Consider the following 114,020-nt stretch of genomic DNA (forward strand, 5'->3'; position numbering starts at 1 on the left):
GGACGAGCGACTGGACGCGTCGCGGGGACGCCGCCCGTGGCTGGCGGTCGCTCGCGAGGTGGGCGCGGCAGCTCCGGACGCGGGAGCTGTTCGGCGCACTCCATCTCGGCGCGGTGGCGGACGGGCCCCGGGCGCTCGCGGCGCGAGCGGCGCAGGCGCTCTGCGCGCACGCGCCGCTCGCGTGGCGGAGTGCGCCGCTCGAGCATCAAGCCTTCGCCGGAGCCCGCCATGTGAGCTGATGGCCATCACCGCGAAGTTGCTGGGAAATTCCCGCCCACCGCGTTGGGCACGCTCCCGGCGGCGCAAGCGGATGCGAGGGGGGAGCTTCCCGCGAGGACCGCGATGGACGCGGCAGCGGGAAGGAGACCTCGATGGACGAGCTCGTCCCGAAGGACCACGGTGAAGAGATTGCAATCTTCCGCAGCCAGGTCATCGGCCCGGTGGTTCACCGCCAGCTGACGCGCGGAGAGCTGCGCGACGCGCTGAAGGGGCTGGCGCGGCAGAAGTTCCGTCCGCCCGGAGCCGAGCGCACGCGGCACTTCAGCGTGCCGACGCTGGAGCGCTGGTACTACCGCTTCCGCAAGCACGGCCTCGCCGCGCTGCGGCCCCAGCCGCGCAAGGACGCGGGCCGCGCGAAGGCACTCGACGAGCGGGAGAAGCAGCTCGTCTGCGACGTGCGGCGCGAGCACCCGAGCGCGTCCGCGGAGCTGATTCTCGCGACGCTCGTGCGCCAGGGCCGCGTGCGCGAGGGCGCGGTGAGCGCCGCCACCGTGCGGCGGCTGCTCGCCGAGCGCGGGCTCGACCGCGTCTCGCTGCGCGGCACCCACGAGGGACTCGAGCGCCGGCGCTGGGAGGCCGCGTACCCCGGCGCGCTGTGGCACGGCGACGTCTGCCATGGCCCGGTGCTCACCGGCGGCACGAAGTGGGAGCCGCTGCGCATCCACGCACTGCTCGACGACAGGAGCCGCTACGTCGTCGCGCTCGAGGCGCGCTCCACCGAGCGCGAGGACGACATGCTCGGCCTGCTCGTGCGTGCCGTGCGCCAGCACGGCGTGCCAGAAGACACCGCTCTTCTCTCGCGCCTGCACACGCGAGTGCGCATCGCTCCAGTCTCCCTCGACGACGCCGCCGAGTACCTGCGGCACCGCCTGCGCCTGGCCGGCTGCGACCGCGAGCTGTTCCCTCGTGACGTCGTCGCGCTTCTCCACGAGGCCAGCGAGGGCGCCCATCGCGAGCTCGACCGCCTCGCCCAGCTGTGCCTGCGCGACGCCGCCTGCCTCAAGCGCAAGCTCGTCGACGGCGAGCTCGTCCGCAGCGAGCTCGAGCCTACGACATCCCCTGCAACGGAGTCGTCCCCTCGTTCAAGATGGCGAGGTAGCCGCGGTACGCGAAGACGCGGCCTCGCTTGCGTCCGGTGACCTCCTCCACGATGCCCAGACGCTCCAGGTCCGCAAGCGCCGCGTTCACCGTGGGGGCGGTCAGTCCGGTCCGAGCGACGAGCTGGTTCGACGTGAGGTACGGTTGCGCCTGCAACAGCTCGTGCACACGGAGCGATGAACCGGCGCGCTCGCTCTCGGTCGTGATGCGCTCCCGGTCGCGCTTGAAGAGCTCGACAATTCTAGTTGCCGCTTCGAACGCCTGGTTCGCTGTCTCCTCGACGCCCTCGAGGAAGAATTCGAGCCAGGCCTCCCATGCGCCCCGCTCGCGGACCTCCTGGAGCAGCCGGTAGTAATCGGCCCGGCGCGTCTTCAGAGTGGCAACTCCTTGAGCCGCTCGAGCCCGTACATCATCGCGTCGACGTAGTTGGAGACCTCACGGATGTCGTCGATGGGCTGGCCCTCCTGGGCCTCGGTCTCGAACCGGAGCAGGTCGGAGAGCGTCGACTGCGTCCCCTCAATCTGCGAGGAGAGCACCGCCTCCTTGCGCACATACATGTAAAGGAACAGCTCCTGGCGCGGCAGGAGCATCGTGATTCCATCGAGGCGGCCCAGCGCCCGCTCGGCGAGGCTGAGCCGGCCCAGCAGCCCCAGGACGTCGATGGGCGGTGCTGGCGGCAAGGGCGGTGGGACGAACGACCGCACACGCTCCCCGGCGGCGGTGGTCTCCACGAACCGGCCCATCCTCGAAGGCGCAGATGAGGTGTCAGTCATGCACCCAGCATTCGAACGAGGACTATTTAAGTCAAATGGCCCTCGATTAAATAAGGGTCCCCTTAAGGAAAGCAGCCTTTAACAGCCCCATTTCCGTAATGATTCCAACAGGTTCGGCCCTGCCCCTCACTGCTTGGAAAGGCGCTGCGCCCCATCGACAGGGGTCGGGCCCGCCTCTCCGTGAACAAGCGAGCCGCTCCACACGCGCTGCCCCCAGGGGTGAGTGGCCCAAGGAGATGTGCGGCCCACTCGAGAGAGTCTTCCTGAGCGGGCACATCGAACCGGACTTCCACGCGTGGGAGCAACTCCGGGTCCTGGGCCTCCGCATCCCGCAGGGCCAGCGGCCCCTGCACGAAGACGACGCCGACGGCGACCTCGTTGATGAGTCGTTGGTTGAAGCCGGTCATGGCGGGCTCCCTATTCGCTCTGACCGGCGGTGCCGGCGATGCTTTCGTCGATGGGCGCGCCCTCCGCGGGCGCGGTCGACAGCGGCGACATCGTCGAGCGCTGAGCGTCACGGTGCCGGGGCCCTCGTGCCGCGGCTATGCTCCGGCTCCATGGCGCACGCACCGTCATCCTCCGCCCCTGGCCGCTGGCTCCGCTGTGTCGGGCTGTGCCTGCTGGCCATCGTCTGCCTCACGGGCTTCAGCGAGGACTCCGGACCTGACGCCCCGGAGTTCGAGCAGGAGGCAGCGCGGCGTGTCCGGCGCGCCGCCAGCGCGGCCATGGAGCGGGACCTCGCCACGGCGCGCACCGAACTCGCCTTCGTGCTCGAGCGCCTACCGGAGGACCCGCGGGCCCTCTACGTCCTCGCCTGTGTCGAGCTGGAGGCGGGGCGCCACGACGAGGCCAGCCGGGCCCTCACCAGGCTGGAGCGGGCCGCGCCCGGAACGCCGGAAGTGGCCATCTTGCGCGACCTCGCCACCGCGCGCGGGCTGCACCCGGAGCTCGGCTGGCGCCAGCCCTTCCTCCAGGCGTGGCGCAGGCACGGCTCGCCCGACTTCCAGGAGGCGCACCTGCTCCCGCAGGACCTGATGGAGTGGGGCACCTTCCAGGTCGATGAGGCGCTGTGGCGCCGGGCCGCCTCCTCCGTGGAGGCGCGCCTCGTGCTGCTCCTCCTGGACCTGCCGGAGGCGGGCAGCGAGCGCTGGCGGTGGCTCGTCCAGCAACTCCCGGGACTGGAGGACCCGGCGCTGTCCGTGATGGTCATCGAGGCGCTGCGCAGCCGCACGCCGCCCGAGCCCCTGCGGACCGAGCTGGAGGAGGCCGCGCGCCAGAACCTCGCCCGCTTGGTGAAGGCGCACCCCCGGGACATGCAGCTACGGCTGCTGGCCACCCTCGGGTCCACCTCGCCCGAGACGCCCTTCACGCCGAAGGAGCTCCTGGCGCTGGAGACGGCGGCGGGCGCCCCCGACTGGCGCCAGCGCTCCTTCCAGCAGGTCTACCAGCAAGTGCGCACCCGGCTGGAGACGCTGGGGATGAAGAACCCGGGCCCGGCGGCCTTCTCGGCGGCGGTGTGGTACCTGGGTGGGGGCGGTCCGCCCCTGCTGCGGCAGCGGGCGAAGGCGAGCCGGGAGAAGCTCTCCCACGCCGAGCTCAAGCGGCTGAGTGACCTGGTGGAGCGGGTCGGGGTGTGCCTGTCCGAGCAGTCCACCCTCCTGGAGCACATGGTGGGCCTCATGTTGATGGGCTCCGCGGCGGAGTGGATGGAGGACACGTTGAAGCTCCAGCACGTGCAGGCGCAGCGGGCGGCGGCGAGGCGGCTGATGCATGGCTCGCGGCGCGTGAGCTCCGGGAGCTTTCCGCTGCGCTCGCTCATGGACGAGCTGCTGGAGACGGGCGTGCGCGACGAGCGGCTCCACCTCTCCGACTACAGCACCGAGCCCCCCGAGGACTGGAGCCCCCTGCCCTGAGCAGGGCCTCGGCGGGCGGGCGCGGCGCCGCCTTGGAGGACTACGCAGTCTCGGCCGGCAGGAACAGCTGCAGGCCTATCTGCACGAGCGTGCCGGCGTCCTGGGCGGCCTTGTCCTCGACCCTCACCTTCCACGTGCCGCTGCACTTCTTCCCGGAGTACCCGGCCAGCCCCGGGGTGTTCGACACGTCGTACAGCATCTCGAGGTTGGCCCGGCGCCCCCCGGCCCGGTTGTGGAGGACGACCTCCTTCAACCCGCTGGCCTTCGGCGGTACCACGGTGATGACCAGGTCTCCCACCCACGTGTGCTCCAGCTTGACGTACACCGCGAGCTTCTCCACGGGCGTGGCCACGGAGCACTCCACCGTCCCCTCGACGGTGCCGAGGTCCGGGATGGGCTGGTGCAGCAGGTTGTTGATGGTGACCAGGTGGCTGACCGCCCCCCGGGCCAGCTTCACCGCCGTCTCCGCGTTCAGCCGGCCGTACCCGTAGAAGTCGCTGTGGCCGTTGGCGTCATACTTCCCGCCCTGCGGGTCGATGGGGTCGCACGCCCGGCGGAGGAGGTCCTTCACCTCATTCCAGCGCAGGGCGGTGTTGGCGGACAGGAGCAGGGCCGCGACCCCGGCGGCCCCCGGGCACGCGCTCGACGTGCCCCCGAAGGAGTTGGTGAACTTCCCCGCCGGGTCTCCGAACTGGGCGCTGCCCGGGTTGTACCCGAAGTTGCCGAGCCGGTCCGTCGTCCAGATGCCGCTGGTCAGGGGCGCCGGGTGCTCGAACGGGGCGTAGGCGATGTCGTTGCTCGGGAAGCAGCACCAGACGGCCTTGCCATGGTCGCTGTACACGCTGCGCTTCGAGCGGTCATTGCACGCGGCCACGGCGGTGACCTTCTCGTAGCTCGCGTACCCGTCGTTCTCCACCGACTCGTTCCCGTTGCCCGCGGCGAACAGCACGACGCACCCCTTACCACCGCGGCCGTGGGTGACGGCGTAGTCGATGGCGTCCCGGGTGCTCGCCGGCAGGGCCACGGGCCGCGTGTGCACGGGGTCGTTCGGGTCCCACCACCTGCCGTCCGCCGGCCCCCAGCTGCACGAAATCACATCCGCCCCGTTGTCGGCCGCCCACCGGAAGGCCTGGGCCTCGCGGATGGAGCCGAGGCCGGAGGCCAGGCGAATCGGCATCAGCCTGGCCAGCGGCGCCACCCCGGACGCACCCTCGAGGCCGTTGGCGCACGCGACGCCAGCGCAGGCGGTGCCGTGGTCGTCGCTGTCCTTCGGCCTCGGGTCGTTCGTCTGCAAGGTGGCGTCCCGCGGGGCGACCATCTTCCCGGCCCCGCTCAACTCCGGGTGCTCGAGGTCCACCCCGTCGTCGATGACCGCCACCGTGACGCCCTGCCCACGGGTGATGGCGTGGGCCGCCTCGACGTTCGCATGGGCATGGAGCTCCACATTGTTCAGGATGGTGGCCTTCAGGTGCCACTGCTGCGGGAAGATGAGCTTGTGGCGCCGCTCCTGGACGAGCTCCGGGTGGCAATACACCACGTCGTCGCGGTTGAGCAGCGCGAGGGCGATGTCGAACACCTTCTGGCCCATCCCCTCGGGGGCGGCGGCCAGGAAGGCGTTGGTGGCGAAGTCGAGCTGCTCCTTGACGGTGAGCCCAGCGTCGCGGATGACCGCCTCGCAATCGTCGGGGTCCACGTCCTCACGGAAGCGGATGTAGATGTTCTCCGTGTACAGCACCGGCTCATCGGTGCCCGGGTGGACGAGCACGGAGCCGGCGAACTGCACGTCCGGCGACGCCTGCAGGGTCCGCTTCCTGTCGTCCAGGGAGCGGGCGGACACGGGCACCCGGTACACCTCGACGCCCGCTTCGGGGAAGCGAGCCACGAGGGTACCGTCCACCACCTCGGCCGCGGTCGGCAGTGGCACCGGGCCGGCCCCGCGGACCGGCAGGTGACTGCGGGTGCGAACGGCGATGAGGTCAGGGCTTTCGACCAGATCGAAGCCGGGCTCGCTCTTCGTTCCGAATTTGACTTGGGGCATCGTCTGTCTCCTGTGGCTCCCCTGGGGTTTGTGCATCCCCGGCGGAGAAGAGGAGGGCCCAGGGTGGGTGCGAGCCCGTGAGGGAGGAGGAGGCTGACGAGCCGCTGCCTGCTCCACTCGCTCGGCGCCGCTTCAGGTCCGGAGTTGAAGCCGGCCAATACCGGTGGTGCCAGCCTGTACGGCCCCTCGGCTCCAGCCCGCAACCCTCAACAGGCCCCCCATGTCTCGAGCACCTCACCTTCAACCCGTCGCGGGCCTGCGCCGCCGCATGCAGCGAAGGCCGCAGGCCCAGGGCCACCAGCGCCATCAGGTTCACCTCGGAGGAGAAGAGCAGCTCGCGGGTGTGCTGCCGCTGGCGGGGCTGCTCGAACAAGCCGTCGAGCCACTCGGGACTCAACGCCCGCTGCATGAGTTGAGGCCGGGGGCATGGCCCGGCAGTCGCTCGAGGCGGAAGTCCTCGGAATGGCATGCGCTGAGGGCGAGCGTCACCGACAGGCCTCATCGCAGTGGCCGGCGAGATTTCACCGGAGGGCTTCGGGTCACTCCCCGAGAAGATGTGGGGGCCTCGCGAGTGGAGCGAGACCGCTTGCTGCTTCGCGGCTTCACCCCAGGCAGGACTTCCGAGTTCGCCTCGAAGAACCTCCTGACAAAGGTCATCGCGTTCATCAGCGAGTCCACAGGCCCGCTCCCGAAGATAGGCTTGATGCGGGGGCGGGTGTAGCCCTCGATGAGCACGGGGCAGTACCAGATTCGCTCTTTGGGGGAGTGCACCGGTCGGCCCACCACAAGTCTCGAGATGCGCCGCTCACCCTCAGGCGTGACGTACTCCCAGTGGTCTTCGGCGATGGGGTCATCGATGCAGGCCAGCTTCGGACGCCAGTTCTTGTCATGTGGCATGGAGCGAGACCTCACGGCTCCCTGGGCGGACCGAAGTAGGCCCGACAGAACACGATGCATGCGGCCTTCCCCGCATGGCACGCACCCCAGCACGCCGCCTTGATTCGTTGTTGTCGCCTCGTCCTGTCTGGCAGCGTCCTGCAAAAGTCCTCTACCGCATCACTGCCTGCGCGACAGGCCTGGATGCACGCGTAGGACTTCCACGGATCCGCTGTCGTCTCGGACTCACCGGGCTCTGGTTCGGGTAGCGGGTCTGGACAAGCCCCGGGATTCAGCTTGCAGAAATCCGGCTCCCGTCCTTCGGTCGGAGGTGGCAGTGAAGGGCCTGGAGCCGGAGCTGACTGGTAGAGCGCGTCTCTTCGCGCGCCGGAATCGAGGGCAGAACCGGAGACTGTGGGCGGCCTCCCCGCGCACCCCATCATGGCGACCACCATGAGCAAGGATGGAGTACGAGGCGCTGGCATCTGGGGGGACAGTAGAGGCGAGTACAAAACACCGGCAATCTGCTCGCGGCAGGAGGTGTCTTGGGAGCGACACAGCTCGGCTGGCGGCGGGTCCTGTCATCGGCCACCTGGGACTGCCCACGGCAAGCGGGCGGGCCTCATGGGTTGGAACCGAGCGAGAACTCCCCGAAGACCGGGACCGCTGCTCGCGGTCCCGGCCCGACGGAATGGACCGCCGCCGTCAGTTGGCGAAGTAGGTCGTCTGGAAGATGCCCCCGCCCACGCTCTCGTGGTAGATGCTGACGCGGGTGCCCAGGGTGGCGGCCTCGGTCGCCTGCCGGAACAGCTCCAGCCGCTCGGCCTCGCTATGCTGGTAGCCCGTGTTCGAGGCGCCCGAGCCCAGGTACTGGTAGGTGCCGACGAAAGCACCGGAGCAGCCCTGCCCGGCGTACACCTGCACCTGCACGTAGCCCTGGCCATAGAAGACGTTGTTCTGCCGCGTGTACGTCGCCGAGCAGATGTAGCCATTCACCGTCGTTGGCGCGGCGTGGGCGGCGCCGGTGAAGAGCACCGACATCAGCACTGCGCAAAGGGCGGACACTCGCTTCATTTCTGCCTCCTCGGGACGTTGCCCGGATGCCGTGGGAGCTCATGCCCCTGCACGGAACAGGGAACGTACCGAGCCCTTCTGACATCCCGGGCGGAGGCAGCCGCCGAAGGCCCTCGCCTCTCTGCCACAGCCTTTGCCGCTCGCCGCGCTCCGTGTCCGGGCGCGGCGAGCCCACGGGCTCACCGGCCCGTCACGCCTGCAGCGGACGCACCAGCAGCACGGGCCGGTCCGTACGCGACAGCATGGCCTCCGCCACCGAGCCGAGCACCGCGCGCTTCAGCCCCGAGCGCCCGTGCGTGCCCATGACGATGGCGTCCACTCCGAACCGCTCGGCCGCCTGCACCAGGGACGTCACCACGTCCTTGCCAGCCCCCGGGATGACCTCCACCTTCACATTCCGCCCGGTGGCCTCCGCCTGCCGGGGCACCACCTCCAGGAGTTGCTGCCGCAGCTCCGCCTCCTTCTCCAGCGAGCGGAGCCCCTCCGCGACGTGCACGAGGTGCACCGTGCCGCCCGGGGGCACCAGCCCGCAGGCATGGGCCACCGCGCGGTTGCCCGTGTCGGAGAAGTCGGTGGCCACCAGCACCTCGCGGAACGCCGGCAGCGGCGCGTCCGCCGCCGTCACCGCCGCCTGCGACGGCACGCACGCCACGGACATGTGCGCCAGCCGCAGCGCGTGGTGCGACACGCTCCACAGCCTGCCCAGGGCGCGCCGGTGGTGCGTGCCCACCACCAGCAGGTCCGCCTTCTCCCGCGCGGCCAGGTCCACCAGGTGGTCGGCGATGCGGCCCACGCCCGGCTCCACGACGGAGCGCGGAACCTGTCCCTCGGCGGTGGCCAGCGGCGCCATCAGCGACGCCGTCTCCCTCTCCAGCGCCAGCCGCAGGTCCGGCGTCACGTCCGCGAACACCAGCGGGTGCGCCAGCCCCAGGCGCTGGTACTCCTCCTCCGGCCAGTAGATGCGCCCGCCCACCACCTCCACCGCGCCCCACTTGCGCATCGCCTTCACCCAGTCGCGCGCGGCCTCGAAGGGCAGCGAGCGGTCCACGCCCAGCATCACCCGCAGCGGCCGCTCACCCCGGGCCCAGGCCTCCAGGGGCCCCGGCTCGCGCACCACCAGCAGCGGCACGGTCAGCGACTGCGCCAACCGGTCCACCGTGCCGCCCACGCCCAGGAAGGGCGCGTCATGGCTCGGCGCGGACGTCACCACCAGCGACGCCCGCTGCTCCTCGACGAGGACCTGAATCGCCACCGCCGGCTCCCCGACGAGCAACGAGGACTGCACCTTCGCCCCCGCCTTCTCCAGGCGCTTCACCTGGTCGCCCAGGGCGGCCTCGGCGGCGTCCTTCAGCGAACGGCCGAAGGCGCGGGCGGAGTCGGGGTTCAGCACGTGCACCAGCCACAACGGCTCGCCCGTCTTGCGGGCGAGCTCCGCGGCGATGGTGGAGGCGCTCAGCGAGGCATCGGAAAAGTTCGTGGCGCAGACGATGGACATGGTCTCTCCATTATCAAAATCCAGCTCGGGCACGACGGACTTCATGCCCTCATCACTTCATGTGCCAACACTCACCGTGAGGTTGGCGGCGCGCGCATCACCTGCTCGGCGCGCACCTCGTTCACCAGGGGCTCCCCCTGCTCGAAGGCCCTCACGCTGGCCAGCGTCGTCTCGGCGATGTTGGCGAGCGCCTCGTGCGTGAGGAAGGCCTGGTGCGAGGTGACGAGGACGTTGGGGAAGGTGAGCAGCCGCGCCAGCACGTCGTCCTGGAGCACCTGCCCGGACAGGTCCTGGAAGAAAACGCCCTCCTCCTCCTCGTACACGTCCAGGCCGGCGCCGCCGATGTGGCCCGACTTCAGCGCGGCGAGCAGCGCCCGGCTGTCGATGAGCGCGCCGCGGCCGGTGTTGATGAGCACCACGCCCTTCTTCATCCGCGCCAGCGCCGCCGCGTCCACCAGGTGGTGGGTGCCGGGGGTGAGCGGCACGTGGAGGGAGATGACGTCGGAGGTGGCGAACAGCTCGTCCAGCGGGACGAAGCGCACGTTCAGCTCGCGCTCGAGCTCGGCGTCCGGCGCCACGTCGTAGCAGAGCACCTGGCAGCCGAAGCCGCGGAAGATGCGGGCGGCCACACGGCCGATGCGGCCCGTGCCCACCACGCCCACCGTCTTCCCCGCCAGGTCGAAGCCCACCAGCCCGTCCAGGGAGAAGTTCCAGTCGCGCACGCGCGCGAAGGCGCGGGTGAGGTGGCGGTTGAGGGCGAGCACCAGCGCCACCGCGTGCTCGGCCACCGCGTGCGGCGAGTACTCGGGCACGCGCGACACGCGGATGTCCAGCCGCCGCGCGGCCTCCAGGTCCACGTGGTTGTAGCCCGCCGAGCGCGCGGCCACGAGCCGCACCCCGCCCGCGCGCAGCACCTCCAGCGTGGCCGCGTCCACCCGGTCATTCACGAAGGAGCACACCGCGGGGAAGCCGTCCGCCAGCTTCGCCGTCTGGAGCGTCAGGCGCGGCTCGAAAAATGTGAGCGCGTGCCCGAAGCGCGCATTGGCCTTCTCCAGCGCGTCGCGGTCATACCGGTGGGTGTCGAATACGGCCAGCCGCATGCCTGCTCCCCTGCCCCGCGGGACTGCCTGTCCGCCGGCCATGACCGGAGCCAGTGCAATGCCCGCTCCACGCCTGTCCTACCCCGCCGGCCCTCACGGGTCGCGCAAAAACTGCACACTCCGTGAGCGGGTCGCAAAAGCTGCGAGCCGGGCGAGCGGTGGGGGGCCTGGCGGCGGGCTCGCGAGGAAGCGGCAGTGAAGCGTGCGGCGAGGGAGCGGCCTGAATATGGGTTGGGAAGAATTCCGCGTCGGGAGGTGCCCATGTTCCGCTGCAAGACGTGTGGAGCGTTCAACCGCGTGCGAGAGCCGCGTCCCCCGGGCATTCCCGAGTGCGGCCGTTGCCACGGGGCACTGGACGTGTCCGGCGCGCCACAGGAGGTGGACGGCGAGGCCCTGGACCGGGCCGTCCTCGGCTCGCCAGTGCCGGTGCTGCTGGACTTGTGGGCGCCCTGGTGCGCGCCCTGCCGCGCGGCGGCCCCCATCCTCGACGCGGTGGGCCGGGCCCAGGCCGGACGGCTGCTCGTGCTCAAGGTGAACACGGAGCAGCACCCCCAGGTGGCCAGCGCGCTGCGCGTGCAGGGCATCCCTACCTTCGTGGTGTACGCGGGTGGGCGCGAGGTGGCGCGGCGCAGCGGCGTCCTGCCACGCGCGGAGCTGGAGCGGTGGGTGATGACGGCGGTGGCGCAAGGAGGCGCGGGCGCCACCGTCTGAACCTGACGCTCCTCCCACCGCCGGGGCCCGCGCCAGGAGGCAGGCCATGGACGGCGGCACCGCGCTGCTGACGGACCTCTACCAGCTGACGATGGCGGAGGCGTACCTCGACGAGGGGATGTGGGACGAGGCGGTGTTCAGCCTCTTCGTGCGGCGGCTGCCCCCGCGGCGAAACTACCTGCTGGCGGCGGGGCTGGAGGATGCCCTCTCGCTGCTGGAGGGCCTGCGCTTCCGGGAGCGGGAGCTGGACTGGCTCGCCTCGCTGGGGCGCTTCTCGGACCGGCTGCTCGGCTGGCTGGAGCGCTTCCGCTTCAGCGGGAGCGTGGACGCGATGCCGGAGGGCACGCCCGTGTTCGGCCAGGAGCCGCTGCTGGAGGTGCGCGCGCCGATGCCGGAGGCGCAGCTCGTGGAGACGCTCCTCATCAACCAGGTGCACCTGCAGACGCTGGCGGCGTCGAAGGCGGCGCGGGTGGTGGAGGCGGCGGCGGGGCGCACGGTGATGGAGTTCGGCCTGCGGCGCATCCACGGCACGGACGCGGGGCTGAAGGTGGCGAGAGCGGCGTACATCGCGGGCGTGGACTCCACGTCCAACGTGCTCGCGGGGATGCGGTACGGAATTCCGGTGGCGGGCACCATGGCGCACAGCTACGTGCAGGCGCACGACGACGAGCTGGCGGCCTTCCGCGCCTTCACGCGCGTCTACCCGGATGCCACGCTGCTGGTGGACACCTACGACACGCTGCACGGGGTGCAGCACGTCATCCGGCTGGCGCGCGAGCTGGGCGAGGACTTCCAGGTGCGCGCGCTGCGGCTGGACTCGGGAGACCTGCTGGCGCTGTCGCGCGCGGCCAGGATGATGCTGGACGAGGCGGGGCTGCACGAGGTGCGGCTGCTCGCGAGCGGCGGGCTGGACGAGGACGAGGTGGCGAGACTGGTGGCGATGGGCGCGCCCCTCGACGGCTTCGGCGTGGGCACGGCGATGGGCGTGTCCGCGGACGCGCCCTCGCTGGACATGGCGTACAAGCTGGTGGAGTACGCGGGGCGCGAGCGCGTGAAGCTGTCCGCGGGGAAGGTGCTCCTCCCCGGCCCCAAGCAGGTGTACCGGCGGGAAGAGGACGGCGTGGCGCGCGGCGACGTGCTCACGCGCCGGGGAGACGTGGCGCCGGGCAGGCCGCTGCTCCAGCCGATGATGCGCGAGGGGAAGCGGCTGCCCGGGGCGTCCCCGCCGCTGGCGGAGGTCCGGGAGTACACTCGGCGGGAGGTGTCACGCCTCCCGCCCGAGCTCCGGGCGCTGGCGCCCGCGAAGCAGCCCTACCCGGTGACGCTGGGCACGGAGCTGGAACTGGCACGGAACCACCTGGTGGAGATGTGGGCCGCCGCTCCATGACGACGCGGCGCCTGCTACGGGTCGAGGTCCACCGTGAGCACGCGCGCGTCGTACACGCGGAGGAAGCCCTCGCCTCCTCCGTACTGCGGGCCGAAGCCGCCTCCCACCACCAGGCCTCCGGCGGAGGTCAGCGCGAGCGCGTTGACGCGGGCCCCGACGTCCGGCGGCCGGTCGATGTAGGTCACGGGCCCGAGAGCCCGGGTCTCCAGGTTCATCGCCGCGAACCAGCCCTTGTCGATGATGGGACTGGAGACCATCGCCTGGTGGCCGCCGACGAGCAGCACGCCCGAAGGCGAGAAGCCCTGCGTGTCCACCACGCCGGGCCCCTGGCTGGCGGGGGTCGTCCACTGCCGGATGCCATTGGGGCCGAGCAACGACAGCGTGAAGCCCCCCGGCTCGCTGCCTCCGATGGAATTGAAGACGCTCATCACTCCCGCGGGGCTGATGGCGAAGTCATTCCAGGACTCCTCCCGCTCCCAGAGCCGCGCGCCCTCGGGGCTGAACTTCCGGAAGTAGCGCTTCTCCAGGATGTAGCCCGTCGCCGTACCGTCGAGCCTGAACACATTGCCGGACAGATAGAGCGCGCCCTGTGCATCCCCCCCCAGGCCCGCGAGGATATTGATGGGCCCCTCATTGAAGGTGTGGCTCCAGCGCTCGGTGCCCTGTGGCGAGAGCGCGTACAGCTTGAAGTGCCGCGAGCTCTGCTGGATGTCCACCGCCACCACGAAATAGACATTCCCATCCGGAGCCACCGCGATGCGATCGCCCCACAGCCTCTCCCCCTCCGGCAGGAAGCTCCACAGCTCGCGCCCCTCCACGGAGAACCCGGTGACACGCCCGGACGAGCTCAGCACATAGGTGTTGCCCTGCCCGTCGAGCCCCATGCCCCTGGGGTTCAGGGACTGCAGCCGCCAGCGCGACTGGCCGGTGCCGCTCAGCCGCGTCACGTCGTAGACGTCCCGGATGACGAGGTCGCCGCCCGGCGCGACCGCCACCTCGCGGAGATGACTCGGCCACGGCAGTTCCCACTGGAGAGGGGAGGCGACCTCCTCCAGGGAGACGACCTTCAAGCCGTCCATCCGAAGCGTGCAGTCCCGCGTCGCCGTGGAGCAGGCGCCGCCCCACCGGGGAAAGCCCACCGGCGTCGCCCGGAGCTTCACCTCCGCCGTGCGGACCGGCACCCTGCACGGCGTGCCGCAGGACCACTCGTCCGCACCGGCCACGACGCTCGTACCGGCGGCCAGGCCGCGCACCTCCACGAAGGCAACGGCACGGCCCGTGAGCACCGCGTGGTCTCCCTCGGGCGCCCCCTCCGTCTGGAGGCGGACCGTGTGGCTGCCCGCGAGCCGGGGCGTGAACTTCACCCGGACCTGGCACTCCCTGCCCGCGTCGAGGAACCGCTCGCAGGTGCTGGCGGCGATGACGAACGCGTCATTGTCGACGGTGACGTTCACCGACTCCACGGCGACGGGCGAGGCATTGCGGATGGTGAAGAGGTGCTCGTCGGAGCTCGCACCCACCTCCACTTCGCCAAAGTCGACCGATGCCCTGTCGATGATGAGCGCCGCGGCCGGCGGGGCGGGGAGCGGCTCTTCGTCCTCGCCCGAGCACGCGAGGAAAAGGACGGACGCACTGGCGAGCAGCCAGCGGGAACGCCAAGACTTGCAAATCATGCGCGGCTTTCTATCTCAATGCTGGAAGGACAGGCGAGCTTTCGGAAAAGCCCCATCCAGGTCAGGGCCCGGCGTCGGGCGGCTCCGCCACGCATTGCCCCTGCTTGCAGCGGGACTCGAAGGAGGGAAAGCCACAACTGCCACTGCTGACGCAGATGGGAGACCCTGTGCAGTAGCGCGATAGCTCCTCGGCGGCCTTCGCCTCGAAGTCCTCGCGGGCGGTCCGGCTCACCATCGCCGGGGGGCACTGCCCATAACCCGCGCAGCGGCCGTCGACGTTGGCCGCCACGCAGTCGCTGTCCTGCTCGCAGTGGGCGCGTTCCGTCCGGAGCTTCTCCAACGCGCAGTACACCGTCAGCAGTCGCGGGCAGCCGTAGCCGTCGTTGGCGCACCCCGGGTAGGTGTACGTCTCCTGCGGGTGGCGGGGGAGGGAGCAGGCCGGCCGCTCGGGAGTGTTCGGACACTGCCGCTCGTCGGTCGAGCCCGCCGGACAGCTCCAGCTCCCGGCCGTGCACACCGGCTGAATCAGGATGTCCTCACACCCCGCACAGCAGGTGGGCTTCTCGGCCGGCGCGCACGCCGCCTCGAATCCCGGTCCGCTGCCAGGCCCCGCATCTCGTGAATCACCTTCCGAGAGGTCCGCGCGGCAGCCCAGCCACACGCACCAGAGAACCAACGCCACCAGCTTGCGCATTCGCGTCCCTACCTGGTTGTCGGCCCCGGCGAGCGCATCCTCACCGGAACACGCCATGCGTCACAAGCGAAACGGCACGTCCAGGCACTGGTGGCGGTGTGTGGTGTCCGGAGGATTGGACCACGGGTCCAGATGACGCGGCAGGAACAGCGCGCCCTACGCTTCCTCTTCATGATTGGGTGGCCAGAGCGCACCGAGCTTCAGCTCGAGCGCCTCGAACGGCGCGGCCCGGATGACGTCCACATCGCCATGGACGCCCAGCTCGACCCAGCGGCCATCCATGAGCTCGCTCACCGTGAGCGTCCGCGCATCCAGGTCGATGAACCAGAGATGGCGGATACCGATGCGTGCATAGAAGGGGCGCTTGATGCGCTGGTCATACGCGCGGGTGCTGGGAGCGAGAATCTCACAGGCCCAGTCCGGAGCGACGGTCCACCGCTTGGAGGGAAACCGGGGCACGCGCTCGCGGCGCCAGCCGGCGAGGTCCGGCACGAACTCGGGTGAGCCCTCCACCTGGACACCTGGCTCGGCTGCAATCCACCAGCCGCCCGGCCCCCCACGCCCCTGTTGGAATGGGCCGCGCAGCTCCCCCATGAGCTCGCCCTGGACCCAGTTGTGCCCGGGCATGGGACGGGCATGTGTGTAGAGCGTCCCCTCGATGATTTCCCCCACGACCCCCTCCGGAAGCGCGTCGATGTCGGCGAGGGTGGCAGGATGGTCCAGCTTTCGAGCGCCGTAGCCCATGCCGACAGTCTGGGGATAACACCCGCCCCTGACAAGCGACCCGGCGGAGCGCACCTCTCGACTGCTTCACGCGTGAACACCCGAGGAAGACTGCCACGGCGGCGCGAGGCCAATGAAGACCGGCGCTCGCGCCACCGCTTCCGCTCCGGCCTCGGGGCCCACGTCCACGCTACAGCTCCCCCGAACCTTCGCGTGACAAGAGGGTGCGGAGCCTGGTGAGGAGAATCCCTCCCCGCACGTCTGCCGTGGAACCTGATTCCGGATTGGAAAGAAAACAACCCGGGACACCCCGCCCGACACGATGCGCGTCCGCGCGTGGCGGGGAGGGGGCGTCCCGGGGCGTGCCTGTCACGCCTTGGCCTTCTCGTGAGCGTCGCGGGTGCTCTTCACGGCGATGCGACGAGGTGGGGCCTGATGGCGCTTGGGCACGCGAAGCGTAAGCATGAAGCTGCCGAGGCTGTGTTGATGGCTGTACCAGGTGTCATGCGGCTCCTGTTTCTCCGCGTCGCGTCCACCGCGCACGGTCAGACAGTTGTCCTGCAACGTCACGTCCAGCGCTGCTCACCACTGCTTCGACCGACAGGAAGGTTTGTGTTGTTCAGGCCTCCTTGAAGCCGCCTCGCTCCCTGCGAGGCACACCCCCTCCAGGAGCAAGGTCCGTACCGAGCCCTTTCCCCAGGGAGAGGCACGCCGCGCACGCAACCGCTGCGTTTTCGCGCGCTCGGAAGCGCAATCGCTGCGTGAGGGGGGCATCCCATGCAGGCAACCGTCCGCCCGCAGCGGCGCACGTGCAACGATGCTGCACCTTGGAAGCGCCACACCCACACCGTCACGCCCTGTTGGCGCGAAGGGCGCACGGTCCGTTGGCCATGGACGACTTCCGACGTGGGGGCCACCTACGCCGTGGACGTGAGCGGGTGGCGAATCCTGGCAATCCAGCGGTAGCCGCAGCCCATCTGGTCCCCCCACCCGGCCGCGTGCTCTACTCGCGCGCGTCCTACATGGAATCCTCCCAGCTCGTCGCCTCGTGGCTCCAGGGCCGTGCCACCCTCGGACCGGACCTGGAGCTCCGGCTCGCGCCCCGCACGGTGTCCGCCCTGGCCGGCAAGCTCCGCCGCGCGTACTCGTGGATTGCCACCCAGGCGCTCGTCAGCCCGTACCAGGACGTGCAGTTCGGTGACCCCGTCGTCCTGAGCGGCGCGGGCACCCGCGTGGAGCTCGGCCCGGTCGGCTTCTCCGCCTACGTGCTCCTGCCGCTGCTCAACCTCGCCACCTCGCAGCGCCTGCTCTTCATCGGCGCACCCGGGCGCGGCAAGACGACCATGGCCACGCTGCTCGCCCTCATCGCCGGTGGCGCCCCGGACGAGGTGCGCCGCTCCGTGCAGCATGGCCACCCGCAGCTCACCCTCACGGACCTGCTCGGCAGCCCGCTGCCCAGCGAGCTGATCCGCGCCGAGGACGCCAGCCACATCCGCGTCGCCTGGCGCCGCTGGCTCACCCAGCGCGTGAAAATCGTCGACGAGTACAACCGCATCCCCACCAAGACGCAGTCCGCCCTCCTCTCCCTCATGGCCGAGGGCTACGCGGAGATGTTCGAGCAGGTCGTGGAGTGCGGCCGCTCCGCCTGGTTCCTCACCGCCAACGACGACCAGGGCGGCGGCACCTTCCCCGTCATCGAGGCCCTCAAGGACCGCATCGACATCGTCGTGCGCAGCATGCCCTTCCACTCGCACCAACTGGACACGCTCGCGAAGCGCGTGGCCGAGGGCTCGGTGCCGGGCCAGTTCGTCCCCGCCGACATCGTCTTCACCTCCGAGGAGCTGGACGCGCTGGAGCAGGAGGTGCGCGCCGTGCCCATCCCCCGCGCGGTGCTGGAGCTGCTGGGCTTCTTCGCCGGGCAGCTCGAGTTCTGCCAGCGCGCGTCCGGGCAGCTCGAGTACATGGTGAAGGACACGCTGCACCTCGCCGGCCGGCGCGTGGCGCACGTATGCACGGAGGACTGCCCGCTCGACAAGAGCGTCAACCTCTGCACCCAGACGGAGAACGGCGTCTCCGCCCGCGCGTACCAGGCAGTGCTCCTCTTCGCCAAGGCGCTGGCGTACTTCCGCGGCGCGCCGGAGGTGACGGTGGAGGACCTGCGCCAGGTGCTCCCCTGGGCGCTGCACGAGAAGCTCAAGCCCAACCCGCAGAGCGCCTTCTTCCAGAAGCCCGAGCACGCGGTGTACCTGCTCGACCGGGCCGGCTGGGTGCGCCAGCTCTTCGACGCGGCGGTGGTGCAGCAGGCCTCCTACGCGAAGGTGCGCGAGCCCGTGGCGCGGCTGAAGGCCCAGGCCGACAAGGGCCCCCTCGGGCTCGACGCGGGTGAGGTCCGCCGCCGGATGAGCGACCTCCAGCAGGTGATGGAGAAGATGCTCCAGAAGCAGGAGCTCAACGGCCCGGTCCACGAGGACCTCGTGCTCCTCAAGAACCTGCACGGCCGCTACGGCGCGTGGCTGCGGAGCCTGGAGCGGCGCGGGAAGGTGGAGGGCGCATGAGCGGCACCTGGGAGGAGCAGGCCCGAGAGCTGGCCGCGCAGGGGCCTCGGAAGCATGCGGACTGGGACGCGGCGCTCTTCGAAACGCTGGTCTCCGGCCCCGCGCGGATGCTGTGGAACGCGCTGTCCGCCGAGCCGCGCCGGGACCGGGTGATGGCCGCATGGCTGAAGCTGGCCGCCGAGGCGGTGGGACTGGGCTACGTGGACCGGGCCAGCGTGCGCTTCTGCGTCACCGGCCAGGGCCCCACGCCCGAGTCGATGACGCCGCTGTGCCGCTGCCTGTTGCTGCTCGCGCCGGCGCAGCTCCCCGCGTACCCCGCGGACCGGGCGGTGGCGCTGCTCGCGCGCACGTGGAACCTGTGCGAGGGGCTGGCGGCACAGCCCCTGTGGCTCAATCGCTACGTGGACTCGGTCGCGGCGTCGGAGCCCCCGGCACTGGAGCAGTTGGAGGAGTTCCTCGCCACCACCCTGGAGCCGGCCCTCACGCCCGCGCGGGCGGCCGCCTTCTCCGGGCCCTTCACGCTGGCGATGCTGAACACGCGAGAGCTGATGGACGACTTCATCCCCGGGGACATGCACCTCGCGGCCCCCGCCGTCCTCTGCGTGCATGACCGGCGCCTCGCTCACACCCAGGTGGGCCTTCTGCTGGCACCGGAGGGCAGGTCACGCTTCCTCGGCTTCCAGCCCTGCCTGGGCCCCGGCCCGGGGGAAACGCCGCCCTCGATGGAGCCGCTGAAGAACGCGGTGCGGGTGAACGGCCAGGAGGCCGCGCTGCCGCTGCTGGGTGTGCCCCACCGGATGCTCGCCGCCCGAAGCGGGTACGTGGTGGCCAGCGCGGTGGACTCGCAGCGGCTGTGGGTGCTGGACACGCCATGAGCCAGGCCGCCCTCGAGCAGGAGCCCGTGCCCGAGACACTGGAGCCGGAGCTCCAGCGTCACGTGGAGTCCTGCTGGCAGCGGGCGCAGGCGCACTGGTCGCGCTTCCTCCTGCTCAGCGAGCCCCGCTCGGCGAAGCAGGGCTGCTCGCTGGCGCACATCAACCTCGTCAGCCGGCAGGTCTGGTTCAACGCCCGGGAGCTGAGTGAAAAGGACCTGCTGGGCAGCATGGAGGCGGTGCTCGCGCACGAGGTGGGGCACCACGTGCGCTACCCCGGCAGCCTGAGCGTCTCCGCGCGCCTGCGCATGCTGGAGAAGACGCTGCTGCCGCTCGGCGACTACTCACTCATCAACGTCTTCTGCGACCTGCTCATCAACGAGCAGCTCGGCACCGACGAGGCGCTGCGGCCGCAGCTCATCGCCATCTACCGCGCCTTCCAGGGCGAGGTGCGCTGGAAGCAGGACCCGGCCTTCCTCTTCTACCTCTCCATCTACGAGGAGCTCTGGCGGCTGGAGCCTGGGGGTCTGATGGGGCCGGGGTACAAGGCCTTCTCCAAGCACTTCCCGGACGCGCGCGCGGACGCGCAACTGGTGGCGCAGAACCTCTTCCACCTGGGCCCCAACGTCTACACGCAGTTCCTCTACTTCGTGTCCATCTGCTCGCGCTACGTGCAGCCGCTCAAGGGCGAGCTGCCGGAGAGCACGGACCCGCAGGCCTGCTGCAGGGGCGAGCCTGGCCCGGAGGACTGGGCGGAGGCGCTCACGCCGGGAGCGCGGGAGAAGGAGGCGGTGCGCCGCGCGCTGGCGGAGGGTTGGCTCGACGAGGAGAACGCGGAGCGGCTCGTGGGAGAGAAGAGCCGGGAACGGCGCATCGCCTCGCTGCCCGGGCAGGGGACGGCGAACGCGGAGGCCGTGCCCGAGGTCATGGCCGCGTACTACCGGCGGGAGGCGGAGCGCCACCTGCTGCGCCCACCGGACCGGCTGCACCTGGGCGAGGCGGTGGTGCCCACCACGCTGGAGGAGTGGGAGCTGGGAGACCCGCTGCCCTCGGTGGACTGGCTGGCCACGCTCGGCCTGCGCGGGGACAGGCTGGGCGCGGTGATGCCGCTGAAGCGCGAGCGCATCGCCGACTACGAGGGCCAGGACGTGCCGCTGTGGCAGCCGCGCGTGGAAATCTACCTGGACGTCTCCGGCTCCATGCCGGACCCGCGCACCACGCTCAACGCGATGACGCTGGCCGCGCAGATTCTCTGCGTGGGCGCCGTGCGCGCGGGCGGCTGGGTGCGGGCGCTGCTCTACTCGGGGGACACGGTGGCCTACTGGACGTGGTGCCGCTCCGAGGTGGAGATGTCTCGCTTCCTGATGCACTACATCGGCGGAGGGACGGAGTTCCCCTTCGCGAAGCTGGCGGACTCCGTGCGCGAGCAGCGGGGCCGGCAGCCCACGCGCATCGTCATCACCGACCGGGACTTCGACCACAACTACGACTCCGATGCGAGCCACGCGCGCATCTTCTCGGAGGCCACGGATGCGTCCGCGCCACTGGTGCTGCTGCTGCACCATCCCGCCCCCGAGCGGGTGGCGCACTACCGGAAGCAGGGCGCCCGCGTGGCCGAGGTGATGGAGCTGGAGGACTTTCCGAAGGTGGCGGCCGCGCTCGCGCACGCCCTCTTCCAGGAGGAGCGACATGTCGCCCTTTGAGAAGCTCTTCGGCCGCAAGGGGGGCGCGCCCTCCGCGGAACAGCCCCGGCTGCGGCTGACCGCACTCTGCGCGGCCCTGTCCCAGCGCCGCCCCGCGATGGAGAGCGCGGAGGTGGACCCCGTGCTCGTCCGCGCCTGGCTGGCGGACTTCTACCGGGACCAGGGTCTGGAGCCACTGCACCCGGACACCTTCCTCACGCTGTGCGTCGACCTGATGCCGGAGGGCTGGCGGCGGCTCGCGCTGGTGACGGACGCGCTGACGGATGGCGCGGTGGGCCCGGTGGTCGCGGCACTGGCACGGATTCAGGGGGTGGAGAAGCAGGTGCGTGCCGGCTTCGTGGACTTCGCGCGGGAGACGCATCTGCTGACGCTGGAGCTGGTGGGCCTGAGCGAATTGCGGCTGGAGGAGCTGGCACGCCGGTGGGTCCACGCGCTGGGTGCCGGCATCGAAGGCGAGTCGCCGGAGGAGAGCGCGCAGCGGCTGAAGCGGCTGGACTACACGCGCCTGCTGGAAGAAGCGGAGCGTGCGAAGCGCGGAGCGGAGTCCCGGCAGGAGAAGCTGAAGAAGCTGCGCGAGGAGCAGGACAAGCGGATGGCGCCCCGGGGGAAGTGGTAGCCATGCTCGAGACGCCCGAACGCGCCGGCACGGCGTACCCGGCTGAAGACCTGCGGCGCTACCAGTTCCACACCGGCGCGCCGCTGAGGCCCCTGAAGCCGGACGAGCCCTGCCCGGTGCTGTACCGCGACCTGGGCCCGGTGGCGCTGCGACGGTATCTCCGCGGAACGCTGCCCCGGCTGGCGGGCCCGCTCACGCCGCTGCTCTACATGCGCACGCTGAGCTTCCGCGAGCCGTACACGGATTACGAGAACACCGGCCGCCTCGTCTTCCTGAGGCCGCTGCACGTGCAGCCGTGGGACTCGGGTGTGCCCGGCGTGTACGTGGCCCGGGCCACGCGGCCGGTGGACCTGTCCACGGTGGCGTACTGCCCGGGCTCCATTCCACTGGAGTCCGTGGAGCCACTGGCGCGCGAGGTGGCGGACGCGGCCGAGCTTCGCGAGGCACTGGGCGGACGTGTCTATGACGAAGCGGTGAGTGGCGCGCTGCACGCGCTGGACGGACTGGTGGCGGAGATGGAGTCGGCGGAGACTCGCGCGGAGCCGCTGCGGCGGGCGCTCCAGTCGAACCAGCGCGACGTGCGGCTGCGGGCGCGGGATGAGCTGGCGCGACTGGGGCTGAAGGAGAACGACCTGTGCGCCGCATGGCACCACGTGCCGCGAGAGCGCCGGGCGCTGCTGATGGACGCACTGCCCCGGCTCCGCCTTCCGGGGTAGCCCCGCGGGCATTTGCGCAATCCTGGGGCCTGGGGTGTTGGTACAGGGCCGAGCACCGGAATTTCCATGCCCGAAGACCGACTTCACGCGCTGTACCGCACCTACGGGCCCGCCCTGTACGCCCGGTGCCGACAGATACTGGGCGACGACGCGGCGGCGGCCGACGCCGCGCAGGAGACCTTCCTCCGGCTTCACCGCCACCTGGACCGCGCGCCGGACGCCAGCCAGGCCCTGGCCTACATCTACCGCGTCGCCACCAACTACTGCCTCAACCAGGCGAGGGACCGCCGCCGCCGGGCGGAGCCCATGGCCGACCTGCCCGACGTCCTGGGCGCCGACGCGGAGCGGCTGCTGGAGGACCGGGACCTCGCGCGCCGCCTCATCACCACCGCGCCCCCCAAGGTGGCGGAGGTGGCCTGGCTCCACCTCGCCGACGGCATGACGCAGGACGAGGTCGCCCGGGTGCTTGGCATCTCCCGCCGCACCGTCGTCAGCCGGCTCGCCGACTTCCACCGACACGCCCGAACGCTCACCGGGAGCAGCCCCTCATGAATCCCGCCCACCTCTCCAGTCTCAAGCTCGACGCCCTCGCGCTGGACGCGCTGCCCGCCCGGGAGCGCACCGACGCGCAGGCCCACCTGGACGCCTGCGCCACCTGCCGCGCCCGCGCCGGAGAGCTGGCGGCGCTGCGGAGCCACTTCACGGTGAACGTGCTGCCCCGCACCGCGCCCGCCCTCCGGAGGCCGCCCGCGTGGGCCTCCGCCTGGCGCTGGTGGGTGCCCGCGCTGGCCACCGCCGCCGTGCTGTTGTTGATGCTGCGCCCGGTGGCCGGAGTGGAGCCCGAGTTCGGCGTGAAGGGCGGCGCGGCACTCCAGCTCTATGCCCACCGGGACGCGCGCACCTGGAAGGTGGAGGAGGGCGAGGCGCTCTCCCCGGGTGACCAGGTGCGCTTCCGGGTGGACCCGGGAGGCCTGCCCTACGCGCTGGTGGTGTCGGTGGACGGCGCCGGGCAGGTGAACACGTACCACCCCTACGGCGGCGCGCGGAGCGCCCTTCTTCCCACCCGGGGCGTGGTGGAGATTCCCGGCAGCATCGTGCTGGACGACGCGCGCGGCCCCGAGCGACTCTTCGCCCTCTTCTCCCGCGAGCCCCTGGCCTTCGACGCGGTCGCCCCCGCGCTGAAGGAGCTCGCCGCGGGTGGGGCCGACGCCATCCGGGACCGCACCCGCCTGCCCGTCCCCGCGGGGGCACAGGCCACCTTCCTCTTCGAGAAGACCTCGCCGTGACGCTCCTCGCCCGCTGCCTCGTGCTCGCCGCCGCGCTCACCGCGGCCCTGCCCGCCCAGGCCGGCACCCGCCGGCTCGCCGTCCTCGTGGGCCACAACGTCGGAAGCGGCGAGCGCCCGCCGCTGCGCTACGCGGAGGCGGACGCCGCCAAGCTCGCGAGCGTGCTCACGGAGCTGGGGGACGTGGCGCCCTCGGACCTCCTCGTGCTCCAGGGCCGGGACCTGGCCACGGTGCGTGGTGCGCTCGAGCGCGTGGCCCGCCAGGTGGCCGCCCTGCGCGCCGTGCCCGGCACGCGCGTGGTGCTGCTCTTCTACTTCTCCGGGCACTCGGACGGCGTGGCGCTGGAGCTGGGCACGGAGCGGCTGCCCTACGCGGACCTGCGACGGTGGCTGGAGGCGACGCGGGCGGACGTGCGCCTGGCCATCGTGGACAGCTGCCGCAGCGGCGCGCTCCTGCGCTTCAAGGGTGGCCGTCCCGGCCCCGGCTTCGAGCTGCGGCTGACGGACGAGCTGCACAGCACCGGCCACGCGCTGCTCACCTCCAGCGCGGAGGACGAGCTGGCGCTCGAGTCGCGCGAGGTGGGCGGCTCCCTCTTCACGCACCACCTGGTGTCCGGACTGCGCGGCGCGGCGGACAGCTCGGGAGACGGGCTGGTGACGCTCGCGGAGGCGTACCAGTACGCGTACGCCCATACCGTGTCGGCCACCGCGGACGTGCTGCTGGGCCGCCAGCACCCGGCCTATGACTACCGGCTGAGCGGCAAGGGCGAGCTGGTGCTCACCCAGCTTCCCAGCCCCGGCACGGCGCTGGAGCTGCCGTCGGACTTCGAGCGCGCGCTGCTGCTGCGTCCGGACCGGGGCCAGGTGCTGGCCGAGCTGGGCCCGGGCGCGGTGCCCCGGCTGGCGGTACCTCCCGGAGACTATGAGCTGCGCGCCTGGCGCGCCGGACGGCAGCACGGCGGCACCGTGCGCGCGGCCGCCGGCGAGGTGCGGCACGTGCGCTGGGAGGACCTCGCGCCCATGCCGTCCGCCACGCCCGTGTCCGGCGCCAAGGGCGCCGCGGTGGAGCCCGCTCCCCGTGAGCCCGTCCTGCGCCTGGGCATCGGCGCCGGCCTGCGCAAGTCCGTGGCGGAGGACATGGGGCCGCTCCAGGCGCTGCGGCTGGAGCTGAGCGGCACGGACTCGCGGGGGCTGGTGGCCTCGGTGGAGGTGGCGCGAGGAGCCCGCCCCGTGGGGCGCGAGGCCGCGGGTGTCCTGGCCCTGGGCTACCGCTGGGGCACGCGGCGGGGCGCGCTGGAGGCCGCCGTGGGTGTGGAGGCGGGCGCGCAGTTCCTCCGGCAGTCCACGGGGGCCGGCGTCGGCTGGGCCCTCGCGCCCAGCCTGGGTCCCACGGCCACGCTGTCGTGGAAGGTGGCATCCCGGCTGGCCCTCCAGCTCGGTGGCCGCGCGCCCCTCTCCATCGTCCCGCAGGACGGGGCAGGGAGGCTCCGGCTGCTGCCCGGCGCGGAGCTGGGCGCGCGGGTGGACCTCTAGCCACGGACGGGCGCGGCCCGTTGCGCAGTTTCAGGCGCCACGGGGTTCTTCCGCGTGAACGAGATGACGGAGGCGGTCGTGACGCGGAGCAGGATGGGAAGAGCGCTGTGGCTGGGTGCGCTGTGCATGCTGGTGGCCTGTGGGCCGGGCGTGAGCCGGGAGCTGGAACGGCCTCCGGAGCAGCCCCCTCCCCCGGGCGGGGAGAACCCATCGCAGCCCCCTCCCCCGGGCGAGGAGGACCCATCGCAGCCCCCCGCCCGGAATCCGGCCCCCCTGCTCTCGAGCATCGACTCGGAGTGGGTGGACGCCGAGGCGAAGCAGGTACGGCTCCGGGTCGTGGGCAGCGGCTTCCTCCGCGACAGCGTCCTGAACTTCAAGGGAGCGGAGGTCCCGTTCCAGCTCGTGAGCGACACGGAGCTGGTCGCCACCCTCTCCATGGAGGGCCTTGCCTGGAGCTCCGACGACCTGCTCCAGATCCGGAACCCGTCCCCCGGCGGCGGGGCCCACCGCCTGTTGCTGCCCTATCCCACTCCGGTGCTCCTCGGCATCAGCCCGGACTCGGCCCTCACCGAACCCGGCAGCCCTCTTCGCGTGAGGTTGACCGGCCGCAACTTCGTCACCGGCGGCGTGCTGCGCTTCCGGAGCGAGGCCTGGCCCGTGACGGTGCTGGATACCGGCACCGCCGAGGTGGAGCTCCCCACCTCGGCCCTGGCCACCGCCTCCCCGGAGGACGGCGACACCGTCGTCCTCACCGCCCCCGGGCCCCGCATGCTCACGACCGCTCCGCTCCGCCTGCGGATAAGCGACCCCGAGCCGCGAATCGAGGGCGTCTGGCCTCCCACCCTGAGCGCGACCGCCGCCCGTAACACCACCGCCGATGGCGGCGTGTCCGACTTCGGCCTGAGCATCCAGGGTCGCGACCTGCGCTCCACCACCGTGGTGACCTGGAACGGGAAGCCGGTGTCCTCGGTGTTCCTGGGCAAGGACACACGCCTGGCACTCCTGCCGCCCGAGGCGCTCGCCACCCCGGGACGGGCCTCCGTGAAGCTGGAGAGCACCCGGGGCCTCCAGTCGGCGCCCTTCCCCGTGCCGGTGATGACGGGGCCCGCGCTGCAATCGATGTCCCCCCCGTCGGCACAGGCCGGCACGAACGGCGCTGTCCTGCTAGTCGGCGGCGAGGGCTTCGGCGATGACGCGGTCATCTACTGGAATGACCGGGCGCTGGACACGCTCCCTGGCCCGCACGGCTCGGAGACCAGCCTGGTGGCCACCCTCCCCGCGGACGCGCTGAAGCTGCCGGGCACGAACTTCGTGACGGTGCGCCGGGGCACGGATGGCACCGCGTCGGCGCCGCTCGCCTTCCAGGTGGTGGCCGCGGCGCCCGCCCCCGTGACCCGTGAGCTCTGGCCGGCGGTGCTGCCGGCGGGGAGTGACCCGGTGCGCCTCTGGGTCTATGGCGGCGGCTTCACGCCACGCTCCGTCATCCGGCTGGACGGCCAGGCGCGCTACACCACGTACGACTCTGGCACGCTGTCCACGTGGCTGGACACCTCGGACCTGTCGACGTCCGGTGTGCGCACGGTGACGGTCCACACGCCCGGCCCCGGGGGTGGCACATCGCTCCCCCTGCTGCTCAAGGTGGATGCCCGCCGGCCGGTGCCCATGTTCTCGGGCCTGTCGGAGATGAGCGCCCCGGCTGGCAGCGGCGAGCTGAGCCTGGGCGTGTGGGGCGCGGGGCTCGGCCCCTACTCGGTGGTCCGCTGGAATGGAGAAGTGCTCCCCACGGGGAGCGACTGGGCGACCGGCGGGTACAGGGTGACCGTTCCCGCGCGCCTCCTCCAGGTGCCGGGAGTCGCCCGGTTGACGGTGTCCAACCCCGCTCCCGGGGGCGGCACGAGCGAGGAGCTCCGCTTCGTCATCCGCGAGCCGGGCGCCGCCGCCATCCAGCTCTCCCCGCGCGTCGTCGAGCCTCCTCGGGACGACGTGTTCCTCAGCGTGTACGGCTCCGGCTTCACCGGGGACTCGTACGTCACGGTGGATGGCCGGACCGTGACCTCGTACCTCCAGAGCTCCACATGGATGACGGCGCGCCTGACGCCGGAAGACCTGTCCACCCAGGGGCCCTTGGAGCTTCGGGCCATGACTCCCGGAGAGCCCCCCAGCGCTCCAGCCTATCTGCACGTGGTGGGACCGCGGCCTCCTCTGCTCCGGGGACTGACTCCGGGAGTGGTCTCCGTGGGTGCCTGGGCCGCGGACCAGCGGCGTCCCGTGTCCCTTCATGGCGAGGGCTTCGCCTGGTTCGACCACTACAGCCCCCTGAGCGACCACGACCTGGCCACCACCGTCGACTGGGGAGGCACGCCGCATCCCCTGCGCTACAGCGCCACGGGCGACGGCTTCCATGTCCAGCTCGGAGGCGAGGACGTGTCCCGGCCGGGGACGTTCCTCATGAGCGTGTCACGCGCCGCCGAGGGAGGTACCTCCTCGCTCCCGGCACTCCTCAACGTGGTGGCCGAGCGCCCCGTGCCCCACGTCACCGCCGTGCAGCCCGCCACCGTGAGCGCCGGGGCGCCCGCGCTGCGGCTGCGAATCTCCGGCTCGGGCTTCCACGCCACCAGCGTGGTCCACTGGAATGACCTGCCGCTGCCCACACAGGCGTGGCGAGAGCCGTATGCGGAAGGGCTGGAGGCGGTGGTCCCCGCCACCGCGCTCACCCAACCTGGCACGGCCTACGTCACGGTCGTGACACCCGAGCCCGGGGGAGGCACGTCCCTGCCACTGGCCGTGTGGGTGGAGTAGCCTCGCGGGGCTCGACTATGCTGCCGTCATCCCGATGAGCATCGTCGAGCCCCTTCCCGCCCGGGTCCCCTGGGAGGCCTGCCGAGCGCTGACGTGCAGCGTGCTGCCGGTGCGGCTGGCGTGCAACCTGCGTTGCCCGTTCTGCTTCTCGCGCTCATCCATCAGCGCGCTGAAGCACGAGACCTCGGACCTGCTGCGCCTCGATGTCGCGCGCTACTACCGTGACACGCGCGAGCGCGGGGCCACGCGCCTGGTCATCACCGGTGGCGGCGAGCCGCTGCTGCGCCCGGAGACGGTGGTGCACCTCGTCCGCGAGGGCCGCCGCTTCTTCGACGAGGTGGCCCTCTTCACCAACGGCACGTTCCTCACCCGCGCGCTGGCGGAGGAACTCGCGGAAGCGGGCCTCTCCTACGTCTGCTGGTCCCGGCACGCGGTGGACGACACGGACAACCGTGCGCTGATGGGCAGGCAGGCGCCGCTGCGCGACGACTTCCTGGAGGCCGCGAGGCCGCTCAAGGTGCGCGCCACCTGCGTCATGGCACGCGGGCACGTGGACAGCCGTGAGGACGCCTGGCGCTACATCCGCGCGCTGGCGCCGCTCGGGGTGCGCGAGTTCACCTTCAAGCACACGTACGTGGCCTATGCGCAGTCGGTGTTCCGCGAGTCCCCCGCGGACCGGTGGGCGCGAGCGCACCAGGTGGAAGAGGACGTCTTCGAGGGCCAGGGGCGCATCGTGAGCCGCCTGCCCTGGGGCCCCGTCATTCGCAGCATCGAGGAGGTGCGGGTTTGTTACTACCGGGAGCCGACGCCGCAGTGGGAGCAGGAGAACGGGTTATGCCGCTCGCTGAATCTGTTGTCGGACGGGAGCGTGTACGCGTCACTGGAGGACTCGCGGAGCCTGTTGTACCGGCTAGAGTCCTAGCGAAGGCCCTGTCCCCAGAGACGGTGGAGACGTTCCGCCCGCTGCTCCCGGTGGGGTACGCGGCGGGAGCGGAGGCGTACCGGCGCGCGGCCGAGGGGCTGACGGCGGACGAACTGACGCAGCACTACACGCGGGGCCTGCGCTTCTTCCACGAGGAGCTGGTGCCCAGGGTGAAGGCGCGGCTGAGTGCGCTGAGCGGCGGCGTGTGGCGCTTCGACGACTACGTGGCCTTCGCGGCGGGCAGCGACTGCGACTTCATGAGCCACCTGGTGGAGGCGGTGGCGGCGAGGGAGCCGGTGCGCCTGTACCCCGGGGACTGGCACGGCTTCGCCGTGGGCTGCACGCAGCAGGAGCGCATCACCTGGGACGCGGAGTCACCGGGTGAGCTCGCGTGCCTGTGCATTCCCTCGGTGCGCAATGGCCACGTCACGGAGGAGATGCTGGCCTTCCTGGGCGCGTCGACGCACGCCCTGCTGAACCTGAACCTCTACCCGACGCTGGCCGCGCCGGAGCGGACGGAGGTGGCGCGCCAGCTCCTGCCGCTGCTGCAGAGGTCGGTGCTGTCCATCAGCTTCAGCCGGGGCTTCGGGCTGACGGCGTCACAGCTCGGCGTGGCGCTGGTGCACAAGGACCACCCGTACCGGAAGCGCTTCGAGACGCAGTGGAACTGGCACACGTACTTCTACAACGCGCTGGCCGCGCGGGCCTTCATGGCGGTGGACCTGGAGCGGATGCAGGCGGTGGACGCCCAGCGCCGCGCCTGGGTGGGCGCATGGCTGGCCGAGCACGGGCTGCCAGCGGTGGAGAGCGGCAGCTACTACGTGAAGTCCTTCCGCGTGCGGGGCGAGCTGCCGGAGCACCTCGCGCCCCTGCGGCGTGGAGACGTGGTGCGGCTGTGCTTCAAGCCACCGCAGGTGGGGTGAGGGCTTATTCGGTCTTGTGGCCGTGATGGGCTGGCTCGCGCGGCCCGTCTCCGCGCGTCCGCTTCACGGGCAGCCTCCAGCCGAAGCGCAGCGACACGAGCCGCAGCGTCGTGGCCACCAGCATCCCCACGACCAGCGCCATCCGGGGGTGCCCCGCCTGTGAGAGCGCGAGACACACCGCGCTCGCCGCCAGCGCCGCCGTGGCGTAGTAGCCGGGCACGGCTCGCATCAGCGCCGGCGTCTGGCGGCTGAGCACATCGCGCACCACCCCGCCTCCGGCGGCGGTGATGACGCCCATCAGCAGCGCGGTGCCGGGGTGCAGCCCCACCTCCAGCGTCCGCTGCGTCCCCGCCACCGCGAACGAGCCGAGCGTCAGCGCATCCAGCGTCGCCAGGACGCGCACACCCGGCCCCTTGCGAAGGTCCAGGAGGAACGCGACGAACGCCCCCACCAGCGCCGCGACGAGGTACGACGGCCGCACCAGCGCCAGCGGGGGCCCGGCCTGCAAGAGCGTGTCGCGGATGATGCCACCGCCAACCCCGGAGACGAGCCCCAGCACCAGGAAGCCCATCAGGTCCATCTTCCGGCGCTCGGCCTCGAGCGCGCCCAGCACCGCGCCCGCGAAGACGCCCACCAGGTCCACGATGAGCGTGCCCAGGGAGATGACCTGCTCCTGGACCTCGGGAGCTGTCAGGTCGAACGAAGCCATGGCTCGCGAGGCTGCTACTTCACCCCCGCCGCGTCCACCCGCGTCGCGCCAGGCAGGCAAGCGCCAAGGGCCCCGCGCGGAGAAACTTTGTGTACCACCGGCTATGCCGCGAGTGACTTCCGCCCACTCCCTGCGTTCTGCCATGGTGGAGGCGTTCCTCCCCCCGGAGAGCCTCATGGACCGCCGTCTCGGCCCCGCGTTCTTCCTCGGTTCCGTGCTGTTGCTCGGTGCTTGCAAGAAGTCCCAGGACTCCGCCCCCGTGGCGCCCTCCCCCGCCCCCTCCCCGGCGGAGGCGAAGGCCGCGCCCGTGCCGGCGTTCACCCTCTCCTACCTCCAGGACGCACAGCCCTCGGGCTGCACGTGGACGCGCCACGACACGGCCGGCGCGCGCAAGGCGCTCTTCACCGTGGACGCCGCGTGCGACCGGCTCCGCCTCGCGTGGAGCCCGGACGGCCGGCAGGGCGTCGTCGTTGATCGCGGCGGCGGCGCCGTGAAGCCGCGCGCCTGGCGGGTGGACCTCCAGGCGGGCCAGGGCACCCCGCTCCCGCTCCCGGAGGTGGGGCACACGGACACACTCGGCTTCGACGCGGCGGGCCACCCCGTCGCGCTGGTGTCCCAGGTGGAAGACCTGGTGCGCAAGAAGGAGGGCGGCGCGGAGTCCTTCGTCTTCGAGGGTCAGCGCATCCCCATCACCGAACCGGAAGGCGGCCCCGGACTGGCGCATGCCTTCCGCCGCGAGGGCGACGCGTGGAAGCGCGTGGAGACGGTGGCCACCGTCTATGAGTCGGACGCGGCGGCCGGCACGGGCGCGCTGGCCACGGCGGGCACGCTGGTCTCTTCCACGTCCGGGGTGGACCCCGACGCTCCCGCGGCGACCGAGCTGCCGGAAGGCAGCGAGGAGGCGGCCCGGCTCGACGCCGTGGTGACGGACAAGGGCCACTCGAGGTTCGGCGTGTGGGTCTCCATGGAGACGCACGGAGGCCCCCTCTATGCGTGGCAGGCCGCGGGCGAGCTGCCCGTGCTCATGCCGCCGCTGCGCTGGGAGGACCAGGACCGGCTGGTGGAGCCGGAGGCGCTGGACCTCCCGCCCACGACGGAGGTGGTGGTACGGACGCGCGGGCCCCTGCTGCTCGTCGCCTCCAACACGTCCGCGCGCGTCTACGACGCCAAGGCGAGGAAGCGCGTCTTCACGCTGGACGGCGTGTACGACGCGCGCTTCTGGCCGAAGTCACGCATCGTCACCGCCGCCGTCCCGTCGTCCGACGCGTCCACCGCGCAGTAGCCGTCACCGCCGGAGCGCCCGGAGCCCTCCAGGCGCCCGGCCGCTACCGCCATCATCCCCCCGTCTCCGAAGCTGTCCACCCTGCTCAGCTTCCGGCGCCCGGCGCGACCGACGCCGCCATCAGGATGAGCGCGAGGTAGCCGCCACCACACACGAGGCAGGAGAGCAACGGCGCCGCGAGCGCCCCCAGCGCCGCCTTGCCCCAGCTCGTACCGTGCAGGCTCCGGTAGGCGACGACGCGCAGGCCGATGGACCAGAAGGGCGCCACGTAGAGGCTGCAGAAGGGAATCAGCCCCAGCAGGAAGGGCGCCTGGGAGAAGGCATTGCCCCGCAGCGTCACCGCGTAGGGCTGCGCCGTGCCCACCATCCGGAGCAGGAGGTGGTCCAGCGCCGAGGTGAAGAGCGTGGTGAGCAGCCCCATGACGGGCGCCAGGACCATCCAGACGGCGAAGATGCCCACCATCATGCCCCGGAACGCCACCGGGCTGATGTTGTCGCTCTTCATGCTCTCGTCAGGCATGGGGAAGACGGCCATGAACGCCATGTAGACGAGCATCGTGGTGAAGATGCCCACGAAGCTGCACAGCGCCGCGAAGCCGAGCGAGCTGCCCACCGAGCCCATCGGCTGCATGCGCTCGAAGGTGGGAGTCGGACGGAACATGACGTCCAGGCACGTGTTCCAGAACGCCTTGAGCGTCCCCAGCTCCGCGCGCTGGTCCCACGCCACCTGTCCCGACGGTGTGCGCTCATGGCACGACGCGCAGAGCGCCTCGCCCCGGTCGCTCTGACGCAGGCACTGCGGGCACGCGAAGCTGCCGCAGCGCTCACACGCGCGGAGGCTCAGCAGGTGGGGATGGACGGCGCACACGGGCTCCGAGGAACCAGGGACCGCCTCACGCAGCAGCGACGTGCCGCACACACCGCAGAACTGCGCACCCGGGACGACGAAGGCCCTACAGTGGGGACAGGGAATGTTCATGAGCGTGCACATCCTCGCACGGAGAAGGCCTGTCCACAGCGCCCGCGGCGCGGCTCAGCGCGGGCGCACCAGCCCGTGGTCATCCGGCACGGGCCCCGGGGCCCCCCTCTCGCCCGTGGGGCGGCTCGCTGAAGACGTGGGCGGGGGAGTGGACTCACGCGCCCGCCGCGCCTGGCGGAGCGCGGCCCGGGCCTGGGTCCTGTTCCCCTGGGCGCCCTCGCGCTTCGCCAGCGCCTCCCACAGCTCGGGAGACTCCGGGTGCAGCACGGCTCCCGCGCGCAGCAGGCCCAGGCCCACGCGCGGGGACTCCGCCTCGTTCGCGCGCTTCATCAGCCCCGCGGGCGTCAACGCCAGGGCCCCCTGGGGCGTGGCCAGCGCCTCGCGCAGGTGCGGCAGCACCTCGCCGTCCCGCTTCGCCGCCAGCAGCCCCTGGGCCAGCGCCACCCGGGCATCCACGCTCCGCGGCTGCAGCTCCACCGCGCGCTCCAGCCAGCGCAGCCGCGCCGCCGTCTGCTTCTTCAGGGCATGTCCCTCGGCGATGCGCAGCAGCTCGTCCGAGTAGTCCGGGCGCAGCTCCGGGGCCGCGGCCGCCGCCTCGCGCAGGGCGGGCCAGTGCTTCTCCGGGCTCCTGATTTCGTCCAGCCGGATGCGGCGCAGCGCCGGCACCTCCGCGCGCTTCCAGCTCGACACGAAGCGCAGCAGGTCCCCGCGCAGCGGCTCGCCGAAGCGCTCCGTGTCGGGAAGCCCGCGCGCGTCGCAGGCGGCCAGGTAGTCCGCGAAGAAGGACAGCGCTCCCTCGGTGGGGTACGTGCGCAGCCGCTCGGCGCCGTGGGTCTGCTCCAGCATGCGGGCCATGTGCGCGCCCACGCGGATGAAGACGGAGCCCATGCGCGGGTCATGCGCGCCGCGGATGCGCTCCAGCGCCGCGCGCGAGTCCTTCGCGATGAGCCGCCGGTCGAGCAACTCCGAGACTCGCGCGAAGGCGCCCGGCAAATCCTCGTCCGGAGGCAGCGTGCCCGGCCCGCGCGTGGCCCACTGGTGGTACGCCAGCCCGTAGCTGGCGATGCGGCCCAGTCCCTCGTACACCACCGAGTCCACCGGGTCCGTCAGGTGCGCGTCGCGGCGGGTGACGCCTTCCTCCAGCACCTGCTCCATCACCCGGATGGACAGGCGCCGCATCCGCTTCGCCTCACCCTCCACGTTGGTGGCCAGGGCAATCACCGTGTCCTCGGCGGGGAACATCACCAGCAGCGTGGTGGTCTCCGGCTGCCCGCCCGCGTGGGCCACCAGGTAGTGGCCGCGCAGCGGGTACGTCGCGAAGCCCATGCCGTAGTCGGTGAGGCGCCCGTCGCTGGTGGCCATGGACGCCTGCATGCGGCCCATCGTCTCGCGGGACACCAGCGTGTGTTGCAGCACCGCGCGTCCGAAGGCGAGCATGTCCCCCACCGTGGCGCGGGTGCCGCCGCCGCCGAAGCGGCTCGTCACGTCCAGGAAGCGCGACGGCTTCAGCGCGCCGTCCGCCACCCGGTAGCCCGCGGCCTGGTGCTCGTCACGCGTGGCGAGGATGTCCAGGTCCGCGGACTCCATGCCCGCGGGCTTGAAGACGTGCTCGCGCAGGTAGTCACGGTAGGACTGGCCCGACGCCGCCTCCACCGCGGCACCCAGCAGGTTGAAGCCCCACGTCGTGTACAGGTAGCGGGTGCGCGGCTCGAAGGCGAGCGGCTTCTCCGCGAAGACGGCGATGGCCTCCGCCGTGCTCATCGGCTTCACGTTGTGGGCGGAGGAGGGGCCGTCGTACGTGGGCACGCCGCTCAGGTGGCCCAGCAAGTCACGCACGGTGACGGGCCACTGCTTGCGCGGGTAGCCCGGCACCAGGGTGCTGATGTCCGCGTCCAGGTCCAGCTTGCCCTGCTCCGCCAGCTGGAGCACCGCCACGGCGGTGAAGGACTTGGTGATGGACGCCATGCGGTACGTGGTGCGAGGCGTCGCGGGCAGGCGGCGCGCCAGGTCCCTCTGGCCATAGGCGCACACCCAGCGCTGGTCGCCCCGCGTGACGCCCACGGACAGGGCCGCCGTGGGCCCCTGGGACATCTCCGCGCGGACGATGGCGTCCAGCGCGCGCTGCACCTCCGGAGGGAACGCGCGCGGAGCCACCCGGGCCGGGGCCTTCGCCACGGTGCCGGCCTCCGGTGCGCCCCGAACCGCCGCCACGGCGCCAGCGTCCGCCCCGGTCCGCGCCTCCGCCACGGCGCCAGCGTCCGTCCCGGTCCGCGCCTCCGCCACGGCGCCGGTCTCCGACGCGCCCCGCGCCTCCGCCTCGCCCCCGGCCTCCTCGGCACCGACGGGCTCGCACACCGGCGAGCCGCGCGGGGCCGCGAGCGACGCGGGCCCGAGCAACAGCAGGAAGGCGGCGACCAGGGACTTCCAGGATGCGGTGCTCATGGCGTGGCCTCCGCGGTGGGAACAGGCAGTGGGGCCGGAGTGCCGGTTGTCAGCGAGGCCACCCCGCCGGCCGGGGACGGCGTCTCCACCCAGGCGCGAAACAGCGCGTCCGTGACGAAATGCCCCAGCAGGTCCAGCCCCTTGCCGCGCGGGTGCACCATATCGACGTGCATGAAGCCCGCGGCGTGAAAGCGCAGCAGCGAGCCCTTGCCGCCCATGGCGGTGAAGGTATCGAAGAAGGCACAGCCCTGCGCGAGCGCCACCTCGCGCTCGGCGGCGATGACCGCCTCCAGGAACGGGCGCTGCGTCCGCGTCTTGTTCGGACCGCGCGCATCGCTCACGGCGTCCATGGGGCCCACCACCATGCAGGCACTGCCCGGCGAGGCCAGTCGCGCGCGGCCCAGCAACGTCCGCAGGTCCGAGCGCAGCTTCTCCAGGTCCATGCGCTTCCACTCGAGGCGCTTGGACTCGTTGCCACCCAGGAAGAAGAGCAGCAGCCGGGGCGCGCGCTCGGCGAGCTGCGAGCGGAGGATGGCGTCGTCCATGCGCGCGTAGAGCCCGGCGTCCGCGGACGGCACGCCCAGCATGTCCAGGACGATGCCGGGGCGCGAGTGCTGGAGCACCACGCCCTGCACCACCGCGCCCTTCCCCTCCGCCACCACGTCCACCGACTTCGCGCCCGCGGGCAGCTCGAAGTGCGTGGCGCGCGCCCTACCGTCTCCGGAGGGCTCCGTCCGCGCCAGCACCTGGCCGCCGCTGGACACGGTGAGCGCCCCGCCATGCGGCACGTCCAGCCACCACAGCGTGCCCCGCGACTCGCCCTCCAGCTTGAAACGGCCACGGGCCTTCGCGGCGGTGGCCACGTGGTACACGCCGGTGATGCCAAACGGCAGCGGCGGCGCGCGCAGCTCGCCCAGCGTGCGCGGCTGCCAGCCGGCGGCGCTGAAAGCGGTGCGGCTGCGTCCCCCGTACGGGGCCATGCGGTCCACCAGCAGCACGCCCCGGCCCGCGTCGCCGAAGGCCAGGCCCAGGTCCTCGCGGAGGACGTCCACGATGCGGTCGCCGGCGATCAACGAGTTGCCAAAGGCCTCGATGACGACGGGGCCGGACGCCGAGCCCGCGGCCAGCGCGTCCAGCGACTCGAAGAAGGGCGCCAGGGCGGTGCGCGCGCAGCCCGTCCCCCGCGAGGGCGTCACACACGGGTCATCCACCCGGGCCCCGGGCGCGCCGAGCCGCTGTGCCAGTTCCTGGAGCGCCTGGACGCGTGCCGGGCGAGCAGGCATCACTCGCGGCTCCGCTCCGATGTCGAAGGCGGCCAGCAGGCCACAGACCAGGACGGGGAGCCAGGTCCGCCGCCCGCGCCACCGGACTTCCGAATGCGTCATGCGCCGGGCAGCGTAGACGAAAGCTCCCGCCCACGCATTTTCCCGGCCGCCCGCTGCTTCCCTGCCTGGCGCCTCATGAGGTACCTCCAGCCTCGGAACCGGCGGGCACCCTCCCCCATGGGCGTAGGGCGGTCCTCCCCGGCCCTCGTGGCTGAACAGTTCCCCACCGCCGCCTCCAACCCGTGTACACCGGGGCGTGATGAACCACCCTTCCGCCCCCTCCCCACGCCGGGTGCGGCTCACCACGCTGGTGCTGGCGGTGCTCGTGCTGCTGCTGGGACTGGCCTCGCGCTCGAAGTCGGTGCCGTGGCCGCCGTTCTTCGCGGCCTACGCGGGGGACGCGCTGTGGGCGCTGCTGGTGTTCCTGCTGCTGCGCTTCGTGGCGCCCACGTGGCCCGTGCTTCATGTGGCGGGCGCGGCCCTGGCCTTCTCCTTCGCCGTGGAGGTGAGCCAGCTCTACCAGGCGCCCTGGCTGAACGCGGTGCGCAGGACGCTGCCGGGCCGGCTGGTGCTGGGCGCGGGGTTCCTGTGGAGCGACCTCGTCTGCTACACGGCCGGCGTGCTCGCGGGGCTGGGCCTGGACTCCGCGCTGCGCCTGAGGGCGGCTACACCTGCGTCTTGACGACGTCCTTCAGGCCGGTGGTCGCCTTCTCCACCACGCGACTCACCAGGTCCAGCTCCTGCGTGTACCGGTACATGGAGGCCTGCAAGGACAGCAGCTCCGCGTTGGAGAACGGCTTGCCGGAGCTGGCCTCCTGGATGATGCGGTCCAGGTCACGCTGCCCCTGCTCCAGCGCGCGCACGACATGGGACACCGCGTGGAGCGCGGGCTTCTCCGTCGGGGCGATGCCCTCCACCGCGTGCGCCGGCTGAACGGCGGGCGTGCTCCCCACCTCGCCGGTGGCGCGGGCCTTGTCCGCGAGGACGCCGTCGAACCTCGACTCGCCCTGCTTCTCCACAGGTGCCGCGCCCTGCTGCTGAGGGGACACGGGCTGTGCGGGGGAAATACCGGTCATCGGGCTCGTCATGGGTGCCTCCTCCGGAATGCGCTGGAGGAGAAGTATCCCCGCCGAGCCTGACACCCGGGCTCATCCAGGACGCGGATGAGTCCTGCCATGGAGCCGCCTCGGCCACGCGGTAGCCGCAACGGTACTCGGACATTTTCGGAGTGCCGGGAGACCGAGGCCCCGCGAAGCCCCAGGCCCTGTCTCCCATGCCACGACTTCTCGCCATGTCAGCCCCCCGAGCCGCCATGCGCGGAATGGAGCGTCCGTTCCGCATGGCCTGTCAGGCGCTCACCACTCATGGGCCCCGCCTCACCACCCGGCACGTCAGCCCCGAGCCGCCCAGGTCCCGAATGGAACTTCCATTCCACGTGGCCCGCCACGCGCTCACCACGTATGGGCCCCGCCTCTCCACCTTGTCAGCCTCCCGCCCGGGCCGCCATGCGCGGAATGGAGCGTCCGTTCCGCGCGGCCCGCGCAGCCCTCACCGCCCCTCGCCCCGAACCTCTTCGCCATGTCGGCTCCCCCGGGCCGCCACGCGCGGAATGGAGCGTCCATTCCACGTGACCCGCCGAGTCCTCGCCGGTGGCGGCGGGCCCCAACCCACCTGGCATGTCAGCCCCCTGAGGTAGACACCATGCCGCGGAAGGAGCGCTCCTTTCAGCGGAGCATCGCCACGCCGCGCCCTCATGCGCATCTCGACAGCGCGAGCGCCTGGCCGCGTCACCTGGCCGTCGCGCCGCCTGGCCTTCGATGGATAGATGCCAGGGGTCTCGATGGAGGGATGCGCGGGTCGAGTGCCTTGGCTCCCGGGCGGCCGGGAACGCGGCGGGACGTCCATCCCGGTCCGTGCAACGCGAGGGCCTTCATCGAGGGCCGCCCCGTTCGCGCCTTCTCCGATGCACCGCCATGGCCCAGGCACCGCCAGGCGGCTCCCTGCCTTGTGCGAAGCCCTACCGCGCCACGAATCAGTCCGTCAGCAGCACAGTCAACACCTCGGCCAGCCCCTTGGCCTCGGCGTGACTCGGGTCGAGCTCCAGCGCCTCGTCGACGACGATGCGGGCCTCCTCCAGCCGGCCCTGCTCCTTGAGAGCCAGTCCATAGGCGACGTACGCATCCGCGGACTTCGGCTCCTGCGCGATGCGGTCCAGGTGCTTCTTCTCCTCGGCATCCGGCGGGGTGAACGCGCCAATGGGCGGGCACGGGTCGCCATACTGGCCCTTGATGCTCTTGGAGTACGTCCCCGGCGCCAGGACCTTCACCGCCTTGACGAGCGCCTTCGCGTTCGTGCCGTTCCCCTTGGCACACAGCCCGAGCACGGCGATGTGCAGCCCCTTGTTGAGGCCGGGGTAGTCATCGGACTTCTTCACTCCGGGATAGTTCCAGCGCCCCGCCGTCAGACGCACCCAGAGCACCCTCTCCTTCAGGCGGTCCAGCGCAGCCTGGGCCTCGGTCTCCGTCTTCCCACCGCCGACGATGATGATGTCGTACGTGCGGGGCCTCGGCTCCTTCGCGGAGGCAAGGACGGGCGCCAGCGAGACGAGGAGCAGGAGGAGACGAGCAGTCATTCCGTCACTCTACCTCGCGGGCAACCTGCCGCGCGGACGTCCCGGATTGCGTGGCGTCATGGGTTGCCGTGAGCGAAGCCCGTGCAAGGGGAAGCGTACCAGGGCGCGTGGGTTGGCGTGCTCCGGCGGGGGAGACAGGCCTGTCGGCAAGCCGCGGAAGCCGTATGAGACCCTCCTCGCGCACAGGTCATCCTCGCGTCCTCGCTGGCGGCCGGACTGGAGATTTCGCGCGCCGCCTTCCAATGGCCAGGGCCTGTCCGCGCTGGACGACCTGGCGGTGGTGGCCTGGGGGCGTGACAGCGAGGGTGGAACCAACCCTCCACCCCAGGGCGGCTACACGCTGCGCGTCACCGTCCGGGAGCACCGCGTGCTCTGAAACACTCTCCTGTATTCCCCCTTCCCATTCCCGCCGTTCCCACGAGAATGGCGGCGTGAGCCCCGCATCAGCCCCCGTCCTGGTGGTGGACGACGACCCCGACATCCGCGAGGCCGTCCAGGACATCCTCTCGTTCGAGGGCTACACGGTGGTCCAGGCCGACAACGGCAAGGAGGCGCTGGAGCTGCTCAACCGCCAGCCGCGGCTGCGCCCGTGCATCATCCTGCTGGATTTGATGATGCCCGTCATGGACGGGGAGGAGTTCGTCGGGCACCTGCGGAAGGACCCGGAGCTGGCCGCGCTGCCGGTCATCCTCGTCACCGCCAGCGGGCGGGTCACGTTCCCCGGCATCCAGGCCATCATCAAGAAGCCCTTCGAGATGGACGAGCTGCTGGCGGCCGTCTCGGCACACTGCCATCCCTGAGCGCGTCGATGACGAGCTCCCGGAAGAAGCGGGAGCCCGGGTCCGCGTGGGTGCGGGAGTGCCAGATGAGCGCCATCACCATCGAGCCGGGACTCGGGGTCAGCTCCAGCCGCTTCAGCGGCAGCATGGCGCACAGGACCTCCGCCGTCCGGGCGGGCATCCCGGCCACGTAGTCCGTCCGGCTGACGGCCATGCCCGCGGCGATGAAGTGGGACACCGTGAGCGCGATGTCCCGGGTGAGGCCGTGGTCCTTCATGAACTGGTCGAAGAGCCGGTGGCCGACGCCCGGGCGCCCCTGCGAGATGTGCAGGTCCACGTGCTGGGCCGAGTTGAAGGCCTCCTTCGTCAGCGTCGTCCCGCGCAGGCGCGGGTGGTCCTTCCGGACGATGAACGCCACGTCCTCCAGGTAGAGGGGCTCCGCGAAGAAGCCCTCGCGTGAGGCCACCTGCACGGGGCCCAGGGCGGCGTCCACGTCACCGCTCGCCATCCCGTCATTCGCGATGACGTAGTCCACGCTCACCACGCGCAGCTTTGCCCGCGGCATCCGCCGGGTGAACGCCTCGACGATGAGCGGCAAATCACAGAGGACCTGGTTGTCTCCGCAGGAAATCGTGAACTCGCGCGTGCTCGCCGCCGGGTCGAAGTGCTGGCCGTCCACCGCCGCCTGGAGCTGCGCCACCGCGGAGGCGATGAGCGGCCTGAGCGCCTCGCACCGGGGCGTGGGGACCAGCCCCCGCCCGCTGCGCACCAGGAGCGGGTCTCCCAGCACGTCCCTCAGCCGGGCCAGCGCGTTGCTCACCGCGGACTGCGTGACGTGGAGCTGCCGGGCCGCCCCCGTGGCGCTGCCCGTCTCGAGCACCGCGTGGAGGACGAGGAAGAGGTTGAGGTCCACCGCCGAGAGATTCATGGCGGTGATTCCATACCTCATGAGCCATCAACACGCGCAACCAGCCCACCGAGGGCTTCGGGCTCCATGGAATCCCGCGGATGCTGGGGCGGAAGTAGCGAGCGAGCGGGCGTCGCGCCGCGTCAGCGCGTCCCGGGCGCGACTGCCATCTGGCACACGCCCGCGATGTCCTGCGCTGAACGTCCGGGCCCGCTTGCAAGCGACGGACTTGCGGCCGTGCTACGGCCGGTATGTGTTGCGTCCCCCCTTCCTCCCACCGCCCGCCGAGGACCTGGAGACCTACGCGCAGCGGCTGCGCGTGGTGGCGGACGCCGCGCCGGTGATGCTGGCGTACGTGGACGCGACGGAGCGCTACCGCTTCGCCAACACGGCCTACGCCGCGTGGTTCAACCTGCCCCGCGAGGCGATGCTCGGCCGCACCGTGCGCGAGGTCGTCGGAGACGCCGCCTACGAATTGCTGCGCCCCGCCGTGCACGTGGCGCTGGCGGGCCAGCGCGTCCACTTCGAGCGGCCCGTGCCCTACAGCGGCGGCACCCGCAGCATCAACGCCACCTACGTGCCGCACGTCCTGCCGGACGGCACCGTGGCGGGCTACGTCAGCACCGTGCTCGACGTCACCGAGCGCCTCCACGCCGAGGCGGAGCGCGAGCGCACCTCCCGCTTCCGGGAGCACTTCCTCGGCATCGTGAGCCATGACCTGCGCAACCCGCTGAGCGCCATCCTCGCCGGCGCCAACGCGCTCCTGCACGCGGCCACGCTGGACGAGCGGCAGGGCCGCGCGGTGGCCCGCATCGCCCGCAGCGCCGCCGGCATGGAGCGCATGATTGGGGACCTGCTGGACTTCACCCGCGCGCGGCTGGGAGACGGCTTCCCCCTGCAGCCCGGCCCCACGCACCTGGACGCGCTCTGCCAGGAGGTGATGGAGGAGCTGGAGGTGGCCTGGCCCACGCGAGAGCTGCGCGGCGTCCTGGCGCCGCTACCGCCGGGCCGCTGGGACCGCAACCGGCTCGTGCAGGTGGTGTCCAACCTGGTGGGCAACGCGCTCCAGCACAGCCCGGAGGGCACTCCGGTGACGGTGGTGACGCGCGCCGAGGGCCCGCTCGCCGTGCTGGAGGTCCACAACCACGGAGACCCCATTCCGCCCGAGCTGCAGCCACACCTCTTCGAGCCCTTCCGCCGCGGCCCACACACACCGGGACGGCGGGGGCTGGGCCTGGGGCTCTACATCGCGCACGAAATCGTCCGCGCGCACGGCGGCACCCTCACGGTGCGCTCCTCCCAGGAGGAGGGAACGACCTTCACCGTGAGCCTGCCGCCGCGGCCGCCCTCGCGGTAGCGCCGCGCACACGCGCCTCACGAGCGGCGCGCACCCGTGAGCATCGCCGTCACCTGAGGGTCCAGCTTGAACGACTCGAAGAAGGCTTCCGCGTCCTGGGGCGGCTTGCCCTCCGGGTGCAGCAGGAGCTGCTGGTAGAGGCGCGGGCCCACCAGGAAGAAGCGGCCGCGCAGGTGGCGCGGGCCGGACACGCCCTCCACCTCCCAGCCAGGGAAGCCGTCCAGCATCAGCGGGCGCGAGGACAGGCCGGTGGCGCCCAGGGCCTCCAGGGCCCCGTGGCTGGCGCGGGCCACCACGTCGCGCGGGTCCGCCCTGGACACCGCGGCGGGAGGAAAGTCCGTATAGGAGACGTAGTAGGCGGTGTCCGCTTCCGGGCGTACGGCGATGAAGGTGTGGAGTGTCACCTCGCCGACCTCGGTGGCCTGCGAGCGGTGCTCCTCGCTCACCGGGGTGGGAATCGCGACGGAGAAGCCCCCCTCCGCGGACTGCATGACGGGGGCCGCCGCCTGGGCGGACGTGGCGGCGGTGGCGGCCGGCGCCTGCTGACGGGATGCACAGGCTCCCAGGGCCAACAGGGCCGCGAGCGGCGCGACTCGGCGCGAAATCTTCATATTCCAGGAAACTCCCTTGGTGTGGTCCGGAAGGTACGTCCGGGGCCCGTAGTGCGCATCCTGCCTCCATGGGCCGACGCGTGGCAGGAAACGCTTCGGCGGACTGCGCCCGCAAGCCCCCCCGTCAGTGCAGGGTCCCCGACGGAGGCACTGGACTGGACGGCCCCGGCGCCTCCCCGGGGGGCCGGACCTCCACGGAGGCGAGCGGCAGGCGCACGCGGAAGACGGAGCCGACGCCGGGCTTGCTGTCCACCTCGATGCGGCCCCCGTGGGCCTCGACGATGCGGCGGGCCACGGACAGCCCCAGGCCCACGCCCGGGGCGCGCTGGCGGGCGTTGCCGGCGCGCTGGAAGGGGGCGAAGAGCAGGCGCTTCTCCTCCTCGGAGATGCCGATGCCCTGGTCCGTCACGCACAGCAGCACCTCGCCGTCCTCACGGCGCACGGCCACGTCCACGCGGCTGCCGGCGGGCGAGTACTTCAGCGCGTTGCTGACCAGGTTGTGCAGCACCTGCTCCAGCCGGGCCGCGTCCGCGCGCACCAGCACGGGCGTGTCCGGCAGGGAGAGCTGGAGGACGTGGCCGCTGTCTCCGGAGCGGTAGAGCTCCACCACCTCGCCCGCCAGCTCGCGCGCGTCGCGCACCTCGGGCCGCAGCTCCAGCTTGCCGGCCTCGATGCGGGTGGAGTCGAGCAAGTCGCCCACCATCCTGTCCAGCCGCTCCACCTGCCGGCCCACCAGCGCCAGGGTGCGCTCCATGCGCTCCGGGGTGAGCGGCGCGCGGCCCCGGCCCGTCAGGGCGGTGGACAGCTTGAGGGCGGACAGCGGGTTGCGCAGCTCGTGGGCCACGCCGGCCAGGAAGGCGAGCTGCTGGTCCTGCTGGTGGGCCAGGCTGTTGGCCATCTCGTTGAAGGTGCGCGCCATGTCGCGCAGCTCGGTGGGCCCCGCCACGGGCGCGCGGGTGCGCTTGCGCCCGGAGCCGAAGCGGCGCATGGCCTCGCTGATGTCACGCAGCGGCTGGAGGGCGATGCGCCGCAGCAGCACGGAGACGACCACCGCCCCCAGCAGCAGCAGCGCGCCGAGCGCGAACCCCACGATGTCGGCCAGGCGGTTCGTCCGCACCGCCTGGTCGCGCGCGTCCCGGGCCTCGGCCACGTTGATTTCGATGACCTGCTCCAGCCCGTTCAGCGCGGCGTCGAGCGACGGCGTCTGCCTCGCGCCCCGGGCCCCCTGCCGCGCGAGGTAGACGTCGATGTCCCGGGCGACCTGCTCCAGCAGCGCGCGCTCGGTGTCGGTCGCGGCGATGCTCCTCAGCTCGTCGAGCTGGGGGCGCAGGGAGGCCTCCAGTTCCTGGCGCGTGGCGCGCCCCGTGCCCATGGGCACCGTGGTGAGCCCCTCCCGGACGAGCCGCACGTGGGAGAGCAGGCCGACCTCCACCTCCTCGGCGAGCCGGACGCCCTCGACGGAGTCGCGCAGGGTCTTGGTGGACCGGTCCAGCACGCTCGTCAGCACGACGAGCGAGATGGCGGCCGCCAGCGTGAGGAAGGCCAGCAGGCCGATGGCGGCGGCGAGCCAGGCACGCAGGCTCATACGGCCTCCCGAAGAAGCACGCGGGTGCCGCTCGGCACCGGGCCAACAGCGGGGAATCTCACGCGGGGCCTCCCGGAAACCGGGGGCGTGGGTGGACAGCGCCCCCTTCCTGACTGGAGGAACAAGCACGCCGCGAGGGGGATTCGCGGACTGGACAGCAGGCGGGCACGGGGAGAGTCTCCCTGCACGGCGCCAGCGCCGGCCGGCTCCGTCCGTGCTAGGAGGAGGGCCGTGGCAGGCAAGCGTCCCAGGCCACGTGCGAGGTCTCCATGGACATACTCTCCCAGCCGGTACGCACCCTGAAATTCGATGGCTTCTGGCGCTGGCTCCAGGAACACACGCACTGCATCCTGCGCTGTGGCTCCGTGGACGCGATGCTCTACGACCACGACGACTTCCACTGGGCCCTCCTGGAGGAGGAGCGCCAGTTCATCGTGCAGGTGCTCAAGGGCAAGGTGCTCGTGGGCGAGCTGGTGCTGGCGGGCCGTGAGGTGGCGGAGGTCAACGTCGCTCCGGACCCGGACACCGGCGCCCAGGGCCACGTCCTGGTGGAGTTGATGGGCGGCCCGAAGGAGGACCGGCAGGTCCTCTACCACTTCGTCATGGCCCACGGCATCGACCCGGCCCCGGGCCACAAGGACCTCAAGCACTGAGCAGCACGCGCTCGAGGTGCGCCACGGCGTCCCGGGTGCCGCTGACGTACGGCCCGGGCCTCCGGGCCGGGCGCGAGCGGGCGAGCAGGACGGCGCGTTCCACCAGTTCGTCCATGGAGCCGGCCCGCTCGTCGTGACGCAGCCGGAGCGCCTGCCGGTCATAGAGCCGGGGACGCGCCAGGGCCACGAACGGAGTGCCCGTCACGCGCGCCTCGTGCACGGTGTTGTAGCCCCCCGCTCCCACCAGCACATCCACGCCGGGAAGCACGGCCAGCGCGGGCCACACGGACACGCGGAGTGGGTGGGGCCGGAGCGACGCCGGCACCGGAGGCACCAGCCACCTCACGAGCGCCGTGTCCCCCAGCCGCGTCTGGAGCCGCGAGGCGATGGCGCCCGCCTCCGCCACCTCCGCCGGGGTGCCGCACCCCATCACCGCGACCAGCGGCCGTTCATCCTCCACCGGGACACCCAGCCGCGCGCGGGCCTCGGCGCGAGGCTTCAGCTCCCCCTCCTCCAGCAGCAACCATGGCGCGGTCCGCACGGCGCGGGGATGCCCGGCGAAGGGCGCGTCCTCGCCCGGAACGAGCAGCAAATCGAAGGCGTCCACCGCGCGCGCGACGTCGAATCGCTCCACATAGGCGGGGTTGAGGTCGCGGTGGATGAGCACCTTCCGCGCGCGAAGGCCCGGCAGCAGCGGCGCCAACTCGCCGCCCAGGCCCCGAGGAAAGGCGTCCACGACGAAGACGTCCGGGCGCTCGGCATCGAGCCACCGCGCCACGGCCCCGCGCACGGCCTGCTTGTCCAGCGCCGCGCCCGGGCGCCACACCGTGACACCGGGCCCCAGCACCTCCTCCAGCGGCAGGCCCGAGGCGAACGGGCTGTTCGTGAGCAGCGTGACGGCGTGCCCCCGGCGCGCGGCCATGCGGGCGAGCGCGCCGGCGCGGGTGAGGTGCCCCATCCCACCGCCGAGCGCGTAGACGAGCCAGCGAAGGGCGGCCATCAGCTCCCGCCCAGGTCCTCCTCGAAGGAGGCGTCGTCCTCGTTGCGGAGGCTCTCGCCGTCCGCCTCGGTGAAGTCGTTCGGGTCCCTGGACGAGCCGCGCCCCCACACGGAGCCGGGGCCGTAGTAGCCGTAGTCCTTGTAGTAGTAGCTCGGGTCGTCCTCATCCAGGCTCGAGTCCGTGTCGCCGTCCGCCTCGCCGCCGTCGTCCTCGTCGTCCGCCTCGGTGCACGAGAGGCAGAGCGTCTCCGCCTCCGCGAAGGTGACGTGGTCCTTGCACAGAATCTTCCCGCAGCGGCCGCACGCCGCCGCCATGGGCTGGCCGCACTCGTGCGAGAAGAGGAAGCCGGTGCTCTCCTGGCACGGGGCCTCGGAAGGAGGGCTCATGGCTGCCGGGCCTCCGACTGGAGGAAGAAGAGCAGCGCCACGCGCAGCGGCAGGTCCAGCCGCTCGAAGGCGAGGCACGCGGCGGCGTCGGCGCGCACCAGCGACTTCGTGGCCAGCAGCGTGCGCCCGCTCGCGTCACGCAGGGACACCTTGCCCTCGCGAAGCTTCACCCGGGCCACCTCGCTCCCGGCGGCGTCCTGGATGTCGGCCCCGTCGTCACTCGGGGATACGGAGTAGAGGAGCGCGCCCTTCGCGTCGTTGAGCCGCCAGCCGGGGCCCTGGCGCGCGAGGGTGAAGAGAATCTGCCGCTGCTCGGCGTCACGCACGGTGAGCGCGCCGCCCGCGGAGCCGACGACGTAGCCGAGCACGGCATCGTCCGGGCCCGAGATTTTGAGCGCGGTGCCCTTCCACTTGTAGCGCGCCAGCTCCTTGTCCTCGCCGTCCACCAGCTTGGCGCCGTCCTCCTTCGGCTTGAGGGAGAAGCGCTCGCGGTCGTCCGCGTCCTTGAACTTGAGCTTGCCGGAGGCGCTGGCCTCGTCGCTGGCGGCGGCACTCTGCTGGGAGCGGGGCGCCTGGGCCTCGGAGCCACCGGGCTTGGAGCAGCCGGCCGCGCTCGTGAGCACCACCAGGGAGAGGAAGAGGAAACGGGACATCATGAGGAGGCCCTCGCCGGCTCCCGCTTGCGCAGGGCCGTGGAGTAGTTGAGCACCTGGTAGAGGCTCAGCAGCGACATCAGCGCGGCGCGGGGAGCGTCACAGAATGGGGGCTTCACGCCCTCCTGTGCCGCCCAGTCGCGAGCCATCCCGACACGCAGGGCGAGCCGGTCTTCCGCCACGTCCAGCCGCGAGAGCGACGCGCCCTGGGGCAGCCGCACCGCCTGCCGCGCCTGAGCGCCGAGCCGGGCGAGCTGGGGGTGGCGCTCCGGCTTCACGCGGAGGTGGACATGGAGGAACGACACGCCCTTCTGCTTGCGCTTCGTCTTGTACTTGCCCCGGGGATTGCGCCGCGTGCGGCTCCGGGCCTGGAGCCGCTCCTCCATGCCGAGCCGCAGGTGCGTGCCGTCCCGCAACCGCACCTGGAAGGAGAGCCACCGCTGGGCGAAGGACTCGGCGTTCCAGTCCTTCACCTTGCCCCGCTTCGTGAGGTACCGCGCATCCTGGGTGGGACGGAAGTCCAGCTCCACCGCCACGGGCTCGTCCGGAGCGATGTCCTTGCGCAGCCGCTGGAGGATGCGGGCCACCAGCTCGTAGCGCCGGTTCTCCAGGTCCAGCCCGCTGTAGCGCGCGGCCACGATGAAGCAGACGACCATGGCCACGAACGACACCGCGGACATGCCGGCGCCCACGGGCCCTACGGGCGTGATGAGCGCCCCGACGAAGAACAGGGCCGCCAGGGCAGCGAAGGCACGGCCTCGGCCGTTCCACGACTTCTTCTTCTCCTCCATCTCCGCGTCGATGGCGCGAAGCCTGCCGAGGTCCGCCATCACCACGCTGACGGGAGCGCTGTTGCGGTAGAGCCGTTCGGAGCGGAGCAGGTTGAGGTCGAAGGCCACGGCGGGAAGCTCCCCCTCGGAGCAACGGAAGACGAAGGAGCGTACGGGCGCCCCGCCGCGAGGGTCAAACGCTCCGGTTTGCCGGCCATGGGCGGGGCGCGGTACCAACATGGGCGTGTCCCCGCCCTCCCCGTCCGGCACCGGCATCATCTACGCGTCGTTCGACCGCTTCCCCGCGCCCAAGGGGGCGGCGGTGCACATCCGGGCCTTCGTGGAGGCGCTGGGCGAGGCCTTCGGCGGCGTGGACCTGCTGGCCCTGCGGGACGCCAGCACCGTGGGCACGGGTCCGCTCCCACTCGCGGAAGGGGTGACGTATCACCCGCTGGAGGCGCGGGGGCGGGACCTGGTGGCGCAGGCGCTGTCGTTCCGCGCGCACCTGGCGGCGTGGTGGCGGGACAGGCCGAGGGCGGCGGTGGTGCACGTGCGCTCCATCTTCGAGGGCTACCCGGTAGCCCGGCGGAAGGAGGCGCTGACGGACGCGCTGGTGTTCGAGGTGAACGGGCTGCCGTCCATCGAGCTGAAGTACCACCACCCCGACGTGGCGGAGGACGCGGAGCTGCTACGCAAGCTGGTGGCGCAGGAGGACCTGTGCCTCTCGCGCGCGGACCTGCTGGTGACGCCGAGCGAGGTGACGGCGGAGTACCTGGTGAAGCGCGGCGCGGAGCCGGGCCGCGTGCGGGTGATTCCAAACGGGGTGGACCTGGAGGTGTTCCGGTACGCGCCACCGCGCCCGCCCGAGGCGGGGCGTCCGGTGCGGCTGCTGTACAGCGGGACGATGACGTCGTGGCAGGGCGTGCACCACGCCATCGAGGCGTGCCGGCTGCTGCGGCGGGAGCTGCCGGCGGTGCTGACGCTGGTGGGTCCGCTGCGGAAGAACGGGCGGCGGGCGCTGATGGACCGGTGCGGGGACCTGCTGCTGGAGGGCGCGGTGGAGTTGCTGGAGCCGCTTCCGCAGGAGGAGCTGGCGAGGCTGCATCACCAATCTGACGTGGTGCTGGTGCCGCTGCCGGTGAATGACCGCAACTGCGTGCAGGGCTGCTGCCCGCTGAAGCTGCTGGAGGCCATGGCCACGGGCACGCCGGTGGTGGCGAGCAACCTCCCCGTGGTGCGCACCCTGGCCGGACCGGACGAGGTGATGCTGATACGGCCGGGCTCGGCGAAGGCGATTGTGGAGGCGGTGAAGGCGCTGCGAGCGGACGAGGCCCTCGGGCCGGCGCTGAGCGCGAAGGCCCGGGCGCGGGTGGAGCGGGACTTCCCGTGGGGCCGTGCACAGGCCGCGCTGGTGCGAGCCTATGAAGAGACCTTCGGGATGGCGCGGGCCAGCACGCGCCGGAGCACGTCCGCCTCGTTGTTGGCCTGAAAGCGCTCCTCGATGCGCTGCCGCGACTCAGCGCGTAGCCAGCTCGCCAAATGGCCGCGTAAGGCGTGGCATGCTCGCCGGTGGCAGGCTTCCGAGCTGCTCCCATTGCCGGTGGGCGAAGCCTCTCGTGTCCACCCTCCACTTCCCTCCGCTCCTGATGGCGAGCTCCAATGCCAGGTCACGCCTGCGCTGCATCGGCGCCCCCCTGAGCGTGATCAAGAAATGCTCAGCGCCCAGCGGCTGCCCCTGCAGGTAGCGCGTCCCCGCGACGAGCCGCTTCCGCTCTTCCGTCCACGCAGCCTCCACCGCACCGGGCTCGGGTAGCGGCAGCTCCAGTTCCGCGCCCAGGGCCAGCGCCTCCTCCGAGACCTCTACGCAGACAGGCGCTTCTTCGTCCTCGTCCTCCTCGGGTGGAACACGCACGAGCGGGCCCGCCAACGCCACGCCGGTGGTGGCGGAGAAGACCTCACCCGCCAGGCGGGCCACCTTCTTCTCACGCAACAGCGGAAGACACGCCTCCACGGCCTCTGGCCGTCCACTGGCCCTTAGCGCGCGGAGAGCGTCCTCGCGGAGCTCCGGGAGTCCGAGAAGCGGAACCAGCCACTGCATGTCCTGAGGCGCCCCGCCCATGGCCAGCAGGCGCATGGCGAGCCCGCATCCCGGAAGCCGCGACGAGACAACATGTCGGCACACATCCCATGCGGCCCGCTCGCCCAGCAGCAGGCCCGCCTCGAGCGCCGCATCCCTCACGGCGGCAGAAGACGCATCCAGGGCGCTCCGCAGCTCCGCCGGCGGGAGAGGTCGATTCCAGCACCCGGCGGCACGCAGGGCACTGGCACGAAGCAACGGCTCCGCGCTGAACAGGAAGGGCTTGAGCTCGAGGTCCGGAATGTCCCGTGCACGGAGACTCAGCGCTCCGAGCGCGTGCGCGAGAATGAGCGCGGAGGCCCTGCCCTCCCGCAGCAGCGCACACAGGCAGGATGTGAGTGCCTCCCCGCCCGCCAGTGTCAGCACCCGCTGGATGCAGTCTTGATACCCCTTGCCGCCAGACTCCAGCCGCCACAGGAGCCCATCCACCTGCTCGCGAGCTCCATCCGCCAGGAGCGCCAGCGCGGCGGAGCAGATCCGCCCTGGCTCCTCCTCCAGCGCGGGTATCAGCAGACGCTCCACCGCGGGCGCCCCACACTCGACCAACCCCTGCACATGCGCAAGCAGCCGTTCCTCCGGACCGCTCATCACCTCCTGGAGCACATACCGCGGCGAAACGAGCGCGCGTTCCCACTGGAGCCAGAGGAAGGCGGCTTCGTCCAGGTGCTCTTCGATGACGTCCCAGAGAATCATGACGGACGCCCCTTCCCTAGTTGACCTTCACCGAAGCGCCCTTGATGCGGTTGGTTCCCGCGGCATGGGTCTCCACCTGCACACCGCGGATGAGGACCTTGCCATTGCGGCGCAGGGTGATGCTGGCCTCGCCGCACCTGAGCACCACCTCCTCCTTGCCCTCCAGGACCACCCTCCTGCCGTCCACCCGGGCGTCCAGGTTCGGCTCCCCGCCCCCTTCAAGGAGCGCCTCCAGCAGCGGCGAAGAGGACACCGGCTGACTCAGCCCGGCGAGCACCGGCCGCGAGAGGTCATCGTCCTCGAAGAGCAGGAAAGCGCCCCGCCGCTGCGCGACGGCCTCCTCCAGTTCCTTCGTGCCAAGCGACACCAGTGAGTGGGCGGAGAGCGGCCCCGCCGGGTTGCCTGGAAAATCCACCCACAGCCCTCCCCGCGCATCCACGCCTGAAATCCACCCGAAGCGGGGCCCACGCCGCGCGGAGTGCCGCTCCTCGGTGGACTCGTCGGGTGACACCGCGCTCCCTGGCTTGCCCAGCATATGGACTCCTCCCGCTGCTAATAGAATGCGTCCAGCCCCTCCACGGGCATCAACCGGATTCCCCGCAGCCCGGCCTTCTCGATGGCTTCCTTGACGGACTCGTCGACGATGACGATGCCTGTCTTCTCGAAAAGCCTGAACAGCTTCGCGCCCTGCACCTTGCTGTAATCGAGGTGGAGGGCCTTGAACTCGAGGACACCGTTCCTCTGGACGACGTCTGCCGGAAAGCCTGGCATCGGCGTGTAGACGGATTTCTCCCGGTCCACGCAGGTGATGAGCCCCACCACGTTGGCGGCCTGGTAGCCAGGGGTCGTCTGGCCTGACGCCTCATCGACGAGTTGCGCCGGGTAGTAGTCAACGTTGTCGACGCCCGCGGACCGCAGCGCCTCCACGAAGCGGCCGGAGACGACCATGCAGGAGGGAGACGCCCCCATGTAATCCACGAACCCTCCCCGGTCCCCCGCGCGCTTACGGAAGGTCAGCGGCGGCAGGGTTCCGAGCCGCTCACCGCGAATGAAGGACACCTTCTTTCCCGGGATGGGATCCATGTACAGGCTCGCGGCATTGTCTTCGGCGGGCCCGTAGCGGATGACGTAATACATCAAGCTTCCTCACTGAGTTTTGGATTGGGTGTTCTTGAGAATCTGCTGCCGCTGCTGTTCCATGTAGCGCTGCCGGCGTTCTTCCAGGGTGTGAACGGCATTGCGGAAGACTGTCAGTGAGTCGAGGTGCAGTCCCAGGTAATCCACTCCGCTGGCATGCTGCCGGATGCCCAGAATCTTCCCTCGGACACTGTTGGACACCACCTCGAGCGCCTGCGCCAGCGCGAGCTGGATTGCGACATCTTCCTTGCCCTGGCAGGCATCCTGGTAGGCATCCTCGATTTCGCTCAGCGCGGCCCCCACGGGTCCCGTATAGGAACCAGGGTGACTGCCGTTGTGTTGTTGCAAGAGATGGAGCGCCACATCCATCTCATCCTTCGGCATGAGCATTCCGTTGGAGATGTGGTTGATGTCCCAACCCGCGAGCACTGCGTTGTCCTTCAGCGTCGACGTGCTCTCCACGGTTTCCACCGGGAGGATGTGGTGTGCCTCGATGCGGTACGGAGAGGTCTCCCCCTTGAGGGTGATGACGCCGTCGCTGCGCTGGTCCAGGTACATCTTCCGGATGTTGGTCTCTCCGTGACCGCCCCCATTCCAGGGCTCCAGCTGCTTCGCGAGGAGGTTCTCCCTCAGCTTCTGCCCCTGGCGTGCGACATTGCCCTTGAGGTACTCCGCGTCGAGGTCCTTCTCGTGTCCCTCGCAGTTGGACCACTTGCACTTCTTCCGCTGAGCCTCATCCGCTTGCTGCACCTGGCCGCCCGCGGGCCCCGCGCCACCGTCGAACTGGTTGGGCATGGCGCGCTCCTCAACCCATGATGTTCTTCTTGTTGTGGAACAGCGGATCCCCCATGCGGCAGACGTTCTTGCCCTCGAACTTCACGTCGAACGAGTACAGCATGAACTCCGCCTCCCCCTTCGTCGAGCCACTGACGACACCTCCCGCCGAGCCCGCCTCGTCGCCCGCGGTGACGCTGTACTTCGAGCCCTTCACCATGGGCATCTTCCCTTCCACCACGACCGACTTGGGGCCCTTCGCCGTGTCGCTGGACTTGCCGATGTTGGGATAGGGAATGGGCACCGGCCCACCGGGAGACGGCGTCTTGCAGACATCGGGGAACACCATGTTCATGCCACCGCTCCCCTGATGGACCACACCCCGGAAGTTGACGAAGACCGAACTCGGCATCGAAACATCCTCCTCTAGGCAGGTTCGCTGCTCACGAGCGCGGCCGCACGCGGCGCTCCTTCTGAAGAACACCAGGCCAGGCAGGGCCCCGGCAGGTATCCCTTCCTCAGGCCCAGGGCCGCGAGTCCGACAAGCACCGGGCCACATGCGGCGCCCAGGTCTCCGAAGCAATCCGCCGGATGCTCCATGCGCGGCTCCGCGTGGAAGGCGTCTCGGTTCCGGATGAAGGCCACTCCCCACTCCTTCCCTCCGAAGCTCTCGCCATTGAAGCTCGCGAGAACCGTCCGGATGGAGAGTCCGGAAGTGCCCCCGACCGCGGCACGGATTGCGTCGGCCAGGCCATTCCCGAGGTAGGGCTCGGCGCTGTAGCGGTGGCCCTGCTCCGCGCCGGTTCCGGGGACGGACACGAACGCCAGCGCCGTGGAAGTCGGGAGGACCCTTCGCGAGGACAGCAGCAGGAATCCGGCGCCCTCGCCTGGCACGAACCCGTCCAGCACCTCATCCGCGTGAACCCGGCCCTCTTCATCCAGCACGCCCAGAAGGCCGGTGTCCAGATGGCTGTCCACGCCTCCCACCAGAACGGAAGTGGCCCTCCGGGAGCGCACCAGTTCCATGGCACGTCCCAGCAGTTCCAGCCCGCCGGCCCTGCCCCGGGACGTTGCCTCGCTCCGACCCTGGTCCAGGAAGACTCCCGCCTGCGGCGCCAGCAGCTCCAGGAGGCCCTCTCCGAGCGGAGACGCCGGCTTCTTCGGGTGGGGCTCCGGTCCGGCGAGCAACAGGGGCGGACGCTCGCCCGGCGCCAGCACCGAGGCCGCCTCCTGGAGCGCATGCGTGGCGAGCCGTAGCATCCGGAGCTGTCGCGACGTCAGGTCATGCCGGCCCACGAGCTCCGGCGCCAGCGGGGGCAGGTCCGCGTCCGCCAGGGTGGCGAGAATCATCGGCGCCCCCTTGCGGTTGATGATGGAGCTCTCCCGGAGCCGGCTGATGCCCGCGCGAACAGCGGCGGCGGTCGCGGCGGCACGAAGCCCGAGCGGCGTCGTCATGCCGACAGCGTGAATCCATGCGCCGCGCCCCTCCATGTCCGCCTCTCTTTCCTAGGACTTCAACTGGAGCGTCTCCAGACTGACGGCGACATGTCGGACCCGCAGGACCTGCTTGTCACATGGCGCGGCAGCGCGCCAAAGCATGCAGACGCGGCGCTCCTCCGGCTCGATGAGCACGGTCTCCAGGTTGGCGCGTGGCGTCTCCACCGAGTCCGCGATGTGGGCCTGAATGGCAGGCACACAGAGGGGAAGCTGGAACCGGCACTCTCCTTCTGGCAGGAGGTTGACGAGCCTCACGGGCTCACCTCCCTTCAAATAAGAGGGAGCGATGAGGTCGGCCGGAGCCACATGGAAGAAGCGGGCGTCGAAGTCCTCGGGCAGGGACGGCGCGCGGTGCTTGCGCCATCCCTGGTCATAGGTACCCGCGTAGCGCTTGCGAGGAACCCAGGAAGGTGCAACGGGGCCAAAGCAGGCGGGAACGGCGCGGTCTCCAGCCTTCGCGACCGGGTGGCGCGGGTCTTCCAGGTTCGGAAGGGGCAACCCGCTCAGTTCCTGCGCGCCGCGACGGCCCCGGAACCCGCGACCGACCGGGTTGCGGGGTTCGAAGGACGTCTCCCCTCGCTCCGGGACATGCGTGCCTCCAAAGGACCGCTCGTAGGTCAACGGCATGGACAGGAAGGGCTCGGGAGCGGAAATCCCTGGAGACAGGATGCCTGAACGCCACACCCGGTCTCCCGTGACATGAATACTCTTGGAGAGGTTCGCGACGGAGAGCTGGACGCCCAACTCCGTCACGGGCTTGCCACGAGGCGCATGGGCCTGACCAACGAGCACGACATCCGTGGAGGGCTTGCACAGGTGGCGCTCCCCTGCATACCGGACGCTCGATGCGCCCGGCTTCCCCCAGTGAACGTCGGCGGTCAGAATGGGTACCTGCTTCTCGGCCACGCGGAGCCCTTGCCCGGAAGGGGCGATCTCGAAGGTGGCCTTCAACATCACATACAGCGTGTCGACTCCCCGCGCATCCGGGAACAAGTCAATACCCGCCTCAAATGGCGTGGTGTTGGTCACCTGCAGCATGAAGCCCCCCGGCGTCCTACTGCAACACGCGCCTGAACGAGAAGACCCTACCATGAAATGGATTTGTCAGGCATCCGCTCCGCGCTGGCGAGCCCACACATGCGCCGCCAGTCGGCTACACCGCCAGCCAGTTGAACCGGCGCCTATGAAGAGACCTTCGGGATGGCACGGGCCAGCACGCGCCGGAGCACGTCCGCCTCGTTGTTGGCCTGAAAGCGCTCCTCGATGCGCTGCCGAGCGGCGGTGCCGAGCGCTGCGCGGTGCTCGGGAGGGAGCGAGAGCACGTCGAGGCACGCCTGCCCGAGGTGGTTGAGCAGCGCCTTGGGGACGATGAAGCCATTGCGCCCGTGTTCCACGGCCTCGGGGATGCCTCCCGCGTCACTGGCGATGACGGGACGCGCGCAGGCCATGGCCTCCAGCAAGGCATTGGGCATTCCCTCCCACAGCGAGGGCTGGAGATAGATATCGCAGACACGCAGGTGCGCGGCGATGGCCTCGGGCGTGTCCAGCGGTCCGGAGATGATGATGCGGGCGCCGTCCTCGGGGTGCTCAGCGCGGAAGGCCACGAGGTGCTCGGCGTCACGCGGCCGCACCTCGCCGATGACGAGCAGGCACGCGGGACGTGAGCGGCGCACGTCCGAGAGCGCGGACAGGAGGAACGGCAGGCCCTTCTTGTGGCGCAGTTCCCCGGAGAAGCCGAGGACGACCTCATCGGGGGCGATGCCCAGCCGCGCGCGGAGCGCCGGGTCCGCGGGGCCGGGAGAGAAGACCTCCGTGTCCACGGCGTTGGGGATGACCTCCACGCCCGGCTCGCGCCCGAGCAGGAGGCTCATCTTCCGCCCGAGGTCCGCCGACGCGGCGGTGAGCACGTCCGCGCGCTGGAGCGTCCACAGCAGCCGCGCGAAGTCGCCCGGAGGGAACATGAGCTGGTCCACGTCATTGCCGCGAGCACTGACGGTGGAGGCGATGCCCGCCGACTCCGCGAAGACGACGGCGAGGAACCCGGGCGGCGACAGGTAGTGCCCCCACACCAGGTCATACCGCCGCTTCGCGTGCAGGTACCCGAGCACGTCGAGCGTGTGCTGCATGGACAGGTCCGTGCTCCCGAACAGGCCCAGGCGGTGCAACGTGACGCCCCGGGCGAAGGGCGTCACCTCGCCCGCGTCCTCCACCGTCTGCAAGGAGCCCGGAGCCGCCGTGCGGGTCCACGCGAGCACGTCCACCCGCGCGCCCAGCTTCACCAGTGAGCCAGCGGTGCGGGCCCCACTTCGGGCCAGGCCGCCAATGTCCGGTGGAAAGCGCTCTGCGAGGAGGAGGATGCGTGGGTGGGTGGCCATGAGGCCCTGAACCTACCTCCTCCCGCACATGGGCTCGCGGCCACTGTATCTACCCCACCACATTGGGTGATGACCACACTACCCGCACAGTTGTCCTGGACGCCAGTTCATGCTCTACGCCCCGGCGCGAGGCCCCTTCGAGGAAGAGGCCCGGACCCGAGGTGAGAATGGCCCCGAAGAAGAAGACCCCATCCGGTGGCGGGAATGTTCGCGCGGCGCGTACCCGTGGCGGCGCATCCAGCACCTCTCCCCTGCGCACCATGGAGCGGACGCTGGCGGACATGGCGGGAACGCTGGGCGGACGCGGCCGCGAGGCCTCCCCGGCGAGCCGGGCCCAGGAGCTCATGTACGACGCCTGGGAGGCCCCCGACGCGGCCCGCCGCCTGGCCCTGGCCCGGGAGGCGCTGGACCGGTGGCCCGACTGCGCCGACGCCTACGTCTTGCTGGCCGAGGAGGAGGACGACCCGGAGGCGAAGCGGGCCCTCTATGAGAAGGGCGTCGCCGCGGGCGAGCGCGCGCTCGGGCCGGACACGTTCAAGGAGGACGCCGGTCACTTCTGGGGCCTGCTGGAGACGCGCCCCTACATGCGCGCGCGCGAAGGACTGGCTGGGTGCCTGTGGGCGCTCGGCCGGCGCGAGGAGGCCGTGGCCCACTACCAGGAGATGCTGCGCCTCAACCCGGGAGACAACCAGGGCGTGCGCTTCGTGCTCGCCGGACATCTGGTGGAGCTCGGACAGGACGAGGCGCTCGCGAAACTGCTCCAGGCCTACGAGGACGACGCGACCGCGAACTGGGCCTACACCCGCGCGCTCCTCGCCTTCCGGCAGGGGGGCTCCAGCGCCCGGGCGCACGAGTTGCTGGAGAAAGCGCGGAAGGTGAACCCACACGTGCCTGCCTTCCTGCTCGGACGCAAGCGGATGCCACGTACCCCGCCGGCGTTCCACGGCTTCGGTGACAAGAACGAGGCCATTGTCTACGTCGTCGAGGGGCTCGCCGCCTGGGAGCGCAGTCCCGGAGCGCTGGACTGGCTCGCCACGGAGTGCGGAACGGCCCGGGGGGAGGGCTCGCGCCCCACCGTCGTCGAGGGAGTGGACGTGCGCCGCCTGCTCACCCGGGAGGGGAGGCACCTCTCCGAGAGGACGCGGAAGAGGGTCCTCCAGCTCGGAGAGGCCGCCGTGCCGGCAGTGGTGGACATCCTCGAGGACGAAGAGCTGTCGTTCGTCGACGGTCCGGGCCAGGGCTGGGCGCCCATCCACGCGGCGCGGCTGCTGTCCGAGCTGAAGGCAGAGGCGGCCATCCCCGCGATGGTGGAGGTGCTCGGCACGCTGGAGCCGGATGTCATCCTCTACGGAGAGCTCATCCACGCGCTGGCGCGAATCGGTCCCGCTGCCGCTCCCGCGGCGCTCCAGGCGCTGGAGGAGGGACGGGCGGAGGAGGAGCTGGGGCTGCTCGAAGTCCTCGCCAAATGCGGGGCGAGGAGCGAGGCCATCTTCACGAGACTGCTCGAAGAGCTGCGCGAGGACGTGGGCCTGGGCGCCGCCTTCCTCGCCGACTACGGCGACCCCCGGGCCTTGCCGCTCCTCTACGAGGCCTTCGATGCCTACGACCTGGCCACGGATGAGGCGCCATGGCCCGGTCAGGCGCTCGCCGACCTCGAGGACGCCATCGTGGAGCTCGGAGGCGAGCTGAGCGACGCGCAACGCAAGAAGTTCGACGCGGTGGTGGGCATCTACAGGGGCGCCCTCAAGGGGCTCCCCCTTCCCCCCGAGCCCGCCCGCCGCGAGCAGCGGCCCGGGCGGAACGAGCCCTGCTGGTGCGGCAGCGGACAGAAGTACAAGAAGTGCCACCTGTCGGACGACTCGGGGCGGGGCCGATGACGCGCTGGCGGTGAATAAAGCCCGCCCTGGCCCGTCCAGGTGCGCGGTGGAGCCACCGCGTCAGCACGGGCCGGACAACAATGGGGCTCCCTGGAGGCACGTCTCTCATGTACGCGCGGCGGTGGTGGGCCTTGGCGCTCGCGGGAACGCTCGTCGGCTGTGTGGTGGAGCCTCACCCGGATGATGACTGGGACACGGAACCGCCCCCCACCGCTCAGTGGCCGGACGACCCCGGCCCGGACACGGGCTCCGGTGCCCCGGACTTCCGGATGGAGTCCCTGACAGGCCCCTCGGACCTGGGGGCGGGCTCGCGGGAGATTCAGGTCCGGCTGTGCAACCTCGGCTCCGCGTCCGGGACGACGGAGGTCGCCTTCTTCCTGTCACAGGACAGGACCATCGGCTGGGACGACGTCCTGCTGGCGACCACCACACGTGTCACGCTCGCGGCGGGAGAGTGCAAGGATGGCACCACCTGGGTGACCGCTCCGGCCATGCCCGAGGGCAGCTACGTGCTGGGCGCCCGGGTGGACCCGAACGAGCGTGTCGCCGAGGTGAGCGAGAGCAACAACATCCGCACGGGCGCCTTCGTGCTGGTTGACCGTACCGGGCCCCAGACGCCGTCGCCGTCCTGGACCTCCGGGGGGACGACGCGCAGCCTCTCCATCGAGACGGAGCCCGGCGCCACGGTGCGCGTCTACAGCGGCCCGGGCTGCACCGGTCCCGAGGTGGCGAACACGGTGGTGGACTCGGGCTCGTACTGCGAGGTGCCCATCAGCGTGCCGACGAGCAGCTCGGGCGGCACGTACTCGGTGCGGGCGTATGACGCCGCCGGCAACGGCTCGGCCTGCAGCCCGACGGTGGAGTACCCGTATGGCGGCGGCACGGGTGGCACGCTCCAGGCGCCGGTGCTGCTGGCCACGCGGCCGGGCTCGCCGGGGCGCAGCCTGACGCCCATCTTCGACGGCCGCGCCACGCCGCGCGTGACGGTGGAGGTCTTCAAGCGCGCCAACTGCGAGGGCACGGCGGACGCGGTGCTGACGGCGGACTCCGTGGGCGCCTTCTCCTACCAGGCGACGGTGGCGAAGGACACGAAGCTCACGGTGTCGGCCCGCGCGAAGGGGACGGACGGCTATTACGGCCAGACGACGTCCGCCTGCTCCAACCCGCTGGAGTACCAGAACGACAGCACGCCGCCGCCTCCGCCGTCCATCATCGACGTGAAGTGGCGGTACACGAGCACGGGCCGGGAGCTCACGGTGACGGGCACGACGGAGCCGGGCGCCACGGTGGGCGTGTTCATCGACGTGGCGTGCACGGGGACTCCGGCGCGCACGGTGCAGGCGGACGCGGAGGGGCGCTTCACGGCCACCATGCCCTTCAGCGCGGGCAACAGCCACCGCGTGTTCGTCGCGGCGAGGGACGCGCTGGGCAACGAGTCCACGTGCGCCGAGGGTCCCGCGTACGAGATTCGCTGCCCCGCGGGCACGGCCGACTGTGACGGCAACTCCAGCAACGGCTGCGAGGTGGACCTCACCGCGGACGCGTCCCACTGCGGCGCCTGCGGCAACACGTGCCAGAGCGGGCCCTACGCGGAGGGCGTGTGCGTGGCGGCGACGTGCGGCAACACCTGCCAGCCGGGCTGGTACGACTGCGACGGCAACACGGCCAACGGCTGCGAGTCCATGTATGCGTGCCAGTCCACGACGTGCACCATCGACAAGCCGAGCGAGCTGATGGTGACGGCGCTGTCGGTGGTGGAGGACCCGGTGCGCACGGCGCCCGGCGGGGCCTGGCACTTCGGCACGCTGATGCGCGAGCTGGCGGGCGGGCAGGACCCGTCGCCGCTGGTGCGGGCGTGGCTGAAGACGTGGATGGAGAAGCAGGTCGTCAACGGGCTGCCGCTGCCGGCGCGCACGGCGATGCAGACGAAGGTGCTGGGGCCCTGGGAGACGCGCAGCGGCGGGGCGTCCCGGCCGCTGGACTTCAGCAAGGCGCCATTCCGGCTGCTGGCCATCGTCAACCGCATGGACCTGCGCCGGCCGGGCGCGCAGGCCGGAGAGGGCCGCTTCGTCTTCGGCGTGCTGGACGCGAACGGGGCGCCGCTCGAGTTCACCGTCATCCTGGAGTACGCGCTGCCGGGCGGCACGCAGGCGGAAATCCAGCAGTGGGCGAACGACTGGCACGCGCTGGGCACGCTGAAGGTGGGGCACCGGGACTACAACGCGAAGCTGCAGGCGCTGACGGACCGGTTCGCCCGGGCGGGAGTGATGGCGGGCCGGCACCAGGGCAGCGCGCTGAACCAGATTCGCACCAACGAAATCGCGCTCGCCGAGCCCTGGGAGATGCGCGAGTTCGTGCTCACGCCGCAGGGCCTGCAACCGGAGACGGTGAAGCTGACGCCGGCGATGCACTTCATGAACACGGAGATGCTGGGCAGCTACATCCGGGAGAACGAGGCGGACATCCTCGCGGAGCGGCACACCGTGCCCGCCAGCCGGGAAGGGATTCCGTTCCTGGGGGCGTCGTCGCTGGTGCCCCTGGACCTCTTCTGGCGCGCGCCGGGGGTGTCGGCGGAGGCGCGGCACAAGTTCTCCATGAACACGTGCAGCGGGTGCCATGCGGGTGAGACGCAAACGGAGTTCCTCCACGTGGCGCCGCGCGCGGCGGGCCGGGTGGCGGCGCTGTCGCCCTACCTGAAGGGGACGACGGTGACGGACCCGGTGACGCGGACGACGCGCGTGTTCGACGACCTGGGCCGCCGCGCCGAGGACCTGAAGGCGCTGGTCTGCCCCTCGGCCACGTCGCTCAAGTCGGGTGAACTGGCGCCGTCCAACCTGCCGCCCGCCCGCGTGCACTGAGCGGGAAGGGATGAAGTGGATGCCCGGGGAGCCATAGTGGGCTCTCCGGGCATTGATGGTGAGCACGACACGGTTCGACAAGGGAGCCCACCGCGCACATCTACCGGCCGGAGTGAGTCAGGGCGAGTCCGCCCGTGGAGCGGCTTCAGAGCGCCAGCGATCAATCAGGCGCTGGCGCTGTGCGGGCGAGATTTCCGAGCCGTAGGTCCGGTCCAGCAGCCTGAGCTTCCACTCGACAGAGCCGGGCACCAGTCCTTCTTCCCGCAGCGCCGCGGCGATGAGCGCGCGAGCGGCGGAGAACATGTCCGCGCCCATCTTGAGACGCTCCTCCCCGGATCGTCGCAGCAACAAGGTGCGAACGAGCGCCTCGGCACGTGGCAGGGTGTCGTTCATCGCTTCACCTTCTCCAGCAGAGATTCGACTCCCAACTCGCGGGCCCAATGGGACATGTACGCCCAGTCCAGGGCAGGTACCGCATCTACGATGTTGCGCACATCGCCCAATTGCAACTCGGAGAGACTGTCACGCGCCCAATAGAGCTTGGAGAGAACCAGATCTTCAGGGGACACGAGCCAGATACGCTGCCCCTGGACCTCGATGGCCCGCCTTCGCTTGAACTCCTCCTGACGGACGGTACGGGCTTCTCTTGCGAACGATGCAGTCAACCTTCACCACCGTCTCGAAGTGAATGAGGTTGAAGAGAGACTGGCGGGCAAGCGCCTCACGAATCTCCTGCTCGTCAATCGAGAAGTCCTCCTGGAAGAGGGACACCATTCTCCCCACGTCGGTGGACCCAAGCTCGACGACAAGGTCGACATCCCGAGTCATGCGTGGCCGCGCGTAGAAGTTCATCGCGGTGGAACCGCTCAGCATGTACGGGATGCCGGCCTGCTCGAGTCGGCTGCCCACCAGCAGGAGAACCTTGAGGTAGTCGTCCACGGAGACAAAATACCGCGTCCCTCCCTCGAGCGCCCCTCAACTCAGCGAGCCTGGGCGACCCACATCCAGGCGTGCCGCCCCCACGGACCTACCGCCCGAAGCCCCCCAGCGCCGTCCTGCTGAAGCTCGCCGCCCCCTGGCTCACCCGCACCGCGCTCTGGCTGAAGACCTGGAACGCGGCGCGAATCTCCTGCGCCTTCTGGCCCGGCGTCAGAATCCACTTGTCCTCGATGCCCATCTCCCGGAACACGCGGCGGAAGTCGGTGCTCCCGTCGTCGATGCCCATCGCCGCGACGATGTGGCTCTCCGCCCGCTGAAGGTCCTTCACCAGCGCCGCCACATCCCGCGCCTTCGCCTTCTGCGAGTGCATGTCCGCGCCGTCCGTAATCAGCAGCGTCACCGTCCGCACCGGCACGCCGTTGCCGCTGAACTCCTGCGACTTCGCCAGCACCGTGCCCAGCAGCACCACCGTCTGGTCGTACAACGGCGTGCCCTCGTCCGCCCGGTAGTTCCCCGAGTGCATCCGCACCACGTCCTCCAGCGGCCGGAACGGGTTCAGCACAGTCCCATTCAGGTAGCGCGTGTGGAAGAGGACGCCGTCCTTCTGCTTGCTCGCCAGCAGCGCGTCGAGCACCAGGTTGTGCCCATCACACACCGTCTTCTCGTGCCCCGCGGTCGAGATGCTCCCCGAGTCATCCGGCATCACCGTCACCAGCACCACCTCGCTGGCCTGCACGTCCTCCACGCACACGCCGAGCCCCGCCTGAATCTGCGCCCCCAGGTCCACCACCGTCAGCGCCTGCAACCCCGCCGGGCTCAGCACGCCCTCCGCGTGCGCATCCTGAAAGAGCTTCTGGACGCCACTGCCATTCCCACCGCTCGCCTTGCTGCTCATGACTCCCACTCCTTCGCCCTTCTCGAGGGCATGTCCATTTCGTTCGACTGCCTCCGGCCCCGCGGCTCAGCTCACGCGATGCGCAGGTCCGGCCAGCTCGCCAGCGGGTCCGTGGACTTCACCAGGTGCATGCCCGCGTCCGCGAAGCGCTTCAGCGCCGCCTCCGCCTGCGGCGTGAAGTCCGCCGCGAAGCCGCCCTTCCCGTCCGGCACCGTCACCGCCGACATGCAGTCCGTCAGCAGGTACACCTTGCGAGCCAGCGCCGCGTCCTGCGCGACAATCTCCCCCAGCAGGTCGTCGATGGAGCTCTTCACGCAGTGGCTCGCCGCCTGGCCGGCAATCACCACCGCGTCCGCCGTGAGCAGCGTCTTGAGGAACTGCGTGTTCCGCTGCGCCAGCGGCTGCCCGTCATGCCGGGCGAGCACCTCCGGCCGCAGCACCGAGTAGTTCTCCGTCAGCGGGTTGCCGCCCTTCACCTCCGCCCAGGACTGCATGCCACGCACGTACGAGTGGAACAGCCGCGCCTCCTGCACCACGCCCGCCAGCGCGTGCCCGTCGCTGCCCAGCAGGCAGTGCGGCGGCCACAGGTACAGCGTGTACTTCCCCGCCCGCTCCAGCTCCTCGCAGTAGTACTTCACCTGCTTCAACAGCCACGGGTAGTTGCCGCCGCACAGCCACTTCGCCACCGCGGGGTTCGGCCTCGCCTGCCCGCGCTCAATCTGCTCGCGTGTCACCTCGCGGTACGCCGTGAGCGGCTTGTCGTCCTGGTCCACCCAGAAGGACGGGAAGAAAATCTGGTACGCGAAGTGGGTGTCGAGCGTCGCCGTCACGTTCGTCAGCGCGCCGAGGTTGCGGTAGATGAACTCGGCGATGCGGCGGCTGTCGTCCACGGCCCCGCGCCCGCTGCGGCCCGCCACGTAGAGCGAGCCCTCCGGGAAGCAGAAGTCCTTCTGCACGTCGATGAGCAGCAGGTGCAGGTTGAACGTGTCCGTCGCGGCCACCGAGAGGTCGTTCGCGGCCCGCCAGGTGGCGGCGGCCTCCTGGATCTTCCCGGCGTTCGGCCCGTAGCCGAACTGCCCCGCATGGTCCGCCCGGTAGAACCCCGGCAGCGGCAACTCCTTGATTTGCGTCTTCATCGTCCTGCCCCCTCTGTGTGGCGCGAAGGCCCCGGGCCCGCGCGCGTTGAAGAAACGTTCCTTCCACTCACGTCATCCGAAGCGCGGCGATGTCCTGCCGCCCCACCACCACCAGCCCCTGCTTCGCGAGGAAGAGGTGGCTGCCCGAGTCCACGAAGGGCTCGGCATCCGGGAACTCGCGCACGGCCTCCAGCCGCCCCTGCCGCAGCTCCACCCGCGTGAGCCCCGCATCCGTGGCGACGAAGAGCGCCTCCCCCGCCGCACACCGGCCGCGCGCACCGTTGCCCAGCCACGAGCCATCCCCCGCCTCGGCCACCGCGCTCGCACGCACCGCCCCGTCCGAGCCCACCACCACGCAGTGGTGCACCGTGCGCCCGCCGGCCTCCTCCGTCAGGAAGAGCCACGCGTTCGGCCCGTCGAAGACACACTCCGCTTCCACGAGCTGTCCCGAGGGCCACGGCAGCGCCAGTCCGTCCTTCAATCCCAAGCGTCCCACGTCGAAGACGAAAGCCCCGCGCAGCCCACCCGCGCGGTGGAACCCCAGCCCGAAGCGGGGCCCCACGAAGAGCCGCGTCTGTCCTTCGAGCACGTCGCCGATGCGCTCCGGCCCGTACGCCCCATCCCGCCACAGCCCGCCGCCCACCGCCCAGTAGCGGTGCCTCGCGTTCGCGGCGAAGGCGGGACGTCCCTCGGGTGCGTCCACCCCCACGCGCTCCGCCGCGCGTCCCGGTGCCAGCACCACCAGCTCCCCGCCCCGCCCCACCAGCGTCACGTCCCCTTGCAGCGCCCAGCGCAGCGAGGGGTCCAGCGGTCCACGCAGCACCACGCTCCCGTCCTCGCGCCGGTACGCCCCGTCCGCGTGGTACAGCCAGCGCAACACGCCGTCCTCGGCACAGGCGTGCACCAGCACTCCGCGCGTGGAGAACAGGCGCGTCGCCGTCACCTGCCCGCGCGCCGAGGTGACGGGCGTGACGGACGCCGTGGCATTCGGCTGGCACGTGGGGCACACGCCACGCGCATGCTCCACTCCGCACGAGGCGCACGCGGTGAAGCGCAGTCCTTCCAGCAAGGGCAAAGGAAAGGCTCCGCGCAGGTCCTCCACGAAGACGCGGTGCAGGTGGTGCAGCACGGCGTCCGGCAGCGTGGCCAGCGGCAGCGCGGGCTTGGGGTACTGCACCTCCGGATGGAAGACGGTGATGCGCTGGAGCACGCGGCCCGCGGGCGTCGTCCTCGCCGCCGGAGTCCTCGGTTTGTGCACGCCTCCGTGCGGGCCCACGCACAGCAGGCTCTGCATCACCGACACGGTGAAGGCATACCAATCGCTCTCCACGGACGGGGGCCGCGTGGGCACCAGGCCACCGGCACCACCACCACCGCCGAGCCGCAGCGGGTCGAGGAATCGCTCGGTGAACACCTGGCAGGGGAACGCGCCGAACTGGAAGCTGTCCGCGTCGATGAGATACGCGTCCGACACGCCCGCCACCAGCACGTTGAGGTCGTTGAAGTCGCCCACCACCACGCCCGACGCATGCAGGGCCTCGAGCGTCCGGTACAGCCCGCGCAGCACCTCCACCACGCGCGCGGACGTGGCTCCCGCGCGGCGGAACGACGGCTCACCGAAGCGGCGCAGCGGCTCGACGGCGTCCAGCTTGCGCATGGCGTAGCCCAGCACCCTGCCCTGCTTCTTGTCCGTGGCGAGCGCCTCCGGCACCACCACGTGCCCGGGCAGGCCGGCGGGAAAGGCGCGCAGCTTGCGCTGGTGCTGGTCCAGGCGGGCGCGCGCGGCGGACTGCTCCGCCGGCAGCCCCGTGTAGTCCGGGTGCTCGGGCGGCTTGAACAGCTTGAGCGCGCGTCCGTCCCCCAGGTCGAACACGTCCGCCTCGCCGCCCTTGCCCAGGGCGCTCGCCGGATTCACCTTCACCCGCTTCCCTTCGAGCCAGACGTCCATGGCGTCACGCCTTCCCCATGTGGCGGCGCAGCACCACCACCGTGGTGTCGTCCGGCAGCAGTCCCGGCGTGCGCACCACGCGCCGGGCCTCGAAGTCGGCACGCACCGACTCGCGGTTGAGCAGCGCCAGGTGCCGCCGCAGCGCATCCGGGTTCGCGAAGTAGCGGTCCTCCGTCCAGAGCCGTGACAGCGGGCCCACCGGCTCGTCCTTGTCCGGGATTCGCGCCGTGGCGAGCCGCGACAGGTCCACCACTCCGTCCGTCCCGAGCAGCAACGCGTGCACGTCCTCCGTGGGCACCAGCGCCCGCGAGGCCAGCGGCACGTCATTCCCACCCATCAACGCGTAGGCGAGGTACGGCGGCGCATTCCCCGGGAAGGGCCCGAGCGGATGCACCTCGCCGTTGAGCGCCCACACTCCGTCCCCCGCGGAGAAGACGAGCGTCTTCGTGGGTGTCACCACCGCGCCCACCAGCGTGAAGAGGAAGTCGCCCAGCGCGTCGCGGCCCAGGTCGCCGCGGAGCTCGCCCAGCAGGCACAGCACGTCCTCGCGCAGGCCCGGGAGGAAGGTGGCCTCGTCCACGCGCTCGCCCTCTTCGAGCCGCAGCAGCGCCGCCCGCACCAGCCGCCGGACGCCGAGCTGCGCGCCCAGCTCGCTGCACGGCTGGCTGCCACACCCATCCGCGACGACGGCCACCAGCCCGTGCTCGCTGGCGCGCACGCACAGCGCATCCTGGTTGTTGCGCCCCGCCCGAGCGTGCTCCCGGCCCTGCACCGAGGCGGCGGCGATGTCGAAGGGCAGCGCGGACATGGCTCTCCCGTGGCCCTCTGTCGGGCACGAACGGCGGGATGACTCACAGAGGACGGCACGCCTCACCCGTGGCCTCCCCACGGGCCGCGGCCGTCTCACGCCCCTGGAGCGGGTACCGGGGCGCGCCTCTCCTCTCGTGGCGCGGGCGGTGCCTTGTTCCGGGTTCGTGTATCTACAACACCAACATAGTGTCCAAATTACACCCTGTCAAACCAATCGAGGGCGTCGGCACCGGAGGGCAGGGCCACCGTGGGCCCATGCACACTCCGGCGCGGAGGACTCGGGGCCGGTCAGAGCTCGAAGTTGAAGCCCGCCTTCTCCAGCTGCTTGTACTTCTTGTGGTCGAACCGGTAGAGGCGCGCGGCGCGGTGGGAGACGTCCTGCTCCACCTCGTCCAGCTCCTCCAGCAGGTCCATGGCCAGAATCTTCTTTCGGAAGTTCCGCTTGTCGAGCGGCCGCTCCAGGATGATTTCGTACAGCCGCTGGAGCTGGGTGAGGGTGAACTTGGGCGGCAGCAGCTCGAAGCCGATGGGCTGGTAGCGGACCTTGCCCTTGAGCCGCTGCAGCGCGGTGGCGAGGATGTCCGCGTGGTCGAACGCCAGCTTCGGCGTGTCCCAGACGGAGAACCATGCCGCCTCGCGTGCATCCGTGGCCGCGTGCAACCGGTGGTCGCTGAGCTTCACCAGCGCGAAGTACGCCACCGTGACGATGCGCCCGCGCGGGTCCCTGTCCGGCGCACCGAAGGTGTAGAGCTGCTCCATGTGCGCGGGGCGGATGCCGGCCTCTTCCTCCAGCTCGCGGCGCGCGGCGGCGTCCAGGGACTCGTCCATCCGCACGAAGCCGCCCGGCAGCGCCCAGCGCCCCGCGAAGGGCTCCACGCCGCGCTGGATGAGCAGCACCTTCAGGTCGTCTTCATCCTGGCCGAAGACGACACAGTCCACCGTCAGCGCCGGCCTTGGGTACTCGTAGGTGTGGCTCACGGCTCCATCCGTTCGCGGGCGTTGGACGCACGGCATAGTGTCCAACGCACACCCGGGTCAAGCTGGCGTGGAGCTACACCCGCACCATGCGCGAGAGCTGGCGCCAGTCGACGAGCTGGACGCTCTCCTCGGCCAGGTCGAACTCCACCGAGCGGCGCATGCCGATGACGTCGCCGCCCATCTGGAAGGGCACCTCGCGGTCGAAGTCCATGCGCAGGCGCTGGACGAACCAGTCGTGCATGTGAGGGATGGGGTGCTCGCCGCGCCACAGGCGGAACATGTTGCGCGTGGCCTCCAGCACGCTGCCGCCGTAGACGCGCACGGAGAGCCGGTGCGGCACCGCCTGGGCGAAGGGGAAGGCCTTGAAGCCGAAGCCCCACTCCGGCGTGGTGGCCGCGCCGGCCACGCCCGCGGGCCCTCGGTACAGCAGCGCGCCCTTGTCCCCGTGCGGCACCGGCTGCACCGCGCCCCGCGAGTCCACGGTGAGCGCGGTGTCTCCCAGGTTGTAGACGGACACCTGGGGGTTGCCGTCGCCGAAGACGTGGCGGGGAATCGTCCGGGTGAACATGGCGCCGAGGTAGCCGCGCAGGCCCGCCTGGGTGCCACGCAGCGGCCCGGCGACGGAGAGCTGGTTCTTGAAGTCCTGAATCATCTCCGCGTCCCAGCCGGTGCCGGCGAAGGGGGCCACCTTGCCCTCCACGCGCACCAGGGCGAAGGGGCGCAGGGGCGGCAGGCGCTCGCCCACCGCGGCGATCTGCTTCAGCGCCAGCGCGGGACGGGGCGCGCCGGTGACGCGGGCCCAGGCATTGCCGGTGCCCAGCGGCAGCACGCCGATGGCCGGCAGGGCCACGCCCGCCGTGCGCAGCTCATTGAGGAGCCCGGTAATCGTGCCGTCTCCCCCTCCGGCGAGCAGCAGGGAGGGCGGGTTGGGCCGCAGGGTGTCGGAAATCCAGGCTCGCGCCTCCTCGAGAGAGCGGGTGAGCGCCACGCGCGCCCGGGGGAGGAAGCGCTCCACGAGGCCCCCCACTCCTTCGGAGCCCCGGCGTGCACGCAGGTTGACGAGGACGGCGATGTCGGTCATGGCGGGCGGACTCTCCCGAGGCATTGTCATGGCCCGGTCACGGCGCCTCACCCTGGAGGGCGTCGTGACATGAAAATGACCCTCAGCGCGCGAGTGCGTGAGCGACACGCACTCCGAGTCTCCGTCCGGCCCCTCCCCCACGGAGGGACACGGCCGCCGCGGCCACTCCTCCCGCGAGCAGCAGCCGGCGGAGCCACTGCTTGCCGGCCGCGCGGTAGCCCCCGGAGGTACCGGTGCCCTCGGCCATGGGGCGGAAGAGGCTGCCGGAGGTGGGACTCTGACGCACCTTCTCGAAGTGCTGGGCATGGGTGACGCCGCGCATGGTGCGCTCGAAGGTGCGCGGCATCAGGCCGTGCATGGCGGCGAAGCCGCGGGCGGCGGGGCCGACGATGACCTCAGGCCTGGGCTCCCGGAGGACGCGGAGGATGGCCCGGGCGACGCGCTCCGGTGTGTAGATGGGCTCCACGGGGCGGACGCGCCAGCCGGTGTAGTTGGCGGTGTGCTGCCACAGCGGCGTGTCGATGGCGGCGGGGAGCACGGTGCACACGTCGATGCCGGTGTTGAGCAGCTCCTGGCGGACGGAGGAGGAGAAGCCGCGCACCGCGTGCTTGGAGGCGACGTAGGCGCTGACGCAGGGCGCGGCGACGGCGCCGAAGGTGGAGGAGACGTTGACGAGGGTGCCTTGGCCCTGGCGGCGGAACTGCGTCACCGCGACGCGCGTGCCGGTGACGGTGCCGAAGAAGTTGGTCTCCATGAGCTGGCGGAAGGCGTCGTCGGGCGTCTCTTCCAGGCTGCCCATGAGGTAGACGCCGGCGTTGTTGATCCACGCGTCGAAGTGGCCGAAGGCGCGGAGGGCCTCGGCGGAGAGGTGGCGCACGGCGGCGGGGTCGGAGACGTCGGTGGGGACGACGAGGGCGCGCACGCCGTGGGACTCGCACTCGCGGGCCAGGTCATCCAGCGGCTCCTCGCGGCGGGCGGCGAGCACCACGTGGGCGCCCTTCTTCGCCAGGGCGAGCGCCGTGGCGCGGCCGATGCCGCTCGACGCCCCGGTGATGACGACGACCTGGTTCTTCCATGCACGCTTCATGGGTCCCCCTGTGAGCCCAACCCCTCGCCAAGATGGGGATGGCACGCTGCGACGCACCCGGCCATCGCAAGCTCCCCGGGAGGGCAGGCGGCGGAGCGGCCCTATCAAGGATGCGGGGAGGTTCCTGAACGGGACGGGGGTCCAGGGCCTGGACGGGGATGATCCACGGCTCCGTGGGCCGGGTAACGGGAGCCCCGTGTCCGAGGGCGTCAGGTATGGGTAGGTAAGGACCTGGAAGGACTGGGGTTTTCCTGGGGAGGCGGGTGGTTTGAAGGTAGGCGGGCAGGCTTGGTATGTGCGGCCGTCTGTCGGGTGGCCGACGGAACGCCCCCTGCAACCGGCTCGGGTGAAACAGACGCTCGCCGATACCACGCCGAGGACGAACGAGATGCGAATCACACTCACGATTGCAGCGTGCCTGATTCCGGCGCTGGCATACGCGGCCCCGCGCCGCATGGTCGTGGCCAGCGGCGACTGCAAGGACGCGGAGCTGGGCAGCCAGGCCAAGGCGTTCCTGGACACCCTCGCGTCCCGCCCCGAGCAGGACACCCTGAGCGCCACCGCGTTCAGCGAGCGGCTCTTCCCGCAGTCCTCCCGGAGCTACGAGGACCTCCAGCGCCAGCTCGAGACCGCCCTGGACCACTTCTACGAGGGTCGCAACGCGAGGGCCGCCCAGGCCGCCGACGAGGCCCTCCAGCAAATCAACCGCCTCCCCGTGGGTGAAACGCGCTGGAAGCTCTACGTGGAGGCCCAGCTCCTCCACGGCCTGAACTACCGCACCATGGGCAAGCAGAAGGAGAGCGACACCGCGTTCCGCAACGTGCTGCGCCTCCAGCAGGACTACGAGCTCGACCCGGACCAGTTCGCCCCTTCCGTCCGGCAGTCCTTCGACAAGCTGCGCCGCGAGCTGGCCCGGGCGCGCAAGGTGAAGCTGTCCGTGAGGTCCACGCTGCCCTCGTCGGACGTGTACCTCGACGGGCTCAAGGTGGGGCAGACGCCACTGACGCTCGACGTGCCCGCCGGCACCTACGAGCTCACCCTCGTGAAGGGCACCACCACCAGCTTCCCGCGCCAGGTGCAGGTCCAGGGCGCTGACACACCCCTGCTCGTCGACGTGGCCTACGAGGGCTCCGTGTCCGCCAGTCCCTTCCCGTGCCTCGCGTCCGCCGACGGCAACGATGAGCGCGCGCTCAGCCATGCCGTCCGGCTGGGCGGCACGCTGGGTGTGGAGGAGGTCATCGTCGTCCGCCTGGAGCGCCCCAGCAGCGGACCGAAGTGGTTCGCCGCCACCGTACTCAACGTCGAGGGTGGGCAGAAGCTGCGCGAGGGTGGCTTCAAGACGCAGGGGCTCGACGCTCCGGCCGAGGCCCTCTCCGCCCTGGTGGACTTCGTCACCACCGGCCGCTCCCCATCCAACCTCGTGGTGATGAACGCCAATGGCAAGGCCCCCTGGGAACAGCCGAACAGCTCCCATCCGGGCGGGCTGGACGTCACCGCGCCCGACCGCCTCTCGGAGGGCGTGACGGGCTCGGTGGATTCCCGCCCCACCTCGGGTATGCGCAAGGCGTCCTACGTGGCGCTCGGAGCGGGCGTGGCCGCGCTGGGCGGCGCGGGCGTCGTGCGGATGCTGGCCCAGAAGGACCTGAACGCCCTGGAGAAGCGGCTCGAAAACGGCCGCATCCTGTCCACCGACAAGGAGGCCCTGGAAATTCGGAACTCACTGGCCCAGAAGGGCAATGTCCTCACGGGGCTGCTCGTCGGAGGAGGCGTCGCCATCACCACGGGCGCCGTGCTCTACCTGCTGTCCCCCTCCTCGGCCCCTCCGCCCCCTGTCTCGGTGGGCGTCGCGGCGGATGGAGAGGGCGCGTCCGCCACCCTGTCCGGCTCTTTCTGAGCCCCTCCCGGAGGGCACCTCATCCCGGTCCGGGCGCGTAGAGTGCGCCCATGATGCGTGCCCTTCTCCTCCTGCTGCTGGCCACGAGCGCCTCCGCCGCGGCCCCTCGCACCTTCCGCGTCGACTACTTCCATACCGGCAACGCCACGGAGGAGCGCTTCAGTCTCGACCGGGTGGTCATCGAGCCGCTCCCCTGGCCCGGCCATCCCGCGCGCGCCATCGACGAGACGAACCTCGGCAAGTACCTCTTCGAGGTGAAGGAGCGCGCCACCAACCGGCTCCTGTTCTCGCGCGGGTTCGCTTCCATCTACGGCGAGTGGGAAATCACGACCGAGGCGCGGAGCATGAACCGCACCTTCCACGAGTCGCTGCGCTTCCCCGCCCCGGAGCGGCCCGTCCAGGTGCTCCTCAAGAAGCGCGACGCGCAGAATGCCTTCCGTGAGGTGTGGTCGGTGGTGGTGGACCCGAAGGGCATGTTCGTGGACCCGTCCTCTCCCCCCGCGCCCGGCCCGCTGCTGAAGCTGCTGGAGAACGGACCGCCGGAGCAGAAGGTGGACCTGCTCATCCTCGGCGACGGCTACACCGAGGCCGAGCGCCCCGAGTTCGAGAAGGATGCCCGCCGCATGGTGGACATCCTCTTCACCTTCTCTCCCTTCAAGGAGCGCAAGGCGGACTTCAACGTGTGGGGCCTGATGCCCGCCGCCGCGCAGTCCGGCATCTCCCGGCCGTCCACCGGCCTCCACCGGCGCTCGCCCCTCGGCGCCACCTATGACGCCTTCGGCAGCGAGCGCTACATCCTCACCTTCGACAACAAGGCCTTCCGGGAGACGGCCGCCTTCGCCCCCTACGAGTTCGTGGAAATCCTGGCCAACGGCAACACCTACGGAGGGGGAGGCATCTTCGGCCTCTACGGCACGGTGGCCTCCGACAGCCTGTGGGCGCCGTACGTCTTCGTCCACGAGTTCGGCCACCACTTCGCCGGACTGGCCGACGAGTACTACACCTCCGAGTCCGTCTACGCGCCCGCCGCGGACCGGCTGGAGCCCTGGGAGAAGAACGTCACCGCGCTCCATGACTCGGAGCAGGTGAAATGGAAGCACCTGGTGTCACCGGGAACGCCCCTCCCCACGCCGTGGAACAAGGAGGGGTACGAGAACCACGCCAACGACGTGCAGAAGCGCCGGCGCCAGATTCGCGCCCAGCGCAAGCCGGAGTCGGACATGGACGCCCTCTTCGTGGCCCAGCGGGACTGGGAGGAGAAGTTCCTGTCCTCGCAGAAGTACTCGGGCCGGGTGGGCGCCTTCGAGGGGGCCATGTACGAGTCACGTGGGTACTACCGGCCCCAGCTCGACTGCGTGATGTTCACCCGGGATAGGGTGCCGTTCTGCGCGGTGTGTCAGAGCGCCATCTCGGAGGTCATCGACCTGTACGCGGGGCCGCCGGCCCGGGCCCCTCGGGCCAGCCCCTGAACACCTGCCAATTCCGGTCAGACCTGCGTGAAATGCCTGTGACCTGGAGGGCGCCCAATGGACCCTCTCCGGGTTCAGGTGTAAGGGGAGCCAGTACCTGTATCCCATGGAGGGGAACACATGCTGAGACGGAATTGGCTTCCGGCTCTCCTGACCGCCGTGCTCGTCACGGTGGGCACGGGCTGTGGCGACGAGTGCGTCGATGCGTTCGACTGTCGCAACGACAATGGTCAGCCGGACCCGGGCAAGGAGTGGACCTGCAACGACGGCACGTGCGAGCAGCGGGACATCACCCAGCCTCCGCCGCCTGACGCGGGCACGGATGCGGGCACGGATGCGGGCACCCTCTGCACCGACACCGCCGAGGGCAGCGGCCAGGACGACGGCTGCACGGCCGAGGCGCCCATCTGCAATGAGGGGACGGCTTGCGTCCAGTGCGTCACCAACGCGCACTGCTCGCTGACCCAGGTGTGCAGCGACACGAACACCTGCGTGGACTCGAGCGTCACCACGGCTCCGGCGGACACCAGCGCGCAGCTTCAGGCGGTCGTGGACGCGACCGACGGCGCGCTGGCCCCCGCGCTCTCCATCACCGGCGCGTTCGTCACCGCGCGCAAGCCCGCGGTCGAGGGCAGCAGCGAGCCGGCGGGCTTCTTCCTCCAGGCGGAGCCCAACGGGCCCGCGCTGTTCGTGTCCGACGCCACCGCCCTGGGCCAGGTGGCCGTCGGTGACCGCGTCAGCCTCTCCGTGACGGAGAAGGCGACCACCACCGGCGTGAGGATTGCCCAGAGCGTCTCGGACGTGACGGTCATCAGCCAGGGCCACCCCGTGCAGAACCTCGACACGGCGACGCCCGCGGGCCTGAAGGTCGACCGCTCCAGCGCGAGCGACCTGGAGGCGGCGGATACCTACGAGAGCGAGCTCATCATGCTCAGCGGCGCCATCGCCGGCTCGTCCTCGGGCGCGGGCACCGGGTTCCTCGGGTTCCCCATCACCACCGCCGGAGAGACCGAGGCGGTCTCGGGAATCCGGCTCCGTCTGCCGCTCGCGCTCGTGTCGGAGCTCGGGGTCGAGGACACCTGCCAGTTCACGCTGAACGCGGGCCCGGTGTGGCGCTTCAACACGACGTCCCAGCCGTCGGCCTTCGAGGCCAGCCAGCTGACCCTGAGCAACTGCCCCGCCCCCAAGCTGTCCAGCGCGACCGCCTCGAGCGCCACCCAGGTGGTGGTCGTCTTCAGCCGCCCGCTCGACGCCGGCTCGGTCCAGGCCGCCGACTTCTCCATCCCGGACCTGCAGGTGGACAGCGTGACGGTCGACGGAAACAGGGTGACCCTGACCACGGCCGCGCAGACCTCCGGACAGGCCTATGAGCTGACCGTGACGGGAGTCACGGACCGGCTGGGCAAGGACATCGACACGACGGCCAACACCGCCCAGTTCAGCGGCTTCATTCCTCCGTCGCTCATCATCAACGAGGTCGACTACGACAACCAGGGGACGGACAACGCGGAGTTCGTCGAGATCTACAACGTCGGAACCGAGGCCGTCACGCTGAGCGACGTGCGCCTGCTGTTCGTCAACGGTGCGGGCACCGCGACGTCGACCCCGTACACCACCATCGCGCTGGACTCCGTGGTGGATGCCGATGGCAATGCCGTGACCAGCCTGGCCCCGGGCGGCTACCTCGTGGTGGGCGCCACCTCCGTGCTGGGCACGCTGCCCGCGACCGCGCTGCGGCAGACCATCACCCCCGCCACCAACGCCATCCAGAACGGCCCCGACGGCATCGGCCTCCTGAACTTCACGACGGGCCGGCTGCTGGACTCCGTGTTCTACGGCACGGGTGGCAACTCGGCCTTCACCGTTCCCACGAGCGGCGGCGACGCCTCCCTGAACTTCGCCGAGGGCAACCGTGCCCCGACGGACAGCGGTGCGGCCAGCTCGTCCATCCAGCGCCTCCCGAACGGCACGGACACGAACAACAACGGCGCGGACTTCATGCTGAACGCCACCGCCACCTCGCCGGGTGCCGCGAACACCGCGCCGTAACGGACGTTCTCGACTCCCACGCGTGAAACACCTCGGGCCGCGGCTCCTCACAGGGCCGCGGCCCTTCTTCTTTCCTGAATGGGTACATCAGGACCCATGCGCCTGGCTCACAGGACGGCAATACAGTTGTGGCCCCAGTTTTCCGTTGGCCTGCACCGCCGGGCCGGAGTCTTCATGCAGCTCCCGCGCGTCCCGTCCCTGCTCCTCGCCCTCCTCCTGACCGCGTGCTCCGGTTCCGGCCCCGGCAATCCGACAGACGGTGGCTCGGGCTCCAACGACGGGGGTGGCACTTCCGTCACCCTCGCCACCGAGGAGCTCCCCGCCGCCACCGTCGCCCAGCCCTACAGCGCCACCCTCGTGGCCTCCGGTGGCTCACCCGCGTACTCCTGGCACCTCATCGAGGGCTCCCTCCCCGCGGGCCTGACGCTCTCCGCCTCGGGCGAAATCTCCGGGACTCCCTCCACCGCGGGCTCCGTCACCTTCACCCTCGAAGTCCGCGACTCGGCTGGCCACACGGCTCGCAGGGTGCTCGGCATCGAGGTCCGCGGCCCCGGCTTCGCGGTCGCCACCCCGGCGCTTCCGGATGCGTACCTCGGCAGCGACTACAGCGCCCCGCTCGCCGTCTCCGGCGGCACGGCCCCGTACACCTGGGTCCTCGCTGGCGGCGCGCTCCCCTCGGGCGTGCGGCTCGCCGTGAATGGCCGCATCTCCGGCACGCCCGTGGCCCCCGGCATCTTCTCCTTCACCCTTGGCGTCCAGGACGCTTCCGGCCTCTCCGCGCAACGCGACTTCACGCTCTCCGTCTTCGCGCCGCCCTCTCTCTCCGACACCCCGCTCGCCCTCGCCGTCGTCGGAGCGCCCTACTCGGCCTCTCTGAACGCCACCGGCGGCCGGGGCCCGCTCTCCCTCCGCGTCAGCGCGGGCTCGCTACCCGCGGGGCTCCGCCTGGAGGGCAGCTCCATCCTCGGCACCCCCACCGCCGCGGGCACCGCGTCCTTCACACTCCAGGTCCAGGACCTCAACGGCCGCTCCGCCTCCGCCTCCTTCCAGCTCACCGTCCGCAACGGCCTCACCGTCACCTCCACCACCCTGCCGGACGCGTACACCGATGCCGCCTACGGCCACGGCCTCTCCGCCGCGGGCGGGAAACCTCCGTACACGTGGGCGCTCACCGCGGGCACCCTGCCCGCCGGACTCCAGCTCCTCGACTCGGGCGCACTCGACGGCACCTCGTCCGCCCCCGGCACCTCCTCCTTCACCGTCCGCGCCACCGATGCCGAGGGCGGCACCGACACCCGCGAGGTGTCCCTCACCACGTACACACCTCCCACGCTCGCCGCCGTTGCCGCCCAGAGCGCCTACGTCAATGACAGCATCGCGCTTCCCTTCTCCGCGTCCGGTGGCAAGGCGCCCTATCTCTTCAGCACCTCGGGCGTGCTCCCACAGGGACTGACGCTCGCGGCGGAGGGACTCCTTCACGGCAGACCCGGGCAGGCAGGCACGTTCACCTTCGACGTCACCGCTCGCGACGCCAACGGCCGCGCCGCCTCGCGCTCCATCTCCTTCACCGTCCACGCGCCCCCCGCCATCACCACCACCGCGCTCCCGGATGGGGACACGGGCAAGCCCTACAGCACCCGGCTCTCCGCCTCCGGCGGCCGTGGCGCCCTCTCCTGGACCCACGTCTCCGGCTCGCTGCCTTCGGGCCTGGCGCTCGCCTCGGACGGAACGGTGAGCGGGACGCCCTCGTCCGCGGGCTCCTCCACCTTCACCGCTCGCGTCACCGATGAGGGCGGCCGCACCGACAGCCGGACGTTGTCCCTCGCCGTCTACTCGCCGCCCACCGTCACCACCGCCTCACTTTCCGACGGGTACGTCGGCGAGTCCTATACCGCCAGCCTCACCGCCACCGGCGGGCGCGTGCCGTACTCCTGGTCCATCGACTCCGGCGCCCTGCCTCAGGGCCTCTCCTTCACCGCGAGCAGCGGCACCATCTCCGGTGCACCCGGCGCCGCGGTCGCCCCCTCCGTCACCGTCCGCGTCACCGACAGCGGCGGGCGCACTTCCACGCGGACGCTCTCCCTCGCGGTGTACCGGCCGCCCTCCCTCTCGGGCCCGAGCCTCCAGCTCGACGGTTATGTCAGCGAGGCCTTCAGCGTCACGTACTCCGTCACCGACGGAAAGCCGCCGTACACCTTCTTCACGCCCGGCACCCTGCCCGCGTGGCTGAGCCTCTCCAGCAGCGGCCAGCTCTCCGGCACGCCTCCCTCCGAGGGCTCCACCTCCGGGCAGGTCATCGTCTCGGACGCCAACGGACGCACCCACTCGCGAGCCTTCGCGCTCACCGTCCGTCCGCGTCCCATCATCACCTCCCTCCAGCTTCCCGAGACCCGGCTCGGGGAGAGCTACTCCACCTCGCTGCAGTCCTCGGGCGGCAAGGCCCCCATGAGCTGGAGCCTCACCTCGGGCTCGCTTCCCCCGGGGCTCTCACTCTCCTCGTCGGGCCTCATCAGCGGCACGAGCACCGGCGGCACCCGTTCCTTCACCGCTCGTGTCACCGACATCAACGGCCGTTTCGCTGAGCGACCCCTCACCCTGCCCGTCTACATCTCGCCCCGCGTGACGACGGCCTCGCTCCCCGACGGCGTCGTGGGCCAGTCCTACAGCGCCACGCTCACCGCCTCCGACGGCCGGGCCCCGTTGATGTGGAGCCACACCGGCTCACTCCCCGCCGGGCTGGAGCTGTCCACCTCGGGCGTCCTCTCCGGCACGCCCACGGCGGCGGGCACCGCGAGCTTCACCGTCTTCGTGCAGGACGCCGAGGGCATCGAGGACTCGCGCGCGCTGTCCCTCACGGTGCGCGCCGGGGGAATCCCTCTCACCGTGGGCCACTGGAACATCGAGTGGTTCGGCGCGCCCAACCAGGGGCCTCCGAGCTCCTCCTCCGACGGCGGCACCAGCGATGACCTGCAGATTGCCCATGCCAGCAACATCCTCGGCGACGCGGGCGTCAACCTGTGGGGACTCGTGGAGATGGTGGACAGCGAGGACTTCGCCACCCTCAAGGCCCAGCTCCCCGGCTACAGCGGCTTCCTCGCCAACGACGAGTCCTTCGTCCTCGGGGGCTCATCCTGGTACAGCATCGGCGAGCAGAAGCCCGGCATCCTCTACGACAGCTCCCTCACCTTCCAGGGCGCCCAGCTCATCCTCACCTCGCAGTCCGCCGACTTCGCCGGCCGCCCGCCCCTGCGCGTGGACTTCACCATCAGCGGCCTCGACGAGCCCCTCGTCGTCATCGTCCTCCACATGAAGGCCTTCGCTGACCAGGTCTCCTACGGACAGCGGCAGCGCGCGGGCTCCGCGCTCAAGAGCTACCTCGACTCCCTGTTGCCCACCGAGCGCGTGCTCGTCATCGGCGACTGGAACGACGACGTCGACCGCTCCATCACCCGCGACGACTTCGGCGCATACCTCGCCAGCCCCTTCGAGCCCTTCGTGCTCGACACCCCGAACTACACCTTCATCACCCGGCCGCTGTCGCTCGGGGGTGAGCGCACCACCACCGGCTATCCCGACGCCATCGACCACACGCTCGCCACCAACGAGCTCGCCGTGGAATACGTGCCCGGCTCGGTCCGGGTGCTGCGTCCCGATGCCTGGATTTCCAACTACGCCAACGTCGTCAGCGACCACTACCCCGTCATCAGCCGCTATGCGCTGGGTGGTGAGCCGGGCGTGTCATCCCCCTCGCACCTCTTCATCAACGAGGTGCTCGCCAACGAGCCCTCCATGCCGGATGGTGGCGTGGACAACCACTACGAGTTCATCGAGGTGGTCAACGCCGGCACCTCCAGCGCGGACCTGTCCGGCTGGATGCTGTGGGATTCCGCCCTCCTGCGGCACGTCTTCCCCTCCGGGACGTCGCTCGCTCCGGGCAGGGCCTTCGTCGTCTACGGGGGCCCCCGGGGCTTCCCGGCGGGTACGCCCGATACCCAGGCCGCGTCCACCGGGCAGCTCGGCCTCAACAACGATGGCGACAGCCCGAGCCTCCGCGCTCCCGACGGCGGCATCGTGGACTCGCTGAGCTACACCAGCACCGTCGACAACGTGTCCATCAACCGGATGCCCGACGCGGCGCCGGATGCCGGCTTCGTCCTCCACACCACGCTCAACCCGGGACTCGGCTCCTCCGCGGGCCGGCGCGCGGACGGCGGCTCGTTCTGAAGGAGTAGCCCCGCTTCGCGCGGCGTCAGCGGGGCGGAGCCATCCGCCCCGGCGGCTCCGCGCCGTCCTCGCGGGGACGGGGATTCTGCCCGGGCGGAGGCGGTGACTCCGGCGCGGGCAGCAACTCCACCTCGCGTGCCACCCAGCCCCCCGGTCCCTCGTCGTAGCTCACGCGGACCTCGTCGCCCTCGGAGAACCTGCGCAGCGTCACGGGCGAGCCCTTCTCCTGGAGACGAGTCTCGGGTTTCACCTCGACGTCGCGCTCCACGCCTCCCGGGTCGCGGATGAGCAGCTCGTCGTCTCCGACCCACGTCACCTGGCCTTGCAGCCGCCCCGTGGGCTCGGGGCGGCCTGAGCCACCCTGTCCCAATGCGCCTGGGGTGGCCTGACCCGAAGGCCCCCTCATCGCCGCGGGGTCCGGAGTCCGCTCCTTCGAGGCCATGATGCCTCGCAGCACCTCGGAGCGCCCCTCTCTCTCGCTCGCCGAGGGCTCCTCCCTCGCCACCTCCTGCTGTCTACACCCCAGGCACAGGCCGCCCACGACGAGCCCCAGGAACGTCCACTTGCGCGTGCCGCTCATCGCCTCGTGCCCTCCCACCGGAGCAGGAAGACTGGCCCCGGCGTTCCTCCCCTTCCTCTCTCAACATGAGGACGGCCCCGGCGGCCGAGAACCCGGGGGGCTCCTCGCCTCGCGGTGCGAGGCAGGGCGGGCAGGCGACTACTTCAAGGGCTCGATGACGTAGATGAGCGTCACCTTCGCCTGCACCGTCTGCTCCTCCGGCTGGATGGGCGTCGTCGCCGAGCGGGCGTCCGCCGTCTCCGCCATGGCGACTCGCGCCGGGTACAGGCGCGGAGGCTCCGTCACCGTGCTCGCGTCCAGCACCGCGCCCAGCTTCACGTTCAGCGCCGCCGCCAGCACCTCGGCCGACTTGCGTGCGCGCGCCACCGCCTGCCGCAGCGCCTCGCCCTGCACCGCGTCCTCACGGCTGAGCCCGAAGCGCACCTGGTCCACCCGGTTCGCCCCCGCCGCGAGCGCCTGGTCCAGCAGGCTTCCCACCCTCGACAGCTCCGTCACGTGCACGCTGACCAGGTTGCTCACCCGGTAGCCCCGCAGCTTCGGCTCCTGCTCGTGGGGCGCCGGCGGCGCGTACTCCGGATACACCGCGTAGTTGCGCGTCTGGATGTCCCGCCGCGCGATGCCCGCGGACGTCAGCGCCGCGATGACCTTCTCCATCCGTTTCGCGTTCTGCTCCCCCGCCGCCTTCGCGTTCGGCGCCAGCGTCTCCACCGCGAGGTCGAGGAAGGCCTCGTCCGGCTGCGCCTTCACCTCGCCCGTGCCCTCCACGCGAATCGTCCGCACCTGCGGGTCCACCGGCGGACGCGGCGTGGACGCGGGCGTGGACTGCGCGCCGGCAACCAGGCTGGAGAGCAGCATGGCGGCGAGGAACAGGGGGCGGACAGGTCGTGTGTGGAGCATGGCGCTTCCTCGGGCGGTCCAGTACAGCGGGGTCGGGATGCAACGTCCTCACCCCCTGGGACGGCTCCGCCCCGTACGGCATTCACGGCGCCGCGCAGTCCCCGTATGCGTGGGGCGCGCCCTCCTTCCGCGGAAAGTGAGGGCGCCCCAGGAGACTCCGCCGCGCCGGCCTCACCGGCCCGTGGAAGGAATGTTCCTTCCACGAGCCCTCCGCCGCGCCGGCCTCACGGGCTCGCCGCGTCGCCGGCCGCTTCGTACGCCGGGCGGGTTTCCCGCTGCTGGCCCGGACGGAGCCCGGCGACCGAGCGCACCTTCGTGGTCGCCTTGCGGCGCGCGGCCCGCAGCGCGTCCCGTCCCATGTCCATCATCGCGGACACCGCGCCCGCCACCAGGTTGCCCGGCGGCGTGTCCGGCGCCAGGGGGTGCGGCCGCGTCGGCGCCGCCCTCTTCGCCATCTCCAGCACGTCCGCCATCGTCCGCAGCTCCTGCGGGCGGAAGGCCTTCTTCACGGCGGGGAAGATTTCGCTCTCCTCCTCCAGGATGTGCGTGCGCACGTTCTCCATCAGCACGTAGACCTTGGCGTCGAAGCGCTCCGCCTCCGGCGGCATCCCGTCCAGCTCCGCCAGCACCAGCTTCACCACGTGGTGCTCCTCGAGCGAGCGCAGCACCTCGTCGTCCAGCTCCTCCACGCGCGCGCGCACGGCCGGGTAGAGGACCTGCTCCTCGATGGAGGCATGCACCGACAGCTCGTGCACCATCTGGTCCACCAGCCTGCGCTTCAGCTTGTGGGCGTTGGGCCCCGCCTTCTCGAACTTGCGAAAGAGCTGCTCCACCGTCTTGTGGTCCGCCTTCAGCAACGCGATGGCATCCATGAATCCACCTCCCCGAATGTCGTGGGCCGCGCCTCTTCCGCCGAGCGCGAAGCTCCTGGCGCAGCGCGGCATGAACGCAAGGTGGGGATGACCGGGCCCGGATGCCGGGGCGGCATGGGAGAGGCCCGGTGCCCCGGATGCCCGGCGGGCGGCCATGCTCCGGATGCATGCCGGGGAGCTCGCGCCGCGGTGCCGACATGGCAACAAACCCACTGTACCCAGGGGCAATCACCGCCCGGCAGGCTGCTGCCCAATGTCCGGACCACCGTGACGCGGGGCAGCGCCCTGCCCGCGGCGGGGAAGGGGAAGGGGGAGGACCGTGGTGAATGACACCCTGCGTGTTCGGGTCGCGAACATCACCCGCGAGGCCGAGGACATCCTGACGTACGAGCTGGCCGCGGCGGACGGGGGCTCGCTGCCTCCGTTCGAGGCCGGAGCCCACCTGGAGGTGCGCGTGCCGGGGCCGGGCGGCTACGTGCGCTCGTACTCGCTCAGCAACGACCCGAACGAGACGCACCGCTACGTCATCGCCGTGCAGCGCGATGCCAACGGGCGCGGCGGCTCGCGCGCCATGCACGAGCGCGTGCACGTGGGCGACGTGCTGGAGGTGGGCGCGCCCACCAACAACTTCCCCCTGCTGTTCGCGCGCAGCTACGTGCTGGTGGCGGGTGGCATCGGCATCACCCCCATGCTGGCCATGGTGCGGCTGCTCCAGCGCACCGGCGCCGACTACACGCTGCACTACTGCGCGCGCACGCCCGAGCGCACCGCCTTCCGCGAGCTGCTCTCCAAGGCGCCCTACAAGGACCGCGTGCGCTTCTACTTCGACGGCGGGGACCCGTCGAAGGGCCTGGACGTGAAGGCGCTGCTGGCCACTCGCGGGCCGGGTGCCCGGCTCTACTGCTGCGGCCCCGCCGGGCTGATGAAGGCCGTGCGCGACGCCGCCACCCACCACAAGTGGCCCTGGGAGAAGGTGCACTTCGAGTCCTTCACCGCCGAGGGCACCAGCGCGGCCACGGGCAGGGAGGACACCGACTTCGAGGTGACCATCCGCAGCACGGGCCAGGTGCTGCACGTGCCCGCGGGGCAATCCGTGCTCAACGTGCTGCGCCGCAACGGGGTGCGCGTGGACAGCGACTGCGAGGCCGGCACCTGCGGCACCTGCGTCACCCGCGTCTGCGAGGGCCAGCCCGACCACCGCGACACGTTCTTCCAGCAGGAGCCCGCGGGCGACAAGCGCATGCTCATCTGCGTGTCCCGCGCCCGCTCCAAGCGGCTGGTGCTGGACCTGTAGGCCCTGGGCCTCGAGGCCGGGGCCGCGTGACTACGCGGCCCGTCCGGAGGACTCACGGCGGACGCGCGCGACCTCGGCGCGGATGAGCTTGCGCAGCGCCTCCGGGTCGAAGGGCTTCTCCACCCGGGTGTTCTCCACGCGGTCCAGGAACGTGCGCGCCGCCGGGGTGAAGGCCCCACCGGTGATGAACACCACCCGCTCCGCCACCCGCGGTGCCGTCTGCACCAGCGCGTCGAACAGGTCCATGCCCGTCATCTCCGGCATCATCAGGTCGCAGAGCACCACGTCGTAGCGCGGCTCCGGCACGCTCAACTGCGCCAGCGCCTGCCGCGCGCTCACCAGCACCTCGACGTCGTTCTCGCGCGACAGCGTGCGGCGGATGGCTCCGCTCACCAGCGAATCATCGTCCACCACCAGCACCCGGCCGCGCGCGGGCACCGCGCCCGGGGCGGACTCCGGAGGTGTCGCGTCCGTGCGCGGCTCGCGCGCCGGAGCCCGCGCGGAGGAGGTCTCCGCTCCCGTCGCGGACGCGCCTGGAGCGCCGTCCACCGCGGCCGTTGCCGTGGCGCCCGAAGCGGCGTCCGGAGCGTCCGGGCTCCGCCGCGGCGCGGCCCCCCTGTCCGGCCTTGCGTCCGTGTCCTTCGCCGGCGACGTTCCCCGCTCCCGCGAGAGGGGTGCCGGCATCGACTGTGCCCCGGGGATGGCGCCCTGCTCCCGCGCTGGCGGCGGCATCGACTCACGCTCCCCGCCCCGCTCCTGGGTGACGGGACTGGACCTGGGCTCCTTCGCGGTGGCCTGTTCCCGCACCGGCGGCGCGGGCACCGGCCGGGCCTCACGCGCGCCGCTCCACTCCTGCGCGGGCAGGGCGGGCACGGCCCCGGACACTCGGGCCGCGCGCCTCAGCGTCACGCGGAACACGGAGCCCCTGCCCGGCTCGCTCTCCACGGAGATGGCGCCGCCCATGGCCGTCACGTACGCATGGCACAGCGAGAGCCCCAGCCCCGTGCCCACGCCCTGCGGCTTCGTCGTGTAGAACGGGTCGAAGATGCGGCCGAGCGACTCCGGAGCAATCCCGATGCCCGTGTCGCGCACCTCCGCCACCACCATCCCATCCGGCGCCATGCGCGTGACGAGCCGCACCTCGTTCGTCTCCGCGCGCCCCTCCGGCAGCGCCTGCGCCGCGTTGATGAGCAGGTTGAGGAACACCTGCGCCAGGCGCGCCTCGTTGCCCTCCACCATCGGCACGTCGCCGTAGTCCCGCACCAGCTTCGCGCGCGGGCGCAGCTCGGCCATGGCAATCTTCACCGCCGAGTCCAGCACCGCGTGCAGCTCCACCGGCCCCGTCTTCTCGTCGTCCGGACGCGAGAAGGTCTTCAAGTCACGGACGATGCGCCGCACCCGGTCCGCGCCATGCAGCGCCTCGCGCAGCGCCTGGCTCACGTCCCGCAGCCGCGCCCCCACGCCTCGCGTGTCCGCCGCCAGCTCCCGCGCCAGCGCGTCCGCCTCCTCGCTCGCGTGCTCCAGGTTCGACACGATGTAGGCCAGCGGGTTGTTGATTTCGTGGCCCACGCCCGCCGCGAGCTGCCCCACCGCCGCCATCCTCCCCGCCTGGACGAGCTGCGCCTGCGTCTGCCGCAGCGTGCGCATGTGGGACTCCAGCTCCTCGTTGGCGCGCGCCAGCGCCCGCGTGCGGTCCTGCACACGCTCCGCCAGCCACCGCTCGCGCGCCTTGAGCTGTCCCACGCGCAGCAGGTACACGGACACGCCCAGCAGCACCACGCCCAGCACGCACAGCAGCCAGAAGCCCGTGCGCTGCCACAGCTTCGGCTCCAGCACCACGTCCAGCCCCACCGACTCCGTCCACCGGCCGTCGCGGCCCTGGGCCTGCACCTCGAAGCGGTAGCTGCCCGGCCGCAGGCCCGTGTACGTCGCCGTCCGGACCTCCGCGCTCACCCAGCCGTCGTCATGGCCCACGAGCCGGTAGCGGAAGGGCAGCCTCTCCGCGTCCACCGGCGCGAAGGCCGTGAAGCGGATGTCCAGCCGCGAGCCGCCCGGCGGCAGCTCCAGCCGGCCCTCCACCGGCACGGGCTGGTTCTGCACCCGCACCTCTTCAATCCGCACCTCGGGCGGCTGCCGGCTCGTGCTCACCCGCGCCGGGTCCACGACAATCGCGCCGCCGATGTTGGTGAACCACAGCCGCCCGTCCCGGCCCCTCCAGGCGGAGGGCTGCGTGTTGCCGTTGCACTCCGCGCTGCGCATGCCGTCGCGCTGGTCGAAGCCCAGCGCCGTCACGCGTGTGCGCTTGCCCTCGGCCACCTCTTCCAGCTCGCGCCGCGACACCCGGGACACGCCCTTGTTGCTGCTCATCCACAGGTGCCCGCCGGCGTCCGGAATCACGCTGAACACCGCGTCGTCGTACAGCCCCTGCGCGACGGTGAAGCGCTCCCAGGTGTCCTTCCGCCACCGCCCCAGCCCCGTCTCCGTGCCCACCCACACCGTGCCGTCCGGGTCCGCCAGCAGCGCCAGCACCACGTCTCCCGGCAGCCCGTCCTTCTGGGTGAAGCGCCGGAAGCCCTTCTTGTCCTCCTCCCAGCGCAGCAGCCCGGACTCCGAGCCGAACCACACCCGGCCCGCCGCGTCCTCCACCATGACGATGACGGGGTGGGCCAGGCCGTGCTTCTCGCCGTACACGGAGACCTCGCCTCCGTGCAGCCGGAGCAGCCCGCTCGGCGTCCCAATCCACCTGTCTCCCCGCGAGTCCACCAGGAGCGCCGTCACCACCTCCCGCGGCCCCCCCTGCTCCTGGGGCAGCCGGCTGAAGCGCTTGCCGTCATACCGGTACACGCCGTTGACGGTGCCCACCCACAGCGTTCCATGGGCATCCTCGTGCATGGCGGGGATGACCTTCTCCGGCAGCCCCTCCTCCGCGCCCACGCGGCGGATGAGCCCGCCCTCCATCCGGTACAGCCCTCCCCCCAGCGTGCCCACCCACAGGGTGCCGTGCCGGTCCTCCAGCACGGCGCTCACCGTTCCCTCCGGGGCCACCAGCCCCTCCGGCAGCCCGTAGGTGGTGAACGGGCCGTCGCGCAGGCGGAACAGGCCCGAATAGGAGCCCACCCAGAGGTGACCGTCGCGGTCCTCCAGCATGGACATCACCTCGGCCTCCATCAGCCCCGCGCCGGGCACCGGCTCGCTGAAGCCCTCCGTGGTGCGGCGCACCAGGCCGCCGCGGCGGGTGCCCACCCAGAGGTTGCCGTCGCCGTCCGTGTACAGCGAGGAGATGAAGTTCTCCGGCAGCCCGTCCTCCGTGGTGAAGCGCCGGGCGAGCGCCCCATCCCAGGAGACGAGTCCCTCCACCGTCCCCAGCCACAGCACACCCGCGGAGTCCCGGCTCAGCGTCAGGACCTCGGGCCGCGGAAGAGGCCCCGGAATGGCGAAGGGCGTCTCCTCCACGTTGCCCCCCACCAGCCGCGCCAGTCCGCCCTTGGTGCCCACCCACAGCGTGCCGCCCTCTCCCTGGACCAGCGAGGTGACGGACGCATTCGGCAGGCCGTCCTCCACCGTGTACTGGCGCGCCCGCCCACCGCCCAGCGGCACCCGCCACAGCCCCACGGACGAGCCCACCCACAGCGAGCCCTCGGCCACCAGCAGCCGCGACACCTTCACCGCTTCCAGCGGCGCGGCGACACCGGGGGCCCGCTCGAAGCGGCCCTCGCGGTACGCCACCAGCCCCTGCTCGGTGCCCACCCACAACGTGCCCGCCGCGTCCTCCACCAGCGCCCGGATGGTGTGGCTGCGCAGCTCCGGCGTGTTGCGCTTGTCGAAGACGACGAAGCGCGCCCCGTCGAAGCGCACCAGTCCCTCCCAGGTGCCCAGCCACAGGTAGCCGTCGCGCGTCTGCGCCAGCGACAGCACGCTGTTCTGCGGCAGCCCGTCGTCGCCGCGCCATGAGTCCTGGCTGTACTGCGAGACACGGCGCTCGGGGTCCAGTGCCATGCCCGGTCTCGCCAGGACGAGTCCCGCGAGAAAGAGAAGTCCGACGAGCCCGCGCCACCGGGCCCGCCCCGTGTACCCCGAAATGCCCATGATGCCCCCCAGTGTCCGGCAGAACCGGCCAGGAGGACAAACGCGGTTTGTTTCAGTACGGCTAGAACGTTGAGTGGAGCAGCCCGGGCGGCAGCGGCGGGGTGCCACCTGCACCCCCTGTACGACTTCCCACCTTCCCCCGCCGCTGCCGCCGCGTCCGCCACCACCCTGGGCGCCGGAAGCCACCCTCCCGGCGCCCTCTGGCCATGGTGACCGCGCGCTTCCAGTCGCGAAGCCCCGGTGGTGGGGGGCCTCGCCGCGTCGCGCTGGGGGTGAAGATGAGAGCCGCGCCCCTCCCACGCCACTGCGGGAAGAGGACAGGAGGCATGTCCTCCGGTCGAGCCAGGGTGGCCACCAGGCGCTCGAAGTCCCGCCTGCCGCCGCACCCGCGCCACCGGCCTCAGGGCGCCGGGGTCAGCGACAACTCCAGGTCGAAGGAGACGTCGCTGGAGGTGGAGTTCGCCTGCTTCACCATGACGGCCACCACGTTGTCCCCGACGACGAAGGGGTTGGGGGACAGCGGCAGCGTGGCGGTGAGCACGGCGTTGTCCCCGGAGGTGCCGCTGGCCCACGCGCCATACGCAGTGCCGTTACCCATGTTGCGCTGGTACAGGAGTTTCCCGTTCACCCACACGCCCACCCCGTCGTCGAAGAGGACGCGCAGGCGGGCCTCGGTGATGGGCTTGTCCAGCCGCACCGTCTTGCGGAAGTAGTAGCTGGGCTGCCGGGGCGTGGCCCGGTACAGCGCGGTGGCCTCGTCCCCGTCCCCATAGCCGAGCTGCGCCGGCCCCGTCTTCCACGCCGCATCGTTGAAGCCGGGCGCCGTCCACCCGCTGCCCAGGTCCACGCCCCGGTCGTCGTACCGCCACGTGGCCCCGAAGGAGATGACCCGCGCCGGGTCCGTCGGAGGCGGAGGCGGGGGCGGAGCGCCGCTGCCGCCCACGCGGAGGATGTGCCCCACGGAGGGCACGCCCTGGCCGTTGAGGAGGAACAGCAGGTAGTAGCCCGGCGGGGCGCGGCGCGAGTCCGCGGGGGCGGTGACGCTCACGCCGCCCGAGGCGACGGTGAAGGCGAGCGGCACGAAGCGCTGCTCCATGTTGTTGGAGTGCGTGACGGAGGACAGCCGCACCAGCGTCACCCGGGCGAGCGAGGCCGCGTCCGGCGTCCCCACCGTGAAGGTGGCGCCGTACTCCACCGAGGCGGGCGCGGTGGAGAGCGAGGGCCGCGCGCCCTTGAAGAGGTACGGCGGTGAATACACCTGCGCGCTCTTCTCGCCGCGCCCGCCCGCGGACAGCACGCGGCCGTCCGGCAGCAGCAGCGCGGTGGAGTGGTAGCCCCGGTAGCGGGACTCGGAGGCCAGCACCGTCCACCGCCCGGTGGCCGGGTCCCACAGCTCCGCCGCGCGCACCGGCACGGACTTGTTGTCGAAGCCCGAGCCGCCGCTGCCGCCCGTCACCAGCACCTTCCCATCCGGCAGAATCGTGGCGTTCTGCTGCCGCCGCCCCCGGCTCATCGCGCCGGTGGCCCGCCACACGGGCGAGGACTCCCGCAGGTCGATGGTCTCCGCCGTGGCCTTCGGCGGGTCCGAGCCACCGAGGATGAGGATGCGGCCCTCGTCGTACATCACCGCGTTGCCATAGGAGCGGCTGCCGTAGCGCTTGGGGGGACAGGAGCTCCACGCCCCGGTGCCGCGCGGGTCCAGCCAGCCGCACTCGGTGCGGTAGCCCGCGTAGAAGACGCGGCCGTCCGGCGCGGTGAACAACCACGGGTAGTAGGGCAGCTCGCGCCGCGCAGAGGTGAGGTTGCGCCAGGTGTTGGTGGCGGGCTGGTACACCTGGGGCAGCGTGTTGGAGCCCGCGTCGTGGTCGATGTTGCCGGCGATGACCAGCACCTCGCCCGTGGCCAGCGTGGTGTTGGTGGGGTACCAGCGGGCCGCGTTCATGTCCGGCGCGTCGCGCCACGTGTTGGTGAAGGCGTCGTAGAGGACGACGTCCTTCAGGCCCACGTCGCTGGAGATGTGTCCGCCGGTGACGAGCAGCCTCCCGTCCCCGAGGAAGGAGTGGCCGGAGCAGAAGATGTTGTGCCCGGGCCGGGGCAGCACCTGGATGACACCCGACACCGGGTCCCAGGTGCGCGCGGTGTCTCCCGCCTCGAACTCGGGGAAGAACATCACCTTTCCCGTGGGGAGCAGGTGCGCGTGCACCGCCGGCTCGGGCCAGCTCATCAGCGGCCCCCACCGTCCCACCACCGAGTCCTGCGCGGCAGCCACCGGCGCCACCAGCAGCGCGAGCGCCAGCATTCCCCACCGGAACCGAGCCGGTCCGCGGGGCCTTCCCGTTTCAGCCATACGTCGTCCTCCAGGCAAGGGCGGGACGGTGTGCACGGACGCAGCGGAGCGTCATCGGCCCGCGGTCGGGAGCGGTGATGCCGGCGCGACAGGGGGCCTCGCCTGGAGGGACGTCAGCGCTGCTCGCGCGCCGTGAGACGCGGCAGGCCGTCGTGGCCGCGAGAAGTGTTCCCCCTGTTCCCCGCGCGCTCATGTCTATATTGGCGGCCCCGAAAAGAGGGTGGATGAGCGACGGGTCGTTGTTCTCGACGGACGTGGTCAGCACCGAGTCCCGCTACCAGTGGCGCCTGTGGCTGGCGGACCTGCTGGACGTGGCGACGGCGGCCCTGGTGGGCTGGGCCGCGCTCCGGGCATTGGAGCAGGAGCGCACGCCCGGAAGCATGGCCGTCGCCATGGCGCTGGCGTGGCTCGCCGCGTCCGCCGTGGGCGGGCTGACGGGCCGGACGCTGTGGCGCCAGGTGACGGGCGTGCGGCTGGTGCGGGGCGAGCGCGCACCGGGCCTGCCGCTCGGGCTGGCGCGGGCCTTCACCGCGCCGCCGGAGCTGCTGCTGAACGTGGTGCTGCTGCGGCGTCCGCTGGACGGAAGGCTGGGCATGCACCCCGAGCGGGTGTCCCCGGGCGCCGGTCCCTGGCTGAAGGGCGTGGCCGTGCAGCTCCCGTGGCTGGCGGTGCTGGCCGGCGCCGTGTGGCTGCTCATCACGCCCACGAAGGCGGAGGCGCGGAAGTACCTGGGAAGGACGCTCACGGGCTGGCACTGCTGCCATGGCACGCGGGACGTGACGTGGGAGTGCCGCACCTCGCTGGACCGGGCGGTGCGCGGCGCGCGCGGCGGCGACCCGGAGCTGACGGCGGTGGTAGCTGACTGCCCCGTGGCCGCGAAGCGCCTGGGGGAGTGAGGGGCCCGCGGCCGGAGCCGCCGGGCGGGCCCCAGCCTCCGCCGGGGATGCTTCAGCGCAGCGGGATGACGAGCTCGCCTTCCTCGCAGAAGACACCCACCATGTTGGTGGGCACGTCGAAGTTCACGTTGACCCTGAACCGGTTGACGGTGCGCTCCTCGCCGGCCTTGAGGTCTCCCAGCCAGGCCGTCTTCCGTCCATCCTTCACCACGTTGCACTTCGTCCAGGTCGTGGTGCCCAGGTTGCGCACCTTGATGCCGGGGTCGAGGAAGCTCGACACCCCGCTCTGCTTGCTCGCGGTGCCGTAGAGGGGCTTCTTCTCGGGCTTCACGGGCTCCTCGGCCGGAGCGGACTCGGCCGTCTCCGGCGCGGCCGCCTCCGCCTCGGGCTTGCCGGAGGTGGCCGCCGAAGCCAGGGGCAGCGCCAGGTAGAGCTCCCCGCTGGAGGCGAGGGCCGCGTCATCCAGCTCCAGGTACGCCCGCCGGAGCCGCAGTACGGACTTGAGCGGCTTCTGCACCCGGGCGAGACCGAGCACCGGCCTCCGGCCGTCCTTCCCCGCCGGCCCCACCACCTCCAGCTCCGTGCCTGGAAGCAGCTTCGCGTCCCGGCTCCGCTCGACATAGAACCTGCCGCCCTCGTCCACCACCTTGAGCACCGCCGCGGGGGAGACGTACCGGACCGTCGGAGCCGGGGCCGGAGCCGGGGCCGGAGTGACGGGCTTCTTCTTCCCGGTGGACTTCGCCGTGGACGTCGGGCGCTTGCCATGCTCCGCGTCCGGAGCCACGGCCTCTTCATCCGCCTTGCCCGGAGCCACGCTTCCCGCGGCGGCGAGCGCGGAGGACGGCACGGCCTCCGCCACCGGAGTGCCCTGCCCCCCGGCCGGTACCACCTCCGGGGTTGCCGTGCCGGTCGCATCCGCGGAGCCAGGGGCCGGGGTCTCCGAGCCCGCCGCGCTCGCGGTGCCCGGGGCCGGCGTCTCCGAGCCGGGAGAGCCCGCCGCGACCGCGGTGCCCGGGGCCGGCGTCTTCGAGCCGACGGCGCCCGTGGCAGCCGCCCCCGGATTCTCCCCCCCGGCCGCCGTGCCCGCGCCGGGCGCATCCGAGCCGGGCTTCACGGCAAGGCCAGAGGCCGGCACCGTGGCCGGGGCGGGCACCACCGCGGGCTGACGGACGAACAGCGCGGTGGTGGCGGCGGTGGCAATCACCAGCAGCACGGCGATGGCGGCGTAGAGCCCCACCGGGCGCTTCCGGGACTCCCTCGCCTCCAGCGCATCGTCCTCCCCGGCATCGGCCGTGGGCAGCGGGCGCGAGGGCCTTCGCGGAGCGGGCACCTCGTCCGCGGCTCCGTCCCCTGCCTCCACCGTGGGCACCGGGCGCGAGGCCTTGCGCACGCGCTGGCCTCCACTGTCGGAGCGCTCGGTGCCCGGCACGGGCCCCTGGCGCACCGCGGTGACGCCCGAGTCCACGTCGTCACCGTCCGCGTAGACGGCATCGGGCCGGGCCACGCCCCCGGAGCGGCGCCCCGGCGGCTGGATGTCGCTGGCGTTGCGCATCACCGTGGGCTCGAACCCCGTCACCTCTTCCTCCTCGGAGGACGGCTGCGGGCCGGTGCCGTAGACGCCCGTGCCCGTGCCCGGCAGGGGCGTGCGGCGCAGGCCGGCGGAGGAGGACACCTTGGAGATGAGCTTGCGCTGCGCGGCGAAGGCCTCCGGGCACAGGGTGCGGACGAACTGGCCCACCTCCTCGGCGCCCACCGACGCGCTCGAGCGCACCAGCTCCCCGTTGAGCGCGCGGGCCCACTCGTCCGTGCGCGCGTAGCGCCCGTCCGGCTTCGCCTCCAGCGCGCGCCGCACCACCGCGTCCAGCGCGGTGTCCACGTCCGGACGCAGCTCCTGCAGCGCGGGCACCACCGGCTGCGACATGGCCGCCATCATCTCCCCCACCGTCCCGTGGGGAATGAGCGCGCGGCCCGCCAGCATCTCCCACAGCACCACGCCGCTCGAATAGATGTCGCTGCGGTGGTCCACGGGCTCGGCCCGCACCTGCTCCGGGGACATGTACCCCAGCTTCCCCATCACCGTGGACGGCAGCGTGTACTTGCTGCGCGCCGCGGACTTGGCGAGGCCGAAGTCGATGACCTTCACCTCGCCCTCGTACGACACCATGACGTTGTGCGGGGACACGTCCCGGTGGACGATGCCCAGCGGCGTGCCGTCCGGCCCCGCCTTGCGGTGCGCGTAGCCCAGGCCCTCCGCGATGCGCTGGCCGATGAACAGCGCCACCGGCACCGGCACCGCCACCCCTTGCGCCCGCGCCTGCTCCAGCAGGTACGCCAGGTCCACGCCGGCCACGTACTCCAGCGCCATGTAGTAGGTGCCGTCCGCCTCGCCCATGTCGTAGACCTGGGCAATCGACGAGTGGACGAGGTGCACCAGCACCTTGGCCTCGTGGTGGAACCGGTCCAGGAACTGCCGGTCCTTCAGCAGCGCCGGGAGAATCGTCTTGACGATGCACGGCTTCTCGAAGCCGGCCGCGCCGCTGATCTTCGCCAGGAAGACTTCGCCCATCCCCCCCTGGCCCAGGGGGTGGACGAGCTCATAGCGCCCGAGAAAGCGGGGGGACTCTGTGGGTGCGGGACTCATGGCTTCTCCTGGCAGCGAAGCACCCGGACACACACGGAATCAAGCAGCCGGGGGACCTTCCAGCGGATGGACACCTCTGACGTTGTGAACGGAAACACCGTTCCCCGGGGAGGGTGTCAGACCCGTCCGGCACAACTGTCCGTGAAACAGGGGCAATACGCGCCCGGGCTGGCTTCGTCGAAGGCCTTCGCGGGTGCGCCCCGTGCGTCCCATCGCACGTGGTGTGGGTGCATGAGGGCAGGGAGGCAAGGGGAGGGCCCTGGGAGCGGCCAGGGCCCGGAGGCCGCCGCGGTTTGGAGGCCCAACACACGCGATGTGAACCCCCGCACCTCCCGTGCCTGGCGCCTTCCCGCGGCCGTTGCGGCACCGCGGAGGGATGCACTCCCTGAAGGCATACGCGCCGGCTGACTCGAGGCCCTCCAGCTTCGAGCGGGGCGCGGTCGCCGCACGGTGGTGACGGAAGGAGTGGCTCATGAAGCGGTGGGGACTCGTCGGGCTCGTGGCGCTGGCGGCATGCGCGCCGGAGAACACGTCGTACAGGGGAGCCCAGGGTGGGGCCTGCCCGGGCATCACCGCGGGCGCGCTCACGGACGAGCTCCAGGAGCTGGCCCCCCCCGGCCACCCCGACGAGGACGGCCGCGAGGCGTTCATCATCCGCTACCGGGATGATGGCGTGTCGGCCGCCTCCCGCGTGCACCAGCTCGGCGGCAGGGTGACGGCCACCTTCCGCAACGTGCCCGCCGTGGCCGCGCGCCTGTCGCCCCAGGAGCGGGAGGCGCTGTCCCGGGACTCGAGCGTGGAGAGCATCGAGCCGGACCAGGTGTGGCACTCGCTGAACACGTCCACCCTGCCGGCCCTGGCCTTCGCGTCCGCGGCGGTGGAGGCCCGTGTGCCCGGCGAGTCCGCCAGCGGCCTGCGGCAGGTGCAGGCGGACGAGGTCTGGGACCTGGATGCGGACGGCCTGCCGGACCCGGGGCGGCCCACCGGCGCGGGCACGCGGGTGTGCATCATCGACAGCGGCCTGGACCTGGAGCACCCGGCGCTACGGGACGCGGTGGTGGCGAGCCGTGACTTCCTGGACGGCGACGACCACGCCAGCGACGGCGTCATCGGCGCGTGGGGCAGCGGCCACGGCACGCACGTGGCGGGCATCGTCGCGGCGCGGCCGGGCGCGCGCCTCAAGGGCCTGGAGGCCGGCGGCCTGGTGGGTGTCGCGCCCGGCGCGGAGCTGGTCATCGCCCGGGTGCTGGACCTGAACGGCCGCACGCAGATGAGCATCGTCCTGACAGCGCTGGAGTACTGCGCGAGCCAGGGGGCGAGGGTGGCATCGCTGTCGCTGGGCGGAGGCGTCGCCTCGAAGACCACGCTGCAGGCCTTCCAGGCGGCGTACGCCGGGGGAATGCTGGTGGTGGCCGCGTCGGGCAATGACGGCACCCAGGGGGTGTCCTATCCCGCGTCGGACCCGTCCGTGCTGGCGGTGGGCGCGGTGGACGACGAGGACCGGCGGGCGGAGTTCTCCTCCGGCGGACCCGAGCTGGCGCTGGTGGCGCCGGGCGTGGACGTGCTCTCCACCTTCCCGCGCGGCCTGGGCGCCATCTCCGAGCTGGACGCGGACGAGACGCAGCCGGTGTCGCGCGCGCTGCTGTACGGGCCCACGGGCAACAAGGTGGCCCCGCTGGTGGACTGCGGCGAGGGCGAGTCGATGGAGTCGTGCAAGGGCAGCACGTGCAGCGGCTTCATCGCCTACGTGCGGCCCGGCTACCTCCCGCTCGAGGAGGTCATGGTCAACGTGATGCTGCAGGGCGCGCAGGCCATCATCATCGGCGACGAGACGGCGGAGGGCGGCCCGCGAATCCTCGCCATGCCCCGGCGGGGCCGGTGGGTGCCCACCGTCACCATCAACCAGGCGGGCGGCACGCTGCTGCACCGGATGCCCGGGTACAACGTGCGCGTCAGCGTGACGCCGGCGGACCACACGCACATGTCCGGCACCTCCATGTCCGCGCCCTACGTCACCGGCGTGGCCGCCCTGCTGTTCAGCGCCCACCCGTCCGCCACGCCGAACCAGGTGAAGGAGGCCCTGGTGCGCACCGCGAGAGACCTGGGTGCACCGGGCCACGACGAGGGCTACGGCCACGGCCTGGTGCAGGCCCGCCTGGCGCTGGAGGCCCTGTCCCACCTGCCGTGAGGGACAGGCGCCTCCGGGCAGCCGGTGACGGAGCGCGGCCGGCGGTGGGCCCGCTCCTCGTGCCGCCCCGTCCCGCCGGGTGGGGAGGACAGGCGCATCGAGTGGCCGGACCGCCGCCAGCGGAACGTTGCCGGGCCTCCCCGCGCGCGTCACGTTGCCTTTCGGACGCGGCGAAAGGAGTCCGACATGAAGAGATACGTGCTCGGCGGAGCATGCGCGGTGGCACTCGGGGGAGGCGCGGCGTGGGCCCAGGAGGACTACCTGCCCCCCGCGGAGCAGTCGGCGGACGTGGAGACGGTGGAGTTCGACACGGAGAACCGGGCCGACAAGGGCGTCTACGCCCTGATTGGGGGAGGCGCTGAGGGCTACACCGGACAGCTCGCGCCCGCGGTCAACCCCGGCCTCTCCTACGGGGCCACGGTGGGCCTCCGGCCCTGGGCCTACTTCGGCTTCGAGCTGGGCTACACCGGTGGCGTGAACGACGTCGACCCGGGGGATGGTGGCATCTCCGGCGGCGCGGACATCGTCCGCAACGGCGGCCAGGCCGTCGTCGTGGGCAGCTTCACGGACACGAAGCTGCAGCCCTACGCGCTGACGGGCGTCGGCATCGACAACTACAACATCCAGAACGACAACCTGGGTGAGTTGCTCGGCTACGACGATGACACCAGCGCCTTCGTGCCCGCCGGCCTGGGCCTGCGCTACCAGATGGGCGACCTCATCACCGCCGACGCGCGGGTGAGCTACAACTTCCTGCTGGGCCAGGACTTCGCTCCCAGCACGTTGGAGCCGGGTGGCGGGGACGGCCGCTACAACGTGTTGCTGTCGCTGGGAGGGACGTACTGAGAAGGCCCCCTTCGCGCGCGGTGACGGCGGGCGCCCGGGGAGCGAGTGCTCCGGGCGCCCTGCCCGTTTCCGGCGGAGGACGGCCGCGAGAGGGGGCCGGCCTCCGGGAGCCACGCCCTCCTCGCGCCAGCGGCCCCGGGACACTCAGGCGGGGCGGTCGACATGGAGGCGCGCCGCGGCCCACGTGCCCTGGAGCCACCTGGGCAGCTGGCCCTCAATCTTCCGCGCCTCCGCCTCCAGGAGCTGGCTGTGCAGCGCGGAGAACACACCGTGGAGGACGAGCCGCACGTTCTCCGGCTCGGCGTTCAGGTGGTTGGCCACCATGAGATAGAAGTCGTCGCGGTCCAGCTTCGTGGGTTCCTCGCCCCGGTGCCGGTGGCATGCGCTCAGCATGGGCCGCACGTCCGGCGAGAGCTGCTCCTCGAGCTGCCGCACCAGGCCGCCGGGCAGCCGCTCCGACAGCGCGCAGAACACCGCCTCGACGGCCTGCTGCGCGTCGTAGTCGGGAATCTGCGCGGACACCTTGTCCAGGAAGGACTTCCGGTCCGTCCCCACTCCCAGCCCCGTCCAGGACTGGGTCTCATCCTGCTTCTGCATCGACATGCGTGTCTCCTCTCCTTGCGCCTTCACCGTGGGGGCGCCCCGGGTGACTGGCAGCAGACGGCGGGCCTTCGTCCTGGCCGCACGCTCCTCGCCGTCCCTCCCGGGCCCCGGCTCCGGTGCCGCGGCTCCCGGAAATGGGATGCACGCGTCCGCTTCCGGGACACTCGAGGCCGCCACGCGGCGCGGCATGTCTGTCTTTGATTGATGCAATGATGCCGGCTGATTCCCAGCACAGCCCGTGTCTCTCCGGGGGGACACAGCGTCCGGAACTGCCTGGAATTCCAGGAGAATTGCCGAATTCCCGCCGCACAAGAGCGGCGCGAAATGGGTGGAATGAATTCCGGCCGCAATTGTATGTGGCGCGCGCCGTAGGTTGCCCGAGCGGCGACCGAGCCGCCTTCTTGTTCCCCCCACGAATTGAGGAATTCATGTATCGCATTGCCGTTGCCGCCCTCGTCCTTGCCGCCACCGGTTGCGCCACCATGGGTGGCGGTGGAAGCCGCGAGGGCAACGCCACCGTCGCCGGCGTCGTCCGGCTGCCCCAGAGCGGAATGCAGACCGATGGCGCCTGCGACCTGCTCCAGGTGGTGGTGTCGTCGCCGGGCACCCCGTCGGACGCGCTGGGCCGGGCGATGGTGAAGGCCAGCCGCGGAGGCCGCTGCTCGTTCACGGTGTCGGGCCTGCCCAGCAACACGGACCTGCGGGTCGGCGTGGCGGTGGACGGCGGCCTGAAGTGCGAGGGCGGCGCCGCGCCCACCATCTCCCCGGAGCCCTCCGCGGTGAAGCTGGGCGACTACTCCACCGTCAACCGCGACTTCACGCTGAGCTGCGGCGCCTGAGCACGGCGCGCACGTCCCGTCTTCTCTTCAGGTGAGACGGGACGTGGGGATTGCTTCGCGAGGGTGGGGACGCGAAGCTTCCCGGGCTCCAGTCCGGGGCGGCGCGAGGTACTTCGAGGCCGGGCCGCCCCGCGACGTGACGAAGGATGACCCGGTGAAGACTCCGCATCGCTTGCGCGCCCGCGTGCTCGCCCTCGCCCTGGGTGGGCTGGGGCTGGCGTGCGACTCCGAAGAGGCGTTTCCGAACCTCGACGAGCTGGACCAGCTCCGAAGCCTGCACACCCAGACGCGGCAGCCGCCGAAGGACCCCACCAACCGGATGGACGGCGTGGAGCGGGCCGAGAAGCTGGGGGACCTGCTCTTCCATGACGCGGGGCTGTCGCGCTGCGGGACGGTGTCCTGCCAGAGCTGCCACGACGGCGAGGGCCGCACGGTGGACACGGCGACGGCGGAGGGCTGCGACGGCAAGCGCACCGCGCGCAACCCGCCCACGGTGCTCAACGCGGCCTACAACCGCTGGTTCATGTGGGACGGGCGCGCGGACCGGCTCTGGTCCCAGGCCCTCATGCCGCTGACGCACCCGGATGAGATGAACTCGGACGCGCAGGTGGTGGCCGCGCGGCTGCAAGGCGTGGAGCCGTACCGCACGGAGTACCTGGCCCTCTTCGGGAGGGAGCCGGCGGCGGAGTCCGGTGACGCGCTGATGGCCAACGTGGGCAAGGTGCTGGCGGCGTACGAGCGGACGCTGGTGCGCGTGGACGCGCCCTTCGACGAGGACGTGAGGCGCTTCCTCGCCGCGGTGGACGCGGGCACGGCGGAGGAGGACCCGGCGTACCTCGGGCTGAAGACCTTCCTGCGCAAGGGCAGGTGCGTCGTCTGCCACAAGGGTCCGGCGCTGAGCGATGACCTGTTCCACAACATCGGCGTGGAGGACACCGGGCCCGGCGGCGGAGGACAGTGGGCGACCCTGGAGACGCTGCTGGGCTCGCCGTTCAATGCCCAGGGCAGCTACAGCGACGCGCCGAACGGCACGGACGCGATGCGGCTGCGGACGCTGCGGACGCAGGCGAATCAGGTGGAGATGGAGGGCGCGTTCCGCACACCGTCGCTGCGCAACGTGGCGCTGACGGCGCCGTACATGCACACCGGGGCGCAGGCCACGCTGGAAGAGGTGGTGGACTTCTACAACCAGGGCGGCGGAGCGGCCGGCACCTTCGTGGGCCGGAAGACGGACACCATCGTCCCGCTCGAGCTGTCGGCCGAGGAGAAGCAGGCGCTGGTGGAGCTGCTGAAGTCGATGACGGGCAGGCCGCGCTGACGCCCTGACGCGGGGCTCCCGGTGAAGGGAGCCCCGTCCGTGCGGCCGCCGCTCAGCGCACCAGGTGGAACGCCGTCTGGCGCTTCCAGGCCCAGTGCACCCGGCCCTCGGCGTCGATGGTGACGTCCTCCTCCTGCGCCGAGCGCACGCGCTGCCCGTTCCACTCGGGCACGGGGCTCGTGGCCTGCAGCTCGATGGAGTACCACTGGTTCGCCATCACCTTGTGGTCTCCGTTGCCGGGCACACCCTCCTGCCGGTCCCAGAGGCCCACGAGCGGCCCCGCTCCGTGCCCGTGCAGGCCAATGGCGTGCGAGTAGACGGTGCCATCGATGCCCTCGGCCTTCATCCGCTCGCGCGAGGCGCGGAGGGTTTCGTTGCCGGTGCGCCCGGGGCGCAGCTCCTCGAAGACGATGTCCTGGAGGCGGTTGGACACCTCGAGCGCGGCCTTGAGGCCCTCGGGCACGTCCGTCTCGCCCTCGCGCAGCACGTAGCCCATGTGCTGCGTGTCGGTGTTCAGCCGCAGCGCGGTGATGCCGTAGTCGCAGTGCAGCACGTCACCGCGCTGGATGACGGGGTCCTCTCCGAGCTGCTCCTCGGTGACGCCCCGCCGCTGCACGTCCACCGAGGGCTGGAACCACGTGTGCAGGCCCAGGTCCGCCAGCCGCTGCCGCATCCACCACTCCACGTCCTTCGTGCGCGTCACGCCGGGGGTGATGACCTCGCTGGAGAACGCGCGCTCGATGATGCTCCAGGCGAGCTTCGTCAGGTCCTCGTAGAACCGGACCTCGTCCGGGGTGCGCCAGGCGATGAGGTCCACGGCCAGTCCCTCCACGGGCTTGAGGCGCTTCACCCACCCGGCGCCGAGCGCCTCGGCCATGCCCTCGTACTCACCGTGGCTGAGGCCGTCGGCGAAGGCGAAGGTGCGCGACACGTTGATGCCGATGACCTGGGGGTCGCGCTCCTCCAGCACCTGCTTGAGGACCTGCCACTGCTCGGGGCCCCACAGCTCGGCCTCGCGGCTGACTCCGCCGCCGTCCACCTGGCGCTGCGCGCGGCGGGGGACGAAGACACCACCCTGCGAGCCACCGCCGAGCGCGAGCCGCTCGACGCCCTCCTCCGGGCCGCGGTCGTGGAAGACGTAGATGGTGCGGCGGCGGGCGGCGAAGGTGGTGGGGGCGGACAGCGCGGTGAAGACGGGGTCCTCGTTGTACTCGCGCATGGGCACCACCCACAGCTCGATGCCGTACTGGCGCATGAGCTGGGGGAGGGCCTTCTCCATGCGCTCGTTCAGCCACGCCTGCTGGCGTTGAGCCTGCTCACGCAGGGTGCCGAAGGGGCGCTCCGGCAGGGGAGCGCGGGTGGCGGTGACGGCCAGCGGCTCGGAGGGCGGCGCGGCGGGCGTGCTGGCACAGGCGGTGGAGAGCAGCAGGGGTGCGAGGAGACGGGTCCGGGTGCGCATGGGCGCGCAGTCTGTCACGCGCGGGCATGGCATGCCGCCATGACGTGCTGGGACGCCCGCTCAGGGAGTCCCTGGCGGCTTTGCTCTCGGGCTGACCTTGCGCATGTCGCGGAACCCTTCTTCCACGATTCGCATCGCGTTCCTCAATGCATCGACGGGGCCGACCCCCACCACCGTCAGGAACTCAGGCCGCTGGGGATAATCGATTCGCAGCGGGCAGTACCAATCTCCATTCGGGTCTCCCGGGATGGGAACGGGCCGGCCGACCGTGAGGCGGGCGATACGCTGGACGCCCGCATCCGTCTCGAAGGACCAGTAGTCGTCGGCAATCGGGTCATCGATGGAGGTGAGCTGCGGCAACCAGGTAGACATGAGGCTCCTCTCACTCTGCTCGCTCGGAACACTCGGTGGACTCATCCAGGCATGCATGAATGCGGTGGCACATGTTCTTGCATGCGACCTTCGAGCCCCAGACAGCGGACCAACAGAGCTGTCGCTGCCAGGCCTCCTTCAACCCCCGGCAGAAGTTCTCAAGCGCCGCGCCTCCCGCGTCACAGGCCGCGAGGCAATCACTCAGGTCAAAGGGGCCGGGCTCCGCCTGAGCAGGTGCCGGAGGCGGGCATCCCTCCGGGTTCAATGCACAGAAGCTCCCGGGCCCACGGGGATGATCCGCGCGAAGCACGGAGCGTGTACTCGCCGGGTGGGCTCCACAGGATAGCAGGGAGCCCATGAGCCCCAGCCCGGAGAGCAGGCCAGCCCGTCGCAACCATTGCCTCGTGCCCATCGCAGCTCCGGTGCAGGGGCCTGCCGGACACGCTAAAGGACCCTCCACGGCAGCACCAAATGCATCGCACCGAGGCACGTCGGGAAACGGACAGCGCCCCCTCAACCCCGAGCCTCACGGAGCGCCCGCGCACGCCGCGTCTTCCGCGCCACACACGGCGCTCACCCGAGCCGCATCCAGAGGCCGCTGACAGTCGCTCGCGAGCGACGCCTCCAGCTCCTCGGCGCGGATGCGCATGCACTGCACACACCCCGACTTCGCGCCCGCGATGCCCCGGTCCAGCTCCGGCTCCACCGCCGCATAGGCCGCGACGACGTCCGCCATGCACTGCTCGTACGGCACCGTGCTCCCGCCACACGTCTCCGCGTGGCCGCACAGCGCCGCGGCCGTCCGCTCCGCCAGCTCCGCGTACGTGAACGTCGGCTCCTCCGACTCTCCGCAGCCCGCGAGCAGCCCGGCCACCACCAGCATTCCCTTCAACCGTCCCATGCCCGCATCTCACCCGGGCGCGGCGCCGCCGTCATCCCCGGCGCCGCACCCGCTCACTCCGCCCGCACACTCTCCGCGCGGAACTCTCCCGCCCCGCGGAACCCGGCGCCGCAGGCCCCACAGTCGAGCGCCCCGCCGCACCCATCCGGCACCGTCCCGCACATGCCGGCGCGCGCCGAGCACAGCGCCGGCACACAGCCGCCCGGCACGTACCGCTCGCTCGCGGGCAGCATCCCCGCCGCCTCGTTCCCACCGCCCATCACCAGCACCGCGCCGTCCGGCAGCACCACCGCGCCCAGCTTCCCGCGCGGCTCCACCAGCGCGTGCGTCGAGGCCCACGTCCCCGTCGCCGGGTCGAAGCGCTCCACCGACGCGAGCGCCCCCGTCGTGTAGTGCTCGCCGCCCAGCACCAGCACCACGCCCTCCGGCAGCACCACCGCCGCGTGGTGCTCGCGAGCCACCGCCGGCGCCGCCACCAGCGTCCACTCGCCCGTCTCCGGCGAGTACACCTCCGCCGTGCCCGCCGCGCGCGCCGTCGTGCCCCCCACCACCAGCACGCGCCCGTCCGGCAGCGGCGTCACCGTGTGCGCCAGCCGGTGCGTCCCCGCCGCGCCGCCCGCCGGGCCCGCCTTCTCCCAGTGGCCCGTCGCCGGGTCATACAGCTCCGCCTGCAGGCCGCTCGCGAAGAGCGCCTTGCCGTTGGCCAGCACCACCGCCGTCCGCGCGCCACCGCGCGCGAAGCCCGGCGCCTCCGCCGCGCTCCACGTGCCCGTCACCGGGTCGAACAGCTCCGCCGTGCGCAGCGGGCGCCGGTCCACGTCCGTGCCTCCCGCCACCAGCACGCGCCCATCCGCCAGCAGCACCGCCGCCGGGTCGTTGCGCGCCTCGGCCATGGGCGCCACCTCCGTCCACGTGCCCGTCGCCGGCTCGTACACCTCCGCGCCCGCCAGCGCGCCCACGGCCACGCCGTGCGTGCCGCCCACCGCCAGCACGCGCCCGTCCGCCAGCCGCACCGCCGCGTGGTTGCGCCGCGGCGTGTGCATGGCGCCCGTCACGCGCCACGTGCCGGACGCGGGCTCGAAGAGCTCGCAGCTCGCGAGCGTGCGATTCCCGTCATGCCCGCCCACGGCGAGCACGCGCCCGTCCGCGAGCGCGACGAAGGGCAGCAGCTTGCGCGGCGTGGACAGCGCCAGCGGCTGTCCCACCGTGTCCGCGTCGCCCTCTTCCGCGCGAGGACCGGAGCTGCACGAGAACACCAACACGAAGAGCGCCACCGTGACGCAGGATGTCGAAAACCGTTGCATGAGCCCACCTGGAAGGCTGGTCGGAGAGGGCTCGTGTAGCCTGACGGTCTGACATTCCGGGGATATCCCACCTGAGTGATTCCCGACGCTTACCCGGCACCACGGGTCAGACTTCCCGCCTTCCCGGGGTGTGACGTGGGGGGCGCGCGAGCGGGCCGTGGCCCCCCGCGTCAATCAGTGGTGGACGGGCTCCGGCTCCATGCCGGTGGGGAGATTCACCGGCTCGGCGTCCATGCCCCGGTGGTGGCGCGGCGGAAGGGCCCCGCCGTCGTCATCCACCTCCAGCGTGAGCAGCGGGTGGTCCGCGTTCGACAGGTACACGTCCTCGCCGCTGATGAAGTCCACGTCGCTGTACTCGACGAGGTAGTCGCGCCTCGGAATGGGCACGAGGCCCTGCTCCAATTCGAAGTGGACGTCGCCCACCCCGACCACCTTTCCCACCACGCGCCCGTCCGCGGTCCGCACCGTCATCCCCTCGCGCACCTCCCCTGCCTGAACCATCTGGGCCTCCTCGTGCTCACGGAGCCCGGACCATCCGGGCCCTCGTAGGAGGAACAGTGCGGGCGGGCGCGGCGGGCGGCACACGGGAGGTGGCGGCCGGTGGAGCGCTCCGCCTTCCAGGCGAGGCCCCGGAGAGGGGCCCGGCGGCGGGTGGACTGGCGTGGCACGCCCCGAGCAGGCTCGTGGGGCCCACGCCTCCGGCGGTGCCTAACGTTCGCCGCAGGAGGTGCTTCATGTTGTTGGAACTGTCGGCGGTGGAGGCGCGCGATTTGAAGCAGGCGCTGGACTCGGCGTTGCGCGTGCTCCTGGACGAGATTGCGCATGCCGATCAGCGCGCGTATCGCGACATGCTGCGCGAGCGCTACGACCGGATGGAACAGCTCAATCGGCGGTTGGAGATGACGCTCGAAGGAAACCAGGTGTACGCCTGAGCACGGCCGGGGTGGCTCACATGATTCCGGAATCCATCATCCAGTATCTCCAGAGCAACAACGTCCCCTTCGAGCGCCGGCCGCACCTGCGGGCCATCACCGCGCAAGCGCTCGCCGCGTCCCTGCACGTCACCGGCTTCCAGGTGGCGAAGACGGTCATCCTCCACGCGCAGGACCGGCAATGGCTCTGCGTGACGAGCGCGCCGGACACGCTCGACCTGGACCGTGTCGCGGAAGTCCTCGGCGTCGAGAGCCTGCGTCTGGCGAATGAGTCCGAGTTCGCGGACCTCTTCCCCCAGTGCGAGGTGGGCGCCGAGCCCCCCTTCGGCCAGCTCTACGGGCTGCCGGTGGTGATGGACGAGCACCTGCGCCAGGCCGAGCGGCTGTGGTTCCGCGCGGGCTCGCACACGGAGGCCATCGAGCTGCGCTTCCAGGACTTCCTGAACCTGGAGGAGCCGATGCTCGGGAACATCGTCCAGGACCGCCCGGGCGAACAGGCCCATGCGCCCATGGAGGCGCAGCCGTCATGATGCCCCCCATGCTCAAGCAGACCTCTCCCCCCTGAGCCGCACTCGCTCGCAGGCGCTGGACGGCCGTCCTGCTGGCGGTGGTGTTCACCGATGAGCTCGCCACGAGTGTGGTGCCCGCCGGCGTCTTCGCGGCCATGCTCGTGCTGCTCGCCCAGCCCGTGGGGGTGCTGCTGTCGGCGCTCGCGGCCCGCCGCGGCGAGGCTCACAGCGCCCGGCCCGACGCCGCATCGAACCGCCTCAGCCGGGATGCGTCGTAGCTCAGCCACACGGGCGCGCCGGTGGAGGCGTGGAAGTCACCGGCCGCCCGCGCCACCATGCGCTCTCCGGCTACCTCCACCGTCACCCAGCTCTCCGCGCCCATCGGCTCCACGAGGTACACGTGGCCCTCCAGCGCTCCGGCCGGTGCGGCGCCCCGTCCCACGTGCAGGTGCTCGGGACGCAGGCCGAGCACCACGTCCTCCCCCGGCTGCCCCAGCGTCCGCGGCTTCACCAGGTTGATGCGCGGCGAGCCGAAGAAGCCCGCGACGAACAGGTTCGCGGGCGCGTCGTACAGCTCGCGCGGCGGCGCCACCTGCTGCACCTCGCCCTGGCTCATCACCACCACCCGGTCCGACAGCGTCATCGCCTCGGCCTGGTCGTGGGTGACGTAGATGAACGTGGCCTTGAGCTGCTCGTGCAGCTTCTTGATTTCGCCGCGCATCTGCGTGCGCAGCGCCGCGTCCAGGTTCGACAACGGCTCGTCGAACAGGAACACCTTCGGCCTGCGCACCAGCGCGCGTCCCAGCGCCACGCGCTGCCGCTGGCCGCCCGACAGCTCCTTCGGCCGCCGCGACAGCAGGGCCTCCAGCCCCAGCATCGAGGCCACCTCGCGCACGCGGGCGTCGATGTCCGCGCGCCCCAGGCCGGCCACCTCCAGCGGGAAGGCCAGGTTCCTGGCCACGTTCATGTGCGGGTAGAGCGCGTAGCTCTGGAACACCATGGCGACGTCGCGCTCGCGCGGTGACATGCCGTTCACCACCGCGCCGTTGATGCGCAACGTGCCGCCGGACAGCTCCTCCAGCCCGGCGATGAGGTTCAGCGTCGTGGACTTGCCGCAGCCGGACGGGCCCACCAGCGACACGAACTCGCCATCCGCGATGTGCAGCGTGACGTCCTTCACCGCGGCCACTCCGCCCCGGTACACCTTGCGCACACCCTCCAGGGACACCGTCGCCACGGGGCTAGGCCTCCCCGGGGCCCGAGCCCCGGGCCCGCCGCGCGTCACACCGTCTCGAAGTGTCGTCCGTCCTCCGCATGGCCCGGGAGCATCGCGCCCACCCCGCCGCCCACGGCAAGCACTCCGTCACGCCGCCGTGCACCCGCGGACAGGAGACGGCCTTGCACCGGCCTGCCATCCGAGCGCGGTGCCGTGGCTCGGAAGGCAGGCTGGCCGGCTCGCGGAGGCCCTGCGCTCTTGCAGGGCAGGGAGCGCATCCCGAACTCACGAGAGGGGGACCCACCACTTCCGGAATGCGGCGTCGACGTGTGCAGCAGCGCGGCCGGCCCTTCGGCCCTCCGCCGTCCTGCTGCGCGCACCGCTTCGGAGGAGGATAGCCATGGCAACCCTCGACAACACGGACGTCGTCCGGGAGTTCTACCGGGCCTTCAACGAGAAGGACCTCGATGCCGTCCGCGCGACGATGCACCCGGACGCCCTCATGGAGAGCATCCCCTTCGAGACGACGGAGAAGCTCATCGACCACTGCGTGAGCTTCGCGCGCGCATTCCCGGACGGAAAGGTGGAAATCACCCAGCTGGTGGCGCAGGGAGACAACGTCGTCGCCGAGTTCATCGGCCGGGCCACGCACCGGGGCCCCCTGCCGGGCCCGGGTGACCTGGAGATTCCGCCCACGAACCGGCACCTCGAGATGCGCTTCGTCGAGGTCTTCCAGCTCCGCGACGGCAGGATTTCCATGATGCGCCAGTACTTCGACACCCTGGCCCTCATGACCCAGCTCGGCATCGGCGCCCAGCTCATGCCCGCCCAGGCGCCGGAGGCGCCTGGTCCCGAGGCCCTTCACTGACGGATGAGACGGGCAGGCAGGCGGCCACCGGCGAGAGGCGGCGTCTTCTGTGAGCGGAGGGAGGGGCGCACGCACTATGGTGGCGGCGCGATGAGCGACACGAGCGACACGCCGGCGGGCACGCCGGCCATCGAGGTCCGGGACGTCTACAAGTCCTTCGGCGACCAGCCGGCCCTGCGAGGCGTGAGCCTCGTGGTGCCCGAGGGCACCACCACCGTCCTGATGGGCGTGTCCGGCTCCGGCAAGTCGGTGCTGATGAAGCACATCATGGGCCTGCTGAAGCCGGACCGGGGCACGGTGCGGGTGGAAGGCCAGGACGTGGCGAAGATGGACGAGCGGGCGCTGGACCAGATGCGCCGCAAGCAGGGCATCCTCTTCCAGGCCAACGCGCTCTTCGACTCGCTCAACGTCTACGACAACGTGGCGTTCCCCCTGCGCGAGCGCACGAAGATGTCCGAGGCGGAAATCAAGGAGGCGGTGGAGAAGACGCTGGCCAAGGTGGGGCTGTCCCACGCGGCCACGCGCTTCCCGGGCGAGCTGTCCGGCGGCATGCAGAAGCGCGTGGGCTTCGCGCGCGCCACCATCCTCCAGCCGAAAATCCTCCTCTATGACGACCCCACGGCCGGTCTGGACCCGCTCACCACCGCCGCCGTCAACGAAATCATCTTCACCGGCAAGCAGCAGCTCGGCGCCACCTCGCTGGTGATTACACCGGACGTGGCCTCCGCCTTCGGCATGGCGGACCAGCTCGCGCTCATGCACGAGGGACAAATCGTCGAGGCCGGCCCGCCCGACACATTCCGCGAGTCCCAGCACCCGCAGGTGAAGGCCTTCCTCAAGAACTGGCTCCAGCGCCGCGCGAAGCACCAGGCGGCGCAGGGCTGAAATCGGCGGAAAATGCGCCGGCTGTAACGCCGGGAGGGGCTCGGGACCTCTCCATGGGAAGCCGCGCTCCCGCGGCTCGACGGAGCCACCATGTCCCGACTGCACCTCGTTGATACCGCCACCGCGTCCCCCGAGCAGCGCGCCGCCCTCCAGGGCGTCCAGGAGCGCCTCGGCGCCGTGCCGCCCCCGGTGCGCGCGCTGGCCAATGCCCCCGTGGCGATGAAGGCCTTCTTCGGCCTGCATGGGATTCTCGAAGGAGGGCAGCTCTCCAGGCGCCTGCGGGAGCAGCTCGCGCTCGCGGTCAGCAAGGCGCAAGACTGCGGGTATTGCGTGGCGCACCACCACGAGCTCGGCCGGGCCGCGGGGCTGTCCTCCCAGGAGCTGGAGCTGTCCCTGGACGCGCGGGCGCCGGATGCACGTACCGAGGCCCTGCTCCGGTTCGCCGTCCAGCTCGCCGCCCGCCGTGGCGCCGTGACGGATGAGGAGCTGGCGGCGGTCCGCGCGGAGGACTGGAGTGATGGCGAGTTGGTGGAGGTGCTCGCCGCCGTGGTGGCCACCACCTTCGGCAACTACCTCAACCGATTCGTCCAGGCAGGACACTGAGCCTTCCGGCGTGACACCCGGTGCGCCGGGCGTGCTACGGAAGGAGGACCATGAACACGGCGCAGGGCACGAGCGGCGGTATGACGCGGGAGGGCTTCCTCGCGTGGGTGACCACGCTCGTCCATGCGCACCGCGCGCACCTGCTCGCCACGGCCCGGCGCCGCGGCCTGGAGGCGGAGGACGCGCTGGACTGTGTCCAGGAGGCCTTCTTCACGTTCCTCCGGCTGCCGGACGCGGACCTGCTGGCGGCGCGCACGGAAGAGGCCGGGCGTCTGCTGACGACGCTGGTCGTCCACACGGCGCTGAACCACCGGCGCAAGGTGGCGCGGCGTGCCCCGGAGCCCGAGGACACGCTGAGCGAACTGGCCGCGGACCTGCCCTCCGCGGACGAGCTGGTGGCCCGGGCGGAGACACGCGCGGAGCTGGTGCGGTGCGTGGAGCGGCTCTCGCGCATGCAGCAGGCCGTGGTGCGCCTGCGGCTGCTCGATGAATGCCCCGGGGAAGAGGTCTCCGAGCTGCTGGGACTGTCCCCGGAGAACGTGCGCATCCACCTCTTCCGGGCCCGGCGGCAACTGCGGGAGTGCCTGGAGCTGTCCGCCGCCGTGGACCGGGCCTGAGCCCTCAAGGCGAGGGGAAGCGCGCCGCGAAGGACTCCAGCGGGAGCCGCAGCGCGTTCGTGAGGTACGAGATGGTGTGGTAGTAGCCCGCCAGCGCGAGCAGCTCCAGGAGCTGGGGCGCGGTCCACTCCTTCGCCAGCTCCGCCCAGAGCGCGTCCGACACGGTGGCGCTCGCGTGCAGCTCGTCACAGAGGCGCAGCAGCAACTTCTCGCGCGGGCTGAAGGGTGTGGCCTCCACGTCATCCGAGCACAGGCCGCGCACCTCCTCGGGCGTCAGGCGCACCTTCTCGCCGAAGAAGGCCACGTGGACGCCCCACTCGTACTCGGAGCCGCAGCGCCAGCAGGTGCGGTCGATGACCAGCTCCCGCTCGCGCAGGCTGATGCTGCCCTTGTCCAGCAGCCCGCCCGCCATCATCTTGCCCATGACGCGCTCGTTCACCGCCAGCGAGCGGAAGAGCAGGAGCGGCGGAACCCCCGCCGGCATGAGGCGCGCGAGCGCCGCGGTGAAGGACTCGGAGTACGGCGGCTCCGCGGGTGGGATACGGGCTCCGGTCATGTCTCGCCTCCCTGGCTTCGTGGTGCTACGTATTCCGTAGCACACAGCTCTTAACGCTACGCTTTCCGTAGCGCAAGGGAGACACCATGGCACGCACACCCCGCCCCGGCACCGCCGTCCGAGGCTCCCGCACCGGCCGGCCCATCATGGCGCTGCTGGACCTGCTGGGCCGGCGCTGGCTGCTGCGCATCGTCTGGGAGCTGCGGAGCGGCCCGCTGACGTTCCGAGCCCTGCGGGAGGCCTGCGGCGACCTGAGCCCCACGGTCCTCAACACACGGCTCAAGGAGCTGCGCGACAGCGGCCTGGTGGCGCTCGACGGGGCGGAGGGCTACGCACTCACGCCGCTCGGGCAGGAGCTGCTGGAGCGCTTCCTGCCGCTCGTCGATTGGGCGGAGCGATGGGCGCGCAGGGGCTAAAGCTCCGTGGAGCAACGGCAAGGCGCGTTGGATGAAGCTCGGCACATGCACTCCACGTCGCCCCAATCCGTTTTGTAGCCCTTCCATGCAGCGAAGGCGCTCTTGAGTTGCTGCGTGGGTAGAGAGTGAACGTCGCCCAGATGCTTCAGGAGAAACGGATGTTCAAGGAATGTGTGCTCGCGGGGCTTGTGGTCGTGTGCTCCGGATGCGCCCGACCCACGGCGACATGGAAGGGGACGGTCGACTGGCCGGAGGACGAGACAGACCCATCGGTCAAAGCCGTCACGGCTCCCATGGAGGCCGGTGCCGCGCTCGCGGCGGCGGGGGCCATCCGCGAGTTGGTACGGACCAACACCGACCCGGGGCTGTTCTGGGGTTGCTCCAGCCCCGAGCAGGGCCTGGATGTGGCCGTCTTCACCGGCCCGACGCAGGGGCTCTATTACGTCGTGGTGGAGCAACGCTTCCATCGATGTGGCGGCCCCAGCGGGCGAGTTCTCGACTGGCGCCATGTATATGCCGTGACTCCGCAGGGCGAAGTCGTGGCCGAAGCCCCTCCGCCCCAATCAAGTCCTGCCCCGTCAGCGCCGGCCCCGTCTCCTGCCCATCCTCACCCAAGCACTGGAAGCAAAGCGCCTGCCGCACCTGTGCCGTCGGCGCCCGTGCCTTCTCCCACATCTTCCGAGCTGGTGCCGGACTCAGTCAGGACGCGGATGAGTCCTGCCGCGGAGCCCCCGGCCGTGCAGTAGCCGGAACCGTACCTCGGGCATGTTCGGAGTGTCCCGCGCCTGAGGACATGCGAGGCCCCAGCCCCGTCGTCCAGGCCACGAATTCCCGCCAGGCCGGCCCCCCGAGCGCCCGTGGCCGGAACGGAATGTCCATTCCGCGTGGGCTGCCAGCTCCGCACTGCTCAAGGGCCCAGCCTGCCCGGCATGGCAGCCTCCCGGATGACCCTGCCCGGAATGGAGCCTCCGTTCCGCATGACCTGCCAGGTCCTCGCCAGTCGAGGGCCTTCGCCACCTCGCCCCCGGAGGCCCCGTCGATGCCCCCATGGCGCACTCACCAGGTCAATGCTTCTGGAGCCTTCGCGAAGAGCAGCGTCAGCTCCGGCATGGACGCGTGCTGGCGCTTCATCTCGAACCAGACCGTGGGGTGCTGACGCGCACGGATGTCCTCGGCGAGCCTGTCGAGATGTGCCCGAGGCAGACCTTCCGCCTTGTCCCGGACGTAGCCCTTCAGATGGGCGAGGTAATCCAGGTAGGCCGAGCGCCGGGCCTGCGGCAGCCAGTCCCGGATGTTCAGTTGGAGTACGCGTATCGTGTAGTCGGCGCGTGCATGCTCCACCGGCCCGAGCTTCGCCCGTGGGGTGAACCAGAAGGTATCCGTCAGGTCTAACGATAGGTACTCGGTCGGGTCTTCGACTCGTGGGTCGATGAATACAGCCTTGCCTGAAATGGGAGGTACGACGGGGGCGTTCCGTGCCCGCGCCACGCTCGTCAGGACACCCGTCCCTTCAGCGAAGACGGCAAAATGGTTATTCTTGGGTCCATTGCAGGGCCCGCACGCGTAGAGGTAGTTCGTCCATGCGAAGACCAGCTCGGGATAGAGCGTCTTGGGACGGATGTGCTCCACCTCGTCGGCGGCGGAGTCCTCGCAGTACGCACAACGGCGCGCACCGGAGTTCATCATCGACAGCGTCGCCTTGACGCTATCGAAGGTCCTGTTGCCCTTCTTGTTCAACGCCGCGAACCGGTCCTTCGCGCGGGCCACACGTGCCGTGTAATCGGGCTGGGCGTCCACATCCCGCTGATAGTCAGCGAGGCTGGCGAGAGCATCTCCTGGCAGTGGGACGTCTGGGAGCCGGATCACTTCTCCGTGACCTCCACGCTGGGAGACGGAAGCGCGCTAGCCGCGGTCGGGAGCCGCGCACGTAGCGCCTGCTGCTCCGCGCGCTCCTCTTCGGCCAGTCCTTCCGCGAGCTCCTTCTGATTGAGGATGGCGAGCCGTTCGAGTTGCTCCAGCGCCTCGGGCGAGCGGGTAGGTACCTCTCCAAAGGCGCCGGTGCTGTAGGCATCCAGGACGTTGCCGTAGAGTAGCCGGTCACGTGCGACGCCAGTGACCATGCCGCCTCGCTCCTCGCTTCCGGGACGTGGCAGCCGGAAGATGCTGCCCACCGTCGCGGCCTGACAGATGAGCGGGCTGTGGGTCGTCACGATGAACTGGAGATGAGGGAAGTGCTTGCGGAACCAGTGGCCGACCCGGCGCTGCCAGGTGGGGTGCAGGTGTGCGTCGACTTCATCGATGAGGACAATACCGGGGGCCTGAACCGTTGTTGGATCGTCAAGAGCGAAGATGTATTCAGCGCCGTACGTCCTCACGAGCTGGCGGATCAACTCGAAGGTCATGCTCAGGATGGAGCGGTAGCCGTCGCTCAGGTTCTCGACCGGTACGTCACAGCCGTTGCCGTCGATGAAGCGCACACCACTCGAGGAAATGGACTCCAGTCGGGCTTCGTGAGGAAGAAAGTCCGGCTGGTTGATGAACTGCTTGAGAGCATCGAGCAGTTCCCCCTCCTTGCTCCCCCCCTCTAGCTTCTTGAACTGGAGCAGTTTGAGCCACTCCAGGCACTCCGTCAGTGCGACGGACTCTCCGAAGACCGACAGGTGCCGTGCCAGCTTGGGGTTGGAATAGAAGAGCTTCTCCTGGTCCTTGTCGCCTCCCGTGAACCGGCGAAAGGGGCCATACGAAGCGCAGAACCAACCGTAACCATCTCCCCATACGTTGCGGCCGGGGTCGGGGTTGAGCGGCATGCTGGACAGGTTTACCTGGTCGGCGTGAGTGCTGGAACGATCCAGCTTCAGCCCGGCCTGAAGGTCGACGTTCTTGGGCTTCTGTCCGCCTCTCGAGAAGCGGTCCCAAGCATCGTCCCAATCCAGCGTGAGGTGAATCGAGCCGGACTGCGCTCCCCAGCGCAGCCACTCGTTCCAGTCCTGACGCAGGGCAATTGCCTCGTTCGCCCCCACCAAGGCGAGGGCGATGGCCCGAAGGACCGAACTCTTGCCAGCGCCGTTGTCCCCGATGATGACGTGCCACCCCGCCAAAGAGGAAGCCGAGGAAGGCGGTTCCCACTCGAGCGCGTCAATCGAACGGATGTTCGTGAGGACGACTTTCTTCAGGTACATGCCACACAGCACGCCCGAAACATGATGGAGGGTCAACCGCTTCGTCGGTGAACCGTGCGGTGGCTCCGCCATCCCATGCCGAGGGTAAAGACCCGAGGCCCCCAAGCTACCGTGTGTGCTGAGGCCAAGGCGAGGGTCTCAGACGGCTAGACTCCCCCCATGCGCCGGACTCCTGCCCTCCTCCTCTCCCTCGCCCTGCTCCCCGCCTGCGCTGGTGTTCACCCGCCTCCCGCCACCGACAAGGGGAAGCTCGACTGCCGCTTCTCCCGCGAGCCCGCAGTGGTCTTCATCCCGGGCGCGTCCCGGGGCGCCGCGGACTGGAGCGCCGTGCGCGACGCGCTGAGCCCCGAGGTGAAGACGTGTGCCTGGGAGCCGCCCCGCTCCGGACCTCGCACCGCCGGGAGTGATGCACGGCTCCTGCTCTCCGCCCTCCAGGGCCGGGCGGAGCGCTGGGTGCTCGTGGGCCACTCCTACGGAGGGCTCGTGGTGCGCGTGGCCGCGGACGCCGCGCCCGACCGGCTGGCCGGCGCGGTGTTCGTCGACTCCGTACACGAGGACCTGTTCGACCCGGCGCAGGCCGTTCCCGTCTCGGACAAGCAGCACATCGACTGGATACCGAGCTTCCAGGAAGCCACGAGCGCGGGGCTGCCAGGTGGCATCCCCGTGCTGGCGCTCGCCGCGGATTACGGCGGCAAGCTGAGCGAGGCCGACCTCGCATCCCACCGCAAGCTCGTCGCGAACGGAGCTCCCGGCGAGGTCGTGGTCGTCGAGCGAAGCAGCCACCACATCCCACGAGACCGCCCGGACGCCATCGCCGAGGCGGTGCGGCGGCTGCTCACCCTGCCCGCGTCCCGTCGCTGACTCACAACCCGCGTCCTGGCACTCTACCCGCCGAAAGGTCCGGTGCCGCCCCATGCCTTCCGACGTCCTGTTCCTGCTCGCCCCCGACTTCGAGGACCCTGCGTACCCCGGCGTGCGCTTCTACTGCGAGCACTGCGCGCAGGTGGAAGGAGTGCTGGGCTACTACCCCCAGGCCGCGCGCGCGTTGGACGTGCGGCGCATCCCCTTCCCGCGCCCTCGCGCCGCCGTGGTGGAGCTGGTGGGCGAGGA

The 114,020-nt window shown here is 71.2% G+C and carries 99 protein-coding genes and 1 pseudogene (1 of these 100 running past the window's edge); 44 read left to right on the forward strand and 56 right to left on the reverse strand.

Annotated elements, in window-relative coordinates; all coding sequences use genetic code 11:
- A pseudogene (locus K8638_RS33375) lies at positions 1–239 on the forward strand (hypothetical protein); the annotation flags it as partial.
- Positions 240–371: 132 nt separating this feature from the next.
- The gene (locus K8638_RS33380; protein ID WP_223758733.1) at positions 372–1,418 is read left to right on the forward strand and encodes a helix-turn-helix domain-containing protein; all 1,047 of its coding nucleotides are present in this window, start codon (positions 372–374) and stop codon (positions 1,416–1,418) included.
- Here the strand turns inward: K8638_RS33380 and K8638_RS45395 are convergent.
- Both K8638_RS45395 and K8638_RS45005 read right to left on the reverse strand, forming a co-directional pair.
- On the reverse strand, positions 1,327–1,545 hold the full coding sequence (locus K8638_RS45395) for a winged helix-turn-helix domain-containing protein (RefSeq protein WP_370644190.1): 219 nt from the start codon (positions 1,543–1,545) through the stop codon (positions 1,327–1,329). The genes K8638_RS33380 and K8638_RS45395 overlap by 92 nt on opposite strands.
- Positions 1,546–1,748: 203 nt before the next feature.
- On the reverse strand, positions 1,749–2,108 hold the full coding sequence (locus K8638_RS45005) for a Fic/DOC family N-terminal domain-containing protein (protein ID WP_223758734.1): 360 nt from the start codon (positions 2,106–2,108) through the stop codon (positions 1,749–1,751).
- A gap of 599 nt (positions 2,109–2,707) precedes the next feature.
- On the opposite strand from K8638_RS45005, the gene K8638_RS33395 reads away from it, so the two are divergent.
- Positions 2,708–4,063 (forward strand): tetratricopeptide repeat protein, encoded by a 1,356-nt coding sequence (locus tag K8638_RS33395; RefSeq protein WP_223758735.1) that lies wholly within the window; start codon positions 2,708–2,710, stop codon positions 4,061–4,063.
- A gap of 40 nt (positions 4,064–4,103) precedes the next feature.
- Here the strand turns inward: K8638_RS33395 and K8638_RS33400 are convergent, their stop codons facing one another.
- The 4 genes from K8638_RS33400 to K8638_RS33420 form a co-directional block, all read right to left on the reverse strand.
- On the reverse strand, positions 4,104–6,101 hold the full coding sequence (locus K8638_RS33400) for a S8 family serine peptidase (RefSeq protein WP_223758736.1): 1,998 nt from the start codon (positions 6,099–6,101) through the stop codon (positions 4,104–4,106).
- A gap of 1,581 nt (positions 6,102–7,682) precedes the next feature.
- Complete coding sequence (locus tag K8638_RS33410; RefSeq protein WP_223758737.1) at positions 7,683–8,051, reverse strand: hypothetical protein; 369 nt, start codon at positions 8,049–8,051, stop codon at positions 7,683–7,685.
- Between the two features lie 190 nt (positions 8,052–8,241).
- On the reverse strand, positions 8,242–9,546 hold the full coding sequence (locus tag K8638_RS33415; RefSeq protein ID WP_223758844.1) for a universal stress protein: 1,305 nt from the start codon (positions 9,544–9,546) through the stop codon (positions 8,242–8,244).
- A gap of 71 nt (positions 9,547–9,617) precedes the next feature.
- Entirely contained in the window at positions 9,618–10,646 is a 1,029-nt protein-coding gene (locus K8638_RS33420) for a 2-hydroxyacid dehydrogenase (protein ID WP_223758738.1), read from the reverse strand.
- Positions 10,647–10,907: 261 nt separating this feature from the next.
- Between K8638_RS33420 and K8638_RS33425 the strand changes: the two genes are divergently transcribed.
- Positions 10,908–11,357: a co-chaperone YbbN gene (locus K8638_RS33425; protein WP_223758739.1), complete on the forward strand. Its 450-nt coding sequence runs from the start codon at positions 10,908–10,910 to the stop codon at positions 11,355–11,357.
- Positions 11,358–11,403: 46 nt separating this feature from the next.
- Complete coding sequence (locus K8638_RS33430; RefSeq protein WP_223758740.1) at positions 11,404–12,744, forward strand: nicotinate phosphoribosyltransferase; 1,341 nt, start codon at positions 11,404–11,406, stop codon at positions 12,742–12,744.
- Between the two features lie 14 nt (positions 12,745–12,758).
- On the opposite strand, the gene K8638_RS33435 is transcribed toward K8638_RS33430, so the two are convergent.
- From K8638_RS33435 to K8638_RS33450, 4 genes are all read right to left on the reverse strand, one after another.
- Positions 12,759–14,417, reverse strand: a complete 1,659-nt coding sequence (locus tag K8638_RS33435) for a hypothetical protein (protein WP_223758741.1) — start codon at positions 14,415–14,417, stop codon at positions 12,759–12,761.
- A gap of 61 nt (positions 14,418–14,478) precedes the next feature.
- Positions 14,479–15,111, reverse strand: a complete 633-nt coding sequence (locus K8638_RS33440) for a hypothetical protein (RefSeq protein ID WP_223758742.1) — start codon at positions 15,109–15,111, stop codon at positions 14,479–14,481.
- A gap of 156 nt (positions 15,112–15,267) precedes the next feature.
- Entirely contained in the window at positions 15,268–15,855 is a 588-nt protein-coding gene (locus tag K8638_RS33445) for a Uma2 family endonuclease (RefSeq protein ID WP_223758743.1), read from the reverse strand.
- A 348-nt stretch (positions 15,856–16,203) separates the two neighbouring features.
- Positions 16,204–16,404, reverse strand: coding sequence for an Hsp20 family protein (locus tag K8638_RS33450; protein WP_223758744.1), 201 nt, complete (start codon positions 16,402–16,404; stop codon positions 16,204–16,206).
- 452 nt (positions 16,405–16,856) lie between these two features.
- Between K8638_RS33450 and K8638_RS33455 the strand changes: the two genes are divergently transcribed.
- The 11 genes from K8638_RS33455 to K8638_RS33505 all read left to right on the forward strand — a co-directional run bounded on the left by K8638_RS33455 (position 16,857) and on the right by K8638_RS33505 (position 29,758).
- Positions 16,857–18,389, forward strand: coding sequence for a MoxR family ATPase (locus K8638_RS33455; protein WP_223758745.1), 1,533 nt, complete (start codon positions 16,857–16,859; stop codon positions 18,387–18,389).
- Positions 18,386–19,264 (forward strand): hypothetical protein, encoded by an 879-nt coding sequence (locus K8638_RS33460; RefSeq protein WP_223758746.1) that lies wholly within the window; start codon positions 18,386–18,388, stop codon positions 19,262–19,264. The genes K8638_RS33455 and K8638_RS33460 overlap by 4 nt, the downstream gene beginning before the upstream one ends.
- Positions 19,261–20,964 carry a hypothetical protein gene (locus K8638_RS33465; protein ID WP_223758747.1) on the forward strand — a complete coding sequence of 568 codons (1,704 nt, stop codon included), beginning with the start codon at positions 19,261–19,263 and terminating at the stop codon, positions 20,962–20,964. The genes K8638_RS33460 and K8638_RS33465 overlap by 4 nt, the downstream gene beginning before the upstream one ends.
- Positions 20,951–21,580: a hypothetical protein gene (locus tag K8638_RS33470; RefSeq protein ID WP_223758748.1), complete on the forward strand. Its 630-nt coding sequence runs from the start codon at positions 20,951–20,953 to the stop codon at positions 21,578–21,580. Before K8638_RS33465 ends, K8638_RS33470 begins: the two co-directional genes overlap by 14 nt.
- A gap of 2 nt (positions 21,581–21,582) precedes the next feature.
- The gene (locus K8638_RS33475; protein ID WP_223758749.1) at positions 21,583–22,296 is read left to right on the forward strand and encodes a hypothetical protein; all 714 of its coding nucleotides are present in this window, start codon (positions 21,583–21,585) and stop codon (positions 22,294–22,296) included.
- A 66-nt stretch (positions 22,297–22,362) separates the two neighbouring features.
- Positions 22,363–22,848 carry an RNA polymerase sigma factor gene (locus K8638_RS33480; protein ID WP_223758750.1) on the forward strand — a complete coding sequence of 162 codons (486 nt, stop codon included), beginning with the start codon at positions 22,363–22,365 and terminating at the stop codon, positions 22,846–22,848.
- The gene (locus K8638_RS33485; RefSeq protein WP_223758751.1) at positions 22,845–23,582 is read left to right on the forward strand and encodes a DUF4384 domain-containing protein; all 738 of its coding nucleotides are present in this window, start codon (positions 22,845–22,847) and stop codon (positions 23,580–23,582) included. The genes K8638_RS33480 and K8638_RS33485 overlap by 4 nt, the downstream gene beginning before the upstream one ends.
- Positions 23,579–25,114 (forward strand): caspase family protein, encoded by a 1,536-nt coding sequence (locus K8638_RS33490; protein WP_223758752.1) that lies wholly within the window; start codon positions 23,579–23,581, stop codon positions 25,112–25,114. The genes K8638_RS33485 and K8638_RS33490 overlap by 4 nt, the downstream gene beginning before the upstream one ends.
- 93 nt (positions 25,115–25,207) lie before the next feature.
- Complete coding sequence (locus K8638_RS33495) at positions 25,208–27,913, forward strand: hypothetical protein (protein ID WP_223758753.1); 2,706 nt, start codon at positions 25,208–25,210, stop codon at positions 27,911–27,913.
- 34 nt (positions 27,914–27,947) lie between these two features.
- Positions 27,948–28,835, forward strand: a complete 888-nt coding sequence (locus K8638_RS33500) for a radical SAM protein (RefSeq protein ID WP_223758754.1) — start codon at positions 27,948–27,950, stop codon at positions 28,833–28,835.
- A 23-nt stretch (positions 28,836–28,858) separates the two neighbouring features.
- Positions 28,859–29,758 (forward strand): hypothetical protein, encoded by a 900-nt coding sequence (locus K8638_RS33505; protein WP_223758755.1) that lies wholly within the window; start codon positions 28,859–28,861, stop codon positions 29,756–29,758.
- Positions 29,759–29,762: 4 nt separating this feature from the next.
- On the opposite strand, the gene K8638_RS33510 is transcribed toward K8638_RS33505, so the two are convergent.
- Entirely contained in the window at positions 29,763–30,467 is a 705-nt protein-coding gene (locus K8638_RS33510) for a trimeric intracellular cation channel family protein (RefSeq protein ID WP_223758756.1), read from the reverse strand.
- Between the two features lie 175 nt (positions 30,468–30,642).
- On the opposite strand from K8638_RS33510, the gene K8638_RS33515 reads away from it, so the two are divergent.
- Positions 30,643–31,749, forward strand: coding sequence for a hypothetical protein (locus K8638_RS33515; protein ID WP_223758757.1), 1,107 nt, complete (start codon positions 30,643–30,645; stop codon positions 31,747–31,749).
- Between the two features lie 85 nt (positions 31,750–31,834).
- On the opposite strand, the gene K8638_RS33520 is transcribed toward K8638_RS33515, so the two are convergent.
- From K8638_RS33520 to K8638_RS33530, 3 genes are read right to left on the reverse strand one after another with little or no spacing between them, the layout of a single operon-like run.
- Positions 31,835–32,728, reverse strand: coding sequence for a YIP1 family protein (locus tag K8638_RS33520; protein ID WP_223758758.1), 894 nt, complete (start codon positions 32,726–32,728; stop codon positions 31,835–31,837).
- A gap of 54 nt (positions 32,729–32,782) precedes the next feature.
- Entirely contained in the window at positions 32,783–35,170 is a 2,388-nt protein-coding gene (locus K8638_RS33525; protein ID WP_223758759.1) for a serine hydrolase domain-containing protein, read from the reverse strand.
- Positions 35,167–36,555 carry a GDSL-type esterase/lipase family protein gene (locus K8638_RS33530; protein ID WP_223758760.1) on the reverse strand — a complete coding sequence of 463 codons (1,389 nt, stop codon included), beginning with the start codon at positions 36,553–36,555 and terminating at the stop codon, positions 35,167–35,169. Before K8638_RS33530 ends, K8638_RS33525 begins: the two co-directional genes overlap by 4 nt.
- A gap of 199 nt (positions 36,556–36,754) precedes the next feature.
- Between K8638_RS33530 and K8638_RS33535 the strand changes: the two genes are divergently transcribed.
- The gene (locus tag K8638_RS33535; RefSeq protein WP_223758761.1) at positions 36,755–37,177 is read left to right on the forward strand and encodes a DUF2809 domain-containing protein; all 423 of its coding nucleotides are present in this window, start codon (positions 36,755–36,757) and stop codon (positions 37,175–37,177) included.
- Here K8638_RS33535 and K8638_RS33540 read toward each other — a convergent pair.
- Both K8638_RS33540 and K8638_RS33545 read right to left on the reverse strand, forming a co-directional pair.
- Positions 37,161–37,583, reverse strand: a complete 423-nt coding sequence (locus K8638_RS33540) for an ATP-dependent helicase HrpB (RefSeq protein ID WP_223758762.1) — start codon at positions 37,581–37,583, stop codon at positions 37,161–37,163. The two genes, K8638_RS33535 and K8638_RS33540, sit on opposite strands and share 17 nt — an antisense overlap.
- 944 nt (positions 37,584–38,527) lie before the next feature.
- Positions 38,528–39,127 (reverse strand): tetratricopeptide repeat protein, encoded by a 600-nt coding sequence (locus K8638_RS33545; RefSeq protein WP_223758763.1) that lies wholly within the window; start codon positions 39,125–39,127, stop codon positions 38,528–38,530.
- Positions 39,128–39,239: 112 nt separating this feature from the next.
- Between K8638_RS33545 and K8638_RS33550 the strand changes: the two genes are divergently transcribed.
- Together K8638_RS33550 and K8638_RS33555 are read left to right on the forward strand one after the other, a co-directional pair.
- The gene (locus K8638_RS33550) at positions 39,240–39,503 is read left to right on the forward strand and encodes a hypothetical protein (RefSeq protein ID WP_223758764.1); all 264 of its coding nucleotides are present in this window, start codon (positions 39,240–39,242) and stop codon (positions 39,501–39,503) included.
- Positions 39,504–39,558: 55 nt separating this feature from the next.
- Positions 39,559–39,927: a response regulator gene (locus tag K8638_RS33555; protein ID WP_223758765.1), complete on the forward strand. Its 369-nt coding sequence runs from the start codon at positions 39,559–39,561 to the stop codon at positions 39,925–39,927.
- On the opposite strand, the gene K8638_RS33560 is transcribed toward K8638_RS33555, so the two are convergent.
- Positions 39,866–40,834, reverse strand: a complete 969-nt coding sequence (locus tag K8638_RS33560; protein WP_223758766.1) for a LysR family transcriptional regulator — start codon at positions 40,832–40,834, stop codon at positions 39,866–39,868. The genes K8638_RS33555 and K8638_RS33560 overlap by 62 nt on opposite strands.
- 232 nt (positions 40,835–41,066) lie before the next feature.
- Here K8638_RS33560 and K8638_RS33565 point away from each other — a divergent pair, with 232 nt between their 5' ends.
- Complete coding sequence (locus tag K8638_RS33565; protein WP_223758767.1) at positions 41,067–42,170, forward strand: PAS domain-containing sensor histidine kinase; 1,104 nt, start codon at positions 41,067–41,069, stop codon at positions 42,168–42,170.
- Between the two features lie 17 nt (positions 42,171–42,187).
- On the opposite strand, the gene K8638_RS33570 is transcribed toward K8638_RS33565, so the two are convergent.
- Both K8638_RS33570 and K8638_RS33575 read right to left on the reverse strand, forming a co-directional pair.
- Positions 42,188–42,781 carry a hypothetical protein gene (locus K8638_RS33570; protein WP_223758768.1) on the reverse strand — a complete coding sequence of 198 codons (594 nt, stop codon included), beginning with the start codon at positions 42,779–42,781 and terminating at the stop codon, positions 42,188–42,190.
- 124 nt (positions 42,782–42,905) lie between these two features.
- Complete coding sequence (locus K8638_RS33575; RefSeq protein ID WP_223758769.1) at positions 42,906–44,366, reverse strand: HAMP domain-containing sensor histidine kinase; 1,461 nt, start codon at positions 44,364–44,366, stop codon at positions 42,906–42,908.
- Positions 44,367–44,635: 269 nt separating this feature from the next.
- Between K8638_RS33575 and K8638_RS33580 the strand changes: the two genes are divergently transcribed.
- Entirely contained in the window at positions 44,636–45,019 is a 384-nt protein-coding gene (locus K8638_RS33580; protein WP_223758770.1) for a serine/threonine protein kinase, read from the forward strand.
- On the opposite strand, the gene K8638_RS33585 is transcribed toward K8638_RS33580, so the two are convergent.
- From K8638_RS33585 to K8638_RS33600, 4 genes are read right to left on the reverse strand one after another with little or no spacing between them, the layout of a single operon-like run.
- Positions 45,009–46,019 (reverse strand): hypothetical protein, encoded by a 1,011-nt coding sequence (locus K8638_RS33585; RefSeq protein ID WP_223758771.1) that lies wholly within the window; start codon positions 46,017–46,019, stop codon positions 45,009–45,011. The genes K8638_RS33580 and K8638_RS33585 overlap by 11 nt on opposite strands.
- Positions 46,019–46,405: a hypothetical protein gene (locus tag K8638_RS33590; RefSeq protein ID WP_223758772.1), complete on the reverse strand. Its 387-nt coding sequence runs from the start codon at positions 46,403–46,405 to the stop codon at positions 46,019–46,021. The genes K8638_RS33585 and K8638_RS33590 overlap by 1 nt, the downstream gene beginning before the upstream one ends.
- On the reverse strand, positions 46,402–47,061 hold the full coding sequence (locus tag K8638_RS33595; RefSeq protein ID WP_223758773.1) for a hypothetical protein: 660 nt from the start codon (positions 47,059–47,061) through the stop codon (positions 46,402–46,404). Before K8638_RS33595 ends, K8638_RS33590 begins: the two co-directional genes overlap by 4 nt.
- Positions 47,058–47,957 carry a hypothetical protein gene (locus K8638_RS33600; protein WP_223758774.1) on the reverse strand — a complete coding sequence of 300 codons (900 nt, stop codon included), beginning with the start codon at positions 47,955–47,957 and terminating at the stop codon, positions 47,058–47,060. Before K8638_RS33600 ends, K8638_RS33595 begins: the two co-directional genes overlap by 4 nt.
- A gap of 109 nt (positions 47,958–48,066) precedes the next feature.
- On the opposite strand from K8638_RS33600, the gene K8638_RS33605 reads away from it, so the two are divergent.
- Entirely contained in the window at positions 48,067–49,317 is a 1,251-nt protein-coding gene (locus K8638_RS33605) for a glycosyltransferase family 4 protein (RefSeq protein WP_223758775.1), read from the forward strand.
- A gap of 27 nt (positions 49,318–49,344) precedes the next feature.
- Here the strand turns inward: K8638_RS33605 and K8638_RS33610 are convergent, their stop codons facing one another.
- The 8 genes from K8638_RS33610 to K8638_RS33645 all read right to left on the reverse strand — a co-directional run bounded on the left by K8638_RS33610 (position 49,345) and on the right by K8638_RS33645 (position 56,441).
- A complete protein-coding gene (locus tag K8638_RS33610) occupies positions 49,345–50,658 on the reverse strand; it encodes a TIGR02270 family protein (RefSeq protein ID WP_223758776.1) in 1,314 nt (437 codons plus the stop codon).
- Positions 50,659–50,674: 16 nt separating this feature from the next.
- Positions 50,675–51,193, reverse strand: coding sequence for a DUF6484 domain-containing protein (locus tag K8638_RS33615; RefSeq protein WP_223758777.1), 519 nt, complete (start codon positions 51,191–51,193; stop codon positions 50,675–50,677).
- A gap of 17 nt (positions 51,194–51,210) precedes the next feature.
- The gene (locus K8638_RS33620; RefSeq protein ID WP_223758778.1) at positions 51,211–51,795 is read right to left on the reverse strand and encodes an imm11 family protein; all 585 of its coding nucleotides are present in this window, start codon (positions 51,793–51,795) and stop codon (positions 51,211–51,213) included.
- Positions 51,796–51,804: 9 nt separating this feature from the next.
- Positions 51,805–52,590 (reverse strand): AHH domain-containing protein, encoded by a 786-nt coding sequence (locus tag K8638_RS33625; protein ID WP_223758779.1) that lies wholly within the window; start codon positions 52,588–52,590, stop codon positions 51,805–51,807.
- Between the two features lie 10 nt (positions 52,591–52,600).
- Entirely contained in the window at positions 52,601–52,981 is a 381-nt protein-coding gene (locus K8638_RS33630; protein ID WP_223758780.1) for a DUF4150 domain-containing protein, read from the reverse strand.
- Positions 52,982–52,995: 14 nt separating this feature from the next.
- Complete coding sequence (locus K8638_RS33635) at positions 52,996–54,024, reverse strand: beta-ketoacyl synthase N-terminal-like domain-containing protein (protein WP_223758781.1); 1,029 nt, start codon at positions 54,022–54,024, stop codon at positions 52,996–52,998.
- A gap of 51 nt (positions 54,025–54,075) precedes the next feature.
- Complete coding sequence (locus K8638_RS33640) at positions 54,076–55,104, reverse strand: DUF2169 domain-containing protein (protein WP_223758782.1); 1,029 nt, start codon at positions 55,102–55,104, stop codon at positions 54,076–54,078.
- 143 nt (positions 55,105–55,247) lie between these two features.
- Positions 55,248–56,441: a glycosyltransferase gene (locus K8638_RS33645; protein ID WP_223758783.1), complete on the reverse strand. Its 1,194-nt coding sequence runs from the start codon at positions 56,439–56,441 to the stop codon at positions 55,248–55,250.
- 167 nt (positions 56,442–56,608) lie between these two features.
- Between K8638_RS33645 and K8638_RS33650 the strand changes: the two genes are divergently transcribed.
- Both K8638_RS33650 and K8638_RS33655 read left to right on the forward strand, forming a co-directional pair.
- Complete coding sequence (locus tag K8638_RS33650; protein ID WP_223758784.1) at positions 56,609–58,318, forward strand: SEC-C metal-binding domain-containing protein; 1,710 nt, start codon at positions 56,609–56,611, stop codon at positions 58,316–58,318.
- A gap of 131 nt (positions 58,319–58,449) precedes the next feature.
- Positions 58,450–61,176, forward strand: a complete 2,727-nt coding sequence (locus tag K8638_RS33655; protein WP_223758785.1) for an Ig-like domain-containing protein — start codon at positions 58,450–58,452, stop codon at positions 61,174–61,176.
- Positions 61,177–61,293: 117 nt separating this feature from the next.
- On the opposite strand, the gene K8638_RS33660 is transcribed toward K8638_RS33655, so the two are convergent.
- The 9 genes from K8638_RS33660 to K8638_RS33700 form a co-directional block, all read right to left on the reverse strand.
- Positions 61,294–61,569 (reverse strand): hypothetical protein, encoded by a 276-nt coding sequence (locus K8638_RS33660; RefSeq protein ID WP_223758786.1) that lies wholly within the window; start codon positions 61,567–61,569, stop codon positions 61,294–61,296.
- 165 nt (positions 61,570–61,734) lie between these two features.
- Positions 61,735–62,115: a hypothetical protein gene (locus tag K8638_RS33665; protein ID WP_223758787.1), complete on the reverse strand. Its 381-nt coding sequence runs from the start codon at positions 62,113–62,115 to the stop codon at positions 61,735–61,737.
- Positions 62,116–62,203: 88 nt separating this feature from the next.
- Positions 62,204–63,010, reverse strand: coding sequence for a hypothetical protein (locus tag K8638_RS33670; RefSeq protein WP_223758788.1), 807 nt, complete (start codon positions 63,008–63,010; stop codon positions 62,204–62,206).
- A 71-nt stretch (positions 63,011–63,081) separates the two neighbouring features.
- A complete protein-coding gene (locus K8638_RS33675; protein ID WP_223758789.1) occupies positions 63,082–64,146 on the reverse strand; it encodes a nicotinamidase in 1,065 nt (354 codons plus the stop codon).
- Positions 64,147–64,213: 67 nt separating this feature from the next.
- Positions 64,214–66,094, reverse strand: coding sequence for a hypothetical protein (locus K8638_RS33680; protein WP_223758790.1), 1,881 nt, complete (start codon positions 66,092–66,094; stop codon positions 64,214–64,216).
- 4 nt (positions 66,095–66,098) lie between these two features.
- Positions 66,099–66,902: a protein phosphatase 2C domain-containing protein gene (locus tag K8638_RS33685; RefSeq protein WP_223758791.1), complete on the reverse strand. Its 804-nt coding sequence runs from the start codon at positions 66,900–66,902 to the stop codon at positions 66,099–66,101.
- Between the two features lie 290 nt (positions 66,903–67,192).
- Entirely contained in the window at positions 67,193–67,882 is a 690-nt protein-coding gene (locus K8638_RS33690) for an NUDIX domain-containing protein (RefSeq protein WP_223758792.1), read from the reverse strand.
- Between the two features lie 73 nt (positions 67,883–67,955).
- Positions 67,956–68,963: a diacylglycerol kinase family protein gene (locus tag K8638_RS33695; RefSeq protein WP_223758793.1), complete on the reverse strand. Its 1,008-nt coding sequence runs from the start codon at positions 68,961–68,963 to the stop codon at positions 67,956–67,958.
- An 82-nt stretch (positions 68,964–69,045) separates the two neighbouring features.
- Positions 69,046–70,050 (reverse strand): SDR family oxidoreductase, encoded by a 1,005-nt coding sequence (locus K8638_RS33700; protein ID WP_223758794.1) that lies wholly within the window; start codon positions 70,048–70,050, stop codon positions 69,046–69,048.
- A 388-nt stretch (positions 70,051–70,438) separates the two neighbouring features.
- Between K8638_RS33700 and K8638_RS33705 the strand changes: the two genes are divergently transcribed.
- From K8638_RS33705 to K8638_RS33720, 4 genes are all read left to right on the forward strand, one after another.
- On the forward strand, positions 70,439–71,944 hold the full coding sequence (locus K8638_RS33705; protein ID WP_223758795.1) for a PEGA domain-containing protein: 1,506 nt from the start codon (positions 70,439–70,441) through the stop codon (positions 71,942–71,944).
- Between the two features lie 50 nt (positions 71,945–71,994).
- Positions 71,995–73,413 (forward strand): IgA Peptidase M64, encoded by a 1,419-nt coding sequence (locus K8638_RS33710; protein ID WP_223758796.1) that lies wholly within the window; start codon positions 71,995–71,997, stop codon positions 73,411–73,413.
- Between the two features lie 120 nt (positions 73,414–73,533).
- Positions 73,534–75,462, forward strand: a complete 1,929-nt coding sequence (locus K8638_RS33715) for a lamin tail domain-containing protein (protein WP_223758797.1) — start codon at positions 73,534–73,536, stop codon at positions 75,460–75,462.
- A 174-nt stretch (positions 75,463–75,636) separates the two neighbouring features.
- Positions 75,637–79,686, forward strand: coding sequence for a putative Ig domain-containing protein (locus K8638_RS33720; protein ID WP_223758798.1), 4,050 nt, complete (start codon positions 75,637–75,639; stop codon positions 79,684–79,686).
- Positions 79,687–79,711: 25 nt separating this feature from the next.
- Here the strand turns inward: K8638_RS33720 and K8638_RS33725 are convergent, their stop codons facing one another.
- The 3 genes from K8638_RS33725 to K8638_RS33735 all read right to left on the reverse strand — a co-directional run bounded on the left by K8638_RS33725 (position 79,712) and on the right by K8638_RS33735 (position 82,035).
- Positions 79,712–80,266: a hypothetical protein gene (locus K8638_RS33725; RefSeq protein ID WP_223758799.1), complete on the reverse strand. Its 555-nt coding sequence runs from the start codon at positions 80,264–80,266 to the stop codon at positions 79,712–79,714.
- A gap of 138 nt (positions 80,267–80,404) precedes the next feature.
- Entirely contained in the window at positions 80,405–81,163 is a 759-nt protein-coding gene (locus K8638_RS33730) for an SIMPL domain-containing protein (RefSeq protein ID WP_223758800.1), read from the reverse strand.
- Positions 81,164–81,387: 224 nt separating this feature from the next.
- The gene (locus K8638_RS33735) at positions 81,388–82,035 is read right to left on the reverse strand and encodes a hemerythrin domain-containing protein (RefSeq protein ID WP_223758801.1); all 648 of its coding nucleotides are present in this window, start codon (positions 82,033–82,035) and stop codon (positions 81,388–81,390) included.
- Positions 82,036–82,357: 322 nt separating this feature from the next.
- On the opposite strand from K8638_RS33735, the gene K8638_RS33740 reads away from it, so the two are divergent.
- Positions 82,358–83,329 (forward strand): PDR/VanB family oxidoreductase, encoded by a 972-nt coding sequence (locus K8638_RS33740; RefSeq protein ID WP_223758802.1) that lies wholly within the window; start codon positions 82,358–82,360, stop codon positions 83,327–83,329.
- A 30-nt stretch (positions 83,330–83,359) separates the two neighbouring features.
- Here K8638_RS33740 and K8638_RS33745 read toward each other — a convergent pair whose 3' ends face one another.
- Together K8638_RS33745 and K8638_RS33750 are read right to left on the reverse strand one after the other, a co-directional pair.
- Entirely contained in the window at positions 83,360–87,325 is a 3,966-nt protein-coding gene (locus tag K8638_RS33745; RefSeq protein ID WP_223758803.1) for a two-component regulator propeller domain-containing protein, read from the reverse strand.
- A 490-nt stretch (positions 87,326–87,815) separates the two neighbouring features.
- The gene (locus tag K8638_RS33750; RefSeq protein ID WP_223758804.1) at positions 87,816–89,714 is read right to left on the reverse strand and encodes a galactose oxidase-like domain-containing protein; all 1,899 of its coding nucleotides are present in this window, start codon (positions 89,712–89,714) and stop codon (positions 87,816–87,818) included.
- A 272-nt stretch (positions 89,715–89,986) separates the two neighbouring features.
- Here K8638_RS33750 and K8638_RS33755 point away from each other — a divergent pair, with 272 nt between their 5' ends.
- Positions 89,987–90,658 (forward strand): hypothetical protein, encoded by a 672-nt coding sequence (locus K8638_RS33755; protein WP_223758805.1) that lies wholly within the window; start codon positions 89,987–89,989, stop codon positions 90,656–90,658.
- 52 nt (positions 90,659–90,710) lie between these two features.
- Here the strand turns inward: K8638_RS33755 and K8638_RS33760 are convergent, their stop codons facing one another.
- Positions 90,711–93,299, reverse strand: coding sequence for a serine/threonine-protein kinase (locus K8638_RS33760; RefSeq protein ID WP_223758806.1), 2,589 nt, complete (start codon positions 93,297–93,299; stop codon positions 90,711–90,713).
- Between the two features lie 472 nt (positions 93,300–93,771).
- Here K8638_RS33760 and K8638_RS33765 point away from each other — a divergent pair, with 472 nt between their 5' ends.
- A complete protein-coding gene (locus K8638_RS33765) occupies positions 93,772–95,487 on the forward strand; it encodes a S8 family serine peptidase (protein ID WP_223758807.1) in 1,716 nt (571 codons plus the stop codon).
- Positions 95,488–95,673: 186 nt separating this feature from the next.
- Entirely contained in the window at positions 95,674–96,333 is a 660-nt protein-coding gene (locus K8638_RS33770; RefSeq protein WP_223758808.1) for a hypothetical protein, read from the forward strand.
- A gap of 144 nt (positions 96,334–96,477) precedes the next feature.
- Here the strand turns inward: K8638_RS33770 and K8638_RS33775 are convergent, their stop codons facing one another.
- The gene (locus K8638_RS33775) at positions 96,478–96,936 is read right to left on the reverse strand and encodes a DUF2267 domain-containing protein (RefSeq protein WP_223758809.1); all 459 of its coding nucleotides are present in this window, start codon (positions 96,934–96,936) and stop codon (positions 96,478–96,480) included.
- A gap of 428 nt (positions 96,937–97,364) precedes the next feature.
- On the opposite strand from K8638_RS33775, the gene K8638_RS33780 reads away from it, so the two are divergent.
- Both K8638_RS33780 and K8638_RS33785 read left to right on the forward strand, forming a co-directional pair.
- A complete protein-coding gene (locus tag K8638_RS33780) occupies positions 97,365–97,775 on the forward strand; it encodes a hypothetical protein (RefSeq protein WP_223758810.1) in 411 nt (136 codons plus the stop codon).
- Between the two features lie 154 nt (positions 97,776–97,929).
- Positions 97,930–99,093, forward strand: a complete 1,164-nt coding sequence (locus K8638_RS33785) for a cytochrome c peroxidase (protein ID WP_223758811.1) — start codon at positions 97,930–97,932, stop codon at positions 99,091–99,093.
- 52 nt (positions 99,094–99,145) lie between these two features.
- On the opposite strand, the gene K8638_RS33790 is transcribed toward K8638_RS33785, so the two are convergent.
- The 5 genes from K8638_RS33790 to K8638_RS33810 form a co-directional block, all read right to left on the reverse strand.
- Entirely contained in the window at positions 99,146–100,552 is a 1,407-nt protein-coding gene (locus K8638_RS33790; protein ID WP_223758812.1) for a M24 family metallopeptidase, read from the reverse strand.
- Between the two features lie 60 nt (positions 100,553–100,612).
- Positions 100,613–100,924 (reverse strand): hypothetical protein, encoded by a 312-nt coding sequence (locus tag K8638_RS33795; protein ID WP_223758813.1) that lies wholly within the window; start codon positions 100,922–100,924, stop codon positions 100,613–100,615.
- Between the two features lie 526 nt (positions 100,925–101,450).
- On the reverse strand, positions 101,451–101,825 hold the full coding sequence (locus K8638_RS33800; RefSeq protein ID WP_223758814.1) for a hypothetical protein: 375 nt from the start codon (positions 101,823–101,825) through the stop codon (positions 101,451–101,453).
- 53 nt (positions 101,826–101,878) lie between these two features.
- Complete coding sequence (locus tag K8638_RS33805) at positions 101,879–103,129, reverse strand: kelch repeat-containing protein (protein ID WP_223758815.1); 1,251 nt, start codon at positions 103,127–103,129, stop codon at positions 101,879–101,881.
- A gap of 174 nt (positions 103,130–103,303) precedes the next feature.
- A complete protein-coding gene (locus tag K8638_RS33810) occupies positions 103,304–103,630 on the reverse strand; it encodes a DUF2171 domain-containing protein (protein WP_223758816.1) in 327 nt (108 codons plus the stop codon).
- A 233-nt stretch (positions 103,631–103,863) separates the two neighbouring features.
- On the opposite strand from K8638_RS33810, the gene K8638_RS33815 reads away from it, so the two are divergent.
- Both K8638_RS33815 and K8638_RS33820 read left to right on the forward strand, forming a co-directional pair.
- Complete coding sequence (locus K8638_RS33815; protein ID WP_223758817.1) at positions 103,864–104,061, forward strand: hypothetical protein; 198 nt, start codon at positions 103,864–103,866, stop codon at positions 104,059–104,061.
- Between the two features lie 20 nt (positions 104,062–104,081).
- Positions 104,082–104,591: an aminoacyl-tRNA deacylase gene (locus tag K8638_RS33820; protein ID WP_223758818.1), complete on the forward strand. Its 510-nt coding sequence runs from the start codon at positions 104,082–104,084 to the stop codon at positions 104,589–104,591.
- A gap of 202 nt (positions 104,592–104,793) precedes the next feature.
- On the opposite strand, the gene K8638_RS33825 is transcribed toward K8638_RS33820, so the two are convergent.
- Positions 104,794–105,807, reverse strand: coding sequence for an ABC transporter ATP-binding protein (locus K8638_RS33825; protein WP_223758819.1), 1,014 nt, complete (start codon positions 105,805–105,807; stop codon positions 104,794–104,796).
- Positions 105,808–106,186: 379 nt separating this feature from the next.
- Between K8638_RS33825 and K8638_RS33830 the strand changes: the two genes are divergently transcribed.
- From K8638_RS33830 to K8638_RS33845, 4 genes are all read left to right on the forward strand, one after another.
- Positions 106,187–106,654: an ester cyclase gene (locus K8638_RS33830; RefSeq protein ID WP_223758820.1), complete on the forward strand. Its 468-nt coding sequence runs from the start codon at positions 106,187–106,189 to the stop codon at positions 106,652–106,654.
- Positions 106,655–106,744: 90 nt separating this feature from the next.
- Entirely contained in the window at positions 106,745–107,539 is a 795-nt protein-coding gene (locus K8638_RS33835) for an ABC transporter ATP-binding protein (protein ID WP_223758821.1), read from the forward strand.
- Between the two features lie 90 nt (positions 107,540–107,629).
- Entirely contained in the window at positions 107,630–108,142 is a 513-nt protein-coding gene (locus K8638_RS33840) for a carboxymuconolactone decarboxylase family protein (protein WP_223758822.1), read from the forward strand.
- 50 nt (positions 108,143–108,192) lie between these two features.
- Entirely contained in the window at positions 108,193–108,759 is a 567-nt protein-coding gene (locus tag K8638_RS33845; protein WP_223758823.1) for an RNA polymerase sigma factor, read from the forward strand.
- A 4-nt stretch (positions 108,760–108,763) separates the two neighbouring features.
- Here the strand turns inward: K8638_RS33845 and K8638_RS33850 are convergent, their stop codons facing one another.
- The gene (locus tag K8638_RS33850) at positions 108,764–109,315 is read right to left on the reverse strand and encodes a carboxymuconolactone decarboxylase family protein (RefSeq protein WP_223758824.1); all 552 of its coding nucleotides are present in this window, start codon (positions 109,313–109,315) and stop codon (positions 108,764–108,766) included.
- Positions 109,316–109,401: 86 nt separating this feature from the next.
- On the opposite strand from K8638_RS33850, the gene K8638_RS33855 reads away from it, so the two are divergent.
- Positions 109,402–109,731, forward strand: coding sequence for a helix-turn-helix domain-containing protein (locus K8638_RS33855; protein WP_223758825.1), 330 nt, complete (start codon positions 109,402–109,404; stop codon positions 109,729–109,731).
- Between the two features lie 1,056 nt (positions 109,732–110,787).
- On the opposite strand, the gene K8638_RS33860 is transcribed toward K8638_RS33855, so the two are convergent.
- Both K8638_RS33860 and K8638_RS33865 read right to left on the reverse strand, forming a co-directional pair.
- Positions 110,788–111,528 (reverse strand): hypothetical protein, encoded by a 741-nt coding sequence (locus tag K8638_RS33860; protein ID WP_223758826.1) that lies wholly within the window; start codon positions 111,526–111,528, stop codon positions 110,788–110,790.
- Positions 111,529–111,593: 65 nt separating this feature from the next.
- The gene (locus K8638_RS33865) at positions 111,594–112,910 is read right to left on the reverse strand and encodes an AAA family ATPase (RefSeq protein ID WP_223758827.1); all 1,317 of its coding nucleotides are present in this window, start codon (positions 112,908–112,910) and stop codon (positions 111,594–111,596) included.
- 159 nt (positions 112,911–113,069) lie between these two features.
- Between K8638_RS33865 and K8638_RS33870 the strand changes: the two genes are divergently transcribed.
- Together K8638_RS33870 and K8638_RS33875 are read left to right on the forward strand one after the other, a co-directional pair.
- Positions 113,070–113,771, forward strand: coding sequence for an alpha/beta fold hydrolase (locus K8638_RS33870; RefSeq protein ID WP_223758828.1), 702 nt, complete (start codon positions 113,070–113,072; stop codon positions 113,769–113,771).
- A 52-nt stretch (positions 113,772–113,823) separates the two neighbouring features.
- A protein-coding gene (locus K8638_RS33875) for a DUF3088 domain-containing protein (protein ID WP_223758829.1) crosses the window boundary here: on the forward strand, positions 113,824–114,020 show its 5' portion. 154 nt of this gene lie beyond the right edge of the window; only the first 197 of its 351 coding nucleotides appear in the window; the start codon lies at positions 113,824–113,826; its stop codon lies off the right edge, out of view.

Origin of the sequence: Myxococcus sp. RHSTA-1-4 (genome assembly GCF_020037125.1) — a bacterium.
GTDB lineage: Bacteria > Myxococcota > Myxococcia > Myxococcales > Myxococcaceae > Myxococcus.

Coding starts and splice junctions, on each gene's coding strand:
- K8638_RS33380 (WP_223758733.1), top strand. CDS start 372: ATGGACGAGCTCGTCCCGAAGGACCACGGTGAAGAGATTGCAATCTTC.
- K8638_RS33395 (WP_223758735.1), top strand. CDS start 2,708: ATGGCGCACGCACCGTCATCCTCCGCCCCTGGCCGCTGGCTCCGCTGT.
- K8638_RS33400 (WP_223758736.1), bottom strand. CDS start 6,101: ATGCCCCAAGTCAAATTCGGAACGAAGAGCGAGCCCGGCTTCGATCTG.
- K8638_RS33410 (WP_223758737.1), bottom strand. CDS start 8,051: ATGAAGCGAGTGTCCGCCCTTTGCGCAGTGCTGATGTCGGTGCTCTTC.
- K8638_RS33415 (WP_223758844.1), bottom strand. CDS start 9,546: ATGTCCATCGTCTGCGCCACGAACTTTTCCGATGCCTCGCTGAGCGCC.
- K8638_RS33420 (WP_223758738.1), bottom strand. CDS start 10,646: ATGCGGCTGGCCGTATTCGACACCCACCGGTATGACCGCGACGCGCTG.
- K8638_RS33425 (WP_223758739.1), top strand. CDS start 10,908: ATGTTCCGCTGCAAGACGTGTGGAGCGTTCAACCGCGTGCGAGAGCCG.
- K8638_RS33430 (WP_223758740.1), top strand. CDS start 11,404: ATGGACGGCGGCACCGCGCTGCTGACGGACCTCTACCAGCTGACGATG.
- K8638_RS33435 (WP_223758741.1), bottom strand. CDS start 14,417: ATGATTTGCAAGTCTTGGCGTTCCCGCTGGCTGCTCGCCAGTGCGTCC.
- K8638_RS33440 (WP_223758742.1), bottom strand. CDS start 15,111: ATGCGCAAGCTGGTGGCGTTGGTTCTCTGGTGCGTGTGGCTGGGCTGC.
- K8638_RS33445 (WP_223758743.1), bottom strand. CDS start 15,855: ATGGGCTACGGCGCTCGAAAGCTGGACCATCCTGCCACCCTCGCCGAC.
- K8638_RS33455 (WP_223758745.1), top strand. CDS start 16,857: ATGGAATCCTCCCAGCTCGTCGCCTCGTGGCTCCAGGGCCGTGCCACC.
- K8638_RS33460 (WP_223758746.1), top strand. CDS start 18,386: ATGAGCGGCACCTGGGAGGAGCAGGCCCGAGAGCTGGCCGCGCAGGGG.
- K8638_RS33465 (WP_223758747.1), top strand. CDS start 19,261: ATGAGCCAGGCCGCCCTCGAGCAGGAGCCCGTGCCCGAGACACTGGAG.
- K8638_RS33470 (WP_223758748.1), top strand. CDS start 20,951: ATGTCGCCCTTTGAGAAGCTCTTCGGCCGCAAGGGGGGCGCGCCCTCC.
- K8638_RS33475 (WP_223758749.1), top strand. CDS start 21,583: ATGCTCGAGACGCCCGAACGCGCCGGCACGGCGTACCCGGCTGAAGAC.
- K8638_RS33480 (WP_223758750.1), top strand. CDS start 22,363: ATGCCCGAAGACCGACTTCACGCGCTGTACCGCACCTACGGGCCCGCC.
- K8638_RS33485 (WP_223758751.1), top strand. CDS start 22,845: ATGAATCCCGCCCACCTCTCCAGTCTCAAGCTCGACGCCCTCGCGCTG.
- K8638_RS33495 (WP_223758753.1), top strand. CDS start 25,208: ATGGGAAGAGCGCTGTGGCTGGGTGCGCTGTGCATGCTGGTGGCCTGT.
- K8638_RS33500 (WP_223758754.1), top strand. CDS start 27,948: ATGAGCATCGTCGAGCCCCTTCCCGCCCGGGTCCCCTGGGAGGCCTGC.
- K8638_RS33510 (WP_223758756.1), bottom strand. CDS start 30,467: ATGGCTTCGTTCGACCTGACAGCTCCCGAGGTCCAGGAGCAGGTCATC.
- K8638_RS33515 (WP_223758757.1), top strand. CDS start 30,643: ATGGACCGCCGTCTCGGCCCCGCGTTCTTCCTCGGTTCCGTGCTGTTG.
- K8638_RS33520 (WP_223758758.1), bottom strand. CDS start 32,728: ATGAACATTCCCTGTCCCCACTGTAGGGCCTTCGTCGTCCCGGGTGCG.
- K8638_RS33525 (WP_223758759.1), bottom strand. CDS start 35,170: ATGAGCACCGCATCCTGGAAGTCCCTGGTCGCCGCCTTCCTGCTGTTG.
- K8638_RS33530 (WP_223758760.1), bottom strand. CDS start 36,555: ATGACGCATTCGGAAGTCCGGTGGCGCGGGCGGCGGACCTGGCTCCCC.
- K8638_RS33535 (WP_223758761.1), top strand. CDS start 36,755: ATGAACCACCCTTCCGCCCCCTCCCCACGCCGGGTGCGGCTCACCACG.
- K8638_RS33540 (WP_223758762.1), bottom strand. CDS start 37,583: ATGACGAGCCCGATGACCGGTATTTCCCCCGCACAGCCCGTGTCCCCT.
- K8638_RS33545 (WP_223758763.1), bottom strand. CDS start 39,127: ATGACTGCTCGTCTCCTCCTGCTCCTCGTCTCGCTGGCGCCCGTCCTT.
- K8638_RS33560 (WP_223758766.1), bottom strand. CDS start 40,834: ATGAATCTCTCGGCGGTGGACCTCAACCTCTTCCTCGTCCTCCACGCG.
- K8638_RS33570 (WP_223758768.1), bottom strand. CDS start 42,781: ATGAAGATTTCGCGCCGAGTCGCGCCGCTCGCGGCCCTGTTGGCCCTG.
- K8638_RS33575 (WP_223758769.1), bottom strand. CDS start 44,366: ATGAGCCTGCGTGCCTGGCTCGCCGCCGCCATCGGCCTGCTGGCCTTC.
- K8638_RS33580 (WP_223758770.1), top strand. CDS start 44,636: ATGGACATACTCTCCCAGCCGGTACGCACCCTGAAATTCGATGGCTTC.
- K8638_RS33585 (WP_223758771.1), bottom strand. CDS start 46,019: ATGGCCGCCCTTCGCTGGCTCGTCTACGCGCTCGGCGGTGGGATGGGG.
- K8638_RS33590 (WP_223758772.1), bottom strand. CDS start 46,405: ATGAGCCCTCCTTCCGAGGCCCCGTGCCAGGAGAGCACCGGCTTCCTC.
- K8638_RS33595 (WP_223758773.1), bottom strand. CDS start 47,061: ATGATGTCCCGTTTCCTCTTCCTCTCCCTGGTGGTGCTCACGAGCGCG.
- K8638_RS33605 (WP_223758775.1), top strand. CDS start 48,067: ATGGGCGTGTCCCCGCCCTCCCCGTCCGGCACCGGCATCATCTACGCG.
- K8638_RS33610 (WP_223758776.1), bottom strand. CDS start 50,658: ATGATTCTCTGGGACGTCATCGAAGAGCACCTGGACGAAGCCGCCTTC.
- K8638_RS33615 (WP_223758777.1), bottom strand. CDS start 51,193: ATGCTGGGCAAGCCAGGGAGCGCGGTGTCACCCGACGAGTCCACCGAG.
- K8638_RS33620 (WP_223758778.1), bottom strand. CDS start 51,795: ATGTATTACGTCATCCGCTACGGGCCCGCCGAAGACAATGCCGCGAGC.
- K8638_RS33625 (WP_223758779.1), bottom strand. CDS start 52,590: ATGCCCAACCAGTTCGACGGTGGCGCGGGGCCCGCGGGCGGCCAGGTG.
- K8638_RS33630 (WP_223758780.1), bottom strand. CDS start 52,981: ATGCCGAGTTCGGTCTTCGTCAACTTCCGGGGTGTGGTCCATCAGGGG.
- K8638_RS33635 (WP_223758781.1), bottom strand. CDS start 54,024: ATGACGACGCCGCTCGGGCTTCGTGCCGCCGCGACCGCCGCCGCTGTT.
- K8638_RS33640 (WP_223758782.1), bottom strand. CDS start 55,104: ATGCTGCAGGTGACCAACACCACGCCATTTGAGGCGGGTATTGACTTG.
- K8638_RS33645 (WP_223758783.1), bottom strand. CDS start 56,441: ATGGCCACCCACCCACGCATCCTCCTCCTCGCAGAGCGCTTTCCACCG.
- K8638_RS33650 (WP_223758784.1), top strand. CDS start 56,609: ATGGCCCCGAAGAAGAAGACCCCATCCGGTGGCGGGAATGTTCGCGCG.
- K8638_RS33660 (WP_223758786.1), bottom strand. CDS start 61,569: ATGAACGACACCCTGCCACGTGCCGAGGCGCTCGTTCGCACCTTGTTG.
- K8638_RS33670 (WP_223758788.1), bottom strand. CDS start 63,010: ATGAGCAGCAAGGCGAGCGGTGGGAATGGCAGTGGCGTCCAGAAGCTC.
- K8638_RS33675 (WP_223758789.1), bottom strand. CDS start 64,146: ATGAAGACGCAAATCAAGGAGTTGCCGCTGCCGGGGTTCTACCGGGCG.
- K8638_RS33680 (WP_223758790.1), bottom strand. CDS start 66,094: ATGGACGTCTGGCTCGAAGGGAAGCGGGTGAAGGTGAATCCGGCGAGC.
- K8638_RS33685 (WP_223758791.1), bottom strand. CDS start 66,902: ATGTCCGCGCTGCCCTTCGACATCGCCGCCGCCTCGGTGCAGGGCCGG.
- K8638_RS33695 (WP_223758793.1), bottom strand. CDS start 68,963: ATGACCGACATCGCCGTCCTCGTCAACCTGCGTGCACGCCGGGGCTCC.
- K8638_RS33700 (WP_223758794.1), bottom strand. CDS start 70,050: ATGAAGCGTGCATGGAAGAACCAGGTCGTCGTCATCACCGGGGCGTCG.
- K8638_RS33705 (WP_223758795.1), top strand. CDS start 70,439: ATGCGAATCACACTCACGATTGCAGCGTGCCTGATTCCGGCGCTGGCA.
- K8638_RS33710 (WP_223758796.1), top strand. CDS start 71,995: ATGATGCGTGCCCTTCTCCTCCTGCTGCTGGCCACGAGCGCCTCCGCC.
- K8638_RS33715 (WP_223758797.1), top strand. CDS start 73,534: ATGCTGAGACGGAATTGGCTTCCGGCTCTCCTGACCGCCGTGCTCGTC.
- K8638_RS33720 (WP_223758798.1), top strand. CDS start 75,637: ATGCAGCTCCCGCGCGTCCCGTCCCTGCTCCTCGCCCTCCTCCTGACC.
- K8638_RS33725 (WP_223758799.1), bottom strand. CDS start 80,266: ATGAGCGGCACGCGCAAGTGGACGTTCCTGGGGCTCGTCGTGGGCGGC.
- K8638_RS33730 (WP_223758800.1), bottom strand. CDS start 81,163: ATGCTCCACACACGACCTGTCCGCCCCCTGTTCCTCGCCGCCATGCTG.
- K8638_RS33735 (WP_223758801.1), bottom strand. CDS start 82,035: ATGGATGCCATCGCGTTGCTGAAGGCGGACCACAAGACGGTGGAGCAG.
- K8638_RS33745 (WP_223758803.1), bottom strand. CDS start 87,325: ATGGCACTGGACCCCGAGCGCCGTGTCTCGCAGTACAGCCAGGACTCA.
- K8638_RS33750 (WP_223758804.1), bottom strand. CDS start 89,714: ATGCTGGCGCTCGCGCTGCTGGTGGCGCCGGTGGCTGCCGCGCAGGAC.
- K8638_RS33755 (WP_223758805.1), top strand. CDS start 89,987: ATGAGCGACGGGTCGTTGTTCTCGACGGACGTGGTCAGCACCGAGTCC.
- K8638_RS33760 (WP_223758806.1), bottom strand. CDS start 93,299: ATGAGTCCCGCACCCACAGAGTCCCCCCGCTTTCTCGGGCGCTATGAG.
- K8638_RS33765 (WP_223758807.1), top strand. CDS start 93,772: ATGAAGCGGTGGGGACTCGTCGGGCTCGTGGCGCTGGCGGCATGCGCG.
- K8638_RS33770 (WP_223758808.1), top strand. CDS start 95,674: ATGAAGAGATACGTGCTCGGCGGAGCATGCGCGGTGGCACTCGGGGGA.
- K8638_RS33775 (WP_223758809.1), bottom strand. CDS start 96,936: ATGTCGATGCAGAAGCAGGATGAGACCCAGTCCTGGACGGGGCTGGGA.
- K8638_RS33780 (WP_223758810.1), top strand. CDS start 97,365: ATGTATCGCATTGCCGTTGCCGCCCTCGTCCTTGCCGCCACCGGTTGC.
- K8638_RS33790 (WP_223758812.1), bottom strand. CDS start 100,552: ATGCGCACCCGGACCCGTCTCCTCGCACCCCTGCTGCTCTCCACCGCC.
- K8638_RS33795 (WP_223758813.1), bottom strand. CDS start 100,924: ATGTCTACCTGGTTGCCGCAGCTCACCTCCATCGATGACCCGATTGCC.
- K8638_RS33800 (WP_223758814.1), bottom strand. CDS start 101,825: ATGGGACGGTTGAAGGGAATGCTGGTGGTGGCCGGGCTGCTCGCGGGC.
- K8638_RS33805 (WP_223758815.1), bottom strand. CDS start 103,129: ATGCAACGGTTTTCGACATCCTGCGTCACGGTGGCGCTCTTCGTGTTG.
- K8638_RS33810 (WP_223758816.1), bottom strand. CDS start 103,630: ATGGTTCAGGCAGGGGAGGTGCGCGAGGGGATGACGGTGCGGACCGCG.
- K8638_RS33815 (WP_223758817.1), top strand. CDS start 103,864: ATGTTGTTGGAACTGTCGGCGGTGGAGGCGCGCGATTTGAAGCAGGCG.
- K8638_RS33820 (WP_223758818.1), top strand. CDS start 104,082: ATGATTCCGGAATCCATCATCCAGTATCTCCAGAGCAACAACGTCCCC.
- K8638_RS33830 (WP_223758820.1), top strand. CDS start 106,187: ATGGCAACCCTCGACAACACGGACGTCGTCCGGGAGTTCTACCGGGCC.
- K8638_RS33835 (WP_223758821.1), top strand. CDS start 106,745: ATGAGCGACACGAGCGACACGCCGGCGGGCACGCCGGCCATCGAGGTC.
- K8638_RS33840 (WP_223758822.1), top strand. CDS start 107,630: ATGTCCCGACTGCACCTCGTTGATACCGCCACCGCGTCCCCCGAGCAG.
- K8638_RS33845 (WP_223758823.1), top strand. CDS start 108,193: ATGAACACGGCGCAGGGCACGAGCGGCGGTATGACGCGGGAGGGCTTC.
- K8638_RS33850 (WP_223758824.1), bottom strand. CDS start 109,315: ATGACCGGAGCCCGTATCCCACCCGCGGAGCCGCCGTACTCCGAGTCC.
- K8638_RS33855 (WP_223758825.1), top strand. CDS start 109,402: ATGGCACGCACACCCCGCCCCGGCACCGCCGTCCGAGGCTCCCGCACC.
- K8638_RS33865 (WP_223758827.1), bottom strand. CDS start 112,910: ATGTACCTGAAGAAAGTCGTCCTCACGAACATCCGTTCGATTGACGCG.
- K8638_RS33870 (WP_223758828.1), top strand. CDS start 113,070: ATGCGCCGGACTCCTGCCCTCCTCCTCTCCCTCGCCCTGCTCCCCGCC.